Here is a 110941-nt window from a genome sequence, read left to right on the forward strand (position 1 = left end):
GACGCGCTCGGCCCTTGCGGCGGGCTGCATCGGTTCGGGCGTCAGCGAGGCGCCCAGACAATGCTGCAGGCAGCCTTCCGGCGCGAAGGTGGTGGGTCTGGGCGAAGGTTTCGCATCGGGGACCATCGCATAATGGCCCGCGCCCCTGCCCTGCGCGCAATCGGCGCCGGGATGCGGACAGGCGTCCGGCGCGGCGACCACGGGCGCAGCCGAGCCAAGCGCCGCCAGAAAGACGGCAATCAGGCTGAGGCGAAGCAGGGCGCAAAGAATCCGCATGGGCACAGCATGGCACGGGGCGGGGCGGTTGTCAGGTGACGATTTCAGGAGCGATGCGTGGCTGCAATCCGGGGTCTCTTCAGGCATGACGCCAGAACTGCACCGTCAACAAATCGCCCGGGCCGCCTTCGCGAGACATCGCGCTGCACCCCGAACGAAGGTCGGTTCAGGGCTGCGCGCACCTGTCGCTGCGCCGTGCCGGGTCTGATGGTTTGACGGCCCGCGCCGGGAGTGCCGACCGGCGGCTCAGGGCCGACCATGTCCAAGAGGCCAAGACCAACGTGAGGGGCGGTTTGCCGACGGTGAGGCTGCGGCATTGCACCCGCGGCAACCCGCGATAGCGGTAGTTCGACACCGCCGACGAGTTGGTAACGACGCGCAGGAAGCGGAGGTCGCTCCTCCAGAACGACTCTGGAAATACCATGGGCTGGCGTCCCTTTGCCGTCGGTGGAGTGTGTGACGCCGCTGCGGCCATTCACATGAGCCGATATTGGTTCGTTTGCAAAACCCGGTCACGCTGCCATCGTGATGGGCATTTCCGGTCGCGCAAACTGCAGGTGCAGCTGTTGCGCTGAGGCCAGAACGCCGAAACGCGGGCTCCGAGAGGCAGGCCGCCGCCTGCCTCTTGCGGGGCGCGGCTCCATCGCCTATCGTCGATTGACGAACAATAAGGTTGCCGATGGTCACCGACGACACACTTGCGGAACTGGCGAAATCGCTGGCGCATCCGGCCCGGCTGCGCATCCTGCGGGTGCTGCTTGCCACGCCGGGCTGCATCGGTGGCGAGATCGTGGAGGCAGTCGGGCTGGCGCAGTCCACGGTGTCGGAACATCTGCGCATCCTGAAGGCGGCCGGGATCATCACCGGCGAAATCGACGGGCCGCGCATCTGCTATGCGCTCAGCCCGGACGCTCTTGCGCCTCTGGGCGCGTTCCTTGCCAGCCTGACGCCCCCGGCCGAGGGGGCGTGCTGCCTGCCCGCCGGAAAGGACAACAGAACATGAGCCTCTTTGAACGCTATCTGACGCTCTGGGTTGCGCTCTGCATCGGTGCGGGGGTCGCGCTGGGGCAGATGTTTCCCGCCGTCTTCCGCGGGATCGGCGCGATGGAGATCGCCCGCGTCAACCTGCCCGTCGCGGTGCTGATCTGGCTGATGATCATTCCGATGCTGCTCAAGATCGACTTCGCCGCGCTGGGTCAGGTGACCCGCCATTGGCGCGGCGTCGGGGTGACGCTGTTTATCAACTGGGCGGTGAAGCCGTTTTCCATGGCGGCGCTGGGGTGGCTGTTCCTGTCGGTCCTGTTCCGCCCCTTCCTGCCCGCCGATCAGATCGAGAGCTACATGGCCGGGTTGATCCTGCTCGCCGCCGCCCCCTGCACGGCGATGGTGTTCGTCTGGTCGAACCTCTCGAACGGCGAGCCGCATTTCACGCTGAGCCAGGTGGCGCTGAATGATGCGATCATGGTCGTGGCCTTTGCGCCGATCGTGGCGTTTCTTCTGGGTCTTTCGGCGATCACTGTGCCCTGGGCGACGCTGGTGCTGTCGGTCGTGCTTTACATCCTTGTGCCGGTGGCGGTGGCGCAATGGATCCGCCGCCGCAAGCTGGCCGAGGGGGGCGAGGCCTTGCCACGGCTGATTTCGCGCCTGGGTCCGGTGTCGATCCTCGCGCTGCTCACCACGCTGGTGCTGCTTTTCGGCTTTCAGGGCGAACAGATTCTGGCCCAGCCGCTGGTGATCGCGCTTCTGGCGGTGCCGATCCTCATTCAGGTCTATTTCAACGCGGCGCTTGCCTATTGGCTCAACCGCGTGACCGGCGAGGCGCATTGCGTTGCCGCCCCCTCGGCGCTGATCGGGGCGTCGAATTTCTTCGAACTGGCGGTGGCGGCGGCGATCAGCCTCTTTGGCTTCACCTCGGGCGCGGCGCTGGCGACGGTGGTGGGCGTGCTGATCGAAGTGCCGGTGATGCTCTCGGTGGTGCGGATCGTGGCCCGCACCAAGCCCTGGTATGAAAGCGGCCCGGCGGTGCAACGACGGGCGGGGCGGTAAGCTCAGCAGCAGGTGCCCGAGCCGCAACCGCCCGAACTGACGGCGGCGGCGTTGCCGGTGACGGGGAAGCCCCGCGCCACCCAGCGGGCCAGACCGTGCTTCATGTTCGTCACCTTCGCATAGCCCTGATACATCAGGAAATACGTGGCCTTGAGGCTGCGATCGCCGCTGGCGCAGGCGAGGATCACCTCGCGGTCGCGCGGGATTTCGGCAAAGCGCGCCTCGAACTGGCTCAGCGGGATCGTCATCGCCGCGCAGCCCGCAAAACCGCAGGCCGCCACTTCCTCCGCCTCGCGCACATCAATCAGCAGCGCCCCCCCGGCCAAAAGCTTTTGCGACGCGGTCGGGCAGGCTTCGCGTGCCTCGGGCAGATCCACGTTGGTCATGAGTGTCTCCTAGTCCAGCCAGGCCAGCACCTGCGCGCGGCTCGGCACCGAGCCCTTGTGAACCACCTTTTCGCCCACCACCACGGCGGGCGTCGCCATCACGCCATAGCCGACGATCTGGCGCATCTCCTCGATCTTGACGATCTCGACGGGCTTGCCCGCCTCGGCCGCCACCTGCGCGATCAGATCGGCGGTGGCCTTGCACTTGGCGCAGCCCGTGCCCAGCACCTTGATTTCCATGATTTACCCTTTCAGAACAGAAAGTTGAACAGATAGCCCACGGTCAGGATGCCGGTGCCCACCACGGCGACGAAGACAGCGATCAGCCGCAGGCTGAGAACCTGTTTCAGGATGATCATCTCGGGCAGGCTCAGCGCGATCACCGACATCATGAAGGCGAGAACCGTGCCAAGCGCGGCCCCCTTGCCCAGAAGCGCCTCGACGATCGGGATCACTCCCGCGGCATTGGTATACATCGGAATGCCGATCAGAACGGCGGCGGGCACCGACCACCAGGCCTCCGCCCCCATGATCCGCGCCATCAGATCTTCGGGCACATAGCCGTGGATCAGCGCCCCCATGCCGATCCCGGCCAGGATCCAGATCCAGACCCGGCCGACGATCTCGCGCAGCGCCGCCAAACCTAGACGGTAGCGGTCGACCAGGCTCAGCCGGTCGCCCTCGAAGGCCGCGGGGGCAGAGGCGCCGGTGTGGATGTCGCGCACCCAATCCTGCAGCCAGCCCTCCAGATGCAGCCGCCCGATCACCCAGCCCGAGACGATGGCCACGGCCAGCCCGAAGCCGAAATAGACCGCCGCGACCTGCCAGCCGACCAGACCGAAGAGCAGGACCAGCGCGACCTCGTTCACCATCGGCGCCGAAATCAGGAAGGAAAAGGTGACGCCCAGCGGCACACCGGCCGAGACGAGGCCGATGAACAAGGGCACCGCCGAGCAGGAACAGAACGGCGTCACCACCCCAAGCCCTGCGGCAAGCACGTTGCCCACCCCCTCGCGCCGCCCGGCCAGCAGGGCGCGGGTGCGTTCGGGCGCAAACCAGCTGCGCACCACCCCCATGGCGAAGACGATCAGCGCCAGCAGCAGCAGCACCTTGGGCAGGTCATAAAGGAAAAACGCGATGGCTTCGCCGGTGTGGCTGTGACGGTCGATCGGCAAGAGCGCGGTGAGCCGCTCGGACAGGGGCGCAAGCTGGCGATAGATCAGCCCCCAGAGCACCAGCGCCACAAGCAGCCCGAGATGCCAGAGCCAGTCCGGGGCCGGACGGGTGGAAAGGCTGTGATCGCTCATGCGGCGTTCCTCTCGGTTGCGGCCGCCGCGTCGAGCACGGCCCTCAGCACGGCGCGGATCTCGGGCGGCATCTCCGGGTTCAGCCGGTAGCGCACCCATTGCGCATCGCGCCGGTCCACCACCAGCCCCGCCTGCTTCAGCGCCTGCATATGCCGCGACATCCGGCTTTGCGTGGCGTCGAGCGCCGCCATCAATTCGCAGACGCAATGTTCGCGCCCATCGGCCAGTCGCAGGATCGCGGCCAGACGGGTCGGTTCGGCCAGGGCGGAGAGGACGGGAAGAATCATCGGACACCTTTTGCGCTTTGACGCATATTCTTCCCGGCGCATCCCATGCGTCAAGGCGCATAAGGTCGCCATCGTTTTTTCTGGACCGAACCCCGGGCGCTTCCTAATCTGGCCCTGGGGAAAGACCGGATGCCGGGGATCACGCGACGCGGTCTGATCGGTTGGCGGGGCCGCCTTCTGCGCAACGCGGGGGCGGGCCGAGGCGGTGCTGCGCTTTGCCCTGACGCCGGTCATTTTCGACAACGATGCGGATGCGGCCGAAACCCTGCGTGCCGCGCTTGCCGCGGCAAGTGGCCAGACGATCAAGTTGGTGCGGCGGCGTTCCTATGCCGAAATCACGGCGCTGCTTCTGGAAGGCAGCGTCGAGGCGGCTTGGCTTTGCGGCTATCCCTATCTGCAACATCGCGCCGAACTGGCGCTTCTGGGGGGCCGGTCTGGCGGGGCCGACTGCGCTATCAATCCTGTCCGATCGCCGCCGCGAGCGATCCGGCGCGCTGCCTGGCCGATCTGGCGGCGGCGCAAAACCTCGACGGGCTGGACTTGACCGGGTTGGAACTGACAGGCGGGGGGCCGCTGCGGGTGGGGGCGCCGCTGATCTAACCGCATCTGCTCCGCCTTCATTGCAATGGGGGTGGAAAAGCTGCGTGTCACCGGGGGCGAACCGCTGGTGCGGCGCGACGTGATGGCGTTCTTTCGCGCGATGGCGCGGCATCTGCGCTTGGGCACGCTGCGCGAGCTGACGCTTACGACGAACGGTACGCAGCCGGAGCGGCCTGCCGAGGAGTTGGCTTCCTGCGGCGTGCGGCGGGTGAATGTCTCGCTTGATACGCTCGACGCGGAGAAATTCGCCCGCATCACCCGGCTGGGCCGTCTGGCGCCAGTGCTGGCGGGGATTTCCGCGGCGCAGGCGGCGGGCTTGCGGGTCAAGATCAACACCGTGGCACTGAAGGGGGTGAACGAGGACGCGCTTTTCGCGCTGACCGACTGGTGCGGCGCCCAGGGCTTCGATCTGATGGGCGCGGGGCTGGGGGCGGAACGGTTCTGGCCGCTCTCCGATCTGCGCGCGCGGCTGGGAAGCCGCTATCGCCTTGTCGAGACAGCCGAAACCAGCGGCGGCCCGGCGCGCTATCTGCGGGTCGAGGGCCGCGGGCAGAAGATCGGCTTCATCACGCCGCTGAGCCACAATTTCTGCGCCAGCTGCAACCGGATGCGGCTCAGTTGCACGGGCGAGCTGTTTTCCTGCCTCGGTCAGGCGGGCAAGACCGATCTGCGCGGCCTTGTGCGCGGCGCGCCCGAGGATGACGGCTTATGCGCAGCAATTGCGCGGGCGATCGGGCAGAAAACCGGTGGCCACGGCTTTGACCCGGTCACCCGCCGCGGCGCGATCGCGCGAATGATGAGCCACACCGGCGGTTAGGCCAGCCTGCGCGCGGCACACCAGCTTGCGGCGGCCATCGCGCCTGCGGTGGCAAGGCACAGCGGCAGGCCGCCGATCTGGTAGCTCAGCCCCGAGAGCATCGTGCCGATCAGCCGCCCCGCCGCATTGGCCATGTAGTAAAAGCCGACATCGCGGGTGATCCGGGCGGCGTCGCCAAAGGCGAGGATCAGATAGGAATGCACCGAGGAATTGATCGCGAAGACGAAGCCGAAGGCGAGAAGCCCGATCAGGATCGTGGCGGTCAGCCCGGGCGCGGGCGCGGGGGCGATCAGCACGGCGGCTGCCAGCGCGAAGGGGATCGGCACCAGATAGCCCGCCCAGGTGATGGCTTTGGCGGTGATCGCGGCCTCGGGCTGGGATTTCGCGCCCAGAAGCTTGGGCGCAAAGGCCTGCACCGCGCCGTAAGCGATGATCCAGAGCGCCATGAAACCGCCAGTCAGAAAGAACGCCTCGCGTCGGCCCTCGGCGGTGCCATCCGACAGAACCGCCTGAAAATACACGGGCAAGCCGACGACGAACCAGACATCGCGGGCACCGAAGAGGAACATCCGTGCCAGTGACAGCCGGTTCACCCGCGGGTCTTTCGACCGCCAGCCGCCCCAGGCCTCCTCGGATTTCATCCGCCCCGGCAGGCCTGCGGGCAAAAACGCCACGACCGCGATCAGGATCAGGGCAAGCAGCCCCGCCATGCCCCAGATCGCCGGCTTGAAGCCGACAAGCGCCAGCAAAGCCGCGCCAAGGAAGAAGCCCAGCCCCTTCACCGCGTTTTTCGAGCCGGTCAACGCCGCGACCCAGCGGAAAAGCCCGCCCTCCGCGGCGGGGGCCAGAAGCTTGACCGCCGATTTCGAGGACATCTTCGCCAGATCCTTGGCCACGCCCGAGACGCCCTGCACCGCCATCACGAAGGCGACCGAGGCGGGGATCGACCAGCCGGGGCTCAGCTGGGCCAGCGCCACGAGGGCCGCGACCTGCAGCGCGAGCCCGGCGTAAAGCGTGGCGGCGAGGCCGAAGCGCGCCGCCAGCCAGCCCGCGCCAAGGTTGGTGCCGATGCCCGCCAGTTCGTAAAGCAGGAACAGCCAGGCCAGCGCCACCGGGCTGAAACCGAGGCCGTTGAAATGAAGCAGCACCAGCATCCGCAGCGCGCCATCGGTGAGCATGAAGGCCCAATAGGCGGCGGTGACGGCGGCATAGGCGCGGATCGGGTTTTCGGACATGGCGGGTTCCCGTTCGGGCCGCCGGGGGCTGTCTGCCCCCGTTCGATGGGGCAGCCTTCCACTGGAAGGCTGCTCGATCCCATCTCACCCGAGGATATTTGAAGCAAGATGAAAGGAAGATCAGAGGCTTGCGGCGACCATCCGGGTGATATCGGCCATTCGGCAGACATAGCCCCATTCGTTGTCATACCAGGCGTAAAGCTTCAGCTGCGTGCCGTTCACCACCATCGTCGAAGGCCCGTCAATGATGGCAGAGCGCGGGTCGTTGGTGAAATCGGACGACACCAGCGACCGGGTCTCGAAGCCGAGAATGCCCGCGAGCGGCCCCTCGGCCGCGGCTTGCAGGAGGCCGTTGACCTCCTCCACCGTGGTCGGGCGGTCAAGTTCGAAGACGCAATCGGTGAGCGAGGCATTGAGCAGCGGCACCCGGACGGCATGGCCATTCAGCCGCCCCTTGAGGTCCGGGTAGATCAGCGTGATCGCCGTGGCCGAGCCGGTGGTGGTGGGAATGAGGTTCAACAGCGCCGAGCGCGCCCGGCGCAGGTCTTTCGCGGGGCGGTCGACGATCGTCTGCGTGTTCGTCACATCATGCAGCGTGGTGATGGATCCGTGTTTGATCCCAAGGGCTTCGTGGATCACCTTTACCACCGGCGCCAGGCAGTTGGTGGTGCAGGACGCCGCCGTGATCAGCCGCTGGCTGCCATCGTAAAGATGATGGTTGATGCCATAAACCAGGTTCAGCGCGCCCTCGTCCTTGACCGGGGCGGAAACGACGACCTTGCGCACGCCTGCGTCGAAATAGGGCTGCACCTTGGCGGCCGTCTTGAAATGGCCGGTGCAGTCGAGCACCAGATCGACGCCGAGCGCGGCCAGCGGCAGGGCTTCGAGGGTCTTTTCCCGCGTCAGGGGAATGTGCTGCCCCGCGATCTGAAGCCCGGCTTCGGGGACGGCGACGGGGGTGGGCCAGCGGCCATGCACGGAGTCGAATTCCAGAAGCAGCGCGTGCGTTTCGGCATCGCCCAGGGCGTCATTGAGCAGCACGACCTGAGGCCCGTGGCCCAGATCGACCAGCCGCCGCAAGAGCAATTTTCCCATCCGGCCCAGGCCGTTGATCGCAATTCTGGCCATGGTCATTCCCCCTCCGACGTTGCGCCGATCGCATCGACGCGGGTCTGCAGCGCAAGGCGGTCGAGCGTGTCGAAGGGCAGCGCGACAAAGGCGGTGATGCGGGCCCGCAGCGCGCCATAGGTTTGCGCGAAGACCAGCGCCTTTTCCGCCTCGGTGCCCGTGGCCTTCACCGGATCGGGCAGGCCCCAATGGCCGGTGATCGGCTGGCCGGGCCAGGGCGGGCATTCCTCGGCCGCGGCACTGTCGCAGACGGTGAAGACGAAATCCATCTGCGGCGCGGCCGGGCCTTGGAATTCCGACAGATGCTTGGCGCGCAGGCCGGTGATGTCGTGGCCGTTGCGGGTCAGCACCTCGAGCACGAAGGGGTGGATCGCGGTTCCGGGCCTTGTGCCGGCGGAATGGGCGGTGAACCGCCCCTTGCCCAGATCGCGCAGAAGCGCCTCGGCAAAGATCGAGCGGGCGGAATTGCCCGAGCAGATGAAGAGCACTTTGAACGGCGTATCGGGCATGAGATGTGCCTTTTCATGAAGGGCTTTGGGCAGCAGATCCGGGCGGGCCCGGCCCAGATCGAGGGCGAGATAACCGATCAGGGCTTCGGTTTTGTGAAGATCGACGGCGTAGAACAGCGACCGCCCTTGCCGGGTGACCGTGACCAGCCCGCAGCCGGTCAGATCCGCCAGATGATGCGAGAGCGTGTTTGGCTTGACCCCCAGCGCCGCGGCGATCTCCGTCGGCCGCACGCCCTGCGGCGCAAAGCGCATGAGCAGCCGGAACACCGCCAGGCGGCCCGGGTGGCCAAGGCAGGCGAAGGCTGCGGCGGCCTTTGGGGTGGGGCAAATGTCTTTCATTCTTCCTGAATACAGGAAGTAATGACCCGGTCCAGTGAAGCTTTCATGACAGTCTGGCGACAGGCGCCGCCGGACTGTTCAGATTGCGCCCGTTGGGGGCCAAGGGCGTTCATGCGGCCTTGCAGGCGCAAGCCGGAGACCGCGTCACAGCGCGGCCCGCCCGGCCAGCAGCGCGGCTTCGAAACGGCGGGTGAAATCCTCGGCATCGCCGAGCGTGCGCTCCCAGGCGCCGGTCGCCAGATGCGCCTTGAGCGCCCCGAGCCGCGCCGGATCGGTGCCGATCGCCACCGCCAGATCCTCATAGCCCGCCAGATCCGCGGCGATGCAGTCGGGCAGGCCGATCGCGGTGAGCAGGCTCGCCCCCATCCGTGCGGCAAAGGCCCGGCCGCGGGTGGTGATCAGCGGCAGCCCCATGCGCAACGCATCCGAGGCGATCGTGCCCGCGTTGTAAGGCGTGGTGTCGAGGAACAGATCGGCCAGCGCCAGCCGGGCGCGGTAGCGTGCCGGATCGGTGCGGGCGGCAAAGATCAGCCGCTCGGGCGCCAGCCCCGCCGCGGCCCAGCGCGCCGTCAGCGCCGCGCGCGACTGCGGATTGTCGTCGATGATCCAGAGCACCGAACCGGGCACCCGGGCGACGATGCGGCCCCAGGCCCCCCAGACCGCCTCGGTCAGCTTGTAGTGATGCGAGACGCAGGTGAAGACGATGGCGTCCTCGGGCAGGCCCTCTTCGGCGCGGGTGACGGCGGGCAGCTCGGGCACGACGCCGTCATTGGCCTGATAGCAGCCCGCGATCCGCAGCGGGCGGGGGCTGTAATCGGCCTCGGCCCCGGGCGGCACGGTGACCGCGTCGCACAGCAGATAATCGAGTTCGGGCAGCGGCACCGGGCCGATATAGCCCAGATAGGTCACCTGCATCGGCGCCGGTTTCGCCCGCAAGATCGCCGGGCGCGCGCCCTTGGTCAGCCCGTTCAGATCGATCAGGATGTCGATTTCATCGGCGCGGATGCGCGCGGCGGCCGCCTCGTCGGTCATCTCCTGGATCGGCACGTGATGATCGAGCGCCGCCAGCACCCGGGCGCGCACGTCGCTGCCGTCGTCGCGGGTGGCGTCATAGCCCCAGATCTCGAAACGCGCGCGGTCATGGCGTTCCAGAAGCTCGGCGATCAGATAGCTCATCGCATGGCGGCAGAAATCCGAAGACAGATAGCCGATGCGCAGCCGGTCATGGCCATAGCCGCCCGCGGGCGCCAGAAGCTGCGGCGCCGCGGGGATCTTGCGACCGATCCAGCTGGCGCAGATTTCGGCCTGGCGCGCCGGATCATCGACCAGCGCCAGCGCGGCGAGAGGGCCCGCATGGAGCGCCGCCATCGCCTCGGACAGGCCGGGCACGGCCAGTTCGGTCACCGGCCAGGCGGTGGTGCGCTGGCGGTTGTGCACCAGATGCTGGATCACGTCGGGCTGGTCGGGCGCGATCAAGAGCGCCGCCCGCGCCTCCTCGATCGCCTCGCCCAGACGGCCGCGATCTTCGAGCAGCCGCGCCATCTGGATGTGGATCTGCCGCCGCGCCTCGGCCGGGGGCAGGATCTCGCGCCAGACGCTCAGCGCCGCGTCGGGGGCGCCCGCCGCCTCGAAGGCCAGCCCGCGGCCAAGCCCCGCCTGCCACAGCCCGGGCCGCAGCCTTTGCGCCGTCTCAAGCGCCGCCGTCGCCTCGGCATGTTTGCCGATCCGCTGCAGCGCGACGCCCAGATTGTACCAGGCCGCCGCCGAGTCCCCCTTCTGGCCATGCTGCAAAAGCCAGGCGCGGTAAAGCGCCACCCCCTGCGCCGGGGCCACGGCCTCGCCGATGCTGACCAGCCCCTCGATCCCGAGGGCCGCCACCGCCCGCGCCAGATGCGGCGCCAGATCGCCCTGGGCCGTGAAGCCGCCGGGCTGGTGCAGCGCCGCGGCGATCGTCTGGGTGTCGCCGGGCAGGGGCAGGAACGGAACGACGGATGGCAAGGGCAAACTCCTTCTGGATGCCGACCTTCGCAGAGGTCTCGGCCCGAGCCTCGCATCGCAAGGTAAATCCGCGGTAAACAACCGGGCTTTTCCCGCGGTTGAATTGAATGCGACCTAATTTTTCAAGGCCGCGCGGGCTGCGAAGGGGCGGATTTAACCGCTCCGTAACGGCTTGCGCGCAAGGTCCGGTGACATGCGTGGCCGAGAACCGGCCGATGCCCGTCGGGGGGAATTCCCGATGGTGCAGATTGTTGATCCTTCAACCCGGGAACGTACCATGACTGCCATTTCTCTTATGACGACGGCCCAGATCGCGGCGCTGGAGACCTCCGCGATCGCGGCGCTGACGACGGCCGATGTCGCCTCGATGACTTCCGCGCAGCTCGGCGCGCTGACCAGCGATCAGCTGCCGGTGCTCGGCACCGCCAATCTGCGCGTGCTGACCTCGGCGCAGCTGGCCGGGCTGACCGCGACCCAGGTCCCGACGCTGCTTGACACCCAGGTCGCGGTGCTGACCACCGCGGGCATCAAGGGGCTCAGTGCGGCGGCGATCGGCGCGCTCGGCTCGGATCAGGCGGCGGTGCTCTCCTCGACCCAGCTGGCCGCGCTGACCACGACGCAGCTGCCCAACCTCACCACGACCGCCCTTGCCGGGCTGACGGCCACCGGCCTGCGCGGCCTCTCCTCGGCGCAGATCACCGCGCTGAGCAGCGCCGCCGCTGCCGCGCTGACCGCCGAGCAGATCGCCGGTCTCACCACCTCGGCGGTCAAGGGTCTTGAGGCGGCCGAAATCGCCGCTTTCACCTCGGCGCAGCTGGCGGGTTTCACCACCGCGCAGATCGCGGCGCTGGGCTCGGCCCAGCTTGACGATCTGACCACCACCCAGGCGCCGCTTCTGAGCACCGCGCAAGTGGCCGCGCTGAACGCCACGGCGGTTGCCGGGCTGACGTCGAGCTTCATCGGCGCGCTGGATGGCGCCCGCGTCGCGGCGCTCTCGTCGAAACAGCTCGCCGCGCTGACCACGGCGCAGATCGACGACATCACCACCACCGCGATCACCAGCCTGACCACCGCGGCGGTGAAGGGTCTTGGCTCGGCCCAGGTGAGCGCGCTGACCAACGCCCAGGTCGGCCAGCTGACCACAGCGCAGATCGCCAACATGAGCGCCGCCGCCGTCAAGGGCCTGTCCTCGGCGGATCTGAACACCAACATGAGTTCGACCCAGGTCGCGGCGATGACCACGGCGCAACTGGCCGCGCTGTCTTCGGCGCAGCTCGCGGGCGTCAGCACCGCCACCGTCGCCGGTCTGAGCTCGACGCAGATCGGCGCGCTCAGCGCCACCGGCGTCGTCGGGGTGACCACCGCGACCGTCGCCGCCCTGACCACGGCGCAGGTCAAGGGCCTGAATGCCAAGCAACTTGCCGTCATGACCTCGGGTCAGATCGCGGCGATCGGGACGGCGGCGATCGACGATCTGAGCACGGCGGCGATCAAGGGCCTCGGCTCGATGCAGGTCGATGCGATGACCACGACCCAGCTTGGCCAGCTGACCACGGCGCAGATCGCGCAGATCTCGACCGCGGCGATCAAGGGGCTTGCGGCAGCCGACATCACGGCGCTCAGCGGCACGCAGATCGGCGGGCTGAGCTCGGCGCAGATCGCGGTGATGACCACCGCGCAGGTGGCCGGGATCGAAAGCGCCGATATCGCCAGCCTGAGCACCGTTGCGGTGAAGGGCCTGACCTCGGCGCAGATCGCGGCGCTGTCCGATGCCCAGGCGGGGGCGCTGACCTCCACCCAGATCGGCCTGCTCTCGACCTCGGCGGTCAAGGGGCTGAGCACGGACGACATGGCGGGGCTGACGACGGCCGAGGCGCAGGCGCTGACTTCGGCGCAGATCGGGGCGCTCAGCTCGTCGCAGATCCGGGCCATGACCACGGCGCAGATCGCCGCGCTGGGCACCGCGCAGGTCAAGGGCTTCACCGCCGGCAACATCGCCGGCTTCGAGACCGCCGACATCGTGGCGCTGACCACCGCCCAGGCTGCGGCGCTGAGCTCGGCCCAGCTCGGCGCGCTCAGCACCTCGCTGCTGGCGGCGATGGAAACCGCCGATTTCGCCAAGCTTTCGACCGCGGCCGTCAAGGGCCTGACCTCGGCGCAGATCACCGCGCTGACCACGGCGCAGGCGGCGGCGCTCGGCACCGACCAGATCGCCCAGATCACCACGGCGGCGATCAAGGGGCTCGAGACCGCCGATCTCGCCGCGCTGGCCGACGCCACGCTGGCGAAGATGACGACGGCGCAGATCGGGGCATTGTCCTCGGCGCAGCTCGCCGGTCTGACCACGGCGCAGATCAACGGCGTGCTCGGCACGGCGCAGGTCAAGGCGCTGGGGGCGGCGGCTCTGGCCGGGCTTGGCACCGATGACATCGTGGCGCTGACCACGGCGCAGGCGGCGGTGCTGACCTCGGCGCAGGTGGCGGCGCTCGGCACGGGGCAGATCGCGGCGCTCGAGACGGCCGATTTCGCCAAGCTTGCGACGGCGTCGGTGAAGGCGCTGAGCTCGACCCAGATCGCGGCGCTGAGCACGGCGCAGATCGATGCCCTGACGACGGCGCAGGCGAAGGCGCTGACGGCGACGCAGATTGCGGCGATGTCGACCGCGCAGATCGGGGCGCTCGAAAGCCAGGATTTCGGCGCGCTGACCTCCACCGCGGTGAAGGCGCTGAGCACGGTTCAACTGGCGGCGCTGACCTCGGAACAGGGGGCGGGCTTCACCACGGCGCAGATCGCCAGCCTGACGACCGCGCAGATCGGGGCGATGTCCGTTGCCGCGCTCAATGAGCTGACCGTGGGCGCCGTTGCGGCGCTGGGCACGAAGCAGGTGATGGCTCTGACCACCGCCCAGCTCTCCGGCCTTGACGCCGGGATGCTTGGCGCGATGGAAACGGCGGATCTCGCGGCGCTGACCTCGACCCAGACGGCCGCCTTCAGCGCGACCCAGCTTGGCTATCTGACCGACGAACAGCGCTCGGCGCTGCTGCTCTGATCCGATCCGACAACGGCCGCTTCCGCTTCGGCGGAGGCGGTCTTCCCGATCCGGGGCTTCCGTCTGGAAGCCCCGTTTTCATGTCCGGCCCCGACCGGCGGCCCCGACCGGCGGCGCCTCGATGCCCTCCGGGGCGGCACTTCGGGGCGGCGGGAGCGGGCAGGCGCATCACGATGCAGAAGAAGGCCCGGATCAGATGATCCGGGCCTTTCGCGGTCCTGTGCTTCATCTTGTCGGCGCCGGGCCGGTCAGGCCGCGGCAAGCCGGGTGCCGACCCCCCAAAGCGCGAAGCGGCCGTCGCGTTCGACGGTCACGCCCGCGAAACCGGCGCGGGTCAGGTGCTCCTTCAGCGACTTGGCGGTGAAGCCGGTGCGATGGCCCATGAAGATGTTGCCTTCGGCCAGCGCGGGGCGGTAGCCGTAAAGGATGTCGAGCGGCGAGATCGGCCCGAGGCTCGACATGTAGGCGGGCTCTTCGAGCTGCCCCTCGGCCACCAGCGTTGCGACCTGCTGCAGATCGGGCATCGTCACCAGCACGAAGCCGCCCGGTTTCAGCACCCGGATGAACTCGGCCAGCGCCACCGGAACCTCGTGCGGCGCCAGATGCTCGAGGTTGTGCGACGACCAGACCGCATCGACGCTGGCATCGGCGACGGCCGACATGTCGGTCAGGCTGGCGACGATATCGGGGGCGACGTCGGGATCGATGTCAAGCCGCAGCTCGCGCCAGTCGGAAAGCGGGAAATACGCCTCGGGCAGTTTCGCCGGATGGGCAAGACCGCAGCCGACATGCAGCACGGTCCGGGTTTCGGTCATCGGCACCGCATCGGCGGTTTCGATCGGGGTGGCGTCGGTCATGGGATTCTCCTTCATGGGCGATCTGAAAAAACGGGGGCGGTCATGGCGATCACGGATCGCGCAGCGCTTCGGCCAATCCGCGCAGGATCGGTTCGAAGAACGTGGACAGGACAGAGCGGGTGCCGGTGTGGATTTCGGCCGAAAGCGTCATGCCGGGCAGAAGCGTCGCCGCGGGCGGCAGGTTGTCCAGCACCGCGGCGGGATCAAGCGCGACATGGGCGGGATGTTGCGCCTCCGAGGCGCCCTGGGCGCGGTAGCTGGCATGGCCGACCTCAGTCAGGGAGCCGGTCAGCTGGCCGTGTTCGCGCCAGGGAAAGGCGTCGATCTTGATCGAGACCGGATCGCCCGCCACGACCCGCCCGGCATCGGTCGAGCGCAGCCCGATCTCGGCCAGAAGCGGCACATCGGTCGGCACCAGAACCACCACCGGATTGCCCGCCGGGATCAGGCTGCCGACGCCGCCTTCGGCGACGCGCAGCACCACACCCGGGCGCGGCGCGACCAGATCGGCCATTTCCCGCAGCGCGCGGGCCTTGGCGATCTGCTCCTCGACCACCTGCAGCCGCGGCTGCGCCTCGGCGAGCTGTTCGCTGGCGGAGCGTTTCAGGCTGGTCAGGAACATCCGATGTTCGGCGATGGCGCGGTCGCGACGGTCGCGCAATTCGGCCAGGCGGCTTTCATGGGCGCGCTGGTCGGCCTCGGCGCGCAGCCGCATCAGCCGCGCATCGAGCACCGCGAGCTGCGAGCCGCTTTGCCGTTCGGCCAGGGTGTTGCGCATCGCCTCGACCTCGCGCAGGATCGAGAGCTGCTCGCGCAGCCCCGCGCCATCGCCGGTCTCGGCTTCGATCAGGGCCTCGGCCGAGGCGATTTCGGCCTGCAGCGCCTCGGCTTTCGTGCGGCTTTCCAGCCGCCGCTCGGTCAGCACATCGGCTTCCGCGGCCAGCGCCGGGCCGGTTTCGGCCAGCACGCCGCCCTCAAGTTCCGCGGTCAGCCGCGCGATCCGGGCCGAAAGCGCATCGCGCTCGGCCTCAAGCGCGGCCAGATCGGCCTCGGGCTGGGTCGGATCGAGCCGCGCCAGCAGCTGACCCGCCACCACCACATCGCCCGGACGCACCAGGAGCGCGTCAAGCCGGGTGCTGGCGGCGGGGCGCAGCATCAAGGGCGGCTCGGCGGCGGCCAGCTGGCCGGGCGCCGTCACCACGACATCGACGCGCAAGATCGCGGCAAGCCCGATCAGCCCCGCCAGCAGCGCCGCCGCCAGAAACGGCCAGAGCCGCAGCAGCACCGGCACCGGCTCGACCTGCACCCGGTCGAGATCGTCCTGAAAGGCAATGGCCTCGCGGTCGATGGAGCCAAGCTGGATCATTCCGTCTGCCCCGCCTGTTGCAGCCACAGATGGCGATAGGTCGTCGACCGCGCCAGAAGCACCGCATGGGGTGCGAAATCCTCGATCCGGCCGCGATCCAGCACCAGGATCGCATCGGAACGGGCCAGCGAACTCATCCGGTGCGAGACCACGATCACCGTGCGGCCCTGCGCGATGGCGGCCAGATTGCGGTTCACCACCGCCTCGGATTCCGGGTCAAGCGCGCTGGTCGCCTCGTCGAGGATCAGGATCGGCGGATCGGCGAGCAGCGCGCGCGCGAGCGCGATGCGTTGCCGCTGCCCGCCCGAAAGGTTTGCCCCGCCTTCCTCGACCGGGGTATCAAGCCCCTGCGGCAGCCGGTCGATGAATTCCGCCGCCCCCGCCAGCGTCGCGGCGCGCAGCACCGCCTCGTGGCTGGCATCGGGACGGGCAAGCGCGATGTTTTCGCGCAGGGTGCCGCGGAACAGCACGTTTTCCTGCAGCACGATGCCGACCGAGCGGCGCAGATGGTCCAGATCGATGTGGCGCGCGTCATTGCCGTCGTAAAGGATGCGGCCCGATTGCGCCGATCCGATCCCCTGCAACAGCCGCGTCAGCGTCGTCTTGCCCGAGCCCGAACGCCCGACGATGCCGATCACCTGCCCGGCGGCGATGTCGAGGGTCAGATGATCAAGCGCAGGCGTCGCGGTGCCGGGATAGGTGAAGCACAGATCCTCGATCCGGATCGCGCCGCGCAGTGCCGGGCGGATCGGCCGCACCTCGGGGCCGCGCTCGGGCGGGTGGTCCATCACGCCGCGCAGGGTGCGCACGGCGAGCGCGGCCTCCTGCCATTCGTTGATCAGCCCGACGATCTGCACCAGCGGGCCGGTGACCCGCCCGGACAGCATCATGAAGGCGACCAGCGTGCCGACGCTGATCTGCCCCGAGAGCACCTGTTCGGCGCCAAGGCCCAGAACCGCGACCTGCATCAGCCGCTCCATCAGCGAGGTCAGCGCGCTGACGGTGGCGGAAAGCTCCCCCACCTGCCACTGGCTGCGGATCGTGCGCGCGAGCGCCGTTTCCCAAAGCCCGCGCCGGGTGCCCTCCAGCACCAGCGCCTTTACGGTGCGCATGTTGTGCAGCGTCTCGACCAGATGCGCCTGCCGCCCCGCCTCGGCGTCGTAAAGCGCCGAAAGACGGCGTTGCAGCGCGGGCAGGAACAGCGCCAGAAGCCCCGCGATGGTCAGCGCAAAGCCCAGAACGACCAGCGTCATCAGCCCTGAAAGCAGCGCCAGAAGCGTCAGCAGCACCGGCAAAAGCGCCGCATCCAGCATCGTCTGAAACAGCCGTCCGACCAGAAAATGTCGTATTTTTTCCGTCAGTTGCATGTTGCGGGCCAGAATCCCCGCGGCCGTCGTCTCAAACACCGACAAAGGCAGCGAGAGCAGATGCGCATGCACCGCCGCGCCGATCCGCGCATCGAGCCGCCCGCCGCAGATCTGCATCAGGCGCTGGCGCACATAGCTGAAGGCGGCGTCGAACAGCACCAGGAATACATAGACCGACAGCACCGCCGCCAGCGTGTTCCAGCTGTGCGAGGAAATCACGCTGTCGATCATCACCTGCATCAGGAAGGGCAGGGCAAAGGCGATCAGGTTGCCCGCCACCACCGCCACCGCGACGCCGCCAAAGAGCGCGCGCTGCTCCAGCAGCGCCGGCATGAACCAGCCCAGACCAAAGGGCCGCCGCGCCGAGGTTTCGGACTTGCGCAGCCGCGCGAGGATCAGCCGCCCCGACCAGCGCGCCTCGAAGTCTGCCTGCGGCAGGAACAGGATGCCCTCGCCCTCGCGCGCGGGGTCAAGGATGGCGGCATGCGGCCCGGCGGGCAGATCGACGGTATGGGCGAGGATGAACCAGCGGCCGTCCTTGCCCTCGCACAGCGCCGGATAGGCCGAGCCGAGCCCCTTCGCCGTGCGCCAGCTGCCGCCGCTGATCTGGCGGCTGCGAAAGCCCGCGCGCTGAAAGGTCGCCTCGAGCCGGGGGGCGATGCTGCCCTCTTCCAGCGTGGGGATCTCGGTCACCGGCAGGGTGACGCCGTGGTGCAGGCAGATCAGGAACAGGCCCCGCAACGCCGTCATCTGCGGCGAGCCGAGGGCGATGTCTTCCTGTTGGCGGGGCGAAAGCGCATGGGTCATGCGGGCAAGCTACGCCAGCTTGATTAACAGCTTCTTTCCGCAAAAGAGATTCCATCGCGATTTCGGGGGGCTGGCCGGGCCTGATTGCGGCGCTCCCGGCTCTGGCCGAACCCGGGCCAATCGCGCTATGAAAGCGCAACCCCGGCCCGTGCGCGGCCAAGGGAAACCGGCAGGACGGGAGGAATGCGATGACCGAGGACACGAGCAGGCTGGTGCTGACCTGGGCCACGATCGCGGCGATGGCGCTTGGCGCGGCGGTGCACTGGCTCTTTCCGGGGCTGGGCGAGGGCTGGGTCGAGACGGCGGCGCTCTTCTCGGTCTTTCTGACCGGCGGGGTTCCGGCGGCCTCTCGGGCGATCGGCGCGCTGATCGAGGAACGCCAGCTCGACATCGATTTGCTGATGGTGGTCGCGGCGCTGGCGGCGGCGGCGGTGGGGGCGGCGCTGGAAGGGGCGGTGCTGCTGACGCTGTTCAGCCTGTCGACCACGCTGGAACACCGCGCGATGGGGCGGGCCCGCCGCGCCATCGAGGCGCTGATGGAGCTGCGCCCCGACCGGGCGCTGAAACGGCGCGGCGAGGATATGGTCGAGGTGGCGGTGGAAACGCTGGTGCCGGGCGATGTGGTGATCTTGCGTCCGGGCGCGCGGGTGCCGGTCGATGGCGTCATCGTCGCGGGCGAGGGGTCGATCGACGAAAGCACGATCACCGGTGAATCCGTCCCCGTCCACAAGACGCCGGGGGCGCAGGTCTTCGAGGCCACGGTGAACCTGCATGGCGTGCTGGAAATCGAGGTGCGGCGCGCGCTGGGCGAAAGCACCGTGGCGCGGATGATCGCGCTGGTGACCGAGGCGCAGGCGGCGCGCTCGCCCTCGGAGCGGTTCTCGGCCTGGTTCGGGCAGCGCTACACCGTGGCGGTTCTGCTCGCCGCGGTCTCGGCCTTTGCCGCCTTCTGGGCGATCGGGCATGGCTGGAACGCGGCGCTTTACAAGGCGGCGACGCTGCTGGTGGCGGCCAGCCCCTGCGCGATTGTGATTTCGGTGCCCGCGGCGATCCTCTCGGCGCTTTCGGCGGCGGCGCGGGGGGGCGTCCTGTTCAAGGGCGGCGCGGCTTTGGAGACGCTCGCCAAGGTCGAGACCTTCGCTTTTGACAAGACCGGCACGCTGACCACCGGCAAGCAGGAGATCGTCGATATCCACTGCGAGGGCGAGGAGGCGCTGTTCCTGGCCCGTCTGTCCGGGATCGAGGCGCAATCCGAACATCCGATCGCCGCGGCGATCCGCGCCCATGCCGCCCGGCGCGGCATCACCCCGCTGCCGGTGCGCGAGGCCAAGGCCGTGCCCGGCGAGGGGATGGTGGCGGTCGATGACGAGGGGGTGATCTGGGCGGGCAATGCGCGGCTGGCGGCGCGGATGGGGGCGCGGGCGGCCGAGACGCTGGCGCTGCCTGCGGTGCTGGAAACCGCGCCGCGGACGCTGGTGCTTTTGGGGCGGGGCGCGAAGATCCTCGGCGGGGTGACTTGCGAGGACCGCCCGCGCGACAGCACCGCGGCCGGGCTTGCGGCCTTGCGGGCGGGCGGGGTCGGCCATGTCGCGATGCTGACCGGCGACCGGCGCGCGGTGGCCGAGCGGATCGGCGCCGAGCTGGGCATCGGCGCGGGCGAGATCCACGCCGATCTGCGCCCCGAGGACAAGGTGAAGATCGTCGCCGATCTGACCACGCGGGGCCGGGTGGCTTTCGTCGGCGACGGGGTGAATGATGCGGCTGCGCTGGCGCGGGCCGATGTCGGCATCGCGATGGGGGTGGCGGGCTCGGAGGTGGCGCTGCAGGCGGCCGATGTGGCGCTTCTGGCCGATGACATCTCGCGGCTGTCGGAAGCGCACCGGCTGGCGCGGCGTACGGCGCGGATCATCCGGCAGAACCTGATCTTCGCGATGGGGGCGATGGCGGTTCTGGTGCTCTCGGGGCTGTTCTTCGAGCTGCCGCTGCCGATCGCGGTGATCGGTCACGAGGGCGGGACGGTGCTGGTGGTGCTCAACGGGCTGCGGCTTCTGGCCGATCCGATCCGCAAAAGCCGGGGCTGATCGCGGCAGCCTGCGGCGATTCGGCCACCTGCGCCGCCCGCCGCAAGACTGCCGTTTCCGCCCCGGGCACGGTTCCGCCGCGGCCCCGCCGCGCGCCTGCCACCGCATCGCCGCAGCGATGAACAAAGCCCGCCCCGCGCGCGGCCGCGGCAAGGATCTGTTCACCACGCCGCAGAACTTGCGCCGCAATCCCGGGCCGGGCGGCTTGTCGCATCGCCCCGCGACCGGGTAGGGTCAACTCCGGGAAGCGGATCCCCCGGTGGCCATGAAGGCCCTGTCTTCCCCCCCAGACGCCAAAGGCGTCCCTCCTTTCACGCGACGCCGAAGGCGTTTCCCCTTTCCCGTCGTCGTTTGCCGACCGGCCCGCCGGTCGTATGGCCGCGTGCCGCACGCGCCCGATCAGGAGTGCCCGGATGCCCCTTCCCACCTTCACCGAGGACCAGGCGGTCCAGCAGCTCATCCGTGGCTATTTCGGCGGCTACACCTATGGCTGGGCGCTTGATGCGTCCCGCACGCTCACCTATTCCTTCACCGCCTCGGTCAGCACCGCCGAGCGCGCGCTGATCGAGACCGCGCTGGACAGCTGGGCCGCGGTGGCGGGGATCAGTTTCGTCCGGGTCGCCAGCGGCGGCCAGATCGGCTTTCAGAACAGTGCCGCGGGCGCCTATTGTTCGATGAGCGGCACCGGCACGAACATGGTCTCGGCCTCGGTCAATGTGTCTGCAAGCTGGTTCAGCAACTATGGCGGCACGCTGGGCAGCTACAGCTACCAGACCTATGTCCACGAGATCGGCCATGCGCTCGGGCTGGGCCATACCGGCAATTACAACGGCTCGGCCAGTTTCGCCCGTGATGCGCTTTATGCCAATGACAGCTGGCAGACCTCGGTCATGTCCTATTTCGCGCAGACCCAGAACCCGAACACCGGCGCGAGCTCTGCCTATCTGCTGACGCCGATGGCCTTCGACATCGCGGCGATGCGGGCGCTTTACGGCGCCCCGGCCGCGGTACATGGCGGCAACACCACCTATGGCAGCGGCTCGACCGCGGGCGACGGGCTGGATTATCTGGCCAGCGCAAACCACCGGGCCGATGTCGCCTTCACCCTGATGGACACCGACGGCATCGACACGCTTGATTTTTCCGCCCGAGCCGAGGCGGCGCGGATCGATCTGACGCCCGGGGCGATCTCGGATCTGTTCGGGCAGCGCGGCAACATGGTGATCTATGCCGGCACGGTGATCGAACATGTCCGCAGCGGCGCCGGGGCGGATCGGATCACCGGCAACAACGCCGCGAACCGCATCGCCGCGGGGGCGGGCAATGACACCGTCGCGGGCGGGGCGGGCGATGACACGCTCTCGGGCGAGGCGGGCGACGACCGGCTTGCGGGCGAGGGCGGCAACGATCTGCTGACCGGCGGCGCGGGGGCGGATATCTTCACCTTCGGCACCGGCTTTGGCACCGACACGATCGCGGATCTGGTCGCGAGCATCGATTACGTCGATCTCTCCGCCATCGCCGCGATCGCCGACTGGAGCGCGCTGCTGGCGCTGATGGCCGACACCGCCGCGGGCGTGCGCATCGCCACCGCCGAGGGCACGATCCTGCTTTCGGGGCTCGTGATCTCGATGCTCGATCCGGCGCATTTCCTGTTTGCGGGCGGCAGCGGGACCGGGGGCGGCAGCGGGACCGGGGGCGGCTCCGGCGGCAGTGTCGGGCTGGTGCTGGCGGGCAGCGCGGGCCGCGACACGCTTCTGGGCGGGCAGGGCGCCGACACGATCGACGGCGGCATGGGCAATGACAGCATCACCGCGGGGGCGGGCAATGACAGCGTCACCGGCGGCGCGGGCAATGACACGATCCAGTTGCAGGACGGCGACGACATCTTCATCGACGGCACCGACAGCGGCGCCGATCTGGTCTGGGGCGGGGCGGGGGCGGATGTGCTGACCAGCCGCGGCGGCAGCGACTCGCTGCACGGCGAGGCGGGCGACGATCTTTTGCAGGCGGGCCCCGCGGGCGGTCTGCTCTCGGGCGGGCTGGGCGATGACACGCTGCAAGGCGGGACCGGCGCCGACCGGGTCAGCGACAGCGGTGGCGCCGATGTGGTGAGCCTCGGCGCGGGCAACGACAGCTACATCGGCACCGGCGACACCGCGACCGGGGGCGACAGCGTCTCGGGCGGCGACGGCAACGACCGGATCGAGACCGGCGCGGGCCTTGACACGATCCTCGGCGGCGCCGGGCGGGACACGATCAGCGCGGGCGCGGGCAATGACATTGTCAGCGGCGGCGCCGATGCCGACCGCATCGATCTGGGCGCGGGCGACGACATCTTCACCGACACCACCGACGCGGGGGCCGACACGGTTCTGGGCGGGGCAGGCAATGAGGTGCTGACCAGCCTGGGCGGGCGCGACAGTCTGGACGGCGGCGCGGGCAACGACAGCCTGACCGCCTCGGCGGCGGGCAGCATGCTGCAGGGCGGTCTGGGCAATGACACGCTGCGCGGCGGTGCCGGGGCCGACAGAGCGGCCGATACCGGCGGCAATGATCTGGTCGATCTGGGCGCGGGCAATGACAGCTACACCGCCAGCGGTGACAGCGCCGCAAATGCCGATACCGTGCGGGGCGGCGATGGCAATGACGTGATCACCGGCGGCGCAGGCGGCGACAGTCTGGACGGCGGCAGCGGCGACGACCGGCTGGCGGGCAATGACGGCGCGGACACGATCCTCGGCGGTGCCGGGCGGGACACGATCAGCGCGGGCGCGGGCAATGACATTGTCAGCGGCGGCGCCGATGCCGACCGCATCGATCTGGGCGCGGGCGATGACATCTTCACCGACACGGCCGATGCGGGCGCCGATGCGGTCATGGGCGGGCTGGGCAACGAGGTGCTGACCAGTCTTGGCGGCCTTGACACGCTGGACGGCGGCGCGGGCAACGACAGGCTGACCGCCTCGGATGCGGGCTCGCGTCTGGCGGGCGGGCTTGGCAACGACACGCTGCAGGGCGGCGCCGGGATCGATGCGGTGACCGACACCGGCGGCAATGATCTGGTCAGCCTTGGCGCGGGCGACGACAGCTTCACCGCCACCGGTGACAGCGCTGCAAGCTCCGACACGATCTCGGCCGGGGCGGGCAACGACCGGATCTCGGCCGGGGCCGGGAACGACCTGCTGCTGGGCGAGGCGGGCAATGACAGCCTGACCGCGGGCGCGGGCAACGACCGGCTGACGGCGGGCACGGGCAACGACCTGATGACCGGCGGGCTGGGCAACGATGTCTTCATCTTCGCGACCGGCGATGGCACCGACCGGATCACCGATTTCCGCATCGGCGCCGACGACATCGACCTGCGCGGGGTGGCGGGGCTCGACAGTTTCGCCGATCTTGCGGGGCAGATGACGCAATCGGGCCGCGCCGTGGTGATCCAGCTCGACGGGCTGGTGATCACGCTGGACAATGTCACGCTGGGCGCGCTTTCGGCGGGGGATTTCCTGCTCTGATCCGGGCCGCGGCCGCCCCCTTGCCAGAGCCGCCGAAACCCTGTAGCGGGCCTCTTTTCGCCAAAGGGGCCCGCGATGACCGACCTTGCGCTTGCGATCGACTTCGGCACGTCGAATTCCGCCGCCGCCCTCGTGCAGGACGGCCGGGTGCGTCGCCTGGCGCTGGACGGCACCGCCGACACCCTGCCCACCGCGGTCTTCTTTCCGGCCGAGCCGGGGCCGATGCGGATCGGCGCTGCCGCCGTCTCGGCGCTGGTCGCGGGCGAGGAGGGGCGGTTCATGCGGGCGCTCAAAAGCGTTCTGGGCACGGCCCTGTTCCATGAACCGCGCCCGATCGGCGGGCGCCGCCGCACCCTGGCCGAAGTGGTCACCGCCTTTCTGGCGGAAACGAAGACCCGGGCCGAGGCGCAGACCGGCCTGCGCTTTTCCCGCGTCCTATCCGGCCGTCCGGTGCATTTCCACGCCGATCCCGGCCGCGATGCCCGGGCGCTGGCCGATCTGACCGGCTGCCTCTCGGCGGCGGGCTTTGCCGAGATCGGCTTTTGCCCCGAACCCGAGGCCGCCGCCCGCGCCTCGGCCGATCTGACCGGCACGACGCTTGGTCTGATCGTCGATATCGGCGGCGGCACCTCGGATTTCTCGCTGTTCCGGGTCGGCGGGGCCCGGGTCGAGATCATCGCCAGCCACGGCATCCGGCTGGGCGGCACCGATTTCGACCGCGCCATCGCGCTCGATCACGTCATGCCGCTGCTGGGGCAGGGCGGGCAGCTCAAGCGCGAATTCGGCCCCGGTCTGCTGCCGATGCCGAACGAGATCTTCGTCGATCTGGCGACCTGGGCGAAGATCCCCTTCCTTTACACGCAAGACACCCGCAAGTCCGTGGCGCATCTGGCGAAATTCGCCGTCGCGCCGCAGCCGATCGCGCGTCTGGCGCGGGTGATCGAGGATGAGCTCGGCCATGATCTGGCCTTCGCGGTCGAGCGCGGCAAGATCGAGGCGAATGCAGGCAAGCCCGGCGCGATGATCCGTCTGGGCAAGATCGAGCGCGGCCTTTACGCCGAGATCGACGCCGCCTCGATGGCGGCGGCGCTTTTGCGGGCGCGCGCCGAACTGGATGCGGCTTTGGCGGAAACCTGCCGTCTGGCGGGCATCGCCCCCGCGGCGGTCGAGACCGCGATCCTTGTCGGCGGCTCCAGCCTGATGGGGCTGGTCGGGCAGGCCGTCGGTGCCGCCTTTCCGCAGGCCCGACAGGCGCAGGGCGACGCCTTCACCGCGGTCGTCGACGGTCTTGCATTGGCCGCAACCGAGGGTTGATATTTTGTCCGCTTGACCCTGTCGCGCCGCGGTCGCACAATCGTCGCAGTCTGCCCGGTGTCTTGCCGGACCGCGACCGCGTGATGCCCGCAAGCGCCCGCCGTCGTGACCGCGCGGGATGCCGTTCCTCTCCCTTGTCACAGGAGCCGCCCGATGCCCGAGGTCATGGTCCTGCCCGAACTGACTGCGACACCGATTGCCGGGTCCGATCCGGGCTTGGCCGAGGCGCTGGCCGCGGCCCATCTTCCGGTCGAGGATCTGACCGATCCCGGACGGAGTTTCTTTGTCTTTTCCGATGCCTCCGGGGAAATCTGCGGCTTTGGCGGCTATGAGCTGCCGGGCGATCAGGCGCTGATCCGCTCGATGGTCGTGCCCGAGACGGCGCGCGGACGCGGCATCGGTTCGGCGATTCTGGCGGCGCTGCTCGAGCGGGTCGCGGCAGCGGGCGCGCGCGAGGCCTGGCTTTTCACCAAACATGCCGCGCCGTTCTTTTCGCATCGCGGTTTCCGCGCCCGCGCCCGCTACGAGGTGCCGCCGCCGGTGCTGGCGACGAAACAGGCCAGTTCGGTCTGCCCGATCACCGCCGTCGTGATGAGCCGCCCGCTGCCGGTCTGACCCCGCCCCGGCGGGTCCGCCCGGCTGCAACGCTTTTGCGCATTTTTCCGCCGCGCGGCGGCGTTGCCCGCCTTTGCCCCACTTTCGCCATATTTCTTGCGTTCCTGTTAACCTTGAAACGGGCCCTCCGGCAGCAGCGGGCGGGCGCGGGGGGCGAAGCCCCGCAACAACAAGGCAGGCGGAGACCTGCATACGGGCAGAGCAATGGCGACTTACAGGATCGGCGGTTACAGCGCCGCGTCGATCACTTCGGCTGGCGGATCGAGCTTCACGCTGGATCCGGGCTACGAATCGGCGACGCAGGCGGTCACCATCACCGTCACCGACAATGACGCGTATTTCAGCGGATCGGCGAGCGGCCAGCTGGACGGAAACCAGACCGCGGTGGTGACGACGGCCAGCGGCGCGGTGCTGGCCTCGGGGGCGGTGCGGCTGGGCACGGCGACCAGTTTCATCACCCCCTCGGGCACGACGGCGCGGATTTACGATGTCTATGTCGGCAATACGCTGGTCGGCTATGTCTCGACCGCGGCGCTGACGCCGGGCGTGGTGATGACCGTCACCGGCAGCGCCTCGGCGACCTCGACCGGGCAAAGCTACAGCGGCCTTGCCAGCACGAGCTATGCCTCGTCGGCGGCCTCCTCGCTGGTGGGGGGGGCGGGCGACGATTCGATCCGCGCCGGGGCGGGCAATGACACGGTCAGCGGCAATGCGGGCCACGACACGATCGATGGCGGCGCGGGCAATGATGTGCTGTCGGGCAATGACGGCAACGACCTGATCCTGGGCGGCACCGGCAATGACACGCTGGACGGCGGCGCGGGCAACGACACTTTGGCGGGCGGCGCCGGGGCGGACAGTCTGAACGGCGGCAGCGGCATGGATTATGCCGATTATTCCGCCAGTTCCGGCGCTGTGACCATCGATCTGTCGCGCTGGACGGCGGCGGGGGGCGATGCGGCGGGCGACAGTCTGACCGGCATCGACGGGCTGATCGGCTCGGCCCAGGGCGATTCCCTCGTCGGCTTCGACGATGCCGCCTACAGCGGCTCCGATGTCTATACGAACATCTTTTACGGCGGCGGCGGCAACGACACGCTGGACGGGCGCGGCGGCAACGACATCCTTTACGGCGGCGACGACAACGATCTGATCCTCGGCGGCAGCGGCGACGACACGCTGTTTGGCGATGCGGGCGATGACCGGCTTTCGGGCGGGCTTGGCGCGGATGTGCTGACCGGCGGCAGCGGCGCCGATACCTTCGTGTTTGACGCGCAAAGCGGCGCCGACCGCATCACCGATTTCGACCTTGCGCTGATCGACGGCAAGACGCGCGACCAGCTGGATGTGTCCGGGCTGCGCGACGATCAGGGCAAGCTGGTGACCTGGGACGATGCGGTGATCGGCTCGGATGCCGATGGCCATGCGGTGATCACCTTCCCCACGGTGACCGGCGGGCCGGTGATCACCCTTGTCGGGACCCCGGCCGACCAGATCAGCCGGCCGCTTTTGCATGCGATGGGGGTGCCCTGTTTCACCGCCGGCACCCTGATCGAGACGCCGCGCGGTCCGGTTCCGGTCGAGAGCCTGCGCCCGGGCGATCTGGTGCTGAGCCGCGATCACGGTGCGGTGCCGGTGCTCTGGTCCGGCGGGCGGTCGCTGACCGCGGGGGATCTGGCGGCGGAACCGGGGCTTTTGCCGGTGGCGATCCGCGAAAATGCGCTGGGGCGGCACGGGGCGCTGCTGGTCTCGCCGCAACATGCGGTGCTGGTGCTGACCGATCAGGGCGAGCGTCTGGTGCGGGCGCGGCATCTGGCCGAACTGAACGACCCGCGCTTTCGCATCGCGCGCGGCAAGCGCCGTGTCAGCTATCACCATATCCTTCTGGAACGGCACGGCATCGTCACGGCAAACGGGCTGGCCTGCGAGACGCTTTACCCCGGGCCGATGGCGCTGGCGGCGCTGGGGCCCGCGGCGCGGCTGTCGATTGCCCTTGCCCAGCCCTGGCTGGCCGGGGTGGTTCTGGGCGCGGCCGATCCGCTGGCGGTCTATGGCCCCACGGCGCGGCCTTTGGCGGCGCGGCGGGGCCTGCGTCTGCTGGCTCCGGGGGCGCTGCCCCGGCAGCGCGTCGCCTGAGCCTCAGGCGAAGGCCGCCGCCAGCACCAGCCAGCCGCCGATCTCGGCCAGCTGCTGCGCCGCGCCCAGCACGTCGCCGGTCTGCCCGCCGATCTTTGCCCGCGCGACCTGCATCAGCCCAAGCACCAGCGCGCCCTGCACCACAAGCAGCGGCACGACTGGCAGGCCCAGCCCGAAAGCGGCGCCAATCGCCACCGCGCCCCCCGCCAGCACCCGTTTCCAGGCCGCGCCCGAGGCATAACGGCCCATGCCGTCGGGCCGCGCCGCGGGCAGCGCCGCCATCAGCACCCCGCAAGCCGCCCGCGACAGGATCGCCAGCCCGATCAGCCCCGCCATCGCCAGCGCGGGCGAAGCTTCGGCGAGCGCCGCCACCCCCTGCCAGCGCAGGCCAAGCGACAGCACCAGCGCCGCGACGCCATAAGAGCCGATGCGACTGTCGCGCATGATCTCGAGCCTGCGCGCCACCTCGCGCCCGCCCCAGAAGCCGTCGGCGACATCGGCCAGACCGTCTTCATGCAGCGCGCCGGTGATGACGACCTGCAGCGTCACCGCCAGCCCCGCCGCCAAAGCGGGCGGCAGGCCAAGCGCCAGCGTGCCGAAAAGGGCAAGGGCGGAAATCGCCCCCACCACCAGCCCGGCCAGCGGATAGGCCCAGACCGATTGCGCCAGCGTCGGCACCGGATCGGCCAGACGCGGCATCGGCAGGCGGGTGAGCAAAAGCACCGCCAGATGCGCCTCGGAAAGCCGCGCCCGGATCCAGCCCCGTTCCATCAGGCGCTGATGCCCGCTTCGGCGTAAGTCACCATGCCGTTGTGGCATTCGAGCGCCGCGCGCACGACGCCAAGCGCCAGCGCCGCGCCGGTGCCTTCGCCCAGCCGCATCTCCATCTGCAACAGCGCGCGCTTGCCCATCGTGGTCAGCACCTTCTGATGCCCCGGCTCGGCCGAGGTATGGCCGACGACGCAGTGATCCAGAAGCCGCGGATCGACCTTGAACAGCGTCGAGACCGCGGCGGTCGAGATGAACCCGTCAAGGATCACCGGGATCCGCGCCGCCCGCGCGCCCAGAACCGCGCCGCACATCGCGGCGATCTCGCGCCCGCCAAGGGCCGCCAGCGTCTCCATCCCGCCAAGGCCGCCATGCAGCGCCAGACCCTTGTCGATGGCGGCGATCTTGCGCGCGATCCCGGCCGCATCCGAGCCAGTGCCCGGGCCGACGAAATCCTTGGCCGTGCCGCCGTAAATCGCCGCCGCCAGGGCCGCCGCGATGGTCGAATTGCCGATCCCCATCTCGCCGATGATCAGCGCATCGGCCGTCACATCAACCGCCGCCGCGCCCGTGTTCAGCGCCGCCACCGTCTCGGCCTCGGTCATCGCCGGGCCTTGGGTGAAATCCTGCGTCGGCCGGTCCAGATCCAGCGAGATCACCTGCAGATCCGCCCCCGCGGCGCGGCACAGCTGGTTGATCGCCGCGCCGCCCATCTCGAAATTCTTCACCATCAGATGCGTGACTTCCTGCGGGAAGACGTTCACGCCCTGCGCGCAGACACCGTGATTGCCCGCAAAGCACAAAGCCTGCGCCTTGGTGATCGTGGGCCGCGCCGTCGCCCGCCAGGCCGCCCAATGCAGCGCCAGCTCCTCGAGCCGACCAAGCGAGCCCACCGGCTTCGTCAGGCTGTTTTGCCGTTCAAGCGCCGCGGCGCGGGCGGCCTCATCCGCCATGGGCAGCCGGTCGGCCAGGGTGGAAATCTCGGCAAAGGAATGGAGCTGCAGCATACCTATTTCACCTTCATTGGCAGGCCCGCGACGGTGAAGACGACTTCGTCCGCCGCCGCAGCGACCCATTGGTTGAGATGGCCCGCATTGTCGCGGAACGCACGGGCGAGACGGTTGTCGGGCACGATGCCCAGACCCACCTCGTTGGTGACAAAAATCACGGGTGCCCTCAGTTCGGGCAGAACCGCAAGAAGCCGCTTTGCCGCAGCCTCCCAGTCGTGATTGCCAAGCATCAGGTTGGTCAGCCACAGCGTCAGGCAATCGACCAGCCGCGGCGCATCGTCGGTTTCCCGCAAAGCCGTCACAAGATCGAGAGGTTCCGCCCGCGTCACCCATTCCGGGCCGCGCCGCGCCTGATGCGCCGCGATCCGCTCGGCCATTTCGTCATCCCAGATTTCCGAGGTGGCGATGTAATGCGCGGGCTGCCCCAGCGCCAGCGTGCGGGCCTCGGCATAGGTGCTTTTGCCCGAACGGGCGCCGCCGGTGACGAGAAGGGTGAAAGCCATGAAGCGTTGCCTCTTGTTCCTTGCGGCGGAAAAAAGCAGAAACGGCGGCGGACCGAAAGGAGAAATGCGCGGATGCAGACGATTGGGCAGGCGGATGTCACGACCGAGCTTTGGCTGATCCGCCATGCGCCCGCGGTTCATGGTGGGCGGCTGGCGGGGCGGCGCGATGTGCCCTGCGATCTGCCGGGCGACGAGGTGCTGGCGGCGGTCCGCGCCGCGGTGGGAATGGCAAGCCTTGTGTGTTCGCCCGCGGCGCGCTGTCAGCAGACGGCGGCGGCGCTGTGGCCCGGGGTCGAGCCGCGGCTTGATCCGCGGCTGTGGGAGCAGGATTTCGGCGCCTGGGAAAACCGCCCGTTCGCAGAGCTTCCCGATATCGGGCTGATGCCGCTCGCCGAGGTGGCCACGCATCGCCCGCCGGGCGGCGAAAGCTACGCCGAGCAATGCGCCCGCGTCGCGCCGGTGCTGCGCGAGCTGGCGGGGCAGGGCGGGCGGGTGGCCGTGATCGCCCATGCGGGGGTCGTGCGCGCGGCGCTGTCGCTGGCGCTGGGATCGGTGCCCGCGGGGCTGGCCTTTCAGGTGGCGCCGCTTTCGGTGACGCGGCTTGTCGCGGTGCCGGGGGGGCTTTGGTCGATCGCGGGCGTGAACCGGGTCTTCGGATGAGACCCGCGCTGCACATTCCCGGCCATTTCGGCGAGTGGCTGCAGGGGCGGCTGGGCGCCGGGGGCCCGGTGGTGCTGGTGACGCTGCCTGCGCCCGCGCTGGGGCTGGATCTGTGCTACCGGCCCGGCCCGGGGCTGTCGCTGCGGGGGGCTGGGCTGACGGCTGCGCGGGCGCGGCGGTTTCTGGCGCCTTTGGGGCTTTCGCTGCGCGGGCGCATCGTGTTGCGCCCGGTGGTGGCGCCCGGTCTGGGCACCGGGGTTTCGACCGCCTCGCTGGTGGCTTTGGCGCGGCTGGCGGGCTGGAACGGTGCGCCCGAGATCCTCGCGCGGGCCTGTGTTGCGGCCGAGGGGGCCTCCGATCCGCTGATGTTCGCGGCCCCCGAGCGGCTGCTCTGGGCCTCGCGGCAGGGGCGGGCGCTTGCGGCGTTGCCCGTGCTGCCGCGCTACGAGATCCTGGGCGGATTTCAGGGCGGCCCGGCCCGGACCGAGGCCGCCGACAGTGCCTTTCCCGATGTCGCCGACCTTGTGGCGCGCTGGCAGCGGGCGCAGGGGCTTGGCGATTTTGCCGCAATCGCCACCGAAAGCGCCGTGCGCTGCAGCGCGTTGCGCGGCCCCGCGGGCGAGGTTGCGCCGCAGCTGGCCGCCGATCTGGGTGCGCTTGGCTGGCTGCGGGCGCATACCGGGGCGGCGCGCGGGTTGATCTTTGCGCCCGGCACGGTGCCCGCGGGGGCAGCGGCGGTGTTGCGCGCGGTGGGTTGGCGCGGTTTGGTGCGGATCAAGGGGGGCGGGCGATGAATTTTGCCGCGATGATGGCGGTGGCGCTGGTGATCGATCTGGCGCTTGGCTGGCCGGACGCGCTTTACAAACGCATCGGCCATCCGGTGACCTGGATCGGCGCGCTGATCGCACGGCTGGAAAAGGGCTGGAATTTCAAGGGCCGCCTGCGGCGGCTGCGCGGGGTGCTGGTCGCTTTGGCGGTGATCGGAACCACGGTGGTCATCGCGTCGGCTGTGCAGCTTTGGCTGCCTGCGGGCTGGCCGGGGGTGCTGATCGGCGGCATCCTCGTCTGGCCCTTCGTCGCGCTGCGCTCGATGCATGATCACGTTGCGGCGGTGGCAAAACCGCTGATCGCGGGCGATCTGCCCGGCGCGCGGCAGGCCGTCTCGATGATCGTCGGGCGCGATCCGAGCCAGCTGGATCAACCCGGCGTCGCCCGTGCCGCGCTCGAAAGCCTGGCCGAGAACAGCTCGGACGGGATCGTCGCGCCCTTGTTCTGGGGCTGCGTCGCGGGCCTGCCCGGCATTGCCGGCTACAAGGCGATCAACACGCTCGATTCGATGATCGGCCACCGCACGGAACGCTATGAGGCATTCGGCTGGGCCTCGGCGCGGATCGACGATCTGGTGAACCTGATCCCGGCGCGGCTGACCGGGCTGTTCTTCGTGCTCGCCGCGCCCTGCCGGGGGCGCGCGCTGGCGGTGATGCAAAGCGACGCCCGATCGCACCGCTCGCCCAATGCGGGCTGGCCTGAGGCGGCGATGGCCGGGGCGCTGGCGATCCGCCTCTCCGGGCCGCGCATCTATGCCGACCGGGTGGCCGAGGAACCGTGGCTGAACGGCACCGCCCCCGATCCGACGCCCGCAGACCTGGCCCGCGGGCTTGCGCTGTACCGTCGGGCAATGGCAGGGATGGCGCTGGCTATCGGCCTTGGGGCCCTTTTCTGGAGTGTCTTGTGATGCGCGATCATGGCGGAAACTGCGACGCGGCCAAGGCGCATTATGGCGGCGAGGACTGGATCGATCTCTCCACCGGCATCAACCGCCAGCCCTGGCCCGTGCCCGATCTGCCCGCCCATGTCTGGACCGATCTGCCGACCGCGACGGCCAAGGCGGCGCTGCTCGAGGCCGCGGCCGCGGCCTTCGGCACCCCGGCGCCCGGGGTGGCGCTGGCCGGGGCGCAGCAGGCGATCCAGCTCATTCCGCGGCTTTGGGCGCCGGGGCGGGCGCGGGTGCTGGGCCCGACCTACAACGAACATGCAGCGGCGCTGCGCGCGGCAGGCTGGCAGGTCGAGGAGGTGGCAAGCCTTGGCGCGCTGGCGGGGGCCGATCTGGCGGTGGTGGTGAACCCGAACAACCCCGATGGCCAGCGCCATCCGGCCCCGGCCCTGCGCGCGCTGTCGTTGCAGGTCGGGCGGCTGGTGGTGGATGAAAGCTTCGCCGATGCCTCGCCCGAGGCTTCGGTCACCGCAAAGGCCAGCCGCCGGATGCTGGTTCTGCGCTCGTTTGGCAAGTTCTACGGCCTGGCCGGGCTGCGGCTGGGCTTTGTCTTTGCCGATGCGGCGACGGTGGCGGCGCTCTCGGAGATGGCTGGTCCCTGGCCGGTCTCGGGCCCGGCGCTGGAGATCGGCCGCCGGGCGCTTCTCGACCGGAACTGGGCGATGGCGACGGCGCTGCGGCTGGGGGCGGAAACGATGCGGATGGATGCGCTGGCGGCGCGGGCGGGCTGGCGGCTCGTTGGCGGTACGGCGCTCTTTCGCACCTATGCCACGCCCGATGCGGCGGCGGCCCAGGACCGCCTGGCCCGCGCCCGGATCTGGTCGCGGGTCTTTCCCTATGCGGCGGACTGGCTGCGCCTCGGTCTGCCGGGCAACGAGAGTGAATGGATGCGACTGGAAAAGGCCCTGACGGATGAACTTTGAACAGACCCACCGCGACGCGCTGACCGAAGTGCTGCGCTGGCGCCGCGACGTGCGCCATTTCCGCCCCGATCCGATCGCCGAGGAGGTGATCGACCGGCTGCGCGCGGTGATGGACATGGCGCCCTCGGTCGGCAATGCGCGGCCCTGGCGGGTGATCCGGGTGGAGAGCCCGGCGATCCGCGCCGAGGTGCTGGCGAATTTCAACGCCGCGCGCGCGGCCGCGGGGCAGGGCTATGACGGCGAACAGGCCGAGGCCTATGCGAAGCTGAAACTGCAAGGCATCGATCAGGCGCCGTTGCAGCTCGCCGTCTTCACCCATCGCGATCCGACCGCGGGGCACGGGCTTGGCCGCGCCTCGATGCCGGTGACGCTGCAGCAATCGACGGCGATGGCCATTCACACGCTGTGGCTGGCCGCGCGGGCGGAAAACCTGGGTCTCGGCATGGTCTCGGTGCTCGATCCGAAAGCGGTCGAGCGGCTGCTGGACGTGCCGCCCGACTGGGACTTCGTCGCCTGGCTTTGCATCGGCACGCCCGAATTCACCGATGACACGCCGCTTCTGCACCGCGCGGGCTGGCAGGAAAACCTGCCGACCGAATGGGAACTGCGCTAACGCGCGAGCCGCAAAAGCCCGGTCACGTCGAGATGCGTCTCGAGGTGATCGGCCAGCGCGTCGAGCGCCGCCTCGACCCCCGCGGCATGGCTTTGCCCCGAGGCCGCGACGCCAAGGCCTTGCAGGAAGGCGGCGCGGAACGCATCCGCGCCAAACAGCCCGTGCAGATAGCTGCCGGTGACCCGACCATCGGCCGAGATCGCCCCCTCGGGCTGGCCGTCGACGATGGCAAAGGGCCGGGCGCGGTCGGGGCCGTCGGTGCGTCCGATGTGGATTTCATAGCCTTCGACCGCGAGCCCGGTCCCCGCATGTGTGGCCCGCGTTCGCGTCAGCCGCTTGTCGGGCGTCATCACCGTCTCGACCTCCAGCAGCCCCAGACCCGGGGTGGTGCCCGCAGGCCCCTCGATCCCCTCGGGATCGGCGACGGTCCGGCCCAGCATCTGATAGCCGCCGCAGATGCCCAGCACATGGCCGCCGCGCCGGACATGGGCCATCAGGTCCACGTCCCAGCCCTGCGCGCGCAGGAAGGCCAGATCGCCGCGGGTGGATTTCGAGCCGGGCAGGATCACCAGCCGCGCCTCGGCCGGGATCGGCTGGCCGGGCTGCACCATCACCATCCGCACCCCCGGCTCGGCGGCAAGCGGGTCGAGATCGTCGAAATTGGCAATGCGCGAGAGCGTCAGGCAGGCGATCACCGTTCCCGCAGTCGCTGGGCCCGAGGCGATGTCGAGCGCATCCTCGGCGGGCAGCCTGTGGGCCAGCGGAAACCACGGCAGCGTGCCGAAACCGCGCCAGCCGGTGCGGGCCTCGATCAGCCGGTAGCCGTCGTCGAAAAGCGTGACATCGCCGCGGAACTTGTTGATCAGAAAGCCGGAAATCATTTCGGCATCGGCGGGGTCCAAAACCGCCTGGGTGCCGATGATCTGCGCGATGACGCCGCCGCGGTCGATGTCGCCCACCAGCACGACGGGCACATCGGCGGCGCGCGCAAAACCCATGTTGGCAATGTCGCCCGCGCGCAGATTGACCTCGGCCGGGCTGCCCGCACCTTCGACGATCACCAGATCATGGGTGGATTTCAGGCGCTGGAAGCTTTCGAGCACCGCGCCCATCAGCTGCGGCTTGAGTGTCGCATAGTCCCGCGCCCGGGTGGTGGTGAGCCGACGCCCCTGCACCACGACCTGCGCGCCGACGTCACTTTCGGGCTTCAGAAGGATCGGGTTCATGTCGGTCACCGGCTCCAGCCCGCAGGCCAGCGCTTGCAGCGCCTGTGCGCGACCGATCTCGCCGCCATCGGCGGTGACGGCGGCATTGTTCGACATGTTCTGCGGCTTGAACGGCGCGACCGTCAGCCCCCGCCGCCGCGCCGCCCGGCAGAGCCCGGCGACCAGCATCGACTTGCCGACATTCGAGCCCGCGCCCTGGATCATCAAGGCTGTCATCATCCCCTCCCGGTGCGCGTGCTGAGATTGCGGGAGCCTCCGGCGGGGATATTTGGTGGCAAGATGAAAGCACATTCGCAAGAAAGTGGGCGACGCGCCTTGGGCCGCTTGCGCGGGGAAGACGCGCCGCTTTCACCTTGCACGGTCATCGGGATCCCTCCCTGTACCGTGTGCCCAGCTTGCCCGATCATTGTTACCAAATCCCTAACGCCCTGTTTCATCTTGCCACAAATATCCCGGGGGTCCGGGGGCAGCGCCCCCGGCCTTGGGCTCAGAACTCCACCCCCGGCTGGCCCTTGATGCCCGCGCGGAACGGGTGCTTCACCTGACCCATCTCGGTCACCAGATCGGCCGCCTCGATCAGCGCCTCGGCGGCATTGCGGCCGGTCAGCACCACATGCGTCCTCTCGGGCCGCTCGTCGCGCAAAAACGCCAGCACCTCCTCGACATCCAGATAGCCATAGCGCAGCGCGATGTTGATCTCGTCCAGAAGCACCATCCGGATCTCCGGATCTCGGATCAGCTCCTTCGCCTTTTCCCAGCCCGCGATGGCCGCCGCGATGTCGCGCTCGCGGTCCTGGGTTTCCCAGGTGAAGCCCTCGCCCATCGCATGGAACTGGCACAGATCGCCGAAATGCGTCGTCAGCAGCCGCCGCTCGCCGGTATCCCAGGCGCCCTTGATGAACTGCACCACCGCGCAGGGCATCTCATGCGCGATGCAGCGCAGAATCATCCCGAACCCGGCCGAGCTCTTCCCCTTGCCCGAGCCGGTATGGACGATGATCAGCCCCTTTTCGCCGGATTTTTGCGCCATGATCTTGTCGCGGGCGGCTTTCTTCTTCGCCATCTTCACCGCATGGCGGGCCAGTTCGTCCGGTCCGGTCTCGGGGCTGTCGTTTTCGGGCGTCATCGGGGCGGTCCTCGCGCTTGACAATAGATCGCGTCTTGGCCACTCAGGGCGGGCGCTGGTTTCTGTCCTATGACAGGCGAAGAGGGAATGTGAAGGGAATTGCGACGGCTTTGCCGCGAAACCCGACCGCAGCCGCCCCCGCGACCGTGACCGGAGAGGGCGCCCCGAGGCCACTGGCAACAGCCGGGAAGGCGGGGCGACCGTGAGGGGAGACCCCCTCGCATCCGCAAGCCGGGAGACCTGCCAGCGCATGGATTTCGGGCGGACGGGGTGTTCCGCGACCGGGGGCAGGGCGCATGCGCTCTCACTCTGGCCGTTCCCCCAAACCCATCAGGAGGGGCGATGGCCACCACGCTGCATGTCTGCACCACCTGTCGCGGCACCGCTGCGGCGCCGCTGGCCGAGGCGGCCGCGCCCCGTCCGGGCGAGCTTCTGGCCCATGCGCTGGCCGCGCTGCCCGTGCCCGAGGGGGTGACGGTGGTGCCGGTCGAATGCCTTTCCGCCTGCACCCAGGGCTGCGCCATCGCGCTTTCGGGCCCCGGCAAATGGTCCTATGTCTTCGGCCGTCTCGACGCGCAGGACGCCGCGACGATCCTGACCGGTGCCGCCCAGTTCGAGGCCGCCGAGAAGGGTCTCATCCCCTGGCGCGAGCGCCCCGACATCTTTCGCAAGCAATGTCTTGCCCGTATTCCCCCGCAAATCGTCCCGTCTCAGGAGTGAGCCATGTCCGATCTGACCAAAATCCCCGTCACCGTGATCACCGGCTTTCTGGGCGCGGGGAAAACCACGCTCATCCGCCATCTGATGGCGAACCCCGAGGGCCGCAAGCTCGCCGTTCTGGTCAATGAATTCGGCACCGTCGGCGTCGATGGCGAGATCCTGCGCCAATGCGCCGATGAAAACTGCCCCGATGAAAACATCGTCGAGCTGGCCAATGGCTGCATCTGCTGCACCGTCGCCGATGAATTCGTGCCCACGATCGAGGCGCTTCTGGCCCGGCCCGTCCGCCCCGATCACATCCTGATCGAGACCTCGGGGCTCGCCTTGCCGAAACCGCTTTTGAAGGCCTTCGACTGGCCCGCGATCCGCTCGAAGATCACCGTGGATGGCGTCATCGCCGTGGCCGATGCCGAGGCCGTCGCCGCCGGTCGTTTCGCCCCCGATGTCGCCGCCGTCGATGCGCAGCGTCTGGCCGATGCGAGCATCGATCACGAAACGCCGCTTTCCGAGGTCTTCGAGGATCAGATCGCCTGCGCCGATATCGTGCTTTTGTCGAAAGCCGATCTGGCGGGCGAGGCGGGTCTTGCCACCGCCCGCGCGCTGATCGAGGCGGAACTGCCGCGCAAACTGCCGATCCTGCCGCTGACCGAGGGGGTGATCGACCCCAAGGTGATCCTTGGCCTTGGCGCCGCCGCCGAGGATGATCTGGCCGCGCGGCCCAGCCATCACGACGATCACGGCGAGCATGAGCATGACGATTTCGACACGGTGGTGATCGAGCTGCCCGAAATCTCCGATCCGGCGGCACTGGTGGCCGCGATCGAACGTCTGGCGCGCGAGCAGAACATCCTGCGCGTCAAGGGGCACATCGCGGTTGCGGGCAAGCCGATGCGGCTTTTGGTGCAGGCCGTGGGCGAGCGGGTGCGGCATCAATACGACCGGCCCTGGGGCGCCGAGACCCGGCGCTCGGCGCTCGTCGTGATCGCCGAGCATGACGATGTCGACGAGGCCGCGATCCGCGCCGTGCTGCTGGGCGGGGTCGCCGCCTGATGCATGTCGTCTTCCGCGAAAGCCACGGGCTCGAGGAAACCGCGGTGCCGACCGATCTGGGTCAGCGCCCGGCGGATCTTGTGGTGCTGTCGCTCTCTGACAGCGATCTGGGGGCTTTCGCGGCGGGCTGGAAACGGGCGGGGGGCGGGCTGCCAAGCCTGCGCCTGGCCAATCTGGTGGCGCTGAAACACCCGATTTCGGTCGATACCTATGTCGAAAACACGCTGTCGGGCGCCAAGGGCATCCTGATCCGGCTGATCGGCGGCGAGGCTTACTGGCCCTATGGTCTGGCCTCGGTGCAGGATTTGTGCCGCCGCAAGGGGATTGCGCTGGCCGTGCTGCCCGCGGATGGCCGCCCCGATGATCGGCTGGATGCGCTCTCGACCCTGCCGGTTTCGACGCTGCGCAGGCTCAAGGAACTCTGCGATGCGGGGGGCGCGGTGGCGGCACAGGCGGCGCTGGCGCAGCTCGCCCTTGCCTCGGGCCTTTACGCGCCCCCGGTGCCGGGCGACAAGCGCCTGCCCGACTGGGGCTTTTACGATCCGGCCGCGGGCGTGATCGCCGCGCCCGAGGGCGAGGGCCCCCTGGCGCTGGTCAGCTTTTACCGCTCTTATCTGACCGCCGCCGATACCGCGCCGATCGATGCGCTGATCCATGGCCTGCGCGCGCGCGGTTTCGCGGCTTGCGGCCTCTTTGCGCCCTCGCTCAAATCCGAGGGTCTGGGCGATGCGCTGCAGGCGCGACTTGACGGCCGCGCCCCCGCGCTTGTCGTCAACGCGACCGCCTTTTCGGCGCAAGGCGCGGATGGCACGACGCCCTTTGACCGCTATGATGTGCCGGTCTTTCAGGTCGCGCTGTCGACCGCCCGCAAGCGCGATTGGGCCTTGGCCGACCGCGGCCTCTCGCCCGCCGATCTGGCCATGCATGTCGTGCTGCCCGAGGTCGATGGCCGTCTTTTTGCCGGTGTCGTCTCCTTCAAGGCGCCCGAGCCGCGCGACCCCGATCTGGAATATTCCCGCTTCGCCCATCGCGCCGATCCGGCGCGGGTGGAGGCCGCGCTCGATCGCATCACCCTTTGGCACCGGCTGGCCGAAACCCCCACTGCTGCGCGCAAGCTGGCGGTGGTGCTTTCGACCTATCCCGGCCGGGCCTGGCAGATGGCCCATGCGGTGGGGCTGGATGCGCTCGCCTCGACCGAGGCGCTTTTGTCCCAACTCGCCGCCGAGGGCTATGCCATCGCCCCCGGTGCCGCGCTTGAGACCTTGGCGACCGAGCGGCTTTCTTGGGCGCTTTCGGACTATCTGGCCGCCCTTGACACCCTGTCCGACAAGCTGCGCGCCGATCTGACCGCGGCCTGGGGGGCGCCCGAGGCCGATCCCGCCTGCGCCAACGGCGCCTTTCATTTCGCCGCCCTGCGCCGCGGCGCCGCGCTGATCGCGCTGCAACCCGAGCGGGGCGATGTGCAAACCCGCGACGGCGAGTATCACGACCTTTCCCGCGTGCCGCGGCATGGCTATGTCGCCTTTTACCTCTGGCTGCGGGCGCAGGGCATCGACGCCTTGGTGCATATGGGCGCGCATGGCACGCTCGAATGGCTGCCGGGCAAGGCCGTTGCGCTGTCGGACAGCTGCTGGCCCGAGGCGCTTTGCCCGCTGCCCGTCATTTATCCCTTCATCGTCAATGACCCGGGCGAGGCGGCGCAGGCGAAACGCCGCCTCTCCGCCGTGACTTTGGGCCATCTGCCGCCGCCCTTGTCCACCGCCGCCGTGCCCGAGGGGATGGCGCGGCTCGAACGGCTTTTGGACGAATATTCCACCGCCGACGGGCTTGACCCGGCCCGGCGCGACCGGCTGATCTCTGACATCCGCGACGAGGCCCGCGCCAGCGGCGTCGAGGACGATCTGGGCATTCCCGCCACCGCCTCGGCCGCGGAAGCGATCACCCGCATCGACCGTTTTGTCTGTGATATCAAGGAGAGCCTGTTTGGTGACGGGCTGCATGTGCTGGGGCAGGGCGCTTGCGGGGCCGAAGAACAGGCGGGGCTGTCGGCGGCTTTGGCGGGCAGACGCGTGCCCCCCGGCCCCTCAGGCAGCCCGGCGCGCGGGCGCGCGGACGTGCTGCCGACGGGGCGCAACCTTTTTTCCGTCGATCCCCGGGCGGTGCCCAGCCGTGCCGCTTACGCGCAGGGGGTGAAACTGGCCGAGGAGCTGCTTCGCAAGCACTTGCAGGATCATGGCGACTGGCCGAAGGGGCTGGTCGTCGATCTTTGGGGCTCGGCGACGATGCGCACGGCGGGCGAAGAATTCGCCATGGCGCTGCATCTGGCCGGGCTGAAACCGGTCTGGGACGAGGGCGCGGCCCGGGTCTCGGGCGTCGAGGTGATCCCGCTCGCCCTTCTGGGCCGCCCGCGCATCGACGTGACCCTGCGTGTCTCGGGGCTCTTCCGCGATATCTTTCCGGGCCTTGCGCAGCTGTTCGAAACCGGCGCCGAGGCGCTGGCGACGCGCGAGGAAACGCCCGAGGACAACCCCTACCTTGCCGCCGCCCCGCGCGTTTTCGGGCCGCGCCCCGGCCAATACGGGCTGAACATGGGCGCGGCACTGGACGCCTTTACCCCCGAAGCGCGGGCAAGGGCGGGCGAGGCCTGGCTTGCGGCCTCCTCCTACACGATTGACAAGAAAGGCGAAATCCGCTCCGACCGGGCCGGTCTTGAAGCCCGCCTTTTGGGCGCCGACAGTTTCGTGCATGCGCAGGATCTGCCCGAAAGCGATATCCTGCTTGCCTCCGACTATGCCGCGCATGAGGCCGGTTTTGCCGCCGCCCTTGCCCGGCTGGGCGCCGAGGCGCCGGCGCTTTACCATCTGGACGCCACCGACCCGAACCGGCCGCGCGCCCGCTCGCTGCCCGAGGAAATCGCCCGCGTGGTGCGGGCGCGCGCCGCGAACCCGGCCTGGGCCGATGGCATGATGCGGCACGGCTTCCGCGGTGGCGCCGAGATTGCCGCGACGCTCGACCACATGGCGGCTTTCGCGCATCTGGCCCAGGTCGTGCCCGCGCATCTTTTTGACCTTTACCACGAGGCGACGCTGGGCCGCGACGAGGTTCGCGATTTTCTGGCCCGCGAAAACCCCGAGGCGCTGGCGGCGATGCGCGATCTGTTCCAACGCCTGGCCGAGGCGGGCCTCTGGCTGACGCGGCGCAATTCGATTGCGGCAAGCCTCGAGGAAAGGCTAGAAGCGCGCCAACCCGAAGGATGACCCCCGATGCCCCATGAGTATGAAAAGGACGGCGCGAAGATCTACGTGCAATCTTTCGCCACGATCCGCGCCGAGGCCGATCTGGCCCGCTTCACCCCGGAAGAAGAGGTGGTGGTGGTCCGCATGATCCATGCCGCCGGGATGGTGGGGCTGGAAAACCACGTCCGGTTCGCGCCCGGCATGGCGATTGCCGCCCGCGCGGCCTTGGAGGCGGGGGCGCCGATCCTCTGCGATGCGCGGATGGTCTCCGAAGGCATCACCCGCGCCCGTCTCCCCGCGGGCAACGAGGTGATCTGCACGCTGAACGACCCCCGTGTGCCGGGGATGGCGCAGGAGATGGAGAACACCCGCTCGGCCGCGGCCTTGGAGCTGTGGCGGCCGAAGCTTGCGGGCGCGGTGGTGGCGATCGGCAATGCGCCGACGGCCTTGTTCCATCTTTTGAACATGCTCGAAGACCCGACCTGCCCGCGTCCGGCGGCGATCATCGGCTGTCCGGTGGGCTTCATCGGCGCCGCGGAATCAAAAGCCGCGCTGGCGCTGGCGAACCCGGTGCCCTGGGTCATCGTCGAGGGGCGGCTGGGCGGCTCGGCGATCACGGTCGCGGCGGTGAACGCGCTCGCCTGCCGGAAGGAATAGAGATGGGACGCATCCTTTGCGCGGGGCTTGGGCCGGGCGACCCCGATCTGATTTCGGTGCGATCCGACCGCGCCATTCGTGCCGCCACCGATATCGCGCATTTCCGCAAGGCCGGGCGGGCCGGTCAGGCGCGGCGGATCGTCGAGGGGATGCTGCGCCCCGATGTCGTCGAACATGCGATGGAATATCCGGTCACGACCGAATTGCCGTTCGACAGTCCCGAATATATCGAAGCTTTGGCACGGTTTTATGACGACTGGGCGTCGCGGCTTTCGGAACTTTCGAAAACCCGCGATGTGGTGGTGCTCTGCGAAGGTGATCCCTTCCTTTATGGCTCGTTCATGCATCTTTACACCCGCCTGCAGGGCCGCGCCGAGGTCGAGGTGATCCCCGGCATTCCCGGCATGGTCGGCTGCTGGTGGGCGACGGGCACGCCGATCACCTGGGGCGACGATGTGCTCACCGTGATGGCGGGCACGCTTCCCGAGGCGGATCTGGTCGCGCATATGGAACGGTCGGACGCGATCGTGGTGATGAAGACCGGGCGCAATCTGCCGAAAATCAAGCGCGCGCTTGCGGTTACGGGGCGGCTTGACGCGGCCTGGCTGGTCGAGCGCGGCACGATGCCGAGCCAGCGCATCGCGCGGCTGGTCGATGTGGCCGAGGAAGATTGCCCCTATTTCGCCATCGTGCTGGTGCACGGGCAGGGGCGGCGGCCGGAACTGGGGGACGAGGCATGAGCGGTTGGGTCACGGTTGCCGGGCTTGGGCCCGGGCGCGAGGATCTGGTGACGCCCGAGGTCACCGCGGCGCTGGCCGAAGCGACCGATATCGTCGGCTACATCCCCTACGTCGCCCGCATCGCCCCGCGCGAAGGCCTGGTGCTGCATCCGACCGACAACCGGGTCGAACTGGATCGCGCCACCCATGCCCTTGAAATGGCGGCAGAAGGTCGGCGCGTGGTGGTGGTGTCTTCGGGCGATCCGGGGGTCTTTGCCATGGCTTCGGCTGTGTTCGAGGCGCTGGAAGCCCATCCCGAATACGCCGGAACCGAGATCCGCATCCTGCCCGGCATCACCGCGATGCTGGCGGCAGCAGCAGCGGCCGGGGCGCCCTTGGGGCACGACTTCTGCGCCATCAATCTTTCGGATAATCTCAAACCTTTCGAAATTCTCGAAAAGCGGCTGCGGCACGCGGCGCGCGGCGATTTCGCGATGGCCTTTTACAATCCGCGTTCGAAATCGCGTCCGCATCAATTCGCCCGCGTGCTGGAGATCCTGCGCGAGGAATGCGAGCCCGGGCGCCTGATCCTGTTCGCCCGCGCTGTGACGACGCCCGAACAGGCGATCACCGTGGTCGAATTGCGCGACGCGACGCCCGAGATGGCCGACATGCGGACCGTGGTTCTGGTCGGCAATGCCAGCACCCGCCGCGTCGGGCCCTGGGTCTATACGCCGCGTGGCGTCGCGCCGTGATCGGCAAGCCAGCCCATCACCCCCTCGAGCGTGGCGCGGATCGCGCGCGCGGGGACGGCGGGCCGGTCGATCAGAATGACCGGCAGACCAAGGCTGCGGGCGGCCACAAGCTTCGCCTCGGCCCCCGCGCCCCCGGCGTTCTTGGCGACGACATGGGTGATGGTCTCGCTGCGCAGCAAGTCCGTATCCCCTTGCGCGTCAAAGGGGCCGCGGGCGATCACCGCCGTCGCATCGGGCAGGGGCAGCGGTGCTTCGGGCGGATCGACCAGCCGCAGCAAATAGTGATGCTGCGGTGCAGCGGAAAACGCGTCCAGATGCTGTTTGCCAATGGCAAGGAACACCCGCGCGGGCGTCTGCGGCAGCGCAGCGACGGCCCCGGCCAGATCGGGCACATGGGTCCAGCGATCGCCCGGCTGCGCGGCCCAGGGCGCGCGCTCGAAAGCACAAAGCGCCACGCCGGTTTGCGCACAGGCGGCGACCGCGTTCGCGCTCATCTGCGCGGCAAAGGGATGGGTGGCGTCGATCACATGGGTCACGCCCTCGCGCGTCAGATAGTCCACCAGCCCCGCGACGCCGCCAAAGCCGCCGATGCGGGTGGGCAGCGGCTGGGCAACCGGCGCATCGGTCCGGCCCGCATAGGAAAAGACCGCATCAAAGCCTTGATCGGCAAGGGTTTTGGCAAGGCGGCTGGCTTCGGTGGTGCCGCCAAGCACAAGGAGGCGTGTCATGTCTGATCCGTGGTTGAGCATCGTGGGTCTGGGCGAAGATGGCCTTGAAGGCCTGTCCTTGGCAAGTCGTCAGGCGCTGGAAAAGGCCGAGGTGATCTTTGGCGGGCCGCGGCATCTGGAGCTTGTGGCGGCGGGCAGCCGCGGCCGGGCCTGGCCCGTGCCCTTTGATATTGCTCCGGTTCTGGCCTGTTGCGGGCGGGCGACGGTGGTTCTGGCCTCGGGCGATCCGTTCTGGTTCGGGGCGGGCTCGATGCTGGCGGAACGTTTGACGCCCGGCGAGTGGCGGGCGTTTCCGATGCCCGGGGTGGTGTCGCATCTCTGCGCGCGGCTGGGCTGGCGGGCCGAGGAAACGCAGGCGCTTGGCCTGCATGCCGCGCCCTTTGGCCGGTTGCTGCCGGTGCTCGCGCGGGGCGTTCGGGCCATCGTCACGCTGCGCGACGGGGCCGCCGTGGGCGATCTGGCGGGCTGGCTGGTCGAAAACAGGCTTGGCGCGGTGCGGATGGTCGTGGCCGAGCGGCTGGGCGGACCAGCCGAAATGCTGCGCAGCATTGCCGCGCAAGACTATGATTTGACGAATGTTTCCGCGCCGGTCACGGTGGCGCTGGATGGTGCGGATCTCGCCCCCGGCGCGGGGCTTTCGCAGGTGCCGGGGCGGGCGGAAAATGCCTTTGCCCATGACGGGCAGATCACCAAATCGCCGATGCGGGCGCTGACGCTGGCGGCACTCGCCCCGCGCCGCGGCGAATTGTTGTGGGACATCGGCGGCGGCTCGGGCTCGGTCTCGGTCGAATGGTGTCTGGCGGGCGGACGCGCGATCACGATCGAGCCGCGCCCCGACCGGATCGAGAATATTCAAAAGAATATCTACACTTACGGGCTTTCCCCGCGGATGCGGGCGGTGCAGGGCACGGCCCCCGCGGCGCTGGCGGATCTGCCCCTGCCCGAGGCGGTGTTCATCGGTGGCGGCGGCTCGCAGGCGCTTTTCGACCGGCTGTGGGAGCGGCTTGTCCCCGGCACGCGGATCGTGGCGAATGCGGTGACGCTTGAATCCGAAGCGCTGCTTGCTGACCTGCACGCCCGCCATGGCGGCCAGCTTTTGCGCATCGACATTGCCGAGGCGCAGCCGCTGGGCCGGATGCGCGGCTGGTCGCCCAGCCGTCCGCAGCTGCAATGGAGCGGGCAAAGATGAGGGTGGCGGGCGTCGGTTTTCGACCGGGAACCGGGTCAAAACCGCTGCGCCACGCCGTCGCGTCGCTGGGCAGGCTGGATGCTCTTGCCACGGCGCGCGAAAAAGCCGAAGAGCTTGCCGCCGCTCTGCCCGACTATCGGGTGATCGGCGTCACGGTGGCGGGGGTTGAAACGCCTTCGCAATCGGAGCGGGTCCGGGCGCTGAAAGGCACCGGATCGGTGGCAGAGGCGGCGGCGCTGGTCGCGGCGGGCAAGGGGGCGCGGCTGGTGCTGCCCCGACAGGTGATCGGCGGGGTGGTTCTTGCCGTGGCGGAGGGAGAGGACGAATGACGGTGCATTTCATCGGCGCGGGGCCGGGGGCGGCGGATCTGATCACGATCCGCGGCCGCGATCTGATCGCGTCGTGTCCGGTCTGCCTTTACGCCGGATCGCTGGTGCCCGAGGCGCTGCTGAGCCATTGCCCGCCGGGTGCCAGGATCGTCAACACCGCGCCGATGAGCCTCGATGCGATCATCGACACGATCGCCGAAGCCCATGGTGCGGGCCACGATGTCGCCCGGCTGCATTCGGGGGATCTGTCGATCTGGTCGGCGATGGGCGAGCAGTTGCGCCGCCTGCGCGCCTTGAACATTCCTTATGACGTGACGCCCGGTGTGCCCTCGTTCGCTGCCGCCGCCGCGACTTTGGGGGCCGAATTGACGCTTCCGGGCGTGGCGCAATCGGTCATTCTGACCCGCACCTCGGGGCGGGCCTCGGCGATGCCCGAAGGCGAGACGCTGGAGAATTTCGCCCGCACCGGGGCGGTTCTGGCCATTCACCTCTCGGTCCATGTGCTTGACGATGTTGTGCAAAAGCTGGTGCCGCATTATGGCGCCGATTGCCCGGTCGCTATCGTCTGGCGCGCAAGCTGGCCCGATCAGCGGGTGGTGCGCGCGACGCTTTCGACGCTGCAGACCAGCCTTGGCGCCGAGATGGAGCGCACGGCGCTGATCCTTGTCGGCCGCTCGCTCGCCACCGAGGATTTCGACGAAAGCCGTCTTTACGCGGGCGATTACGACCGCCGCTACCGCCCCTTGGGCACCCATCCGCGCTTTCCGGAGGGCACCGAATGAGCGGTTTCGTTTCCTTCGTCTCCTCGGGCCCGGGCGATCCCGAGCTCTTGACGCTGAAGGCCGCCGACCGGCTGGCCAAGGCCGATGTGGTGCTGTTTGACGATCTTTCCGCCGGGCCGATCCTGGGCCATGCGCGGCCGGGGGCAGAGCTGATTGCGGTGGGCAAGCGGGCCGGGCGGCCCTCGCCGAAACAGGATCATGTGAACCGGCTTCTGGTCGATCACGCGCTGACCGGGCTGCGGGTGGTGCGGCTGAAATCGGGGGATTCGGGGCTTTTCGGTCGGCTTGAGGAAGAGCTGGACGCGCTGACCGGCGCGGGCATTCCTTATGAGATCATCCCCGGCGTGCCCTCGGCCTGTGCCGCCGCCGCCGCGGCCGGGCTGCCGCTGACCCGCCGTCTGACCGCGCGCCGCGTGCAATTCGTCACCGGCGCCGATGTGACGGGCGATCTGCCCGAGGGGCTGAACTGGGCGGCGCTGGCCGACACCGGCGCGACGACCGTCGTCTTCATGGGCAAGCGCACCTTCCCGAAACTGGCCGCCGATCTGATCGCGCATGGGCTGGCCCCCGACACGCCCGCGCTGCTGGCGGAAGCCGTGGGCCACCCCGAGCAAAGCGTGACCCGCTCGACCGTCGCGGATCTTGCCGCAAGCCTTGCCGCGGAACGCTCGGACCGGCCCGCGCTCATTCTTTACGGCCCGCTTTACGCTCCGGAGGCCTGAGATGATCGAGCTTTCCCTGATCGGCATCGGCACCGGCAATCCGCGCCACATCACCGGGCAGGCCGTCGATGCGATGAACGCCGCCGATCTGATCCTGATCCCGCTCAAGGGCGCGGACAAATCCGATCTGGCCGGGCTGCGACGGCAGATTTGCGCGGCGCATCTGACGAACCCGGCGACGCGGGTCGTCGACTTCGCGCTGCCCGTCCGCGATGCCGCCAACCCCTCCTATCGCAAGGGGGTGGATGATTGGCACGATGCCATCGCCGAAGCCTGGCTTGCGGAAATCACCGCCCATTGTCCGGGGCTTGAGGGTCGGGTGGCGCTTCTGGTCTGGGGCGATCCTTCGCTTTACGACAGCACCTTGCGGATTGCCGAGCGGCTGAAATCCCGCCTGCCGATCACGACGAATGTCATCCCCGGCATCACCGCGATTCAGGCGCTGTGTGCCGCCCATGCGATCCCCTTGAACGACATCGGCGCGCCGGTCGTCATCACCACCGGGCGGCAATTGCGCGATCACGGCTGGCCCGCGGGCACCGATACGGTCGTTGCTATGCTCGATGGTGAATGCTCGTTCCAAAGTCTTGATCCGCAAGGGCTGACGATCTTCTGGGGCGCCTGTGTCGCGATGCCCGAAGAGGTGCTGATCGCAGGCCCCGTCTCGGAAGTGACCGGGAAAATCCTGCAGGCCCGGGCCGATCTGCGCGCCCGGCACGGCTGGGTGATGGATATCTACCTGCTGCGTCGCAATGCGCCCAAGGCGTGACGCTTCCCGGCCTTGACCTCGCTTTCTCGCGCGGCTACTCCAACAGGCGATGGTTCCCAACTGGACGGGATTAATAGGGAACACGGTGAGGATTACCCATCAGGGGCCTAATCCGTGGCTGCCCCCGCAACTGTGAGCGGCGAGACGACGGTCGAATGCCACTGGCCCCCCCGATCCACCGGGGAGAATGGCCGGGAAGGTGACCCGAGTTGATCGAACCGCAAGTCAGGAGACCTGCCATCGCTCTGGCGTCGCAAGCCTTCCCGGGGCGGGGTGTCCCCGGTCAATCCGAAAGCGGCGCGTTCGATGTGGAGGTGTTCGCATGCATATCATGGAGGGCTATCTGCCCGTCACCCATGCCATTGGCTGGTCCCTTGCCGCCGCCCCCTTTGTCGTCGCGGGCGCGCTGAAGATCCGCAAGATCGTCGCCGAACGCCCCGAGGCGCGGATGACCCTTGCCGCCGCGGGGGCCTTTGCCTTCGTGCTGTCGGCGCTGAAAATTCCCTCCGTCACCGGCTCGTGCTCGCACCCGACCGGCACCGGGCTGGGCGCGGTCGTCTTCGGCCCCTCGGTGATGGCGGTGCTCGGCGTGATCGTGCTGCTGTTTCAGGCGCTTTTGCTCGCCCATGGCGGTCTGACGACGCTGGGCGCTAATGCCTTTTCCATGGCGATCGTCGGGCCCTGGGTGGCCTTTGGCGTTTATAAACTGGCGGGCAAGGCCGGGGCCTCGATGGCGGTTGCGGTGTTTCTGGCCGCTTTCCTCGGCGATCTGGCGACCTATGTGACCACCTCGCTGCAGCTGGCGCTGGCTTACCCCGATCCGGCCTCGGGCTTCCTTGGCGCGGCGCTGAAATTCGGCTCGGTCTTCGCGCTGACGCAGATCCCGCTTGCCATTGCCGAGGGTTTCCTGACCGTGATCGTCGTCGATGCCCTGGCGGGCAAGGTCGCCGACGAAGACAAACTGCGCATTCTGGCCGGGGAGGCACGCTGATGAGCAGCAAACGGACATTGTGGCTGCTGGCCGGAACCGTGGCGCTGGTGGTGGTGCCGCTTCTGATGGGCGGTGAATTCGGCGGCGCCGACGGGCAGGCGGCCGAGCTGATCGAGGCGACCGTGCCGGGCTTTGCCCCCTGGGCTGATCCGCTCTGGGAGCCGCCCAGCGGCGAGGTGGAAAGCCTGTTCTTCGCGCTGCAGGCGGCGCTTGGCGCCTTTGTCGTCGGGCTGGTGATCGGGCGCCGTCAGGGCGCGGCCAAGGCCCGCGAAGATAACGCCCCCGCCGCCCGGGCCGTCCCGGCGGAATGAGCCTCGCCTCGATCGATCGGGTCGCCGCGCAAGGTCATTGGCGCAGCCGCCCGCTGGCCGAAAAAAGCCTGATCGGTCTGGGGTTTCTGGCTTTGGCCGTGACCGTGCCGCCCTTTCCCGGGGCGGTGCTGGTCACGGTGGCGATCCTGGCCTTCACCTTTCTGGGCGCCCGGGTGCCGCTGCGCTTCTGGGCCTCGGTCGCGGTGCTGCCGCTGGGGTTTCTGACCACCGGGGCGGCAGTGCTTCTGATCCAGATCGGACCCGAGGGCATCGGCCTTGCCCCGGACGGCCCCGCCAAGGCCGCCGCGCTGGTGATGCGCGCCACGGCCGCGACCTGCTGCCTTCTCTTCCTCGCCACCACCACGCCCGCCGCCGATCTTCTGTCCGGCCTGCGCCGCTGGCGCGTGCCCGCCGAGCTGATCGAGATCGCGCTTCTGACCTATCGCTTTGTTTTCATTCTGGCCGAGGAAGCCGCCGCAATGACCACCGCGCAACGCGCCCGCCTTGGCCATGCCACCCGCCGTCGCTGGCTGCGCTCGACCGCGCAGGTGATCGCGGCGCTTTTGCCCCGCGCGCTGGCCCGCGCCCGGCGTCTGGAAACCGGGCTTGGCGCGCGCAACTGGCAGGGCGAGATGCGGGTGCTGTCGACCCGGCCCCCGGCCTCGGCCCGCGTGCTGGGCCTGATCCTGACCTTGCAAGCCGCGATCCTTGCGGCCGGAGTGTTGCTGTGACCCCGATCCTGGCCGCCGAGGCCCTGACCTACGCTTTCCCGGGCGGCGTGAAAGCGCTTGATGATCTGTCGCTTGCCGTGCCGAAGGGCGAAAGCCTGGCCATCCTTGGCCCGAATGGTGCCGGAAAATCGACGCTGCTTTTGCATCTGAACGGCACGTTGCGCCCGCAATCGGGCCGGGTGCTGCTGGGCGGCACCGCCACTGGCCATTCCCGCAAGGATCTGACCGGTTGGCGCCGCCGCGTCGGGCTGGTGCTGCAGGATGCCGATGACCAGCTTTTCGCGACCACGGTCTTCGAGGATGTCTCTTTCGGGCCCTTGAACCTCGGCCTTTCCGAAGCCGAGGCCCGCGCCCGGGTCGAGGAAGCGCTTGCGGCGCTCTCGATTTCCGATCTGCGCGACCGGCCGACCCACATGCTCTCGGGCGGGCAGAAGCGGCGGGTGGCGATTGCGGGCGCGGTGGCGATGCGCCCCGAGGTGCTGCTTCTCGATGAGCCCACCGCGGGGCTTGATCTGGCCGGGACCGAGCAGCTTTTGACCCTTTTGCGCGGGCTGCGCGCCGCCGGGATGACGCTGGTCTTTTCCACCCATGATGTCGAACTGGCCGCCGCGCTGGCGGACCGGGTGGCGCTCTTCCGCACCGGTCGCGTTCTGGCCGAGGGGGCGGCCGAGGCCGTGCTGTCGGACCGCGCGACGCTGGCCAAGGTGGCGCTGCGCCCGCCCCTGGTGATCGACCTTGCGCTTTTGGCGCGCGATCACGGCCTTTTGGCCCCCGAAGCGCCGCTGCCCAAGACCCGCGATGCGCTGGCGGCGCAGATGGCGGGCTGGACCCGGCGTTAGGCCGGTTTTCCTTGCCCGCGCCTTGCGTTACCCTGCTGCGATGGACCAGACGCCCGCCCCTTCCTCGCCCTTGCCCGCTTCGGTCGGCGTTCTTGTCATCGGCGCCGGGCTCGCCGGGCTTTGCGCCGCGATCGAGGCGGCGCGGGCAGGCGCCTCGGTCCTCGTGCTGGATGCCGCGCCGCCCGAACGGCTGGGTGGCAATGCACGTCACGGGCGCAACATCCGCATCGCCTCGGACATCGAGACGCCGTTTCAGCGCGACAGCTACCCGGCCGCGGAATTCACCCGCGATCTGCTGCGCGTCGGCGCGGGCGATCCGGCTCTGGCCGAGACTTTGGCCGAAGGCTCCCGCGATCTGGCCGATTGGCTCATGGCGCAGGGGGTGCGGCTGGAACCCTGGGCCGAGGGCAATCTGCCCTATTCCCGCCGCACCGTCTTTTTGCGCGGCGGCGGGCAGGCCTTGACGAATGCGCTTCTGGCCCGGGCGCGGCGTCTGGGTGTGCAGATCTGCGCCGGGATCGCCGTCGATCAGCTGCCGCCCGAGGCTTTCGATCCGGCGCATCAGGGCCCGCTGAGTGTGGTGATCGGCGCGCATCGGATCACTGCGCAGGCGCTGGTTCTGGCCTCGGGCGGCATCGGGGCGAACCGCGACTGGCTGGCACAGACGCACGGAGCCCGCGCCGATCACATTGCCAACCGCGGCACGCCCGAACAGCTGGGCGGGCCGCTCCTTCACGCGCTGGCGCAGGGCGCGTTGGCGGCGGGCCTGCCCGGCGATGGCCATGTCGTCGCCGTCGATCCGCGCGCGCCCTTTCACGATGCGGGCATCGTCAGCCGGGTGGACGGGATGCAGCACGGGATCGTCGTCGGCGCCGAGGGCCGCCGTTTCGCCGATGAAGGCGCGGTCAGGGGCCCCGAGCGCCATTCGGTCTGGGCGCGCAAGCTGCTTGCCCGTCCCGATCCCCGCGCCTGGATCATTCTGGGCGCCGAGGCGGCGGGCAAGCTGCCGCCGATGGCCTGCCCGCCGCTTTCGGCCGATACGCCCGAGGCTTTGGCCGGGCTTTGCGGCATCGATCCCGGGGGGCTGGCCGAGACGCTGAAGGCCCCGCCGGATCCGCCGCGCACGGGCGAGATCCCGCCGCTGGTCGCGCCCTTCCACGCCATCCCGATGATCCCCGGCATCGGCTTTACCCGCTACGGGCTGGTGGTGGACGCCAGCGCGCGGGTGCGTCTGGCCACGGCCGTCGCCCCCAGACTTTTCGCCGCCGGAACAAATATGTGCGGGGCGATCCTGGGGCAGGGCTATCTCTCGGGCGCGGGGCTGACCATTGCCGCCGTCTTCGGCCGCATCGCCGGGCGCGCGGCGGCAAAGCTTGCCCCCGAGGTCCGTTCGCGGCCGCAGCCGCAGCCGCCCGCTTTCGTTCCGCCCGCGCCCGAGACCGAACCCTTTGCCGAGGCGAAACGCGCGCTCAACCTGTGCAACAGCTGCGGCTTCTGCACCGGGCTTTGCGCCGTCTTTCCCGCCGCGCAGGGCCGCCCCGATCTTGCCCGGGGTGATCTGCGCTATCTGGCGCATCTGTGCCACGATTGCCGGTCCTGCCTGCATGATTGCCAATATGCCGCCCCGCATGCCTTTGCGGTGAACCTGCCCGCGACGTTGTCCGCCCTGCGCCGCGCCGAGTATCGCGAGCCGCTGGGCTTTGCGAAAGCCGTCTTCGCGCTTTGCTGCCTGCTGCCGCCGCTTCTGCTGCTGCTCTTGCAGCCGCTCGAGCGGGTCTTTGGCCTGCACACCGGCCCCGGCGCCTTTTACGCGCTGATCCCGCATCCGGTGATGGCCGGGGTGACGGGGGCGGTGATGGGGCTTGCGGCGCTGGGGCTGGCGCTGCGGCTGGCGCTGTTCTGGCGGGCAGGGCGCGGGCCGGTGCTGGTCGATGGGCCCGCCTTGCGCGACGGGGTGATCGCGGCGCTGACCCTGCGCAACCTTGGCGATTGCGAAGATCGCCGCGGCCCCACCGGGCGGCTGCGCCGGTTCGCGCATCATCTGCTGGCGGGCGGCTTCGGGCTGACCTTTCTGGCCACGGTCGCCGGGTTCGTGCTGCATCAGTTGGGCCAGCCCGCACCCTATCCCTGGCTCAGCGCCCCGGTGATCCTTGGCACCTCGGGCGGCGTGGCGATGCTGGCGGGGCTGGCGCTGATGTCCTTGCGCCCCGATCCGCTGAAGACACCCGCGATGGCGCGCTCCGACCGTTTCTTGCGGGCGCAACTTGTCCTGCTCGCAGGCACGGGGCTGGTGCTTCTGGCGCTGCGCGACACCCCGGCGATGGGGCTGTTGCTGGCGCTGCATCTGGGCACGGTGGCCGGGGCGGTGCTGTGCCTGCCGTTCGGAAAGCTTTCGCATGGCGGCTGGCGGCTGATCTCGCTGATCCGGGCCGCGGCCGAGGCGCGGGCCCGACGGCTTGAAAGAGGTGCGCTTGACAAGGGCCGGGCGCGCGACGCATCAGGGCGCGTCCGGGCTGGGGGGGAAAGATGACCGATGGACCGAAGGGTCTTGCGATTGCCGCTCCCGCCTCGGGCTCGGGCAAGACGACGCTGACGCTGGGGCTTTTGCGGGCGCTGACCCGGCGGGGGCTGGCGGTGCAGCCGTTCAAGAACGGTCCCGACTATATCGACCCCGCCTTTCACGCCGCCGCCGCCGGGCGGCCCAGCTTCAATCTGGATGGCTGGGCGATGGACCCGGCGCAGTTGCACGCGCTGGCGGGGCAGGCGGCGGGCGCCGATCTGGTGATTTTCGAAGGCGCGATGGGGCTTTACGACGGGCCCGCCGATCCGGGCCGGTCCGGGCGCGGCACCAGTGCCGAGATCGCGCGGATGTTTGGCTGGCCGGTGGTGCTGGTGCTCGATGTCAAGGGGCAGGGGCAATCGGCGGCGGCCACCGCGCTTGGCTTTGCCCGCCACCCCGAGGCGCCGCCCTTGGCGGGTGTGATCCTGAACCATGTCGCCAGCCCCCGGCACGAGGCGATGATCCGCGCCGAGATGGACCGGCTGGGCCTGTGCGTGCTGGGCGCGCTGCCGCGCCGGTCGGATCTGAGCCTGCCCGAGCGGCATCTGGGTCTGGTGCAGGCCGAGGAACAGGCGGGGCTTGAGGCGACGCTTGAGGCGCTGGCCGATTTCGTCGCCGCGCATGTGGATCTGCAGGCGCTTTTGGCCGTGGCAGGCGCTGGTCCCGCGTCCGGGGCCGGGGCCTGGCCGGTGCCGCCTGCGGGGCGGATTGCGCTGGCCCGCGATGCGGCCTTTTCCTTCGTCTATCCGCATATGCTCGAGGCATGGCGTCGGGCGGGGGTGACGGTGTTGCCGTTCTCGCCCTTGGCTGATGAGGCACCTGATCCGTCGGCCGATCTGGTCTGGCTGCCGGGCGGCTATCCCGAATTGCATGCCGGGCGCATCGCCGCGGCCACGCGGTTCAAGGCGGGCTTGCGCGCTTTTGCCGAGACGAAACCGGTGCATGGCGAATGCGGCGGCTACATGGTTCTGGGGGCAACGCTTGTCGATGCCGAGGGCCGGGCGCATGCGATGACCGGGCTTCTGGGGCTGGTTACGAGCTACGAAAAGCGGCGCCTGCATCTGGGCTACCGGTCGGCGGACCTGCTGGCGCCTTTGCCGGGATATGGTTCGGGATCAAGGCTTTACGGGCATGAGTTCCATTATTCGACGATTCTTGACCAACCCGACGCGCCCTTGGCGAAGGTCTGCGATGCGGCGGGCGCTCCGGTGGCCGAGACTGGATCTGTGCGCGGCCATGTGACGGGGAGCTTCTTTCATCTGATCGCCGGGTAAACTCTGCCTCCTCCCTGACCGAGGCCATCGCCGAGGTCACGCGGAACGCAGGCCCCAGTCAGGCCGCGGCCCAAAGGCCGCCGGCCAGCGCCCGCCCCGCCCATGGCGGGCGCTTCTCGCCCGCCGGGACGGGCGCCGGCCTCTGTCGGGCTTGGGGCAGGTGGTCTTCGCAACAGGGTCGCGATCCGGGCGGGAAACGCGTTGCGTTTCCTGTTTCGCCCGAAACCGCGTCAGTTCTGCGCCAGCTCGGCTTCCGCCCCGGCGCGATACCAGGTGCGGATCGCCGCGCGGTCCTCGGGCGTCATGAAATTCGCCGCCCCGGGCGGCATCGCCGCCGTCAGCCCGGCAAAGATGAAGACCGGTTCCGCCGCCCGCGCCACCGCCTCGGGCGTGTCGAGGAGTAGCCCTTTCGGTGCGGCCAGGATCCCCTCGTAGGCCGGTTCGCGCGTGTGGCACATCGCGCAATGCGCGGTGACAAGGCTTGCGACCTCGTCAAACCCCGGGGCCTGCGCAAATTGCAAAGCGGTGCCCGAAAGTGCCGCCTCTTCCTCCGGCGCCGCGCGCGGGCCCTGCATCGAGAGCCAGACGCACAGGCCAAAGAGCAGCAAAGTCGCCGGGATCGTCCAATACGGCGCGGGCTTGCGCGCATGGCGGCTGTTGAACCAGTGCCGGATCGTCACCCCCATCAGGAAAACCAGCGCCGCGATCACCCAGGCCCAGGTCGTCGCAAAAGCGAGCGGCGCGTGGTTCGACAGCATGAAGAACACCACCGGCAGCGTCAGGTAATTGTTGTGCATCGAGCGCAGCTTGGCGATTTTGCCATATTTCGGATCGGGGGCGCGCCCCGCGCGCAGATCGGCCACGACGATCTTCTGGTTCGGAATGATGATCAGAAACACATTCGCGGTCATGATCGTGGCAGTATAGGCGCCCAGATGCAGGAAGGCCGCGCGGTCGGTGAAGATCTGCCCATAGCCCCAGGCCATCGCGGTCAGCGCCACCAAAAGCAGCGCCATGAAAGCCGCCGGATAATTGCCCAGAGGCGACTTGCAGGCGGCATCATAGATCAGCCAGCCCAGGGTCAGCGAGGCCGCCGAAATCGCCATGCCCTGCCAGGGCGCCCAGGCCACCTTGGCCGGGTCGATCAGAAACAGATCCGCCCGGTGCCAATAGACCAGGATCAGCATCGCCGCGCCGGACAACCAGGTCGCATAGCTTTCCCATTTGAACCAGGTCAGATGCTCGGGCATGCGCGCGGGGGCGACCAGATATTTGCGGATGTGATAGAAGCCGCCGCCATGCACCTGCCATTCCTCGCCTGCGGCGCCCTGGGGCAGATCGGGGGCTGTCCGCAGCCCGAGATCGAGCGCGATGAAATAGAACGACGAGCCGATCCAGGCGATGGCGGTCACGACATGCAGCCAGCGCATCGCAAAGGTGGCCCAGTCCCAGATCAGTGCAGCATCCATGCGCGTCTCCTTTGCCCGCAGGCTAGCGGGGCGGGGACGCGGCCTCCAGCGCAAAAGCGACCGGCGGGCGTCGCCCCCTTGCACTTGCCCGTTTTTGCGCCTTTCCTGCGCGGGACTGGTTGCGGAGGATGGAATGGAACGGCTGACGACAGAGCCCCTGACGGCCGAGGCCTTTGCGCCCTTCGGCGATCTGATCGACGTGCTCGGGCCCCCGACGAAGCTGATCAACGGCGGGCTGTGCGGGCGCCATAACGATCTGGCGCGGCTCTCGTTTGACGATGAAGGCCGGGCGGGGATTTCGCTCTTCGAGGCGCAGGCGCGGGCGTTGCCCTATCTGCTTGATCTGGTCGAGCGTCATCCGTTGGGGTCACAGGCGTTTTTGCCGCTTGATGGCGTGCCGTTTCTGGTCTGTGTGGCCGAGGATGCGGGCGGCGTGCCGGTGCGGTTCCGGGCGTTTCTGACGGCACCGGGGCAGGGGGTGAATATCCTGCGCAACTGCTGGCACGGGGTGCTGGCGCCGATCGGCGCGCCCGGGCGCTATGCGGTGGTGGACCGGATCGGGCCGGGGGCGAATTTGCAGGAATATCCCCTGCCGGTGCCGCTGCGGGTCGAGGGCTAAAGGTCTTGGCCTCGGCCATCGCCGAGGCCATGCGAAACAGATGCCCCATGACCGCCGGGGGCCCAAAGGCCCTCGGCCAGCGCCCGCCCCGCCCCTGGCGGGCGCTTCTCGCCCGCCGGGCCGGGCGCCGGCCTCTGCTGTGCTTGGGGATGCGGTCTTGTCAAAGCACGGGCGACCCGGGCGGGGAAAGGCGGTGCCTTTCCTTCTCCGCCCGAAACCGGCTCAGCCCCAGCCGAGAGCCACCGCCAGATGATAGGTCAGGAAGCACGCCACCCAGGCCAGCGCGAACATGTAACCGACCGTCACCCACATCCATTTGCCCGATCCGGTCTCGCGCTTGATCACCGCAAGGGTGGAGATGCATTGCGGCGCGAAGATGAACCAGACAAGGAAGGAAAGCGCCGTGGCAAGGCTCCATTGCGCCGACAGAAGCGTGCCCAGCACCGCCTCGCCGCCGCCGTCCGACACCGCGTAAACGGTGGCAAGCCCGGCCACGGCGATCTCGCGCGCGGCCATTGCGGGGACGATCGCCACCGCCATCTGCCAGTTGAAACCGATCGGCGACAAAAGCGGTTCCAGCAATTTCCCGATCCCGGCGGCGAAACTGTAAAGGATCGCCGGTTCCGTGGCCCCCGCGGGCGGTTGCGGGAAGCTGGCGAGCCCCCAGATCACCACGGTCATGGTGAAGATCGTCGTGCCCGCGCGCTTGAGGAAGGCCGAGGCCCGCGTCCAAAGCCCGATCACCACCGAGCGCGGCTGCGGGATCTTGTAATCGGGCAGATCGAGCATGAAGGGCGGCGAGGGCTCGCCGCGTGCGAACAGGAATTTGGCCACCGCCGAAACGGCCAGCGCCGAGATGATCCCCGCGCCGTAAAGGCAAAACATTACAAGCCCTTGCAGGCTGAAGATGCCAAGGACGGGACGCGCCGGGATGAAGGCCGAGACGATCAGCGTATAGACCGGAATGCGCGCCGAACAGGTCATCAGCGGTGCCACAAGGATGGTGGTCAGCCGGTCGCGCGGATTGTCGATCACCCGCGTCGCCATGATGCCGGGAATGGCGCAGGCGAAAGAGGACAGAAGCGGGATGAAGGCGCGGCCATGCAGCCCGGCGCCGCCCATGATCCGGTCCATCAAGAACGCGGCCCGCGCCATGTAGCCAAGGTCTTCCAAAAGCAGGATGAACAGGAACAGGATCACGATCTGCGGCAGGAAGATCACCACCCCGCCGACGCCGCCGATCACCGCATCGACAAGGAAGCTTTGCACCAGCCCCGCGGGGACATGGGCGCGGATCAGATCGGCCGCGGCGGTGAAGCTGGTGTCGATCAGATCCATCACCGGACCGGCCCAGCTGAACACCGCCTGAAACATCACGAACAGCAGGCCAAGCAGGAAGATCAGCCCGAAGACCGGATGCAGCAAAAGCTTGTCGATGCGGTGGCTCAGCGTGTCATGTTCGGGCGGCAGGGTGACGGCGCGGGCGATCAGCCGGTCGGCGGCGCGGTGGCTCAGCCGCAGATCGGCCGCGTCGGGCGGCGCCCAGAGGTTCGGCCCGGCCTCGGGCACGCCCTCGGCCAGCGTTTCGTCAAGCGTGGTCAAAAGCGCGTCCAGCCCGCCCTTGCGCACCGCGGTCGAGCTGACGACGGGCACGCCCAGTTCTTCTTGCAGCGCAGCGCGGTCGATCTCGATCTTCCGGTGCCGGGCGATGTCGATCATGTTCAGAACGACGATCATCGGCAGGCCGGTGGCGACCAGTTCCATCGCCAGCCGCAGCCCCGAGCGTGGCGCGACGGCATCGACGACGACCAGCATCAGCTGCGGCGCGGGTTCGGCCGGATGGCGGCCCAGCACGACATCGCGCGTCACCGCCTCGTCGGGCGAGCGCGCGCGCAGGCTGTGCGTGCCGGGCAGGTCGGTCAGCTCGATGCGCCGCGCGCCGGGGGTGGTAAACAGGCCGACCTTGCGTTCGACCGTGACGCCGGCATAATTGCCGACCTTTTGCCGCGCGCCGGTCAGCGCGTTGAAAAGCGAGGTCTTGCCGCAATTGGGCGGCCCGACAAGGGCGAGGCGGTACGGATCGGGTGCGGGCATCGGGCTCAGGACACGAGAATGGCCATCGCCTCGCGGCGACGCAGCGCGACAGTGGTGCCGTTCACCCTTACCGCGATCGGGTCGCGCCCGAACAGCCCCTCATGCAGGATCGTGACCTTGGCGCCCTCGATGAAGCCAAGCTCGATCAGGCGCCGCTCCATTTCCGCCGCGGGCAGGTTGACGGAATGATCGGCGGCGGCGATGTGAAAGACATGGCCCGAGTAGCCCTTGTGCAGCCCGCCAAGTGGCCGATGCTGGGCCAGCGGAACCGCCGTCTGGTGCGGAAGATCGGGCGTGTTCAACATCACTGCGGTCCTTGCGGCTGAGTCGGGAAGATCCCGCCTGGCGTCGGGCGATCATTCCCAACCCGGTCCGGAGGGTCAAGTTATAGCCGCCCTGCTTGGCCGGGCTTTTGCGCGACAGGCCGTCGCAAGTCGTTCGGAAGGGGGCGTGTTTCGCCTCGGGCTTCGCCCGAGGCGACCCGCCGGGGGCTCCGCCCCCGGACCCCCGGGATATTTGCGCCAAGGTGAAAGGCGGGACGGTTCGGCGTTCCTTGTGCCGTCAAAACAAGGCCTTCCGGGCAAGCCGCTGTTTCTTCTTGGTGCAAATACGCCTGGGGTGCGGGGGCGGAGCCCCCGCCCGGTCGCCTCGGCACCGCCGAGGCGAAACATCTCTGCGCGTCAAGGCGGCCCCGCCCGGGAGGGAGCAGAGCCGCCTTTTCCGGGGCGGAGGGTGCGGAGCGTTACGGCCCCAGATAATCCGCGATCCCCTTGCCGCTTTCCGTCACCCCGCAGCAATAGCGGCACCAGGGCGCCGAGAGCAGCACCAGCCCGTCAAAGCTGCCGCCCGTCGCGCTGATGACGGCGGCCTTCGAGGCGCAATAGACCGCGACAAGGCTTTCGCCGCGCCGAAGCGATGGCGTCGCCCTCGGTCTTGAAGGAGAGGATCACCGTCCAGAGGATCGGGAAGAAGAGCGCCAGGCTGATGGTCCGGGCGAGGACGGTGACAGGCGCCTTGCGGCGGGTCGTGACGGCGCGGGCCATGGCTCAATTCTCCGGGTTCTTGCCGATCATCCGCATCAGGAAGATCGCGACGATATTGGCGAGGATCACCGCGCCGATGCCGCCCGCCGCGCCGATGCCCTGGAATTCCGGGATCGCCACGAATTGCACGCCGACGTAAGGAACCGGGTCCACCGTGGGCCGCGTCGGATCGGCCGCGTTGATCGAATTCAGCGTCATCGCCGCGAAGGGCACTTTCGCATGGCCCGGGTTTTCATAAAGCGCGCTGCGGGTGCCCCGGGGCACGTTCGCCTTGAAGCCGTTGTTCGAGGCGCCGGGGGGGCCGTAATTCGTCATCAGCTCGAGATAATCGGTCAGCGTTTCTTTTCATGGTCCGCCGTCGAACTGCGGTTTCCAGTCCATGTCGAACCATTTCGCGCCGTAGCTGTTCGCCATCGCGCTCAGGAAGGCCATGGTCTCGCCGCAGCCCGCCTTCGCGCGCGAAATACTCTCGGAACTTGGCCAGATGACGATCCAGAACATCGACCAGACGGTGGAAACGCTCTCGGGCGGGCAGCGACAGGGCGTCGCGGTGGCGCGGGCGGCGGCCTTCGGCTCGAAGGCGATCATCCTTGATGAACCGACCGCCGCGCCGGGGGGGAAGGAAAGCCGCCGCGTGCTGGCGCTGATCCTTGATATGCGCGCCCGCGGCATTCCCATCATCTTGATTTCCCACAACATGCCGCATGTCTTCGAGGTTGCCGACCGCATCCCTGTCCACCGTCTGGGGCGGCGGTTGTGCGTGATCGACCCGAAAAGCCATTCGATGTCGGATGCGGTGGCGCTGATGACCGGGGCGAGGGCGCCCGAGGCGGCGGCCGCCTGAGCCCTGCGACAAAAAGCATCGGGCCTTGGCCGGGGCGGCCCCGGGCTTTCTCTTGCTCTGGCCCCGCACACTATCGCAGATTGTGCGTCTGGCCGAAGCGACGAGACGGCAGATTGGAATATCGGGAGTTGGAATGAAACTGGTTCGCTATGGAGCGAAGGGCGCCGAGAAGCCCGGCCTCCTGCACGTTGACGGCACGATCCGTGATCTGTCGCGCGTGGTGCGTGATATCGACGGCAAGGCGCTGAGCGACGAAGGCCTGTCGAAACTGTTCTGGACCGATGCGGGCAAGCTGCCGATCATTCCCGAAGGGGTGCGTCTGGGCGCCCCGGTTGCCGGGACGGGCAAGCTGATCGCGATCGGGCTGAACTATGCCGATCACGCCGAGGAGGCCGGGCTGACCGTGCCGCCCGAGCCCGTGGTCTTCATGAAGGCGACTTCGGCGATCTGCGGGCCCGATGACGATGTCGAGGCGCCGCGCGGCTCGGACAAGCTCGATTGGGAGGTGGAGCTGGCCTTCGTGATCGGCACGCGGGCGAAATATGTGGCCCTCGAAGAGGCGATGGATCACGTTGCGGGCTACATGATCTGCAACGACGTCTCCGAACGCGGCTTCCAGATCGAGCGGTCCGGGCAATGGGTCAAGGGCAAGAGCCATGACACCTTTGCGCCGCTTGGCCCCTGGCTGGTGACCAAGGACGAGATCAAGGATCCGCAGGCGCTGGATCTGTGGCTGAATGTGAACGGCGTGCGGCGGCAGACCGGGACCACGGCAACGATGGTCTATGGCGTTGCCTTCCTTGTGCATTATCTGAGCCAGTTCATGACGCTGGAACCCGGTGACATCATCACCACCGGCACGCCGCCCGGTGTCGGCATGGGGATGAGGCCGCCGAAATTCCTGCATCCGGGCGATGTGATCGAATTGGGGATCACCGGGCTTGGATCGCAGCGGCAAGTCGTGGTGCAGGCATGAGCGCCGCCGCCGAGGTTTTCGCGCGTCTGAGGGCGGGCGATGCCCGGCGGCGGACCGAATTCACCGTGCCCAGGCGTCGCGCGGTGCTGAGGCGGCTGGCCGCCGAGATCCGCGCCCGCGAGGCCGAGATCATGGCCGCTTTGGCCTCCGATCTGGGCAAGCCCGCGGTCGAGGTGCGGATTTCGGAAATCATCCCGATCCTGTCGGAAATCCGGCACACGTCGCGGCATCTGAAATCCTGGGCCGGGGTGCGGCGGGTGCGCCCGACGCTCTCGATGCTGGGCACCCGCGCGACGATCCGGCCCGAGCCGAAGGGCACGGTGCTGATCCTCGCGCCCTGGAACTATCCGCTCTGTCTGGCGCTGGGGCCTTTGGTCAGCGCGATTGCGGCGGGCAACGCGGCGGTGGTGAAACCCTCCGAACTGGCGCCCGCGACCTCGGCGCTGATCGCGAAACTCGTTGCCGCCTGCCTGCCCGAAGATCTGGTCACTGTCGTCGAAGGCGGTGTCGAGACCGCGACCGAGCTTCTGGCGCTGCCCTTCGATCATATCTTCTTCACCGGCTCGCCCGCCGTGGGCAAGGTGGTGATGGCGGCGGCGGCGAAGACGCTGGCCTCGGTCACGCTGGAGCTGGGCGGCAAGTCGCCGGTCATCCTTGGCCCCGATGCCGATCTGAAAAAGGCGGCGCGGATGGTGGCCTGGGGCAAGTTTCAGAACGCCGGGCAGACCTGCATCGCCCCCGATCACGTCTTTGTCCCCCGCGCGCAGGAAGAGGCCTTCACCAGGGCGCTGCGGGCCGAGATCGTGCGGATGTATGGCGCCCGCCCGCAGGCCTCGCGCAGTTTTGCCCGGCTGATTGGCGCGAAACATTTCGAGCGGCTGCGCGGGATGGTCACCGAGGCGGTCGGCCATGGCGCCACCCTGATCGCGGGCGGCGAGGCCGAGGCGGCCAGCCGCTATCTGGCGCCGACCGTTCTGGCCAATGTGCCCGAAAACGCAGCGCTGATGCGCGAGGAAATCTTCGGCCCCGTCCTGCCGGTGATTGCCTATGATGATCTGGATGCCGTTCTGGCTGGCATCGAGGCGGGGGAAAAGCCGCTCGCGCTTTATGTCTTTGCCCGCGACCGGCGGCGGATTTCGCGGATCTGCGCCGCCACGACCTCGGGCGCGGTGGGGGTGAATGTGACGCTGGCGCATTTCCTGCATCTCAATCTGCCCTTTGGCGGGATTGGGCAATCGGGGCTGGGCGCGGCGCATGGGCACTGGGGCTTTGCGGCGTTTTCCCATGAAAAACCGGTGCTTGAGAACCGCTTTGCCGTGCTGGAGCCGTTGATGCCGCCTTATGGCAAGCTTGCCACCCGGCTGGCGCGGATCGTGCAGGCGCTGGTCGGCTGAACTCCCCGGTAATGCTGCAACTGCGAAGGTGACTTTGCTGCAGAGCAGCGCTACACTCAACCCACGCGATACCGCTGCCGGACCGGAATCGGCGGGGGCGCGGGGGAAACTGGTGTGCATGCCTGCAGGGGGACTCGATGAAAGAGCCGACGCCGAAGGATCAGACGCAGCAGGAGGCGGCCGCCAACCCGGCCGCGCCAAACATGGATCAAGCCGAGCTGGCCGCCAGGGAGGCCGCCGCCAAGGAAGCCGCCGCGAAGGAGGCTGCCGCCAAGGAAGCCGCCGCGAAGGAGGCTACGGCCAAGGAAGCCGCTGCCGCAGAGGCCGCGGCGAAGCAGGAGGCGGCGAAGGCCGCAGCCCGGGAAACGGCTGCCAGGCCGAAGCCCGCCGCGGCGCCGAAACCGGCCTCCGGCCCGAAATCCTCCGACACGAAACCCGCCGCCGAGCCGGTCGTGGAAAAGGTCATGCGGACCTCGGAAACCGATGTGGCCTTTGCGCTTGGCGGGCTGGCGGGCAACAATGCGCATGGCGCGGGGTTCCTGCAGGCGGCGCTTGAGGGCGGCGTGCATCCGCGGATGATTTCCTGCACCTCGGGGCAGATCTACTGGGTCTGGCGCTATCTGCAGGCGCTGGCGGGTGGCGAGAGCCTCGAAACCCATCTGGCCGAGCAGATCGAGACCCTGCAGCCCTTTGGCCAGCGCGACGCCGATCTGATGCATATGGCGCTGTTCGGCAAAAGCGGGGTGTTCCGGCCGTCGCTGTTCGAATGGCCCTTCGACGTCATGCAAAACCTCGTGCGCAGCCTTGACGCGGTCTCGCGCGCGGGCACAGAGGTATTCTGGCTCAAGGAGATGATGAGCCTGACCCCGGCGCGCACTCTGGTGCCGCTCTTCCCGGACAGCTTCTTTGCCGAGATCGCGCAGGCCTTCAACGAGACCGGGATCGGCATTCTTTTCAACGCCTATGACCCGCGCGAGGGGCTGGAATATGTCCACGCGAACCCCTCGGCGCTGGCGCAGTTGGGCATTGCGCCCGGCGGGCGGAAAAGCTGGCGCAGCCGCACGATCTATGCCGAAATCACCCCGCAGGCGGTGCGCGACGGGCTTTGGCTTTACGAATACGGCTTCGAGGGCAGTCCGGAGGGCGGCTTTGGCGCGCTTGATGGCGCCTATTACCGGCCGGTGCTGCTCTCGGAGCTGTCCTGTGCGCGCACCATCCATGCGGTGCGGCCGGTCAACCGCAAATGGCTGGGGCCGCTGCCCGACAGCAAGCTTTCGCTCGAGGACATGAAGACCGAGGTCGCGTTCAACGGCATCTATGCCGCCGAGCGCGACCGTATGCTGATGGTCAATCGCTGGATCGCGGCGGGGATCCTGCGCGATCCGCGCTTCGCCCCGATCGAGATCTATGAGATCGAGGTCGAGACGCAGCGCAGCTTCTTTGACTATGTCTTTGAAAGCATGGAGGTGTTCGAGAACGCCCGCAGCTTGGGGCACGAGGCGTTTTCGGGCGGACTGGCCCCGGCCGAATAGCGCGCCCCTTGCCCCCGCCGCGGTTTCGGCCCAAACCAAGCGCAAAGAGGAGGCGGGCATGGGCGAGACGAAGGGCGGCTGGAAGCTTTGGGCGGTATTGGCCTTGCCGCCGCTGTTCTGGGCGGGCAACTTCATCGTTGCCCGCGCCTCGCGCGGCGAATGGCCGCCTGTCGCGTTGTCCTTTGGCCGCTGGTCGATCGCGTTGATCGCGCTTTTGCCCTTTGCCTGGCCCTATCTGCGGCGCGATTTTCCGCTTTACCGGCGTTATTTCTTCCGCATCCTGCTGTTGACGCTGCCCGGCGTCGCGGCCTTCAACTCGCTCGTCTATTGGGGCCTGCAGACCTCGACCGCGACGAACGGGATGCTTTTGAATTCCACCATTCCGCTCTTGATCATGGCTCTGGGGGCGCTCTTTTGGGGGCAAAGGCTGGGGCTTTGGGCGATCCTTGGGCTGATCGTCTCGACGCTTGGGGTGGCGGTCGTGATCTTGCAGGGCTCGTGGGAGCGGGCGGCGGCGCTGGATTTCGCGCGCGGCGATCTGATCATCTTCGCCGCGATGGTGGCCTGGGCGCTTTACACGATGGGGCTGAAGACCTTCCCGCCCGAGGTGAACCGGATCGGCCTTCTGGCGGTGCAGATCGCGCTGGCGCTGCCGATCCTGGCACCGTTTCTGGCCTGGGAGATCGCCGCGGGCCGGGTGCCGGTCTGGACGCCCGCCTCGATCGGCGCGCTGGTCTATATCGGCATCGTGCCCTCGGTTCTGGCCTATCTTTTCTATACCAAGGCGGTGGAGATGGCGGGCCCGGCGCGGGCGGGGCAATTCATCCACCTGCTGCCGGTCTATGGCGCGATCCTGTCGGCGGCTTTGCTGCATGAGCCGCTCCACCTTTACCATGCGGCCGGTTTCGGGCTGATCCTCACCGGCATCGTGCTGGCGGGGCGGAAATAGCCGGGGTCACGGGCGGGGATTTCGCTTGCATTGCGGGGGGCGAGCGCCTAGAAGCCCCCTACTTCCGCGATGATATGAACCGGCGACGCCTCTCGTGGTGGGCTGCGGAAGTCCTTGCCCCCTATGAAGCCGCCTTGTGAAACAGGAGCCTACATGCCGCTTTACGAGCATGTCCTCATTGCGCGTCAGGACCTTTCCAACGCGCAGGCCGAAGGCCTGATCGAACACTTCTCGTCCGTGATCGGCGACAACGGGGGCAAGGTCCTCGGGTCCGAATACTGGGGCGTGAAGACCATGGCCTACAAGATCAACAAGAACCGCAAGGGCCATTACGCGTTCCTGCGCACCGACGCGCCCTCGGCCGCCGTGCAGGAGATGGAGCGTCTCGCCCGTCTGCATGACGACGTGATGCGCGTGCTGACCATCAAGGTCGACGGCCATGACGAAGGCCCCTCGGTGCAGATGCAGAAGCGTGACGACCGCGAAGACCGTGGCGATCGCGGTGATCGTGGCGACCGTGGCCCGCGTGGCGACCGTGGCCCCCGCGAAGATCGCGGCCCGCGTCCCGAGCGTCGTTGATCCGAGGAGAGTGACCCATGGCTACCAAACCCTTCTTCCGTCGCCGCAAGGTTTGCCCGTTCTCGGGCGATAACGCGCCGAAGATCGACTACAAGGACGTCCGTCTGCTGCAACGCTACATCAGCGAGCGCGGCAAGATCGTTCCCGCCCGCATCACCGCCGTCTCGGCCAAGAAACAGCGCGAACTGGCGCAGGCGATCAAACGCGCCCGCTTCCTCGCCCTGCTTCCCTATGCCGTGAAGTAAGGAGACCTGAACATGCAAGTCATCCTTCTGGAACGTGTGGCCAAGCTTGGCCAAATGGGCGACGTGGTGAAAGTGCGCGACGGCTACGCCCGCAACTTCCTCTTGCCGCAAGGCAAGGCGCTGCGCGCGAACGACGCCAACATCAAGAGCTTCGAAGCCCGCAAGGCGCAGCTGGAAATCCGCAACCTCGAGACCAAGAAAGAAGCCGAAGCGGCCGCCGCCAAGCTTGAAGGTCAACAGTTCGTGGTCATCCGCTCCGCTTCGGACGCCGGGGCGCTTTACGGCTCGGTCACGCCGCGCGACGCCGCCGATGCGGCCACCGCCGGTGGTTTCTCGGTCGACAAGCGTCAGGTGGCGCTGAAAGCCCCGATCAAGGAGCTGGGTCTGCACGAGGTGCACGTGATCCTGCACCCGGAAGTCCAGGCGACGATCACCATCAACGTCGCGCGTTCGGCTGAAGAAGCTGCCATTCAGGCGGCCGGCAAATCGATCCAGCAGCTGGCGGCGGAAGCCGATGCGGCGGCGGAATTCGAAATCGCCGAGCTCTTCGACGAAGTCGGCGCCGCGGCGAACGACGACGACGAATAAGACCCTTCCCCCGGGAAGTGTTGCAACCGCGCCCCTCGGGGCGCGGTTTTGTTTTGGCCGCACGGGTTTTGCGCGGCACGGAAAATGCACAAAATTTGACGAAACTGTTTCCCATTCCCGCCCGAATTACACCTCAGGGTTGCAAGGCCTCCCCGTCGGGGGTCTGTTCAATTGGTCACGAGTGACAGGTTCGCGCGCCCGGTTTCCGGATCGGGCGCCGCGGCACCTGCAAGGAGGAAGCGATGGAATTCAGGATTGCGGCGATGGTGCTTTTCGGGATGACTTTGGGAATTCTGCATGCCGAAGGCGACCGGCTGGGGGCGCTGGATCGGTTCTGGCCCGATTTCGGCCCGCGCGCTCTGGTGCAGATTTCCGAAAACGCCGAAAGCGTGCGGTCTTCGTTCGACCCGGTGGCGCTGCCCGCGCCGCCAGTGCTGCGCCCGGCGACGGCGCCCCGATTCGTCCGCGCCGATTGAGGCCCGCGATGAAAAAGGCCGCCCCGAGGGGCGGCCTTTCCTGTCACTGTCCGGTGACGCTCAGAGCTCGTCCAGCGCTTCGATGGCTTTCTGCAGCTCTTCCTTGCTGACCTCTTTCTCGGTCACGGCAGCGCCCGCGACGATGAAATCGATCACTTTTTCTTCGTAAAGCGGCGCACGGATCTGCTGTTGCATCTGCGCATTGCCTTTCACGAATTCGAAGAATTCGCGCTCGTGGCCCGGGTATTGACGCGCCGCGGCCAGAACCGCCTGGGTCATCTCGGCATCGGTCACTTCGATCTTCTCGTTGCGGCCAAGCTCGGCCAGCAGCAGGCCCAGACGCACGCGGCGCTCGGCCAGCGTCTTGTGCTCTTCGGTCGGCTCCACCGCGCCATGGTCATGGCCGTGGTGATCCGGGTTTTCCTCGTGCCAGAGCTGATGCGCGATCTGACCGGCTTCGGCCTCGACCAGCGACGGCGGCAGGTCGAACTTGACCTGCGCATCCAGGATGTCGAGCAGGGCGCGTTTCAGGATCGCCCGCGAGGCGCCCTTGAATTCCGCTTCCAGACGCGAGGCGACCTGACCCTTCAGGGCCTCCAGATCGGCGGCGCCGAATTTCTTCGCCAGCTCGTCGTCGATCTCGGCCGGTTTCGGGGCCTTCACCGCATGGACGTGGCATTTGAAGGTGGCTTCCTTGCCCGCCAGATGCGCCGCACCGTATTCGGCCGGGAAGGAGACTTTCACTTCCACATCTTCGCCCGCTTTCGCGCCGACGAGTTGATCTTCAAAGCCCGGGATGAACGAGTTCGAGCCGAGCACGAGCGGGTATTCCTCGCCCTTGCCGCCTTCGAACGCCTCGTCGCCGAGGAAGCCTTCGAAGTCGATCACGACCTGATCGCCATCCTTGGCCTTGCTGCCTTTCTTGCGGTCCTCGAAGGCCTGCGCCGATTTCGCCAGGTTTTCCAGCGCCTCGGTCACCGAAGCCTCGTCGGCCTTCACCACCAGACGCTCCAGCGTCACGGTGGCGCGGTCAAAGGCCGGGATCGGCGGCAGGGCTTCGTAGGACACGGTGAAGACGGCATCGGTGCCCGGCTTCCAGTCCTTGCCGTTTTCCATCTCGACCTTCGGCTGCAGCGCCGGACGGTCGCCCGATTGATCAAGCAGATCCTTGATCGCGCCATCGACGGCTTCGTTCAGGACATCGCCCAGAACGCGGTCGCCGAAGTTCTTGCGCAGCATCGCCATCGGCACCTTGCCCTTGCGGAAGCCCTTGATCTCGACTTCGGGCTGCACTTCGATCAGCTTTTCGGTGACTTTCGCATCCAGTTCGGCGCCGGTCAGCGTGATCGTGTAGCCGCGCTTGAGGCCTTCGTTGAGGGTCTGGGTGACCTGCATGGGGTTTCCTCTGGTTCGGGCGCGCCGAAAAGACGCGCTCAGGCAAATTTCAGCCGCCCTTCTAGGGGCTGGCGACCTTGCTGGCAAGGTGAAAAGCCGCAGCCCGATCGGGTGCCGGACGGCTTTTCCCGCCCGTTTCCGGTCCCGGCGTGGCAAAAAGATCGAAAAGATTCGTCCAGACGCGCCGTCGTCCGCGGGCAGGTCGGGGCAGGGGGCGGGACGGGTCAGATGGTGCGGGTGAAGGGACTCGAACCCCCACGCCAAGGCGCCAGAACCTAAATCTGGTGCGTCTACCAATTTCGCCACACCCGCACTGCCCTCGCTTTTAGCAACTCGCGCGGCCCCTGTGTAGGGGGGCAACAGGTCTGCAGGCAAAATAGGGTTTTGTTAACCTTTGCCCTCGCCAGACCGCGGGGCCTGTCCTAGGCTCCGGATCAGAGCCGCAAAGGCCGGATGATCAAAAGCGCCGGAAACCGGCGCGAGAGCAGGAAGACCCGATGGACAGGCAGGCCATAGGGCGCGAGCAGGGCGGGGCCAGGGGGCCCCTGTCTTCCGCGTCCGCCTTCACATTCGATTCCCGTCTGGGCGCCGAAAGCGCGCATGGGGTGGCGGGCTTCGCCCTCGGCTCGCGGGTGACGACGATGGACGGGCTCTTGCCGGTCGAATTCCTGACCCTGGGCGACCGGATCGTCACCCGTTCGGGGATGCGGGTGCTGCGCGGCCTGTCCAGCCTGCCGCTGGTGTCGCGGCTGGTCGGCATCGCGCCCGGGGCGCTTGGCCATGACCGGCCGGGGCAGGCGATGGTGCTGGGCGCGGGCACGCAGGTGCTTTTGCGCGACTGGCGGGCCGAGGTGATGTTCGGCTCCGCCCAGGCGCTGGTGGCGGTGGAGCGACTGATCGACGGGCAGTTCATCACCCGCATCACCGGCCGCAAGATCCGGATTTTCGCGCTGCATTTCGAGGCGCCCGAGGTGATCTATGCCGATGGGGTCGAGATCGGCTGCACTCCCCTGGCCCTGCGCAGCTGACAAAAGGCGGAAAGAGCGTATTTGCCCCAGGAAAAAGGCCATGGGCTTTTTCTTGGCAAAAATACGCCCTGTCGCGGTCTCAGGCCGCGGCTCAGAGGTTCAGCGCGCGAAAGACTTTCGGCAGTTCCTCGGGCAGGTCCTCGGCGATCAGGCCGGGGCCGAAGCTCAGCGCGGCTTCGACATGCAGCCAGGCGCCGGTGCAGGCGGCCTCGAAGGGCGTCAGCCCGCGCGCCATCAGCCCGGTGATGATCCCCGCCAGAACGTCGCCCGATCCGGCGGTGGCCAGCCAGGGCGCGGCGCGCGCGCCGGTGGCGCTGTGCAGCGCGGCCTCGCCCGAGGGTTGGGCGATCGCGGTTTCGGGGCCTTTCAGCAGCACCGTGCAGTTGATCCGCGCGGCGGCCTGACGGGCGGCCTCGACCCGGGGCAGGGTGCCATCCTCCAGCGCTTGCGCAAGATCGGGAAAGAGGCGGCGGAATTCGCCCTGATGCGGGGTGATCACCACCTGATCGTGCATCGCGTTGAACAGCGGGCCGGTGTCGGCGCTGAAGGCCGAGAGCGCATCGGCATCAAGCACGCTGGGACGGCGCAGCCAGAGTGCCGCGGGCACCATTTCAAGCGCCCGCGGCAGACCGAGCCCCGGGCCGAGGCAGAGCGCATTCAGCCGCGGATCCTGAAAATGGCCGCGCAGGGAATAGGCGTCGGGCAGCGGGGTCAGCATGATCGCGGTCAGCTGCGCCGCATTCTCGGCCAGGCTGATCTGCGGACAGGCCAGCGTCACCAGCCCCGCCCCCACCCGCAGCGCGGCGCGCGCGGCCAGACGGGCGGCGCCGCCCTTGCCGGGGCTGCCTGCCAGAATCAGCGCGTGGCCGTGATCGTATTTATGCGCCACGGGCGATTTGGCGAGGCTGGAACGTATCTCCTCGGTCAAGGTGATCTGGCGGAACATGGCCCCTCCGGCGCGGTCGTTTTGGCCCACCCTGGCACGGGAGGGTGTGAAAAGCGTGAAGATCCGCCCTAAAGGCCGATCGGTTTGACGATGACGCCGATGCCCTCGGCGCGCAGCTGCGCATGCAGCGGCTTTTCGCGGTGGAAGGTGACGGCCAGCGAACAGGGCGCCGAGGGCCATCCGGCCGAGTCGGCACGCGCATCGGCATCGCGCCCCGAGGGCAGGTCGATCGCCAGCACCGGCCGCCCCGCCGCGGCCAGCGCGGCGAAGATCGGCCCGAAGCCGGTCAGCGGCCGCGTCAGCCCAAGCCCGAAAAGCGCATCGACAACCAGATCGGCAGTGCTGAAATCGGGGGCGGCGGGCAGGGGGGCAATCGTGCCGATGCGCCGCCAGCGGTCGTGATTGGCGCGGGCGTCGGGCGGCAGCCGGTCCGCCTCGCCGTAAAGATAGAGCGTGACCTTCCAGCCGCGGCGACGCAGCAGCCGCGCCACCACGAAGCCGTCGCCGCCGTTGTTGCCCGGCCCGCACAGGATCATCGCATGGCGGCCCGCCTCGGCGGGAGGGCGGAAGGCGGGCCAGGCCTCGGCGATCGCCTCGACCACCGCCGCCCCCGCGCGTTCCATCAGCTCGAGCCCGCTGGCGCGGCCGGAGGCGATGGCAGCTCTCTCAAGGCTGCGCATTTCATCACTCGTCAGGATTTCCGTCATTTGCCGCCCAAACAGTTTACACTTTGCACAATAAATATGCCAACCGCCCAAATCATCATCACCATTCGGGGAATCCCCGGGCACGACGCACGCGCCAAAAGCTAGCCGATTGCGGGGCGGCGTGGAAAGTGGTGAGACGAGGGCGCAAGATCGAAAGGGGGGAGTCGGCATGAAGAAGGTCGAGGCGATCATCAAGCCGTTCAAGCTCGATGAAGTGAAGGAAGCGCTTCAGGAAGCGGGGATTCAGGGGCTGAGCGTGATCGAGGTGAAGGGCTTCGGGCGGCAAAAGGGCCATACCGAGCTTTATCGCGGGGCCGAATATGTCGTCGACTTCCTGCCCAAGGTGAAGATCGAAATGGTTCTGCCCGACGAGATGGTCGATATCGCCATCGAGGCCATCGTCGGCGCCGCACGCACCGAAAAGATCGGGGACGGGAAGATCTTCGTTTCCTCCATCGAACAGGCGATCCGCATCCGCACCGGCGAGACCGGCGAGGACGCGGTCTGAGACTTCCGAATTTCGGGCGATGGCCCGGCACCGCAACGGGCCCGGCCCGCACCCCATGCTCAACGAAAGGGTAATTTGCAAATGAGCGCAGTCAAAAAAGCTCTCGATCTGATGAAGGCGGAGGAGGTCGAATATGTCGACATCCGTTTCTGCGACCCGCGTGGCAAACTGCAACACGTGACGCTTGTCGCCGATCTCGTGGACGAGGACTTCTTCGAGGAAGGCTTCATGTTCGACGGCTCGTCGATCGCGGGCTGGAAGTCGATCGATCAGTCGGACATGAAACTGATCCCGGACGCGTCCTCGGTCTATATCGACCCCTTCTATGCCGAAAAGACCATGTGCGTGCATTGCAACGTGGTCGAGCCGGACACCGGCGAAGCCTATTCGCGCGACCCGCGCGGCACCGCGCTGAAGGCCGAAGCTTACCTGAAAGCCTCGGGCATCGGTGACACCGCCTATTTCGGGCCGGAAGCCGAATTCTTCATCTTCGACGACGTGCGCTACTCGGTCACCCCGGCCAAGGTCGCCTATCAGATCGACGCCGAAGCGGCGGCCTGGAACACCGATGCCGAAGTCGAGATGGGCAACCTTGCCCACCGCGCCGGCCACAAGGGCGGCTACTTCCCGGTGAACCCGGTCGACGAAGCCCAGGACCTGCGCGGCGAGATGCTCTCGACGATGAAGCGCATGGGCATGAAGGTCGACAAGCACCACCACGAAGTGGCGACCTGCCAGCACGAACTCGGGCTGATCTTCGGCGGTCTGACCGAACAGGCCGACAACATCCTGAAATACAAATACGTCATCCACAACGTCGCGCATGCCTATGGCAAGACCGTGACCTTCATGCCGAAGCCGATGAAGGGCGACAACGGCTCGGGGATGCACGTGAACATGTCGATCTGGAAGGACGGGAAACCGCTCTTTGCCGGTGACAAATATGCGGATCTGTCGCAGGAGGCGCTCTACTTTATCGGCGGCATCCTGAAACACGCCAAGGCGCTGAACGCGCTGACGAACCCCTCGACCAACAGCTACAAGCGTCTGATCCCGGGCTTCGAAGCCCCGGTGCTGCGGGCATTCTCGGCGCGCAACCGCTCGGGCTGCGTCCGTATTCCGTGGACGGAATCGCCGAAAGCGAAACGTGTGGAAGCCCGCTTCCCCGATCCGGCGGCGAACCCCTATCTGGCCTTTGCCGCGCTGCTGATGGCCGGTCTGGACGGGATCAAGAACAAGATCGACCCGGGTCCGGCCTCGGACAAGGACCTTTACGATCTGCCGCCGGAAGAACTGGCCGCGATCCCGACCGTCTGCGGCAGCCTGCGCGAAGCGCTGACCGAGCTCGAGAAGGATCACGACTTCCTGCTGGCCGGTGACGTCTTCACCAAGGACCAGCTGGAAGGCTACATGGCGCTGAAGTGGGAAGAAGTGTATGCCTACGAGCACACCCCCCACCCGGTCGAATATCAGATGTACTATTCCTGCTGATTTGCGGGATGGTTCGGGAAAGGGCGCCTTCGGGCGCCCTTTTCTTTTGTCGTGATGCGACTGCGACTCTTTGCGTATTTGAGCCAAGAAAAAACCCGGCGCTTTTTCTTGGTTCAAATACGCCGCGGGGGTCCGGGGGCGCGAAGCCCCCGGCGCTTCCGGTTGCTCCGGACGCTGCGTCAAGTTAGAGAAGGCCAGATTTGTCAAGGAGGCGGGCATGAGCGTGGCATGGGTGTTCCCCGGTCAGGGGGCGCAGACGATCGGGATGGGCAAGGCCCTGGCAGAGGCCTATCCGGCGGCAAGGGCGGTCTTCGATGCGGTCGATGACGCGCTGGGGGAAAAGCTGAGCGCCTTGATCTGGGAGGGCGAGATCGAGCGGCTGACGCTGACGGCAAACGCGCAACCGGCGCTGATGGCGACCTCGCTGGCGGCTGTGGCCGCGCTGAAATCCGAGGGGATCGAGGTGGGGCAGGCGGCCTTTGTCGCCGGGCATTCGCTTGGGGAATATTCGGCGCTGTGCGCGGCGGGGGCCTTGAGCCTGGCCGATACGGCGCGGCTTTTGCGCATCCGCGGCGAGGCGATGCAATCGGCGGTGCCGGTGGGCGTCGGCGCGATGGCGGCACTGCTGGGGCTTGATTTCGCCACCGCGGCCGAAGTGGCGGCCGAGGCGGCGCAGGGCGAGGTCTGTCAGGCGGCCAATGACAACGATCCGGCGCAGGTGGTGGTTTCGGGCCACAAGGCCGCGGTCGAGCGCGCGGTCGAGATCGCCAAGGGCAAGGGCGCGAAACGGGCGGTGATGCTGCCGGTCTCGGCGCCGTTCCATTGCGCGCTGATGCAGCCCGCCGCCGACCGGATGGCCGAGGCGCTGGCAGCGGTGACGGTCTCGGCGCCCCGCGTGCCGGTCGTGGCGAATGTGCGCGCCGAGGCGGTCGTTGACCCCGAGACCATTCGTCAGCTGCTGGTGGCGCAGGTCACCGGATCGGTGCGCTGGCGCGAGTCGGTGCTGTGGATGGTGTCTCAGGGCGTGACCGACTTTTGCGAGATCGGCGCGGGCAAGGCGCTGTCGGGCATGATCAAGCGCATCGCCAAGGACACGGTGCAAAAGGCCGTGGGCACGCCCGAGGATGTGGCGGCGTTGAAAGGCTGAGGACGCTGGGGGCTTTGCGCCCCCAGACCCCCGCAAGGTATTTGTGGCAAGATGAAAGCCACGTCAGGAAGGGCTTGCAGATGTTTGATCTGACTGGGAAATCGGCGCTGGTGACGGGCGCTTCGGGCGGCATTGGCGGCGAGGTGGCGAAGGCGCTGCATGCCGCCGGGGCCAAGGTGGCGCTGTCGGGGACGCGGGTCGAGCCGCTCGAGGCGCTGGCGGCGGAACTCGGCGAGCGGGCCTTTGTCTGCCCCGCGAACCTCTCGGACCCGGCCTCGGTCGAGGCGCTGCCGAAAGCGGCCCTTGAGGCGATGGGCTCTGTGGATATCCTTGTGAACAACGCCGGGATCACCCGGGATAACCTGTTCATGCGGATGTCGGACGAGGAATGGGCGAGCGTGATCGACGTCAACCTGACCGCCTCGTTCCGGCTGATGCGCGGCGTGCTGCGCCCCATGATGAAGGCGCGCTGGGGACGGATCGTCAATATCACCTCGGTCGTGGGGCAGACCGGCAACCCGGGGCAGGGCAATTATGCCGCCGCCAAGGCCGGACTGACGGGCATGTCGAAATCGCTGGCCTATGAGGTGGCAAGCCGCGGCATCACCGTGAACTGCGTCGCGCCCGGCTTCATCGCCACGGCGATGACCGACAAGCTGAACGAGGAGCAGAAGGCGAAGATCCTGACGCAGATCCCGGCCGGGCGGATGGGCGCGGCCGAGGAGATCGCGGCGGCGGTGCTTTATCTGGCCTCGCCCGAGGCGGGCTATGTCACCGGCACGACGCTGAGCGTGAACGGCGGCATGGCGATGATCTGAGCCCGCCGGTGTGACGAGTTGCCCCTGCCGCAAGGGCAGGGGCGAAAGCAAAACGGCTTGCCTTGTGGTTTTACTGTGATATGAGCGGCGGGGACGAGCGGGGGCTAGCCTCGGCTCGCGGCAGCCCGGGAAAACCGGTGTTGAAGCCGCTCGAACGAGCACTGACAGGATGGGTTTCGGCCCCCTAAACGAGGAAGAAACATGAGCGACATCGCGGATCGCGTGAAGAAGATCGTCGTGGAGCATCTGGGCGTGGAAGAGGACAAGGTCACCGAGACCGCCTCGTTCATCGACGATCTCGGCGCCGACAGCCTTGACACCGTGGAACTGGTGATGGCTTTCGAAGAAGAATTCGGCATCGAAATCCCGGATGACGCGGCCGAAACCATCCAGACCTTCGGCGATGCGGTGAAATTCATCACCGAAGCCGCCTGAGGCTTGCAAGCTTTCCGGCTTGACGAACGGCGCCCTTTCGGGCGTCGTTTGCATTTGGGGGATGCGATGCGGGTGTTTGTCGGGATCTTGCTGCCCGAGGCGCTTTGGGGCGCGGTGGCGGCGCTGCAGGGCGCGCTTGGTTGCGGGCGTCCGGTGGCCGAGGAGGCGCTGCATCTGACGCTGGCCTATCTGGGCGAGGTCGATCTGCCGGATCTGGAGCGGCTGCACGAGGAAATCTCGGCATTGCCCCTTGCGCCGTTCGAGGTGGTGATGGCGGGGCTTGACGTGATCGAGGCGGGCGACCGGACGCGGGCTTTGGTGCTGAGGCTGCGGCCAAGTCCGGCGCTGGAGGCGTTGCAGGCGAAGCTGGTGCAGGCGGCGCGGCGGGCAGGGCTGGATCTCGAGCGGCGCCGGTTCCGGCCGCATGTGACGATTGTGCGGTTCGGCAAAGGCCTTGGCGAGACGCAGGCGGCGCGGCTGGGGCATCTTCTGGAAAGCCGGGGCGATGTGGTGCTGCCCGCGTGGCGGGTCACGGGATTTTCGCTGATCCGGTCGCATCTGGGCCGCGAGGGGGCGCAGTACGAGGTGCTGGCCGATTATCCCGAGCCGCTGCGGTGACTCTGCGGCAGGCGAAGTGACGCCTGCGGCCGCGCATGACGTTGCACGGCTTTTGCGGCCCGTGTAGAAGCACTTAACGAAACGCGAAAGGGGTTTGCGATGCGTCGGGTTGTCGTCACGGGTCTGGGTCTGGTCACGCCGCTGGCTTGCGGGGTCGAGGAAACCTGGTCGCGGCTTCTGGCTGGTCAGTCGGGGGCGGGGCCGATCACGCGCTTTGACGCCACCAATGTCGTGACGAAATACGCCTGCGAGGTGCCACGCGGCGATGGCTCTGATGGCACTTTCAATCCCGATCACTGGATGGAGCCGAAAGAGAGCCGCAAGGTTGACGAGTTCATCCTTTATGGCGTGGCCGCGGCGGTGCAGGCAGTGCAGGATTCGGGCTGGATGCCGGACGACGAGGAAGCCCGGTGCCGCACCGGCGTGATGATCGGCTCGGGCATCGGCGGGCTGCAGACGATCGCGGAAACCGCCGTGCTGATCAAGGAGAAGGGGCCGAAACGCGTCAGCCCGTTCTTCATCCCGGCGGCGCTGATCAACCTTGTCTCGGGGCAGGTCTCGATCCGCTTCGGCTTCAAGGGGCCGAACCATGCGGTGGTGACGGCCTGTGCGACCGGCGCCCATGCGATCGGCGATGCGGCGCGGCTGATCGCGCTTGGCGATGCCGATGTGATGGTGGCGGGCGGCGCCGAGAACCCGATTTCCGAGATCGGCATTGCCGGGTTCAACGCCTGCAAGGCGCTTTCGACGAAACGGGCCGAGGATCCGCAGGGCGCGAGCCGCCCCTGGGATGCCGACCGCGACGGTTTCGTGATGGGCGAGGGCGCGGGCTGTGTCGTGCTGGAGGAATATGAACACGCCAAGGCGCGCGGCGCGAAGATCTATGCCGAGGTGCTGGGCTATGGCATGTCGGGCGACGCCTATCACATCACCGCACCGTCGGAGGATGGCGATGGCGGCTTCCGCGCGATGAAGGCGGCCGTGGCGCGGGCGGGGATCGATCCGAGCGAGATCGATTACATCAACGCGCATGGCACCTCGACCATGGCCGACACGATCGAGCTGGGCGCGGTCGAGCGGCTTCTGGGGGACGCGGCCTCCAAGGCCACGATGTCCTCGACGAAATCGGCGATCGGGCATTTGCTGGGCGCGGCGGGGGCGGTCGAGGCGATCTTCTGCATCCTGGCGATCCGCGATCAGGTAGCGCCGCCGACGCTGAACCTGGACAATCCGGCCGTTGAGGCGAAGATCGATCTGGCGCCGAAAGTCGCGGTGAAGCGCAAGATCGACATCGCGATGTCGAACAGCTTCGGCTTTGGCGGCACCAATGCGGCCCTCATCCTGGGCAAGGTGCGCGGATGATGTGGCGCAACATCGTCTCCAACTTCCTCACCTTGTTGATTGTGCTGATGGTTGTGTCGGGGGGGATGGTGACCTGGGCGAAGCGTCAATATGACGGGCCCGGCCCGCTGGCTGCGGGGATGTGTCTGCGTGTCGAACCCGGTGCGAAGTTTCGCGACGTGTCGGAAACGCTGAAGGAAAAGGGTGCGATTTCCTCGGCTTATATCTTTCGCGCCGGGGCCGATTACGACCAGAAGGCGGGCAAGCTGAAGGTGGGCTCGTATCTGATCGCGCCCGGGGCCTCGATGGCGGGGATCGTCGATCAGATCACCGCGGGCGGGCCCTCGAGCTGCGGCACCGAGCTGAATTACCGCATCGGGGTGAATGGCCAGCAGATGATCCTGCGCGAACTTGACCCGGCCCTGGGCGATTATGTCGAGACGGCGAAATTCGATCCGAAACGAGAGGCGGCGCCCGAGGGCTTTGCCGAAGACGCCGCGCAGTCAGACGTGCGGCTGCGGGTGACTTTGGCCGAGGGCGTGACCAGCTGGCAGGTGGTCGAGGCGCTGAAATCGGCGGATTTCCTGACCGGCGAGGTGGCGAAGCTGCCGCCTGAGGGGAGCCTCTCGCCCGACAGCTACGAGATGAAGCGTGGCGCGAAGCGGGCCGATCTGATCGCCGAGATGACCGAGCGGCAAAAGGCGGTTCTGGCCGAGGCCTGGGCTGCGCGGGCGCCGGGTCTGCCCTACAAGACGCCCGAGGAGGCGCTGGTGATGGCCTCGCTCGTGGAAAAGGAAACCGGCGTGGCCGAGGAGCGCGCCCGGGTGGCGAGCGTCTTCGTCAACCGGCTGGCGCAGGGGATGCGGCTGCAGACCGATCCGGCGGTGATTTACGGCGTGACCAAGGGCCAGGGCGTGCTGGGCCGGGGCCTGCGGCAGTCCGAGCTGCGGCGCGAAACGCCCTACAACACCTATGTCATCGACGGGCTGCCGCCGGGGCCGATCTGCAACCCGGGGACGCAGGCGATCCGGGCGGCGCTGAATCCCGATTCGACGCGGTTCCTGTATTTCGTGGCGGACGGCACCGGCGGGCATGCCTTTGCCGAGACGATCACCGAGCATAACCGGAACGTCGCGCGCTGGCGGGAGATCGAAAAGACCCTGAAACCGGGCGCAAGTGACGGAAACTGAAGGAAAACCCCGGCTGGGCCCGGGGTTTTTGCTTTTCGCGCGGCGCAACCCTGAATTTAGCGATTGACATTGCGGACGCTCTAAGGTAGAAATAAGCCATGCTAGGAGAGGTGGGCAAGCGCAACGGGAAACCGTTTGCGCTTTTTTCATTTCGCTCGTGCGGAACAGGCATGAGAGGCGGGTAGCCAGAACATGGACATGGGGTTCAAGGGTGGGGACGCTCCTCCGGTGGATTTGCTGGAGGAGACGGAGGAGCTGTATCGGGACATTGCCGGGGAACTGGCTTTGGCGATGAAAGGGGTTCGCCAGGGCGAGGTGAAGGATGCCAAGGCCGCGGCACAGGCGGTCAAGGACCTTCGCGCGGCATTCCAGATGGTGATGGAAGAAAGGGTGCGTGTTGAAAAACTTCGCAGACAAGTTGCCGGTGTCGGGGCCGGACGCGAGCTTGACCTCGACGCAGCCCGGGCTGAGATCGGGCGCCGCCTGGCTTGCCTCCGCGACGCCGCAGGAGGTTGACGCCTTTCTGGGCGGGCTGGGGGACAATGCGCTGCTGGCGCTGCCCTGGATTTTCGAATTCTGGGCGCTGCCGCATCAGCTGCCCCCGGTGGGGGCGTGGAAAAGCTGGGTGATCATGGGCGGGCGCGGCGCGGGCAAGACCCGGGCCGGGGCGGAATGGGTGCGTGCACAGGTCGAGGGGGCGGGTCCGGCCGATGCCGGGCCCGCGCATCGGGTGGCGCTGGTGGGCGAGACCTTCGATCAGGTGCGCGATGTGATGATCTTTGGCGAGAGCGGGATTCTGGCCTGCTCTCCACCGGATCGGCGTCCGGAGTGGGAGGCGACGAAGCGGCGGCTGGTCTGGGCGAATGGCGCGACGGCGCAGGCCTTTTCGGCGCAGGAGCCCGAGGCCTTGCGGGGGCCGCAGTTCGACGCCGCCTGGGTCGACGAGCTGGCGAAGTGGAGACGGGCCGAGGAGACCTGGGACATGCTGCAATTCGCGTTGCGGCTGGGGCGGCATCCGCAGCAGGTGATCACCACGACGCCGCGCAATGTCGGCGTGCTGAAGGCGATCCTCAACAACCCCTCGACGGTGGTGACCCATGCGCCGACCGAGGCGAACCGGGCCTATCTGGCGGAGAGCTTCCTGGCCGAGGTGCAGGCGCGCTATGCGGGCACGCGGCTCGGTCGGCAGGAGCTGGAGGGGGTGCTCTTGGAGGATGTCGAGGGGGCGCTTTGGACGACGGCGCAGCTGGAGGGGCTGCGGCTGGCGGCGCCGCCTGCGATGGACCGGGTGGTGGTGGCGCTCGATCCGGCCGTGACGGGCGGCGCGGGGTCGGATGAATGCGGCATCGTCGTGGCGGGGGCGGTGACGCGCGGCCCGGTGCAGGACTGGCGGGGCTATGTGCTTGAAGATGCCTCGGTCCGGGGGCGGCCGACCGACTGGGCGCGGGCGGCGATTGCGGCGATGGAGCGCTGGGGCGCCGAGAAGCTGGTGGCCGAGGTCAATCAGGGCGGCGAGATGGTCGAAAGCGTGCTGCGCCAGATCGATCCCTTGGTGCCGTTTCGGGCGCTGCGGGCGTCGCGGGGGAAATCGGCGCGGGCCGAGCCGGTGGCGGCTTTGTATGAGCAGGGCCGGGTGAAGCATTGCCGCGACGGGCGGTTGGGCGCTTTGGAAGATCAGATGTGCCGCATGACGGTGCAAGGCTATGCGGGCAAGGGCTCGCCCGACCGGGTCGATGCGCTGGTCTGGGCGCTGACGGAACTGATCCTAGAGCCCGCGGCGCATTGGCGCCGACCGCAGGTGCGCGGGCTTTGAGGGCGCAAGGGCGTATTTGGACCAAGAAAAAGCCGGGCTGCTTTCATCTTGCCTGAAATACCTCACGGGGGTGCGGGGGTGTGAAACCCCCGCCCTCGACAGCAGATGACGTGCCGAAAGGGTCGGGGTCTTTCCCGGCCCTTTTTCTTTGGCCGGGGCCTTGGGCCGGGCCGCGACGAGGAGAACGGGATGGGACTGAATTTCTTTCGCAAGGCGGCCCCGGAGGCGCAGGTGCAGACCGCGGTCGAGCGCAAGGCCTCGGTGACGGGGCGGATCGTGGCGATGGCCTCGGGCGCCGGGCGGCCGGTCTGGGGGCCGCGCGATACGGTCAGCCTGATGCGCACGGGGTTTTCGGGCAATCCTGTGGGGTTCCGCTCGGTCAAGCTGATCGCCGAGGCGGCGGCGGCGGTGCCGCTGATCTGTCAGGATGCCGAGCGGCGGTATGAAATTCACCCCGTGCTGGATCTGCTGCGGCGCCCGAATGCGGGGCAGGGCCGGGCGGAATTGTTCGAGGCGCTGATCGGGCAGATCCTGCTCTCGGGCAACGGCTATCTGGAGGCGGTCTGTCCCGAGCCCGGGGTGCCGAGGGAGCTGCATGTGCTGCGCTCCGATCGCATGGCAGTGGTGCCGGGCGCGGATGGCTGGCCGGTCGCTTATGATTACACCGTGGCCGGGCGCAAGCATCGGTTCGACATGACGGGCCATCCCGATCCGATCTGTCACATCAAGAGCTTCCATCCGACGGATGACCATTACGGGCTGAGCCCGATGCAGGCGGCGGCGGTGGCCTTTGACGTGCATAACGCGGCAAGCGCCTGGTCGAAGGCGCTTTTGGACAATGCCGCGCGGCCCAGTGGCGCGATCATCTACAAGGGCGCCGACGGGCAGGGGGTGCTCGCGCCCGAGCAATACGAGCGGCTGATCTTCGAGATGGAGACGCATCATCAGGGCGCGCGCAATGCCGGGCGGCCGATGCTGCTCGAAGGCGGGCTTGATTGGAAGCCGATGGGGTTCAGCCCGTCCGACATGGAGTTTCACGAGACGAAGGCGGCGGCGGCGCGCGAGATCGCCTTGGCCTTCGGGGTGCCGCCGATGCTGATCGGCATTCCGGGTGATGCGACCTATGCCAATTACGCCGAGGCGAACCGGGCGTTCTATCGGCTGACGGTGTTGCCGCTGCTGACCCGGGTTTCGGCGGCGCTGGCCTGGTGGCTTTCGGGCTATCTGGGCGCGCAGATCGAGTTGAAGCCCGATCTGGATCAGGTGCCGGCGCTGGCGGTGGAGCGCGATCAGCTTTGGGCGCGGATCGGCGCGGCCGGTTTTCTGAGCGATGCCGAAAAACGGGTGCTGCTGGGGCTGCCGCCTGTCGCGGAGGGGTGAGGCATGGTGGTGGGGGGGTCACGGTTTCTCAAGGAGCCCTTCGAGGTGCATGAGCAGCGCTTTGAAGCGACCGAGCGGATCATGGAGCTGCAGTTCACCCAGGTCGAGCGGCGCCTTGAACGCATCGAAGTGATGATCGAGCGGCTGGAAAAACGTTTGTTCATGACGGTTTACGGCGTGATCGCCGTGATCCTGACGCAGGCGGTGCAGGGCATTCTGGACTATGCCCCGAAGTGAGGAGCGAAGAATGGAGAGAGGCGAGAGCGGGCTGGAGCGGAAGTTCTGCGGCGCGCAGCCGGTGCAGCTGCAGGAGGGCGCGCGGATCGAGGGCTATGCGAGCCTTTTTGGTCTGCCCGATCAGGGCGGCGATGTGGTGGCGCAGGGGGCTTATGCGAAAAGCCTGGCGGCGATTGCGGCGCGGGGGGGCAGCGTGAAGATGCTCTGGCAGCATGATCCGGCGCAGCCGATCGGGGTCTGGGACGAGATCCGGGAGGATGCGCGCGGGCTTTGGGTCAAGGGGCGGCTTTTGCCCGAGGTGGCACGGGCGCGCGAGGCCTTGGCGCTGATCGCGGCGGGGGCGATCGACGGGCTCTCGATCGGCTATCGCACGATTGCCGCCGAGAAGGACGCAAAGGGCCAGCGGCTGCTTGCGGAACTGGAGCTTTGGGAAGTGTCGCTGGTGACATTCCCGATGCTTCGCGAGGCGCGGGTGGCGGCGAAGGGGGAGACCCTTGACGCCGCGATCTGGCGTGATCTGGCCCGGGCGCTGAGCGCTGCCACGGCCGAACTGGCGGCGCGCTGAGCCCCGCCGCTGCTGCAGGAGTGTGGAAAGGATGAAGACCGAGACCAAGGCTCGGGCCGGAACGGGCATGCCCGAGGGCGCCGATCCGGTCGCCGAGGTGAAAACCGCGCTGGCCGGTTTCCTGAGGGAAGTCAAAGGCTTTCAGGACGATGTGAAGACGAGATTGCAACAACAGGAAGAGCGTGTGACCATGCTGCAAACGAAGACCTTCGCCGGGCGTCATGCCCTTGCCACCGCCGCCACCGAGGAGGCGCCGCATCAGAAGGCCTTTGCCGCCTATCTGCGCACCGGCGATGATGACGGGCTGCGCGGGCTGTGCCTTGAGGGCAAGGCGCTGAATTCGGCGGTGGCGGCCGAGGGCGGTTATCTGGTCGATCCGCAGACCTCGGAGACGATCCGGGGGGTTCTGCGTTCGACCGCCTCGCTGCGCCAGATCGCCAGTGTCGTCAATGTCGAGGCGACCTCGTTCGATGTGCTGGTGGACAAGACCGACATGGGCTCGGGCTGGGCGAGCGAGACGGCGGCGCTGAGCGAGACCGCGACGCCGCAGATCGACCGCATCAGCATTCCGCTGCACGAGCTGGCGGCGATGCCGAAGGCGAGCCAGCGGCTGCTGGATGACAGCGCCTTTGACATCGAGACCTGGCTGGCGAACCGCATCGCCGACAAATTCGCCCGGGCGGAGGCGGCGGCTTTCATCTCGGGCGACGGGGTGGACAAGCCGACGGGGTTCCTGACCAAGGCGAAGGTGGCGAATGGCGCCTGGGCCTGGGGCAGCCTTGGCTATGTGGCGACCGGCGCGGCGGGGGATTTCGCGGCGGTGAATGCGTCCGATGCGGTGGTCGATCTGGTCTATGCGCTCGGCGCCGAATATCGCGCGAATGCGAGCTTCGTGATGAATTCGAAGACCGCGGGCGCGGTGCGCAAGATGAAGGATGCGGACGGCCGGTTCCTGTGGGCCGACAGTCTGGCGGCGGGGGAACCGGCGCGGCTGATGGGCTATCCGGTGCTGATCGCCGAGGACATGCCCGATATCGCGGCCAATGCCTATGCGATCGCCTTTGGCGATTTCGGCAATGGCTACACGATCGCGGAACGCCCGGATCTGCGGGTGCTGCGCGATCCCTTCTCGGCCAAGCCGCATGTGCTGTTCTATGCCTCGAAACGCGTCGGCGGCGATGTCAGCGATTTCGCCGCGATCAAGCTTTTGAAGTTTGCCGCCTCGTAACGGGCGGTGAAGGGGCCGGGGGCGACCCCGGCTGCCGCCGGTTCGCCGGTCGGGCGGGCGCGGGCTTCCGGCCGCTACCTAGCTGCTCCCTCCGTCCGAGTGGCGGTGCGGGGTTCGCGCCCGAACGCCCAAGTGCAGGACCGCGGGGTGCGGTCGGCTTTTCGGAGAGTTTCCATGATGCTGAACGAAGTGACGGCGGTGCCCTCGGCGGCGCTGCCGGTGGCCGAATTCCGCGACCATCTGCGGCTGGGCACCGGCTTTGCCGATCTGGGGGCCGAGGATGCGGCGCTGCTGTCCTATCTGCGCGCGGCCATCGCGGCGATCGAGGGGCGCACGGCCAAGGCGCTGATTTCGCGCGCGTTTCGGCTGGCGCTGACGGGCTGGCGCTGGGGCGACATGCAGACGCTGCCGATCGCGCCGGTCAGTGCGGTGACGGCGCTGCGGCTGGTCGATGCGGCGGGCGCCGAGACGCCGGTGGCGGCGGGCTGGCGGCTGGTGCCCGACATGGCGCGGCCGCGGATCGAGGCTTTGGGGGCGGCTTTGCCCGCGATCCCGGGCGGCGGGCGGGTCGAGATCGACTTCACCGCCGGGTTCGGGGCGAGTTGGAGCGCGCTGCCCGTCGATCTGGCGCAGGCGGTGTTTCTGCTGGCCGCGCAATATTACGAGCTGCGCCATGACGGCGCGGCCGAGGGCGGCGCGATGCCCTTTGGGGTGATGGCGCTGATCGAGCGCTGGCGCACGGTGCGGGTGTTGGGGGGGCGGCCATGAGCATGCCGCGGCTGAACCGCAAGCTGGTGCTGGAGGAGGCCTTGCGCGTGGCCGATGGTGCGGGCGGGCACTGGCTGGACTGGGTGGCGAAGGGCGTGCTCTGGGCCGAGGTCACGGCGGGCAGCGGCACGGAGCGGGCGGGGGAATTCGTCACGCTGGCCTCGGTGCCCTGGACCATTGTCGTGCGGGCGGCGCCGGTGGGGGCGGCAAGTCGGCCCAAGCCCGAGCAGCGTTTTCGCGAAGGATCGCGGATCTTTCGCATCCTTGCTGTCGCCGAGCGCGACCGCGAGGGGCATTACCTGACCTGTTTTGCCCGCGAGGAGGTGGTGGCATGAGCTATGCGGTGGCGGGCGCGCTGCAGGCGGCGGTGTATCAGCATCTGCGCGCGGATGCGGTGCTGGCGGCGCTGGTGGGAACGGCGGTTTACGATGCTGTGCCGCCGGGGACGCTGGTCGGCACCTATGTGAGCCTTGGGCCCGAGGATGTGGCCGATGCCTCGGACAAGACGGGCGAGGGGGCGGTGCATGATTTCGTCATCTCGGTGATCACTGACGCGGCGGGATTTGCGACGGCGAAGGCGGCGGCGGCGGCGGTGTCCGATGCGCTCGTGGGTGCCGATCTGGCGCTGGCGCGTGGGCGGCTGGTGGGGCTGTGGTTCCTGCGCGCCAAGGCGCGGCGGGTGGAAAAGGCCGACACGCGGCGGATCGATCTGGTGTTTCGCGCGCGGGTCGAGGGCTGAGGCCCATCGGCGACTTGCGCCCCGGCGGGGCGGTGATTTTCAACATCTGGAGGCAAGACATGGCGGCGCAGAATGGCAAGGACCTTCTGATCAAGCTCGACCTGACCGGGTCGGGGCAATTCGAGACCATCGCGGGGCTGCGCGCGACGCGGATCAGCTTCAATGCGGAAACGGTCGATGTGACCTCGCTGGAAAGTCAGGGCGGCTGGCGGGAATTGCTGGGCGGCGCCGGGGTGCGCTCGGCCAGCATTTCCGGTGCGGGGGTGTTCAAGGATGCCGATACCGACGAGCGGGCGCGGCAGATCTTTTTCGACGGCGAGGTGCCAGAGTTTCAGGTCATCATCCCCGATTTCGGCATCGTGCAGGGGCCGTTCATGATCACCTCGATCGACTATGCGGGCAGCCACAATGGCGAGGCGAGTTACGAACTGGCGCTGGCCTCGGCGGGTGCGCTGGGCTTCACGGCGATCTGAGGCGGGCATGGCAAACCCTTGGGCGGGCGAGGTCGAGGTGGTTTTGGGCGCCGAGCGGCGGGTGGCGAAGCTGACGCTGGGCGCGCTTGCGGAACTGGAGGCGGGGCTGGGCGAGGCCTCGCTGATGGATCTGGTGCGGCGGTTTGAAAGCGGTGCGTTTTCCAGCCGCGACGTGCTGGCGCTGATCGTCGCCGGGCTGCGCGGCGGCGGCTGGGAGGGGCGGGCAGAGGATCTGCGCACGGTCGAGATCGGCGGCGGGCCGGTGGGTGCGGCGCGGATCGCGGCGGAATTGCTGGCGCGCGCCTTCACCGTGCCGGGGCAGGGCGGGACGTGAGTGGCGGTCTGGATTGGCCGGGGCTTTTGCGGGTCGGGCTGCGGGGATTGGGGCTGCGGCCCGGGGAGTTCTGGCGGCTGACGCCGGCGGAGCTGGCGGTGATGCTGGGCGAGGCGGCGGGGACGCCGCCCTTGACGCGCGGGCGGCTTTCGGAGCTGGCGGCGCGGTTTCCCGATGCGCCCGGCGGGGGCGATCTGAAAGGAGGAGGCGATGATCGAAGTTGACGGGCTGGATGCGCTGGGTCGGCAGGCGGCGGAGCTGGAGCAGGCGCTGGGCGGCGCCGAGGGGGTGGCGGCGAGTTTCAACGACGAGCTGGGACGGATGCGGGAGAGCCTGACCTATACGGGCCGCGAGGTGGGGAGCCTGTCGCAGAGCTTCGGGCGCTCGGTCCGGCGGGCGTTCGACGGCGTGATCTTTGACGGGATGAAGCTGTCGGACGCGTTGAGTTCGGTGGCCGAGGGCATGGCGCAGGCCGCCTATTCGGTGGCGATGCGACCGGTGCAGGAGGCGATCGGCGGGGCGCTTGCCAGCTCGATCAGCGGGATGCTGGGCGGGGTCTTCGGCTTCGCGCAGGGCGGCGCGTTTTCGCAAGGCCGGGTGATGCCCTTTGCCAAGGGGGGGGTGGTGTCTTCGCCGACGACCTTCCCGATGCGGGGTGCGACGGGGCTGATGGGCGAGGCCGGGCCCGAGGCGATCCTGCCCTTGGCGCGGGGCGCGGACGGGCGGCTGGGCGTGCAGGCCGGGGGGGGGCGGGTGATCAACGTGGTGATGAATGTGACGACGCCCGATGCGGCGGGCTTCGCCCGCAGTCAGGGCCAGATCGCGGCGCAGGTGAACCGGGCGCTGGCGCGCGGATCGCGCAACGCCTGAGGAGGACAGCATGGCATTTCATGAAGTTCGGTTTCCCGCCAATCTGAGCTTCGGCTCGGTCGGCGGGCCGGAGCGGCGCACCGAGATTGTCACGCTGGCCAGCGGGCATGAGGAGCGCAACAGCCCCTGGGCGCATTCGCGGCGCCATTACGATGCCGGGGTGGGGCTGCGCAGCCTGGACGATGTCGAGCGGCTGATCGCGTTTTTCGAGGCGCGGGCTGGGCAGCTGCACGGCTTTCGCTGGAAGGACTGGGCGGATCACAAGAGCTGTCCGGCCTCGCGGGCCGTCGCGCATGAGGATCAGCTGATCGGAATTGGCGACGGCGTCACGACCGCGTTTCAGCTGGTGAAGACCTATGCTTCGGGCGGGCAGAGCTATCTGCGGCCGATCGTGAAGCCGGTCGAGGGCACGGTCAAGCTGGGCATCGCGGGCGATCATCAGGCCGAAGCGGTGAATTTCGCGCTCGATCCGACGACGGGGATCGTTACCTTCAACGAGGCGCCGTCGAAAGGGGCGCGGGTGACGGCGGGGTTCGAATTCGACGTGCCGGTGCGGTTTGATACCGACCGGATCGCGGTCTCGGTGCAGTCGTTTCAGGCGGGGGATCTGCCGCAGGTGCCGGTGCTGGAGGTACGGATCTGATGGCCTATCCGCAGGATTTGAAGGCGCATCTGCAGGGCGGCGTGACGACGCTGGCGCGGGCCTGGGCGCTGGCGCGGACCGACGGGCGGGTGCTGGGCTTCACCGATCATGACCGGGGGCTGAGCTTCGAGGGGATCGCCTTCGAGCCGGGCAGCGGCATGACGGCCAAGGCGGTGCTGCAGGGCACGGGCCTTTCGGTCGACAATACCGAGAGCTACGGCGCGCTGAGCTCCGAGGCGATCACCGAGGCGGATCTTCTGGCCGGGCGTTATGATGGCGCCGCGGTCACGGTCTGGCTGGTGAACTGGGCCGATCCGGGGATGCGGGCGGTGATCTTTCGCGGCCATCTGGGGGAGGTGTCGCGGGGTGCGGGGGCGTTCACCGCCGAATTGCGCGGGCTGACCGAGGCCTTGGGGCTGGATCAGGGGCGGATCTATCATCCGCGCTGCGCCGCGGTGCTGGGCGATGGCAAATGCCGGTTCGATCTGACGAAGGACGGTTATGCGCTCGAGACGGCGCTGGGCGCAATCGAGGAGGCGGTGGTGTTGCGCCTGGCCGAGGGGGCGGGGTTCGAGGATCGCTGGTTCGAGAAGGGGCGGCTTCTGGTGCTGGAAGGCGCGGCGGCGGGGCTGGTCGGCGTGGTGAAGAACGACCGGCTGCAGGCGGATGGCTCGCGGATCATCGAGCTGTGGCAGCGGCTGGGCGCCGATCCGGTGGCGGGGGATCGGGTGCGGATCGAGCCCGGCTGTGACAAGCGTGCCGAGACCTGTCGGCTGAAATTCGACAATTTCCTGAATTTTAGGGGCTTTCCGCATATTCCGGGGGAAGATTGGCTGGTCTCCTATCCGGTGCAGAGCGGCACCAATGACGGCGGGAGCCTGTTCAAATGAGCGCGATCGGGCTGCGGGCGGTGGCGATCGCGCGGGACTGGATCGGCACGCCTTATCGGCATCAGGTCTCGGTGCAGGGGGCGGGGACGGATTGTCTGGGTCTTTTGCGCGGGGTCTGGCGGGCGCTTTATGGCGCCGAGCCGGAACTGGTGCCGCCCTATACCGCCGATTGGTCCGAACCCGCGCGCGAGGAAGTGCTGTGGCGGGCGGCGGCGCGGCATTTGCTGGCGCTGCCCCCTGCGCGGGGGCCCGAGCGCCCGGGCGAGGTGCTCTTGTTTCGGATGCGTCATGGCGCGGTGGCCAAGCATCTGGGCATCGCTGCCGAGATCGGCGCCGGGGCGAGTTTCGTGCATGCCTATACGGGGCATGGCGTGGTCGAGAGCCCGCTCTCGGAGCCCTGGGCGCGGCGGATCGTGGCGCGATTTCAATTTCCTGAGGGGGGCCGGTGAATGGCGACGATACTGCTTTCGGCGGCGGGGGCCGCGATTGGTGGCGGCTTTGGCGGCACGATTCTGGGCCTTTCGGGAGCGGTGATCGGCCGGGCCGTGGGGGCGACCCTGGGGCGGGTGATCGATCAGCGGCTTCTGGGATCGGGGTCGCAAAGCGTCGAGACCGGGCGCGTCGACCGGCTGCGGCTGTCGAGCGCCTCGGAGGGCGAGGCGGTCGGGCGGCTTTGGGGGCGGATGCGGGTCGCCGGGCAGGTGATCTGGGCGACGCGGTTTTTTGAAACCGCCCAGGTGGAAAAAAGCGGCAAGGGCGCGCCGCGGGCGACGGTGGCGCGCTACAGCTATTCGCTGAGCCTGGCGCTGGCCTTGTGCGAGGGCGAAATCCTGCGCGTCGGCCGGGTCTGGGCGGATGGCAGCGAGATCGAGGTCTCAAGCCTGAACATGCGGGTTTACCGGGGGGGCGAGGACCAGCTGCCCGATCCGAAGATCGCGGCGGTGGAGGGGGCGGAGGCGGCGCCCGCCTATCGCGGCATCGCCTATGTGGTGATCGAGGATCTGCATCTGGCCCCCTTTGGCAACCGGGTGCCGCAGTTTACCTTTGAGGTGGTGCGGGCGGCGCAGGGCGCGCTGGCCGAGGCCGAGCCCGATCTGACGCGGGGGCTGCGGGCGGTGGCGCTGATCCCCGGCACGGGGGAATATGCGCTTGCGACGACGCCGGTCTATGTCGGCACCGAGACGGGGATCACCGCGACGCAGGGGGTGGCGAACCAGACTGCGCCCGGGGGGCAGACCGATCTGGTCGCGGCGCTGCAGCGGCTGGATGAGGAGCTGCCGAATTGCGGCGCGGTATCGCTGGTGGTGAGCTGGTTTGGCGATGATCTGCGCTGCGGCGCCTGCGATGTGAAGCCCAAGGTGGCCTCGCGGCAGGAGGAGGGCGCGAACATGCCCTGGCGAGTGGCGGGGCTGGAGCGGGCGGGCGCCGAGGAAGTGCCGCGGCTCTCGAGCAGTTCGGTCTATGGCGGCACGCCTGCCGATGCTGCGGTGATCGAGGCGATCGGCGCGCTGCGGGCGGCGGGCAAGGCGGTGACCTTTTACCCGTTCATCCTGATGGAGCAGCTGGCGGGCAACGGGCTGCCCGATCCCTGGAGCGATGCGACCGGGCAGCCTGCGCTGCCCTGGCGGGGTCGGATCACGCTTTCGGTCGCGCCGGGCCGCGCGGGCAGCCCGGACGGGACGGCAGCGGCGGTGGCGCAGGTGGCGGGGTTCTTCGGGACCGCGCAGCCGGGTGATTTCGCTATTGCGGGCGGGCAGGTGGTCTATTCCGGTCCCGAGGAATGGTCGATGCGCCGCTTCATCCTGCATTATGCGCATCTGTGCAAACTGGCCGGGGGCGTAGACGCCTTTTGCATCGGCACCGAGATGGTGGCGCTGACGCAGATCCGGGGGGCGGCCAACAGCTATCCCGCGGTGGCGGCGTTTCGGCAGCTGGCGGGTGAGGTCAAGGCGATCCTCGGGCCCGGCTGCAAGATCGGCTATGCCGCCGACTGGTCGGAATATTGGGGCCATGCGCCGGGCAATGGCGACCGGTTCTTTCATCTTGACCCGCTTTGGGCGGATGAAAACATCGACTTCATCGGCATCGACAATTACCTGCCGCTGTCGGATTGGCGGGATGGCGAGGATCATGCCGATGCGGGCTGGGGCTCGATCTACGCGCTGGACTATCTGCGCGCCAATATCGAGGGCGGCGAGTATCATGACTGGTATTATGCCGCGCCGGAGCATCGCGATGCGCAGATCCGCACGCCGATCAGCGATGGCGATCACGACGAGCCCTGGATCTGGCGGGCGAAGGATATTCGCAACTGGTGGCTGAACGACCATCACGAGCGGGTGGGCGGGGTGCGGTCCGAGGTGGCGACGGCCTGGGTGCCGCAGTCGAAACCGATCTGGTTCACCGAAATGGGCTGTGCGGCGATCGACAAGGGCACGAACCAGCCCAACAAGTTCCTCGACCCGAAAAGCTCGGAATCGAGCCTGCCGCATCATTCCGACGGGCGGCGCGACGAGCTGATCCAGATGCAATATCTGCGCGCGATGACGAGCTACTGGGGGGAGGCGGCGAAGAACCCGGTCTCGGCGGTCTATGGCGGGCCGATGCTCGACATGAGCCGGGCGCATGTCTGGGCCTGGGATGCCCGGCCCTGGCCGCAGTTTCCCCTCAACACCGCTTTGTGGTCGGATGGGGCGAATTACGCGCGCGGGCACTGGATTTCGGGCCGGGCGGTGGCGCAGCCGCTGGCGAGCGTGGTGGCCGAGATCTGCGGTCTGGCCGGGATCACGGACATCGATGTCAGCGGGCTTTACGGGCTGGTGCGCGGGTATACGATGACGGGCGATCAGACCGGGCGCGCGGGGTTGCAGGCACTGATGCTGGCCTATGGCTTCGAGGTGCTGGAACGCGAGGGCAAGCTGGTGTTCCGGATGCGTGACGGGCGGATCGATGCCGATCTGGTCGCGGCGGATCTGGCGCTGGGCGAGGGCGGGAGCATGGTCGAGACGGTGCGGGCGGCCGAGGCCGAGATCGCCGGGCGGGTGCGGCTGGCCTATGTCGAGGCGGAGGGCGATTTCGAGGTGCGTGCGGTCGAGGCGGTCTTTCCCGATGTGGCGGCGGGGGCGGCGGCGGGGTCGGAACTGCCGCTGGCGCTGACGCGGGCGCAGGCGCAGGGGATTGTCGGGCGTTGGCTGGCCGAGGCGCGGGTGGCGCGGGACACGGCGCGGTTCGCGCTGCCGCCCTCGCAGGCGCATCTGGGCACGGGCGACGTGGTGCGGCTGGATCTGCCCGAGGGCAAGCGGCGCTACCGGCTGGACCGGATCGAGCAGGCGGGGCTGTTGCAGGTCGAGGCGGTGCGGGTCGAGCCCGGGATCTATGCGCCCGCCGACGAGGTCGAGGACCCGGCCAACCTGCGCCCCTTTGCGGCGCCGGTGCCGGTGCGCGCGGTCTTCCTTGACCTGCCCTTGATGAAAGGGGACGAAGATCCGGTGGCGCCGCATCTGGCGGTGACGGCGACGCCCTGGCCGGGGACGGTGGCGGTCTGGTCGGCCGATGAGGATGCGGGCTATGCGCTGAACGCGACGCTTGGCACGCGGGCGGTGATCGGGCAGACGTTGACGCCGCTTTTTCGCGCGCCGCCCGGGCTTTGGGACCGGGGCGCGGCCCTGCGGGTGAAGCTGGCGAGCGGGGCGCTCGAGTCGGCGACGGCGCTTCGGGTGCTGAACGGCGCGAATGCGATGGCGATCGGCGATGGCAGCTCGGACAAGTGGGAGGTGTTTCAGTTCGTCGAAGCGGCGCTGGTCGACGGCAAGGTCTGGGAGATCTCGCTGCGGCTGCGCGGGCAGCTTGGCACCGATGCGCTGATGCCCGAGGTCTGGCCCGAGGGCAGCGTGGTGGTGGCGCTGAATGGCGCGCCCGAGCAGATCTTGCTGCCCGCCTCTGCCCGCGGGCTGGCGCGACATTACCGGATCGGCTCGGCGGCGCGGTCTTATGACGATCCGTCCTTCGTGCACCGGATCGAGGCTTTTGCGGGCGCCGGGCTGCGGCCCTTCAGCCCGTGCCATCTGCGCGCCACGCCGGGGGCGAGCGGGTGGGACTTTCGCTGGCTGCGCCGGACACGGATCGATGGCGACAGCTGGCAGGGCTACGAGGTGCCGCTGGGCGAGACGGCCGAGCTTTATCTGCTGCGCGTGATCGAGGGAACGGCGGTGAAGCGCGAACTGACGGTGGGCGCGGCAAGCTGGAGCTACCCAGCGGCGCTGCAGGCGGCGGATGGCATCGCCGGGGGCTTCACGCTGGAGGTGGCGCAGGTGTCTGACGTTTACGGCCCGGGGCTGGCGGCGCGGATCACCGTGGGGGCCTGAGGTGTGCGGCCGATCCTGATCGACGATCTTCTGATCGCGGCGCGCGCTCTGGCTTTGGTGGCCGCCCCCGAGCGCCCGGCGCGGCTGGCACAATGGTTGTGCGAGGCGCATTGGGCCGATCTTTACCGCAAGCGGCTGGCGCGGGCGCATCCGATCTGGGGCAACGGCTCGCTGATGGGGCGGGCTTTGCGCGAAGCCGGGCGGCGGGGACTGCGCCCGGACCGGGCCGAGATCGACGATCTTGCAGAGGTGATCGCGGCGGTGCGCAACTGGCGCGCACGGGGGCTTTGCAGCGCCGGTGAACGGCTCTATCTGAGGGGCGAAGCCTGTGTTAGGCTGACCCGAAGTCAAGGAGAGAGCCATGTCCAAAATCCGTGCGAAGGTCGCTGCCATCGATCCGGTATGGATGCGGATCTGCGAGGAGGCGCATGACGCCGTGGGGCAGGAACCGCTGCTGGGCGCCCTCATCCATGCCGGGCTTTTGCACCATGCGACGATGGAAAAGGCGCTGGCCTATCGCTTTTCGCTCAAACTCGCCTCGGGCGAGATGAGCGAGCAATTGCTGCGCGAGATCGCGGATGACGCCTATGGGTCGGACCCCGATCTGGGGGCGGCGGCGCGGGCGGATCTGGTGGCGGTGCATGACCGCGACCCGGCCTGCCACCGGTTCTTGCAGCCGATCCTGTTCTTCAAGGGCTATCAGGCGCTGCAAAGCTATCGCATCGCGCATTGGCTGTGGCGGCAGGGGCGCAAGGACATGGCCTATTTCGTGCAGATGCGCACCTCGGAGGCCTTTGGCGTCGATATCCACCCGGCCGCGCGGATCGGGCGCGGCGTGATGATCGATCACGCCCATTCGATCGTGATCGGCGAGACGGCGGTGGTGGGCGACAATGTCTCGATGCTGCATTCGGTGACGCTGGGCGGCACCGGCAAGGAAGAGCAGGACCGCCATCCGAAGATCGGCAATGGTGTGCTGATCGGGGCGGGGGCGAAGGTGCTGGGCAATATCCATGTCGGCGACAATTCGCGGATTGCGGCGGGGTCCGTGGTGCTGGCCGATGTGCCGCGCTGCAAGACCGTGGCCGGGGTGCCCGCGAAGATCGTCGGCGAGGCGGGCTGTGCGCAGCCCTCGGTCAACATGGACCAGCAATTGCGCGGTTGCGACTGCGAGGGCTGAACCGGGCATGGCGGGGCTGACGCGGATCAAGGCGCTGCCCTACCGGATCGTCACCAAGCTTGCGGGCGACGCGATTTCGCTGTTCGCCCGCCTCCTGACCGCGCCCCGCGCGATCTGGGCGGGATCGGAGCCGCGGCATGGGCCGCGGGTCTATTATTCGAACCATACCTCGAACGCGGATTTCGTGCTGATCTGGACGGTGCTGCCGCCGGTTTTGCGCAGCCGCACCCGGCCGGTGGCGGCGCTGGATTACTGGCTCGCCTCGCCGCTGCGCGCCTTTGCGGGCCGTGACGTGTTTCGCGCCGTGCTGATCGACCGCCGTCCCGAGGCGCGGACCGAAGATCCGGTGACGCAGATGACCACGGCGCTGGATGCGGGATCGGCCCTGATCCTGTTTCCCGAGGGGCGACGCAATACCTCGGACGCGCCGCTTTTGCCGTTCAAATCCGGGCTCTTTCATCTGGCGCGGCAACGTCCGGCGGTGGATCTGATCCCGGTCTGGATCTCGAACCTGAACCACGTCATGCCGCGCGGCAAGGTGATCCCGGTGCCGCTGATCTGCACCGTCACTTTCGGCGCGCCGATCCGCATCGCGCCCGATGAGCCGAAAGAGCGTTTCCTGACCCGCGCGGCGGCGGCGCTGGCGGAACTGGGGGCGGCACGATGACCGGGCTTGGGACGGCGCTGGTCGGCCTTGGCGCGATCCTGGTGCTGGCGGCGATCTTCGGTCAGCTGCTGCGCGAGGCGATCGCGCCCGATGGCTCGCATCCGCTGATCGAGACGATGAATGCCCGCATCGCCGCCTGGTGGGCCTTTGCCGTGCTGATGGCCCTGGCGCTGCTGGCGGGCAAGGCGGGGGTGATCGGGTTGTTCCTGCTGGTGTCGTTTTCCGCGCTTCGGGAATTTCTGACATTGACGACAAAGAGCATCGCCGATCACTGGACTTTGGCGGCAAGTTTCTTTTTTGTCCTGCCGCTACAGTATCTGTTCCTCGCCGCCGAGTGGCAAAGCCTGATGGCGTTGTTCGTTCCGGTGCATGTCTTCCTGCTTTTGCCGGTGATTTCCGCGCTGCAGGGGCGGCCCGAGCAGTTCCTGGCCCGGGTGGCCGAAACGCAATGGGCGGTGATGATCTGCATCTATTGCGTCAGCCATGTTCCGGCGCTGCTCTGGCTGCCGATCCCGGGTTTCGAGGGGCGCAATCTGCTGTTGATCGCCTTTCTTGTCCTGGTGGTGCAGACTTCGGACATCGCGCAGTTTGCCATCAGCCGCGGGATCGGACGGCGGCTCATTGCCCCGGCTCTGTCTGCCTCGAAGACCTGGGAGGGGACGGCGGGCGGCATTCTGATGGCGGTTCTGGTCGGGGGGGCGCTGTCCTGGCTGACGCCCTTTTCCCCGTTGCAAGCGATGGGGATGAGTCTTGCCCTCGCGCTGATGGGTTTCTTTGGCGATCTGGTGATGACGGCGATCAAGCGCGACAAGGGCGTGCGCGACTGGGGCCATCTGATCGCACCGCATGGCGGGTTTCTGGACCGGCTCGACAGCGTGATCTTTGCCGCGCCGATCTTTTATCAGCTGACCCGGGTCTTCTGGGCCAACCCCTGAAACGGAAAAGCGGCAGGGTTTTCCCCGCCGCCGTTTCGCAGATTTCGGAAACCTCAGGCCAGCATCGCCATCGGGTTTTCCAGATTGGACACGATCGCGGCCAGAAGCTCCGCCCCCAGCGCGCCATCGATCACCCGGTGATCGACCGAGAGCGTCAGCGTCATCATCGTCGCCACTTCGATCGTGCCCGAAGCGCTCACCACGGGTTTCTTCACCCCCGTGCCCACGGCCAGAATCGCGCCATGCGGCGGGTTGATCACCGCGTCGAAGCTTTCGATCCCCATCATCCCCAGGTTCGAGATCGCGAAGGATCCGCCCTGATATTCCTGCGGCGCCAGTTTCCGGTCCCGCGCGCGTTTCGCCAGATCCTTCATCTGCGCCGAAAGCTGGCTGAGCGATTTCGTGTCGGCATCCTGCAGCACGGGAGTAAACAGCCCGCCCTCGATCGCCACGGCCACGGCGACATCCGAGGCCTGCATCTGCAGCACCCGATCCCCCGCCCAGACCGCATTCGCCGCCGGAACCGCCTGCAGCGCCAGGGCACAGGCCTTGATGATGAAATCATTGACCGAAAGCTTGACGCCGCGCGCCGAGAGCTGCCGGTTCAGCTCCTCGCGGAAACTCAGCAGCGCATCCAGACGCACCTCGCGGCGCAGATAGAAATGCGGGATCGTCTGCTTCGCCTCGGTCAGCCGTGCCGCAATCACCCGGCGCATGCCGTCCAGCGGGATCTCGGTATAGGCGCGGCCCTCGTAAAGCTTCGCGACCGTTGCCGCCGAGACCGGCGCGGGGGCAGGGGGCGCAGCTGCGACCGCAGCCGCAATCGGCGCCGCAGGCCTCGCCACTGTGCCTTCGACATCGGCCTTGACGATCCGCCCATGCGGGCCCGAGCCCGAGAGCGTTGCCAGATCCAGCCCCTTCTCCGCCGCGATCCGCCGCGCGAGCGGCGAGGCGAAGATCCGCCCCCCCGCCGCTTTCGGCGCGACCGGCGCCGCAGGCGCGGCCACCACAGGCGCCGCAACCGGGGCAGGGGCCGCGGCTTTCGGCGCGGGCGCAACCTCGGCGCTGCCGCCCTCTTCGATCAGCACGGCGATGGCGGCATTCACCTTCACCCCCGAAGTGCCTTCGGCGACCAGAAGCTTGCCGATCACGCCTTCATCGACCGCCTCGAATTCCATCACCGCCTTGTCGGTCTCGATCTCGGCGATGATCTGGCCCGATTTGACCGCATCGCCCTCCTTGACCAGCCATTTCGCCAGCGTTCCCTCCTCCATCGTGGGGGACAAAGCGGGCATCAGGATTTCCACAGCCATCTTTCCCTCACCGATAGCAGACGCGTTTGACCGCCGCGACGACCTCGTCCGAGGTCACCAGCGCCAGTTTCTCAAGGTTCGCCGCATAGGGCATCGGCACGTCCTTGCCCGTGCAGTTGATCACTGGCGCATCGAGATAATCGAAGGCGCGCTCCATGATCGTGGCACTCAGATGGTTGCCGATCGAGCCCACCGGCCAGCCTTCCTCGACCGTGACGCAGCGGTTCGTCTTCATCACCGAGGCCAGAACCGTGTCGTAATCGAGCGGGCGCAAAGTGCGCAGGTCGATCACCTCGGCACTGATCCCCTCGGCCGCCAGCTTGTCGGCGGCCTCAAGCGCATGCACCATGCCGATGCCGAAACTGACCAGCGTGACATCCGTGCCCTCGCGCCAGATCCGCGCCTTGCCGAAGGGCACGGTGAAATCCTCCAGCACCGGCACCTCGAAAGACCGCCCGTAAAGGATCTCGTTTTCCAGGAAAATCACCGGGTTCGGATCGCGGATCGCGGATTTCAAAAGGCCCTTCGCATCGGCCGCAGAATAGGGCATCACCACTTTCAGCCCCGGGATCTGTGCATACCAGGCGGCATAATCCTGGCTGTGCTGCGCCGCGACGCGCGCTGCCGCCCCGTTCGCGCCGCGGAACACGATCGGACAACCCAGTTGACCGCCGGACATATAAAGCGTCTTCGCCGCCGAGTTGATGATCTGGTCGATCGCCTGCATGGCGAAGTTGAAGGTCATGAATTCGACGATCGGCTTCAGCCCGCCAAAGGCGGCGCCGACCGCGATGCCGGTGAAGCCATGTTCGGTGATCGGCGTGTCGATCACGCGCTGCGCGCCGAATTCATCCAGCAGCCCTTGAGACACCTTGTAAGCGCCCTGATACTCGCCGACTTCCTCGCCCATCAGGAAGACGCTCTGATCGGCCCGCATCTCCTCGGCCATCGCCTCGCGAAGCGCCTCGCGCACCGACATCGTCTTCATCGCCGTGCCTTCCGGCCAATCGGCCGAGGCTTTCGACACCACCGGCGCCGCCGCGACGGGGGCCGCCGCCACCGGGGCAGGGGCCGCAACAACCGGCGCGGGCTTGGGCGCGGGCGCCGTCTCGACACCTTCCCCGGCCATCCGCAGGATCGGCGCGTTCACCTTCACCCCCGAAGTGCCCTCGGCCACCAGCAGCTCAACCACCGTGCCCTCGTCCACCGCTTCGAATTCCATCGTCGCCTTGTCGGTCTCGATCTCGGCGAGGATCTGGCCCGATTTGACCACATCCCCCGCCTGCACCAGCCATTTCGCCAGCCGACCCTCCTCCATCGTCGGAGACAGCGCGGGCATCAACACGTCAATTGCCATCGTTCTCTCTCCTCAGGCGTAAATGTCGGTCCAAAGCTCGGTCAACGCGGGCTCCGGGCTTTCCTTGGCAAATTCCGCCGCCTCGTTCACGATCGCCTTGATCTCGCGGTCGATGGCCTTGAGGTCCTCATCCGTCGCCTGACCCGAGGAAATCAGCAATTCCCGCACGTTTTCAATCGCATCGCGTTCATCGCGCATCTTCTGCACTTCCTCGCGGGTGCGGTATTTCGCCGGGTCCGACATCGAATGGCCGCGGTAGCGATAGGTTTTCACCTCAAGAATGAACGGCCCCTGACCGGCGCGGCAATGCGCGACGGCCTTTTCCGAGGCCGCCTTCACAGCGAGCACATCCATGCCATCGACGATCTCGCCCGGAATGCCGAAAGCCTCGCCGCGCATGTAGATATCGGGCGTCGAGGTCGAGCGTTTCTGCGCCGTCCCCATCGCATATTGGTTGTTTTCGATCACGAAAATCACCGGCAGCTTCCAAAGCGCCGCCATGTTGAAGGTTTCGTAGACCTGGCCCTGGTTCGCCGCGCCGTCGCCGAAATAGGCGAAGGTCACATTGTCATTGCCCAGATATTTGTCGGCGAAGGCCAGCCCCGCCCCCAGCGGCACCTGCGCGCCGACGATGCCATGCCCGCCATAGAAGTGCTTTTCCTTGGAAAACATGTGCATCGAGCCGCCCTTGCCCTTGGACAAGCCGCCCTCGCGCCCGGTGAGTTCCGCCATCACGCCCTTGGGGTCCATGCCGCAAGCCAGCATGTGGCCGTGATCGCGGTACGAGGTGATGCGCTTGTCGCCCGGCTTCGTCGCGGCCTCGAGCCCCACGACCACCGCTTCCTGCCCGATATACAGATGGCAGAAGCCGCCGATCAGGCCCATGCCGTAAAGCTGGCCCGCCTTTTCCTCGAACCGGCGGATCATCAGCATGTCGCGGTAATATGTGAGCAATTCTTCCTTCGAGACATTGGGGCGCGCTTGCGCCGCGGTCTCGGGGGTCTTGCGTGTCGCCATCGGACAGCCTCCCAGGTCGTGATAGTTCAACGTTAAACCATTCCCTACAGCATGCGACGAAAAGATGCAATCGCGCGCAAGCAAAACGCCCGCACGAAGCCGTGCGGGCGCGAAAACAGGCTTTAAGATCGCTTAACGGATCACGATTTCATCGCCGCGCAGCGTGCCCAGCACCTCGCGCGCGCGTTCATCCAGCAGATCCAGGTCCAGATAATCATCCGAGAGCCGCCGCGTCAGATTCGCCATCCGCGCCTTTTCGGCCTCCAGCTTGTCGCGTTCGACCGTCAGCTTCTCGATCTCGGCATCGACCTGCACGCGGTGAAAGATGCCGTTCGGCCCCTGCATCGCGGCAAAGGCGAAGTTCAGCCCCAGCACGGTGGCGGCGGAATAGAAGACGAAGGGAACGACCCGCGGGCCTTTCGGAAAATTCATGCTCTGCCTTTCCTGCCGCCTCTGCCGGACGTTTCGGCAACCATGCCACAAAGGCCGCGGCGTGAAAAGGGGCGCAAGCAAACGGGCCCCCGATGGGGGCCCGCAGATCCTGTCAGCGCAGATCAGCCCGCGCCCAATCAACCGGCGCCCAATCAACCGGCGATCGAGGCGCGGTAGATGCTGTCGATCGCTTCGCCCAGCGCCGCGTCGAATTCGGCGTCGGTCATCTGCGCGGTCAGCCCCTCGGTCAGCGCGCGGCTGAAGGACGCGATCATGCCCTTGTTGCGGGCCAGGATCGCATTCGCGTCATTGCGCGCATAGCCGCCCGAAAGCGCCACGACCTTGATCACATTCGGATGCTCGACCAGCGGCAGGTAGAAATTGTCCACCGTCGGCAGGCTCAGCTTCAGCATCACCGGCGAGGACACGGTTTCCAGACCGGCCAAGAGCGCATCGCGCAGCAGCGCCTCGGCCTCGATCTTGTCGGCGATCGAGATCGTCACCTCGGGTTCCAGGATCGGCACCATGCCCGCGCCCAGAACCTGCTCGCCCACTTCGAACTGCTGCTTCACCACCGCGGCAATCCCCATCGGATCGGCGGCCGAAATCACCGAACGCTCCTTGGTGCCGAAAATCCCGGCTTCCGCGGCGCGCTCCAGCAGCGCATCCAGCGTCGGCATGGCTTTCAGCATCTGGCAGCCGTTCTTTTCCTCTTCCAGACCCTTGTCGATCTTCAGGAAGGGCACGACGCCGCGCTTTTCCCACAGATAGGTGGCGGTCGGAATGCCGTCGATGTCGCGGTCCATCGTCTGCTCGAACAGGATCGCGCCCACCACCTTGTCGCCGGTAAAGGCGCTCGACTTGATGATCCGCGCCCGCATCGCATGGATCAGGTCGTACATCTCGGTTTCGTTCGAATAGGCGTCTTCGGTGATGCCATAGAGCCGCAGCGCCTTCGGCGTCGAGCCGCCCGACTGGTCAAGCGCGGCAATGAAGCCCTCGCCCTTGCGCATGTGTTCCATCATCGTCTTCGCCATCTTCGACCCCCGATCCTGGGCCCGGACCATCCCGGGCAGCGACTTCTGCAATTGCAGCCCCCGGTTAAACCCTTGTGACACGCGATGCAATTCCGGTTTCGCTAACAGCCGTGGCAGACATGAAAAAAACGGGGCGCTTCGCAGCGCCCCGCCGGTTCGGCCCGGGGGCCGGATTACTTCGTCAGCGCCGCGACGCCGGGCAGCTCCTTGCCTTCCATCCATTCCAGGAAAGCCCCGCCCGCGGTCGAGATGTAGCTGAAATCCTCCGCCGCGCCCGCCTTGTTCAGCGCCGCCACGGTGTCACCCCCGCCCGCGACGGACACAAGCTTGCCCGCCTTGGTCAGATCGGCCGCCTTTTGCGCCGCCGCATTCGTCGCCGCGTCAAAGGGCGCGATTTCAAAGGCGCCCAGCGGCCCGTTCCAGATCAGCGTCTTGCTGGCCTCGAACACCTTGGCGATTTCCTCGACCGATTTCGGCCCGGCATCGAGGATCATCGCATCGGCCGGGCAATCGGCATTGCCGACGACCTCGTTCTCGGCACCCGCCTTGAACTCGCGCGCCACCACCACATCGGCGGGCAGGTGAATGGCACAGCCCGCGGCCTTGGCCTTTTCCAGGATTTCGCGCGCGGTTTCCGCCATCTCGCGTTCCGCCAGCGACTTGCCGACATCGATGCCCTGCGCGACCAGGAAGGTGTTCGCCATGCCGCCGCCGATCACCAGATGATCGACCTTGGTGACAAGGTTGCCCAAAAGGTCAAGCTTGGTCGAGACCTTGGCGCCGCCCACCACCGCCGTCACCGGCCGCACCGGATTGCCCAAAGCCGCTTCCAGCGCCTTCAGCTCCGCCGCCATCAGCCGCCCGGCGGCCGAGGGCAGGATATGCGCCACACCCTCGGTCGAGCTATGTGCCCTGTGCGCCGCCGAGAAGGCGTCGTTCACATAGACCTCGCCCAGCGCGGCCATCGCGGCGCTCAGCTCGGGGTCGTTCTTTTCCTCACCGGCATGGAAGCGGGTGTTTTCAAGCAGCAGCACCTCGCCCGCGGCCAGCGCCGCAACGGCGGTCTTCGCCGGGGCGCCGATGCAATCCTCGGCGAATTTCACCGGCACGCCCAGCACTTTGGCCAGTTCCGGCACGAGCGGGCGCAGGCTCATTTCCGGCACGGGCTTGCCCTTCGGGCGGCCGAAATGCGCCAGCAGCACCGGCTTGCCCCCCTTGGCAAGGATGTCCTTGACCGTGGGCGCGATCTTCTCGATCCGCGTCGCATCGGTCACCACGCCGTTTTCCACCGGCACGTTGATGTCGACGCGCACGAGCACCACCTTGCCCGCAAGATCCATCTCGTCGAGCGTTTTCCAAGCCATGTCCGTTCTCCAGTTGTGGGTCGCAAGGCGGGGGCCGTCCACCTGCGGCTCGCGCAAAATTGCCCGGATGTGACGGGGTCGTCAACGCCTTGCGGTCCCGCGGGCGGCGAAAACCCGCCCGGCTGCGACGAAATTCCCGCGTCGCTTTGCCCTTTTCACCGCCGCCCGCAGCCCCTAAGTTGCGCCCAGACCAAATTCAGGAGAGCCCCATGGCCGAGATCAAGGATCCCGAAAACACCATCATCATCACCCTCAAGGACGGGCCGGTGGTGATCGAGCTTCTGACCGATGTGGCGCCGCTGCACTGCGAACGGATGAAGCAGCTCGCCCGCGACGGCGCCTATGACAACGTCGCCTTCCACCGCGTGATCGAGGGCTTCATGGCGCAGACGGGCGATGTCGAAAACGCCAATATGGAAAAGGATTACAACCCCCGTCGCGCTGGCACGGGCGGGTCGCAATATCCCGATCTGAAAGCGGAATTTTCGAAAGTGCCGCATGCCCGCGGTTCGCTTGGCGCGGCGCGGTCGCAAAACCCGAACTCGGCCAACAGCCAGTTCTTCATCAACTTCGCCGACAATTCCTTCCTGAACGGCCAATACACCGTTTACGGCCAGGTGATCTCGGGGATGGAATTCGTCGACAAGATCGCCCGTGGCGAGCCCCCGGCTTCCCCTGACCGGATGATCACCGTGCGGGTGGCGGCCGATGCGTAAGCTGCTTCTCGCCACGGCACTGGCCTTTGCGGCCACCGGCGCGCTGGCGCAGGACGGCACCACCGCGCCCGACGGCCCGGGCCCGAACCTCGTGCTCGAGATCGGCGGCTCGGTCTCGGGCAAGGTGGTGATCGACCTGACGCCCGATGTCGCCCCCGGCCATGTCGAGCGCATCACCCAGCTCGCCAATGAACATGCCTATGATGACGTGGTGTTCCACCGCGTGATCGAGGGCTTCATGGCGCAGACGGGCGACGTGCAATTCGGCAAGCGCGGCGGCGATCTGTCGATGGCGGGGATGGGCGGGTCGACATACGGCGACCTTCCGGCGGAATTTTCGAACCGCTCCTTCAGCCGCGGCATGGTCGGCATGGCCCGTTCGGCCAGCCCCGACTCGGCCAACAGCCAGTTCTTCATCATGTTCGAGCCCGCGCCGCATCTGGACGGCCAGTACACGATCGTCGGCCATGTGGTCGAAGGCATGGATCTGGTCGACACGCTGAAAAAGGGCGCGCCCGAGATGAACGGCCTTGTCGAAACCCCGGATTACATCGTCAAGGCCACGATCGAGTGACACGGGCGCAGGGGGCGGCGCAGGGGGGCGCTGCCCCCCTGACCCCCCGAGATATTTAAGGCAAGATGAAATGGAAAAGGGCGCTCCGCTTGGGGCGCCCTTTCATCTTGCGACAAATACCTCGGGGGTGTGGGGGCAGCGCCCCCACCGCCTCCTCAGCCCAGACAAACCAGCGCATGGCGCTTCTTGCCCGCACTCAGCTTCACCGGCGTGGCCAGATCGGCGGCCGAGAACATCCGCCCCGCGTCAAGGCAGATCTCGTCATCGACCTTCAGGCCGCCCTCGGAAATCAGCCGCTTGCCGTCCTTGCCGGTCTTCGCCAGCCCGGAGCGCACCACCAGCTGCGCCAGGCTGATCCCCTCGGCCAGTTCCTCGGCGCTCAGGCTCAGCCGCGGCAGATCCTCGCCGACGCCGCCCCGCTCGAAGACCTCGCGCGCGGTGGCCTCGGCCGCCGCCGCCGCTTCGGCGCCGTGCAGCAGCGTCGTCACCGCATTCGCCAGAATGATCTTCGCGCCGTTGATCTCGGACCCTTCCAGCTTGCCCAGCCGGTCGCATTCCGCCACCGGCAGATCGGTGTAAAGCTTCAGGAAGCGGCCGACATCGGCATCGGTCGTATTGCGCCAGAACTGCCAGAATTCGTAAGGGCTCAGCATCTCGCCATTCAGCCAGACCGCGCCGCCCTGGCTCTTGCCCATCTTGCGCCCGTCCGAAGTGGTCAGAAGCGGCGTCGTCAGCCCGAAAATCTCGCGATCAAGCACCCGGCGCGTCAGATCGATGCCGTTGACGATATTGCCCCATTGATCCGAGCCGCCCATCTGCAGCAGACAGCCGTAGCGGCGGTTCAGCTCCAGGAAGTCATAGGCCTGCAGGATCATGTAGTTGAATTCAAGGAAGCTCAGGCTCTGTTCCCGATCCAGTCTGCTCTTCACCGATTCGAAGCTCAGCATCCGGTTGACCGAGAAATGCCGCCCGATATCGCGCAGGAAGTCGAGATAGTTCAGATCATCAAGCCATTCGGCATTGTTGCGCATCAGCGCGCCATTGCCGTCGTCCTTGTAATCGAGATAGCGCGCAAAGACCCGCTGCATCCCGGCGATGTTTTCGTCGATCCTCTCGGGCGTCAGCAGCGGCCGTTCCTCGGACCGGAAGCTCGGATCGCCCACCTTCGTCGTGCCCCCGCCCATCAGCGTGATCGGCTTGTGCCCGGTCTTCTGGAACCAGCGCAGAAGCATGATGTTCAGAAGATGCCCGACATGCAGCGAGGCCGCCGTGGCATCATAGCCGATATAGCAGGTCACCATCCCCCCCGCCAAAGCGGCGTCAAGTTCCTGAAGATCGGTGCAATCGGCCAGAAATCCGCGCTCGATGATGACGCGCAGGAATTCCGATTTCGGATGATAAGTCATCGTGCTTGTCCCTTGGCTGGCCCCATGCGTATATCGGCGCAAGCGCAAAAGGGGAAGAGATGTTGAAAACGGGCGCAAAAACGGGGCCGGTCTGGGCCGTCGGCACGATGTCGGGAACCTCGCTGGACGGTGTCGACGCGGCGGCGCTGCTGACTGACGGCCATGCGATCCTCGATTTCGGCCCCACGGCCTATCGCCCCTATACCCCCGCCGAACGCGGCGCGATCCATCGGGCGCTTGGTCGCTGGCAGGGCCAGGACGGCGTGGCCGAGGCCGCCGAGGTGGTCGAGACCGCCCATGCCGAGGTGCTCTCGGCGCTGCTCGCCGATCTGCCGGACAATGCGGGCGAGGTGCTGATCGGCTTTCACGGCCAGACGCTGGCGCATGATCCGAACGGGGGGCACGGGGCGCGGCGCACGCATCAGGCGGGCGATGGCGCGGTGCTGGCCGAGGTGCTGGGCCATCCGGTGGTCTGGGATTTCCGTTCCATGGATGTGGAAATGGGCGGGCAGGGGGCGCCTCTGGTGCCGTTCTTCCATTTCGCCTGCGCGACATGGGCGGGGCTTTCGGCGCCTTGTGCCTTTCTCAATCTGGGCGGGGTGGGCAATGTCACCTGGCTTGATCCGCGCCTGCCCGCGCCCGAAACCCCCGGCGCCGTGCTGGCCTTCGACACCGGCCCGGCGAATGCGCCGATCGACGATCTGATGCGCCGCCGCCTGGGCGCCACGGCCGATATCGGCGGCGCGCTGGCGCTCTCGGGCCGGGTGGAGGAGGCCGCGGTGACCGCCTTCCTCGGCCATCGGCATTTCTTCCGCATGCCGCCGAAGTCGCTGGATCGCAACGAATTTTCGGCCGCCCTGTCGTTCATCGACCAGCTCGACGATGCCGATGCGGTGGCGACGCTCACCGCCTGCGCCGCCGCCGCCGTCGCCCGCGGCTTCGAGCATTTCCCCAGCCCGCCCGAGCTGATCCTCGTTTCGGGGGGCGGTCGGCTCAATGCCGCGATGATGGCGGAACTGGCCGCGCGGCTGCCCTGTGCGGTGGCGCCGATCGAAGAGATCGGGCTGGATGGCGACATGCTCGAGGCGCAGGCCTTCGCCTATCTGGCGGTCCGGGTCGCGCGCGGCCTGCCGACCTCGGGCCCGACGACGACCGGCGTCGCCGCGTTGGTCGGCGGCGGCAAGGTCAGCCGGCCGCGCTAACCGCGATGCAGTAACCGCAATCCGTCAGCCCCCTTGACCCAAAGCGGCTTTGTCCCTATCTGAGGCTCAGCCGAAAAACGTAAGACCGGTCAGGTTATCCCGGTCACCGCCCCTTGGGGCGGGAGTTAGTCGATCTCGAACCCGCGGCGCTTCATATCGAGAGAGACCATGCAAAATCCCGATCCCAAACGCGAAAAGCGCACCATCATCCTGGCGCAAGTGTTCATCTCCTGCCTGATGGCGCTGATGATGACCTTCCTGTTTTCCATCCTGCTGCAGGGCTTCCCCGAGGGCTGGGCGCTGATCTGGCTGCGCAACTGGCTCACCGCCTGGCCGGTGGCCTTCCTGCTGTCGCTTGGCGTCGGCCCCTTGTCGTTCAAACTGGCCTTCCGCGTGATGCACCGCCCCGTGCGCGAGGGCTGATCAGCCGGGAATGTCAAAGCCCGGCGCGGCCATCTCGAAACCCTCGAAACGGAACCCGGGGCTGACGGTGCAGCCGACCAGGGTCCAGTCGCCCAAAGTCCGCGCCGCCTGCCAATGGCCCGCGGGCACGATGCCCTGCACCACCTCGGCGCCCAGCACATCGGGGCCAAGGCGGAGCCGCGTCACCGGCCCGCTGTCCTGCGCGGCAATCCGCAGTTCCAGCGGGCTTCCGGCGTGAAAATGCCAGATCTCGGCGGCATCGACGCGGTGCCAATGGCTGGCCTCGCCCGCTTTCAGCAAAAACAGGATCGCCGTTCCCGCAGCGCGCGCCCCGGGCGCGGCCTCGGCCACCCAGGTCTGGCGATACCAGCCGCCCTCGGGATGCGGCTCCAGCCCCAGCCGCGCGATGATCCGATCCGCTTCGCCCATGATCCCTCCGGGTTTTTTCTTGGCGCAAATACGCCCGCCGGAGGCTTCAAAGTCAAAGAAAAACCGCCGCTGGCGCAGGGCCAGCGGCGGGATTTGCGTATTTGGACCAAGAAAAAGCCGAGGCTTATTTCAGAATGGCGCGGCCCATGTATTCGGCGGTTTCGCCCAGCATTTCCTCGATGCGGATCAGCTGGTTGTATTTCGCCAGCCGGTCCGAACGCGCCAGCGAGCCGGTCTTGATCTGACCGCAGTTCGTCGCCACGGCGAGATCGGCGATCGTCGCGTCTTCGGTCTCGCCCGAGCGGTGCGACATCACGTTGGTGTAGCGCGCGCGATGCGCCATATCGACCGCCTTCAGCGTTTCCGAGAGCGAGCCGATCTGGTTCACCTTCACCAGCATCGAGTTCGCCACGCCTTTCTTGATCCCCTCGGCCAGACGCGCCGGGTTGGTGACGAACAGATCGTCGCCCACCAGCTGCACCTTGTCGCCCAGCGCATCGGTCAGCAGCTTCCAGCCGTCCCAGTCATCCTCGGCGCAGCCGTCCTCGATCGAGATGATCGGATATTCGCTGCAGAGCTTGGCCAGGTAATCGACATTCTCGGCCGAGGTCAGCGACAGGCCCTCGCCCTTCATCTCGTATTTGCCGCCCTTGAAATATTCGGTCGAGGCGCAGTCAAGCGCCAGATAGATGTCTTCGCCCGGCTTGTAGCCCGCCTTTTCGATCGCCTTCAGGATGAAGTCGAGCGCGTCGCGGGTCGAGGCGAGCATCGGCGCAAAGCCGCCCTCGTCACCAAGGCCGGTCGAAAGCCCCTTGGCCGAAAGCTCTTTCTTCAGCGTGTGGAAGACTTCCGAGCCCATGCGGACGGCGTCGCGGATATTGCCCGCGCTGACCGGCATGATCATGAATTCCTGAATGTCGATCGGGTTGTCGGCATGTTCGCCGCCGTTGATGATGTTCATCATCGGCACCGGCAGGACGCGCGCCGAGGTGCCGCCGACATAGCGGTAAAGCGGCTGCGCGGTGAAATCGGCGGCGGCTTTCGCACAGGCGAGCGAGACGCCAAGGATCGCGTTTGCGCCCAGACGGCCCTTGTTATGGGTGCCGTCGAGCTCGATCATCAGCTTGTCGATGCCTTCCTGATCGGTGACATCCTCGCCCACCAGATTCTCGGCGATCTCGCCATTCACCGCCATCACGGCTTCCAGCACGCCCTTGCCCATGTAGCGCGCCTTGTCGCCGTCGCGGCGTTCCACCGCCTCATGCGCGCCGGTCGAGGCGCCCGAGGGCACGGCGGCCCGGCCCATCGTGCCGTCTTCGAGGGTGACGTCCACCTCGACGGTCGGATTGCCGCGGCTGTCGAGAATTTCGCGCGCGTGAATGTCGATGATCGTGCTCATGAGAGTGCTCCGATTGAAAAGTCGCCTTTTGCATAGCCCAATGCAGCCGCAGCGAAAAGGCCCTTGATAGCGGTAACGGCGCTGTTAGCGTCCGACTTTTCGTGAATTTTTCGCGTCAGGCGGCGGGGGTTTCGGCCTTGGCCAGACGGCGTTGCCGGGCCAGCGTGTAAAGCCCCGAGGCGACGATGATCGCGCCGCCGATCAGCGTCCAGCGGTCCGGCGTTTCGGCAAAGACCGCCCAGCCGATGATCAGCGCAAAGATCAGCCGGGTGTAACGGAAGGGGGTGATCACCGAGACCTCACCCAACCGCATCGCCGCGATCAGCGCATAATAGCCCGCCGTGCCGAAGATCAGCGCCCCTGCGATCGAGGCCAGATCGAAGGCGGTGGGCAGGATCATCGGGCCCTGAAACGGGACGAGCAGCGCACCTGCCGGAATCACCGAGGCAAATCCGTAGGTTGCAAGCTGCATCGAGGTGATGGATTTGGGCACCCGGCGCGTCACCACATCGCGCGCGGCAAGGCCGAGCACAGCGACGACGGCGAAAAGCGAGAGCACCGAAAAGCCCTCGGTGCCGGGGCGGATCACGATCAGCACGCCCAGAAAGCCGACGCCGATCGCCGACCAGCGCCGCCAGCCGACCTGCTCGCCCAGGAACAGCGCGGCGCCCAGCGTCACGGCCAAGGGCGTCGCCTGCAAGATCGCCGAGGCCTCGGCCAAGGGCGTGAAGGCCACGGCGCAGACGAAGGCCAGCGTGCCGATCAGCTCGCCGAAATTGCGCCCGATCACCGCCGGGGCCAGCAGATCGCGCGACACCAGCCGGTCGCCGTTGCGCAGGGCCAGCGTCGCAAAGATCGCCGTGCCGCCGATGCCCAGAAGCATCAGGATCTCGCCCACCGGCAGATGCCCGGCAAGGAATTTGACGCACATGTCCTCGATGGCGAAGCCCGCCATCGCAAGCACCATCAACAGACTTCCGCGGAGATTTTCAGCACCATGTCCCATGGCGGTCCCCTGCCAGCGCGCCGGTGAAAGGTCCAGAGCGCGATTGTATCCGCCACAAGTCAGGTGCCGCAGAAGGTGCGGGCGACGCGTTCCTCTGCCTTGGGGGCGGCCTCATAGGCGGCAAATTCGGGCGCGGGATCAAAGGGATGGGCGAGTGCCGCCTGCAGCTGCCGGAACGGCGCGAAATCGCCCGCGACGGCGGCGGTGATCGCCTCTTCGAGGCGGTGGTTGCGTGGGATCCGCACCGGATTGGCGGCAGAAAGGACAGCCTGCGGCACCACCTCGCGCCTCAGCCGCGCCTGCCAGCCGGGCGCCCATGTGTCGAAGGCGGCGGGATCGGCGAATTCCTCGCGCGCCCGCCCGGTGGCCAGACCGCGGAAGGTGCGGGTGAAATCGGCGCCCTCGCTGGCCATGCGCGACAACAGGCTCTCGATCAGCGGCCGGTCCTCGGGCGTGGCGCGGGCGATGCCGATCTTGCGCCCCATCCGGTACAGCCATTCGGCCTGCCAGGCGGGGGCAAAACCGTCGAGCACCGCCTGCGCCTGCGTCACCGCCTCGGCCTCGGGGCCGATCAACGGCAGCAGGCAGGAGGCCAGCTGCGTCAGGTTCCACAGCGCGATCTGCGGCTGGTTGGCATAAGCGTAACGCCCCTGACGGTCGATCGCGGAAAACACCTTTTGCGGCTGATAGGCGTCCAGAAAGGCGCAGGGGCCGTAATCGATCGTCTCGCCCGAGAGCGCGCAATTGT

At 67.9% G+C, this 110941-nt stretch carries 109 protein-coding genes, 1 tRNA gene, 4 pseudogenes and 2 riboswitches (1 of these 116 cut by a window edge); of the genes and pseudogenes, 76 read left to right on the forward strand and 38 right to left on the reverse strand.

The genetic code is table 11. The features are described 5' to 3' along the window. Nucleotides 1-276, reverse strand: a 276-nt coding sequence (locus LY44_RS13990; protein ID WP_146707247.1) for a hypothetical protein, incomplete at its 3' end; no start/stop codon positions are given. Nucleotides 277-955: 679 nt separating this feature from the next. On the opposite strand from LY44_RS13990, the gene LY44_RS13995 reads away from it, so the two are divergent. Together LY44_RS13995 and arsB are read left to right on the forward strand one after the other, a co-directional pair. Continuing rightward, nucleotides 956-1279, forward strand: a complete 324-nt coding sequence (locus LY44_RS13995; protein ID WP_055212084.1) for an ArsR/SmtB family transcription factor — start codon at nucleotides 956-958, stop codon at nucleotides 1277-1279. Next, nucleotides 1276-2322 (forward strand): ACR3 family arsenite efflux transporter, encoded by a 1047-nt coding sequence (gene arsB, locus LY44_RS14000; protein WP_055212082.1) that lies wholly within the window; start codon nucleotides 1276-1278, stop codon nucleotides 2320-2322. Before LY44_RS13995 ends, arsB begins: the two co-directional genes overlap by 4 nt. A 2-nt stretch (nucleotides 2323-2324) precedes the next feature. On the opposite strand, the gene LY44_RS14005 is transcribed toward arsB, so the two are convergent. Genes LY44_RS14005 through LY44_RS14020 form a run of 4 tightly spaced genes read right to left on the reverse strand, consistent with a single transcriptional unit; the run spans nucleotide 2325 to nucleotide 4302 of the window. After that, entirely contained in the window at nucleotides 2325-2708 is a 384-nt protein-coding gene (locus LY44_RS14005; protein ID WP_055212080.1) for a rhodanese-like domain-containing protein, read from the reverse strand. A gap of 9 nt (nucleotides 2709-2717) precedes the next feature. After that, complete coding sequence (locus tag LY44_RS14010) at nucleotides 2718-2948, reverse strand: thioredoxin family protein (protein ID WP_111396040.1); 231 nt, start codon at nucleotides 2946-2948, stop codon at nucleotides 2718-2720. Nucleotides 2949-2959: 11 nt separating this feature from the next. Beyond that, nucleotides 2960-4015 (reverse strand): permease, encoded by a 1056-nt coding sequence (locus LY44_RS14015; RefSeq protein ID WP_055212078.1) that lies wholly within the window; start codon nucleotides 4013-4015, stop codon nucleotides 2960-2962. Then, complete coding sequence (locus LY44_RS14020; protein ID WP_055212077.1) at nucleotides 4012-4302, reverse strand: ArsR/SmtB family transcription factor; 291 nt, start codon at nucleotides 4300-4302, stop codon at nucleotides 4012-4014. The genes LY44_RS14015 and LY44_RS14020 overlap by 4 nt, the downstream gene beginning before the upstream one ends. A 205-nt stretch (nucleotides 4303-4507) precedes the next feature. On the opposite strand from LY44_RS14020, the gene LY44_RS14025 reads away from it, so the two are divergent. Beyond that, nucleotides 4508-4846, forward strand: a complete 339-nt coding sequence (locus LY44_RS14025) for a type 2 periplasmic-binding domain-containing protein (RefSeq protein WP_055212076.1) — start codon at nucleotides 4508-4510, stop codon at nucleotides 4844-4846. Nucleotides 4847-4900: 54 nt separating this feature from the next. Beyond that, a pseudogene (locus LY44_RS14030) lies at nucleotides 4901-5719 on the forward strand (GTP 3',8-cyclase MoaA); the annotation flags it as partial. On the opposite strand, the gene arsJ reads toward LY44_RS14030, so the two are convergent. The 4 genes from arsJ to LY44_RS14050 all read right to left on the reverse strand — a co-directional run bounded on the left by arsJ (nucleotide 5716) and on the right by LY44_RS14050 (nucleotide 10928). After that, nucleotides 5716-6954, reverse strand: coding sequence for an organoarsenical effux MFS transporter ArsJ (gene arsJ / locus LY44_RS14035; RefSeq protein WP_111396041.1), 1239 nt, complete (start codon nucleotides 6952-6954; stop codon nucleotides 5716-5718). The pseudogene LY44_RS14030 and the gene arsJ overlap by 4 nt on opposite strands. A gap of 120 nt (nucleotides 6955-7074) precedes the next feature. Beyond that, a complete protein-coding gene (locus LY44_RS14040) occupies nucleotides 7075-8082 on the reverse strand; it encodes an ArsJ-associated glyceraldehyde-3-phosphate dehydrogenase (protein ID WP_055209521.1) in 1008 nt (335 codons plus the stop codon). Between the two features lie 2 nt (nucleotides 8083-8084). Further along, a complete protein-coding gene (locus LY44_RS14045) occupies nucleotides 8085-8930 on the reverse strand; it encodes a metalloregulator ArsR/SmtB family transcription factor (protein WP_111396042.1) in 846 nt (281 codons plus the stop codon). A 144-nt stretch (nucleotides 8931-9074) separates the two neighbouring features. Beyond that, nucleotides 9075-10928, reverse strand: a complete 1854-nt coding sequence (locus tag LY44_RS14050; protein ID WP_081024425.1) for an O-linked N-acetylglucosamine transferase, SPINDLY family protein — start codon at nucleotides 10926-10928, stop codon at nucleotides 9075-9077. Between the two features lie 277 nt (nucleotides 10929-11205). Here LY44_RS14050 and LY44_RS14055 point away from each other — a divergent pair, with 277 nt between their 5' ends. Then, nucleotides 11206-13977, forward strand: coding sequence for a beta strand repeat-containing protein (locus LY44_RS14055; protein ID WP_146707248.1), 2772 nt, complete (start codon nucleotides 11206-11208; stop codon nucleotides 13975-13977). Between the two features lie 248 nt (nucleotides 13978-14225). Here LY44_RS14055 and LY44_RS14060 read toward each other — a convergent pair whose 3' ends face one another. The 3 genes from LY44_RS14060 to LY44_RS14070 are packed head-to-tail and all read right to left on the reverse strand — an operon-like array spanning nucleotide 14226 to nucleotide 18374. Next, the gene (locus LY44_RS14060) at nucleotides 14226-14834 is read right to left on the reverse strand and encodes a class I SAM-dependent methyltransferase (protein WP_055209533.1); all 609 of its coding nucleotides are present in this window, start codon (nucleotides 14832-14834) and stop codon (nucleotides 14226-14228) included. Between the two features lie 49 nt (nucleotides 14835-14883). Beyond that, a complete protein-coding gene (locus tag LY44_RS14065) occupies nucleotides 14884-16200 on the reverse strand; it encodes an HlyD family type I secretion periplasmic adaptor subunit (protein WP_055209518.1) in 1317 nt (438 codons plus the stop codon). Beyond that, the gene (locus LY44_RS14070; RefSeq protein WP_055209517.1) at nucleotides 16197-18374 is read right to left on the reverse strand and encodes a peptidase domain-containing ABC transporter; all 2178 of its coding nucleotides are present in this window, start codon (nucleotides 18372-18374) and stop codon (nucleotides 16197-16199) included. The genes LY44_RS14065 and LY44_RS14070 overlap by 4 nt, the downstream gene beginning before the upstream one ends. Nucleotides 18375-18562: 188 nt before the next feature. Here LY44_RS14070 and LY44_RS14075 point away from each other — a divergent pair, with 188 nt between their 5' ends. The 5 genes from LY44_RS14075 (at nucleotide 18563) to LY44_RS14095 (ending at nucleotide 28035) form a co-directional block, all read left to right on the forward strand. Further along, entirely contained in the window at nucleotides 18563-20455 is a 1893-nt protein-coding gene (locus LY44_RS14075) for a cation-translocating P-type ATPase (RefSeq protein ID WP_055209516.1), read from the forward strand. A 413-nt stretch (nucleotides 20456-20868) separates the two neighbouring features. Next, nucleotides 20869-23970, forward strand: a complete 3102-nt coding sequence (locus LY44_RS14080) for a M10 family metallopeptidase (RefSeq protein ID WP_055209515.1) — start codon at nucleotides 20869-20871, stop codon at nucleotides 23968-23970. Between the two features lie 75 nt (nucleotides 23971-24045). Next, nucleotides 24046-25284 carry an Hsp70 family protein gene (locus tag LY44_RS14085; RefSeq protein WP_055209514.1) on the forward strand — a complete coding sequence of 413 codons (1239 nt, stop codon included), beginning with the start codon at nucleotides 24046-24048 and terminating at the stop codon, nucleotides 25282-25284. A gap of 153 nt (nucleotides 25285-25437) precedes the next feature. Then, complete coding sequence (gene arsN2 / locus LY44_RS14090; RefSeq protein WP_055209513.1) at nucleotides 25438-25899, forward strand: arsenic resistance N-acetyltransferase ArsN2; 462 nt, start codon at nucleotides 25438-25440, stop codon at nucleotides 25897-25899. Between the two features lie 204 nt (nucleotides 25900-26103). Beyond that, the gene (locus LY44_RS14095; RefSeq protein WP_055209512.1) at nucleotides 26104-28035 is read left to right on the forward strand and encodes a Hint domain-containing protein; all 1932 of its coding nucleotides are present in this window, start codon (nucleotides 26104-26106) and stop codon (nucleotides 28033-28035) included. A 3-nt stretch (nucleotides 28036-28038) separates the two neighbouring features. On the opposite strand, the gene cobS is transcribed toward LY44_RS14095, so the two are convergent. From cobS to cobU, 3 genes are read right to left on the reverse strand one after another with little or no spacing between them, the layout of a single operon-like run. Beyond that, complete coding sequence (gene cobS, locus LY44_RS14100) at nucleotides 28039-28806, reverse strand: adenosylcobinamide-GDP ribazoletransferase (protein ID WP_055209511.1); 768 nt, start codon at nucleotides 28804-28806, stop codon at nucleotides 28039-28041. Further along, nucleotides 28806-29810, reverse strand: a complete 1005-nt coding sequence (gene cobT / locus LY44_RS14105) for a nicotinate-nucleotide--dimethylbenzimidazole phosphoribosyltransferase (protein ID WP_055209510.1) — start codon at nucleotides 29808-29810, stop codon at nucleotides 28806-28808. Before cobT ends, cobS begins: the two co-directional genes overlap by 1 nt. 2 nt (nucleotides 29811-29812) lie before the next feature. After that, complete coding sequence (gene cobU, locus LY44_RS14110; RefSeq protein ID WP_055209509.1) at nucleotides 29813-30316, reverse strand: bifunctional adenosylcobinamide kinase/adenosylcobinamide-phosphate guanylyltransferase; 504 nt, start codon at nucleotides 30314-30316, stop codon at nucleotides 29813-29815. Nucleotides 30317-30388: 72 nt separating this feature from the next. Here cobU and LY44_RS14115 point away from each other — a divergent pair, with 72 nt between their 5' ends. The 5 genes from LY44_RS14115 to bluB are packed head-to-tail and all read left to right on the forward strand — an operon-like array spanning nucleotide 30389 to nucleotide 34286. Then, complete coding sequence (locus LY44_RS14115) at nucleotides 30389-30976, forward strand: histidine phosphatase family protein (RefSeq protein ID WP_055209508.1); 588 nt, start codon at nucleotides 30389-30391, stop codon at nucleotides 30974-30976. Further along, on the forward strand, nucleotides 30973-31770 hold the full coding sequence (locus tag LY44_RS14120) for a hypothetical protein (RefSeq protein WP_055209507.1): 798 nt from the start codon (nucleotides 30973-30975) through the stop codon (nucleotides 31768-31770). The genes LY44_RS14115 and LY44_RS14120 overlap by 4 nt, the downstream gene beginning before the upstream one ends. Next, nucleotides 31767-32711, forward strand: coding sequence for an adenosylcobinamide-phosphate synthase CbiB (cbiB, locus tag LY44_RS14125; protein WP_055209506.1), 945 nt, complete (start codon nucleotides 31767-31769; stop codon nucleotides 32709-32711). Before LY44_RS14120 ends, cbiB begins: the two co-directional genes overlap by 4 nt. Then, entirely contained in the window at nucleotides 32711-33673 is a 963-nt protein-coding gene (gene cobD, locus LY44_RS14130; RefSeq protein WP_055209505.1) for a threonine-phosphate decarboxylase CobD, read from the forward strand. The genes cbiB and cobD overlap by 1 nt, the downstream gene beginning before the upstream one ends. Then, nucleotides 33663-34286, forward strand: a complete 624-nt coding sequence (gene bluB, locus LY44_RS14135) for a 5,6-dimethylbenzimidazole synthase (protein ID WP_055209504.1) — start codon at nucleotides 33663-33665, stop codon at nucleotides 34284-34286. Before cobD ends, bluB begins: the two co-directional genes overlap by 11 nt. Here the strand turns inward: bluB and LY44_RS14140 are convergent. Beyond that, nucleotides 34283-35728, reverse strand: a complete 1446-nt coding sequence (locus LY44_RS14140; protein ID WP_055209532.1) for a cobyric acid synthase — start codon at nucleotides 35726-35728, stop codon at nucleotides 34283-34285. The two genes, bluB and LY44_RS14140, sit on opposite strands and share 4 nt — an antisense overlap. A gap of 271 nt (nucleotides 35729-35999) precedes the next feature. After that, nucleotides 36000-36638 (reverse strand): cob(I)yrinic acid a,c-diamide adenosyltransferase, encoded by a 639-nt coding sequence (cobO, locus tag LY44_RS14145; RefSeq protein WP_055209503.1) that lies wholly within the window; start codon nucleotides 36636-36638, stop codon nucleotides 36000-36002. Between the two features lie 39 nt (nucleotides 36639-36677). Next, nucleotides 36678-36900: riboswitch (cobalamin riboswitch) on the forward strand. An 80-nt stretch (nucleotides 36901-36980) separates the two neighbouring features. Between cobO and LY44_RS14150 the strand changes: the two genes are divergently transcribed. Genes LY44_RS14150 through cobJ form a run of 6 tightly spaced genes read left to right on the forward strand, consistent with a single transcriptional unit; the run spans nucleotide 36981 to nucleotide 43775 of the window. Next, nucleotides 36981-37358: a DUF1636 family protein gene (locus LY44_RS14150; protein WP_055209502.1), complete on the forward strand. Its 378-nt coding sequence runs from the start codon at nucleotides 36981-36983 to the stop codon at nucleotides 37356-37358. A gap of 3 nt (nucleotides 37359-37361) precedes the next feature. Further along, nucleotides 37362-38408: a cobalamin biosynthesis protein CobW gene (gene cobW, locus LY44_RS14155; RefSeq protein ID WP_055209501.1), complete on the forward strand. Its 1047-nt coding sequence runs from the start codon at nucleotides 37362-37364 to the stop codon at nucleotides 38406-38408. Continuing rightward, nucleotides 38408-41665, forward strand: a complete 3258-nt coding sequence (gene cobN, locus LY44_RS14160; protein WP_055209500.1) for a cobaltochelatase subunit CobN — start codon at nucleotides 38408-38410, stop codon at nucleotides 41663-41665. The genes cobW and cobN overlap by 1 nt, the downstream gene beginning before the upstream one ends. A gap of 6 nt (nucleotides 41666-41671) precedes the next feature. Further along, entirely contained in the window at nucleotides 41672-42301 is a 630-nt protein-coding gene (locus LY44_RS14165; RefSeq protein ID WP_055209499.1) for a precorrin-8X methylmutase, read from the forward strand. A 2-nt stretch (nucleotides 42302-42303) separates the two neighbouring features. Beyond that, the gene (cobI, locus tag LY44_RS14170) at nucleotides 42304-43041 is read left to right on the forward strand and encodes a precorrin-2 C(20)-methyltransferase (protein ID WP_055209498.1); all 738 of its coding nucleotides are present in this window, start codon (nucleotides 42304-42306) and stop codon (nucleotides 43039-43041) included. Next, the gene (gene cobJ, locus LY44_RS14175; RefSeq protein ID WP_055209497.1) at nucleotides 43038-43775 is read left to right on the forward strand and encodes a precorrin-3B C(17)-methyltransferase; all 738 of its coding nucleotides are present in this window, start codon (nucleotides 43038-43040) and stop codon (nucleotides 43773-43775) included. Before cobI ends, cobJ begins: the two co-directional genes overlap by 4 nt. On the opposite strand, the gene LY44_RS14180 is transcribed toward cobJ, so the two are convergent. Next, a complete protein-coding gene (locus tag LY44_RS14180; protein ID WP_055209496.1) occupies nucleotides 43748-44503 on the reverse strand; it encodes a cobalt-precorrin-6A reductase in 756 nt (251 codons plus the stop codon). The two genes, cobJ and LY44_RS14180, sit on opposite strands and share 28 nt — an antisense overlap. On the opposite strand from LY44_RS14180, the gene LY44_RS14185 reads away from it, so the two are divergent. The 11 genes from LY44_RS14185 to LY44_RS14235 all read left to right on the forward strand — a co-directional run bounded on the left by LY44_RS14185 (nucleotide 44502) and on the right by LY44_RS14235 (nucleotide 55000). Continuing rightward, nucleotides 44502-45692, forward strand: coding sequence for a bifunctional cobalt-precorrin-7 (C(5))-methyltransferase/cobalt-precorrin-6B (C(15))-methyltransferase (locus tag LY44_RS14185; protein WP_055209495.1), 1191 nt, complete (start codon nucleotides 44502-44504; stop codon nucleotides 45690-45692). The two genes, LY44_RS14180 and LY44_RS14185, sit on opposite strands and share 2 nt — an antisense overlap. Beyond that, complete coding sequence (locus LY44_RS14190) at nucleotides 45689-46021, forward strand: cobalamin biosynthesis protein (RefSeq protein WP_055209531.1); 333 nt, start codon at nucleotides 45689-45691, stop codon at nucleotides 46019-46021. The genes LY44_RS14185 and LY44_RS14190 overlap by 4 nt, the downstream gene beginning before the upstream one ends. Further along, nucleotides 46018-46803 (forward strand): precorrin-4 C(11)-methyltransferase, encoded by a 786-nt coding sequence (gene cobM, locus LY44_RS14195; RefSeq protein ID WP_055209494.1) that lies wholly within the window; start codon nucleotides 46018-46020, stop codon nucleotides 46801-46803. The genes LY44_RS14190 and cobM overlap by 4 nt, the downstream gene beginning before the upstream one ends. Next, nucleotides 46800-47525: a uroporphyrinogen-III C-methyltransferase gene (gene cobA / locus LY44_RS14200; protein WP_055209493.1), complete on the forward strand. Its 726-nt coding sequence runs from the start codon at nucleotides 46800-46802 to the stop codon at nucleotides 47523-47525. Before cobM ends, cobA begins: the two co-directional genes overlap by 4 nt. Before the next feature lies 1 nt (nucleotide 47526). After that, the gene (gene cobF / locus LY44_RS14205) at nucleotides 47527-48294 is read left to right on the forward strand and encodes a precorrin-6A synthase (deacetylating) (protein WP_055209492.1); all 768 of its coding nucleotides are present in this window, start codon (nucleotides 47527-47529) and stop codon (nucleotides 48292-48294) included. 34 nt (nucleotides 48295-48328) lie between these two features. Then, nucleotides 48329-48550, forward strand: a riboswitch (cobalamin riboswitch). Between the two features lie 66 nt (nucleotides 48551-48616). Next, the gene (locus LY44_RS14210) at nucleotides 48617-49285 is read left to right on the forward strand and encodes an energy-coupling factor ABC transporter permease (protein WP_055209491.1); all 669 of its coding nucleotides are present in this window, start codon (nucleotides 48617-48619) and stop codon (nucleotides 49283-49285) included. Beyond that, nucleotides 49285-49596: an energy-coupling factor ABC transporter substrate-binding protein gene (locus LY44_RS14215; protein ID WP_055209490.1), complete on the forward strand. Its 312-nt coding sequence runs from the start codon at nucleotides 49285-49287 to the stop codon at nucleotides 49594-49596. The genes LY44_RS14210 and LY44_RS14215 overlap by 1 nt, the downstream gene beginning before the upstream one ends. After that, nucleotides 49593-50327 (forward strand): cobalt ECF transporter T component CbiQ, encoded by a 735-nt coding sequence (gene cbiQ, locus LY44_RS14220; protein WP_055209489.1) that lies wholly within the window; start codon nucleotides 49593-49595, stop codon nucleotides 50325-50327. The genes LY44_RS14215 and cbiQ overlap by 4 nt, the downstream gene beginning before the upstream one ends. Next, nucleotides 50324-51166: an energy-coupling factor ABC transporter ATP-binding protein gene (locus LY44_RS14225; RefSeq protein ID WP_055209488.1), complete on the forward strand. Its 843-nt coding sequence runs from the start codon at nucleotides 50324-50326 to the stop codon at nucleotides 51164-51166. Before cbiQ ends, LY44_RS14225 begins: the two co-directional genes overlap by 4 nt. 40 nt (nucleotides 51167-51206) lie before the next feature. Beyond that, nucleotides 51207-53696 carry an FAD-dependent tricarballylate dehydrogenase TcuA gene (tcuA, locus tag LY44_RS17695; protein ID WP_055209487.1) on the forward strand — a complete coding sequence of 830 codons (2490 nt, stop codon included), beginning with the start codon at nucleotides 51207-51209 and terminating at the stop codon, nucleotides 53694-53696. Continuing rightward, entirely contained in the window at nucleotides 53693-55000 is a 1308-nt protein-coding gene (locus LY44_RS14235) for a cobyrinate a,c-diamide synthase (protein WP_055209486.1), read from the forward strand. The genes tcuA and LY44_RS14235 overlap by 4 nt, the downstream gene beginning before the upstream one ends. A gap of 230 nt (nucleotides 55001-55230) precedes the next feature. On the opposite strand, the gene LY44_RS14240 is transcribed toward LY44_RS14235, so the two are convergent. Beyond that, on the reverse strand, nucleotides 55231-56469 hold the full coding sequence (locus LY44_RS14240; RefSeq protein ID WP_055209485.1) for a urate hydroxylase PuuD: 1239 nt from the start codon (nucleotides 56467-56469) through the stop codon (nucleotides 55231-55233). Between the two features lie 133 nt (nucleotides 56470-56602). Here LY44_RS14240 and LY44_RS14245 point away from each other — a divergent pair, with 133 nt between their 5' ends. After that, on the forward strand, nucleotides 56603-57088 hold the full coding sequence (locus tag LY44_RS14245; RefSeq protein ID WP_055209484.1) for an ureidoglycolate lyase: 486 nt from the start codon (nucleotides 56603-56605) through the stop codon (nucleotides 57086-57088). Between the two features lie 222 nt (nucleotides 57089-57310). On the opposite strand, the gene feoB is transcribed toward LY44_RS14245, so the two are convergent. The 4 genes and pseudogenes from feoB to LY44_RS18335 form a co-directional block, all read right to left on the reverse strand. Further along, nucleotides 57311-59182, reverse strand: a complete 1872-nt coding sequence (feoB, locus tag LY44_RS14250) for a ferrous iron transporter B (protein WP_055209483.1) — start codon at nucleotides 59180-59182, stop codon at nucleotides 57311-57313. Nucleotides 59183-59187: 5 nt separating this feature from the next. Then, nucleotides 59188-59487, reverse strand: coding sequence for a FeoA family protein (locus LY44_RS14255; RefSeq protein ID WP_055209482.1), 300 nt, complete (start codon nucleotides 59485-59487; stop codon nucleotides 59188-59190). 606 nt (nucleotides 59488-60093) lie between these two features. Next, nucleotides 60094-60225 (reverse strand): annotated as a pseudogene (locus LY44_RS14265) (carbohydrate ABC transporter permease); the annotation flags it as partial. A gap of 3 nt (nucleotides 60226-60228) precedes the next feature. Next, a pseudogene (locus LY44_RS18335) lies at nucleotides 60229-60684 on the reverse strand (hypothetical protein); the annotation flags it as partial. Between LY44_RS18335 and LY44_RS14275 the strand changes: the two are divergent. The 9 genes and pseudogenes from LY44_RS14275 to LY44_RS14315 all read left to right on the forward strand — a co-directional run. Next, a pseudogene (locus LY44_RS14275) lies at nucleotides 60680-61069 on the forward strand (ATP-binding cassette domain-containing protein); the annotation flags it as partial. The pseudogenes LY44_RS18335 and LY44_RS14275 sit on opposite strands and share 5 nt — an antisense overlap. A gap of 133 nt (nucleotides 61070-61202) precedes the next feature. Further along, nucleotides 61203-62045, forward strand: a complete 843-nt coding sequence (locus tag LY44_RS14280) for a fumarylacetoacetate hydrolase family protein (protein WP_055209479.1) — start codon at nucleotides 61203-61205, stop codon at nucleotides 62043-62045. Further along, nucleotides 62042-63439: an aldehyde dehydrogenase family protein gene (locus LY44_RS14285; protein ID WP_055209478.1), complete on the forward strand. Its 1398-nt coding sequence runs from the start codon at nucleotides 62042-62044 to the stop codon at nucleotides 63437-63439. The genes LY44_RS14280 and LY44_RS14285 overlap by 4 nt, the downstream gene beginning before the upstream one ends. Before the next feature lie 137 nt (nucleotides 63440-63576). Next, a complete protein-coding gene (locus tag LY44_RS18165; RefSeq protein WP_055209477.1) occupies nucleotides 63577-64971 on the forward strand; it encodes a hypothetical protein in 1395 nt (464 codons plus the stop codon). Between the two features lie 58 nt (nucleotides 64972-65029). After that, nucleotides 65030-65920, forward strand: coding sequence for a DMT family transporter (locus LY44_RS14295; RefSeq protein WP_055209476.1), 891 nt, complete (start codon nucleotides 65030-65032; stop codon nucleotides 65918-65920). 153 nt (nucleotides 65921-66073) lie between these two features. After that, on the forward strand, nucleotides 66074-66499 hold the full coding sequence (gene rpsF / locus LY44_RS14300) for a 30S ribosomal protein S6 (RefSeq protein ID WP_055209475.1): 426 nt from the start codon (nucleotides 66074-66076) through the stop codon (nucleotides 66497-66499). Nucleotides 66500-66516: 17 nt separating this feature from the next. Continuing rightward, nucleotides 66517-66744, forward strand: coding sequence for a 30S ribosomal protein S18 (rpsR, locus tag LY44_RS14305; protein ID WP_013067733.1), 228 nt, complete (start codon nucleotides 66517-66519; stop codon nucleotides 66742-66744). 12 nt (nucleotides 66745-66756) lie between these two features. Next, complete coding sequence (gene rplI / locus LY44_RS14310) at nucleotides 66757-67332, forward strand: 50S ribosomal protein L9 (RefSeq protein WP_055209474.1); 576 nt, start codon at nucleotides 66757-66759, stop codon at nucleotides 67330-67332. A gap of 242 nt (nucleotides 67333-67574) precedes the next feature. After that, nucleotides 67575-67808 carry a hypothetical protein gene (locus tag LY44_RS14315; protein WP_055209473.1) on the forward strand — a complete coding sequence of 78 codons (234 nt, stop codon included), beginning with the start codon at nucleotides 67575-67577 and terminating at the stop codon, nucleotides 67806-67808. A 60-nt stretch (nucleotides 67809-67868) separates the two neighbouring features. Here LY44_RS14315 and tig read toward each other — a convergent pair whose 3' ends face one another. Then, on the reverse strand, nucleotides 67869-69203 hold the full coding sequence (gene tig, locus LY44_RS14320) for a trigger factor (RefSeq protein WP_055209472.1): 1335 nt from the start codon (nucleotides 69201-69203) through the stop codon (nucleotides 67869-67871). Nucleotides 69204-69432: 229 nt separating this feature from the next. Continuing rightward, nucleotides 69433-69515, reverse strand: a tRNA-Leu gene (locus tag LY44_RS14325). A 185-nt stretch (nucleotides 69516-69700) separates the two neighbouring features. Here LY44_RS14325 and LY44_RS14330 point away from each other — a divergent pair. Continuing rightward, nucleotides 69701-70231, forward strand: coding sequence for a Hint domain-containing protein (locus tag LY44_RS14330; RefSeq protein ID WP_081024423.1), 531 nt, complete (start codon nucleotides 69701-69703; stop codon nucleotides 70229-70231). 91 nt (nucleotides 70232-70322) lie between these two features. On the opposite strand, the gene LY44_RS18525 is transcribed toward LY44_RS14330, so the two are convergent. Continuing rightward, the gene (locus tag LY44_RS18525; RefSeq protein WP_055209470.1) at nucleotides 70323-71177 is read right to left on the reverse strand and encodes an NAD(P)H-hydrate dehydratase; all 855 of its coding nucleotides are present in this window, start codon (nucleotides 71175-71177) and stop codon (nucleotides 70323-70325) included. 68 nt (nucleotides 71178-71245) lie between these two features. After that, nucleotides 71246-71857 (reverse strand): NAD(P)H-hydrate epimerase, encoded by a 612-nt coding sequence (locus LY44_RS18530; protein ID WP_317617997.1) that lies wholly within the window; start codon nucleotides 71855-71857, stop codon nucleotides 71246-71248. Nucleotides 71858-72053: 196 nt separating this feature from the next. Here LY44_RS18530 and LY44_RS14345 point away from each other — a divergent pair, with 196 nt between their 5' ends. From LY44_RS14345 to LY44_RS14480, 29 genes are all read left to right on the forward strand, one after another. Next, nucleotides 72054-72392 carry a P-II family nitrogen regulator gene (locus LY44_RS14345; RefSeq protein ID WP_013067397.1) on the forward strand — a complete coding sequence of 113 codons (339 nt, stop codon included), beginning with the start codon at nucleotides 72054-72056 and terminating at the stop codon, nucleotides 72390-72392. 81 nt (nucleotides 72393-72473) lie between these two features. Beyond that, nucleotides 72474-73883 (forward strand): type I glutamate--ammonia ligase, encoded by a 1410-nt coding sequence (glnA, locus tag LY44_RS14350; protein ID WP_055209468.1) that lies wholly within the window; start codon nucleotides 72474-72476, stop codon nucleotides 73881-73883. Nucleotides 73884-74100: 217 nt separating this feature from the next. Continuing rightward, nucleotides 74101-75030, forward strand: a complete 930-nt coding sequence (fabD, locus tag LY44_RS14355) for an ACP S-malonyltransferase (protein ID WP_055209467.1) — start codon at nucleotides 74101-74103, stop codon at nucleotides 75028-75030. A gap of 80 nt (nucleotides 75031-75110) precedes the next feature. Next, complete coding sequence (fabG, locus tag LY44_RS14360; RefSeq protein ID WP_055209466.1) at nucleotides 75111-75848, forward strand: 3-oxoacyl-ACP reductase FabG; 738 nt, start codon at nucleotides 75111-75113, stop codon at nucleotides 75846-75848. A 201-nt stretch (nucleotides 75849-76049) separates the two neighbouring features. Next, complete coding sequence (locus tag LY44_RS14365) at nucleotides 76050-76283, forward strand: acyl carrier protein (protein WP_013067402.1); 234 nt, start codon at nucleotides 76050-76052, stop codon at nucleotides 76281-76283. A gap of 66 nt (nucleotides 76284-76349) precedes the next feature. Further along, nucleotides 76350-76901, forward strand: a complete 552-nt coding sequence (gene thpR, locus LY44_RS14370) for an RNA 2',3'-cyclic phosphodiesterase (RefSeq protein ID WP_055209465.1) — start codon at nucleotides 76350-76352, stop codon at nucleotides 76899-76901. 99 nt (nucleotides 76902-77000) lie between these two features. After that, nucleotides 77001-78263 (forward strand): beta-ketoacyl-ACP synthase II, encoded by a 1263-nt coding sequence (fabF, locus tag LY44_RS14375; protein ID WP_055209464.1) that lies wholly within the window; start codon nucleotides 77001-77003, stop codon nucleotides 78261-78263. After that, nucleotides 78263-79432 (forward strand): endolytic transglycosylase MltG, encoded by a 1170-nt coding sequence (gene mltG, locus LY44_RS14380; RefSeq protein ID WP_055209463.1) that lies wholly within the window; start codon nucleotides 78263-78265, stop codon nucleotides 79430-79432. Before fabF ends, mltG begins: the two co-directional genes overlap by 1 nt. Before the next feature lie 192 nt (nucleotides 79433-79624). Then, on the forward strand, nucleotides 79625-79948 hold the full coding sequence (locus tag LY44_RS14385; protein ID WP_055209462.1) for a hypothetical protein: 324 nt from the start codon (nucleotides 79625-79627) through the stop codon (nucleotides 79946-79948). Further along, the gene (locus tag LY44_RS14390; protein ID WP_055209530.1) at nucleotides 79899-81245 is read left to right on the forward strand and encodes a DNA-packaging protein; all 1347 of its coding nucleotides are present in this window, start codon (nucleotides 79899-79901) and stop codon (nucleotides 81243-81245) included. The genes LY44_RS14385 and LY44_RS14390 overlap by 50 nt, the downstream gene beginning before the upstream one ends. A 189-nt stretch (nucleotides 81246-81434) precedes the next feature. Then, nucleotides 81435-82625, forward strand: coding sequence for a phage portal protein (locus LY44_RS14395; protein WP_055209461.1), 1191 nt, complete (start codon nucleotides 81435-81437; stop codon nucleotides 82623-82625). A 3-nt stretch (nucleotides 82626-82628) separates the two neighbouring features. Then, entirely contained in the window at nucleotides 82629-82862 is a 234-nt protein-coding gene (locus tag LY44_RS14400; RefSeq protein WP_013067409.1) for a GTA head formation protein, RCAP_rcc01685 family, read from the forward strand. Nucleotides 82863-82872: 10 nt separating this feature from the next. Continuing rightward, nucleotides 82873-83427 (forward strand): HK97 family phage prohead protease, encoded by a 555-nt coding sequence (locus LY44_RS14405; RefSeq protein ID WP_055209460.1) that lies wholly within the window; start codon nucleotides 82873-82875, stop codon nucleotides 83425-83427. Between the two features lie 31 nt (nucleotides 83428-83458). Next, a complete protein-coding gene (locus LY44_RS14410; protein ID WP_111396044.1) occupies nucleotides 83459-84655 on the forward strand; it encodes a phage major capsid protein in 1197 nt (398 codons plus the stop codon). Nucleotides 84656-84829: 174 nt separating this feature from the next. Beyond that, nucleotides 84830-85423, forward strand: a complete 594-nt coding sequence (locus LY44_RS14415; RefSeq protein WP_055209459.1) for a head-tail connector protein — start codon at nucleotides 84830-84832, stop codon at nucleotides 85421-85423. Beyond that, complete coding sequence (locus LY44_RS14420) at nucleotides 85420-85758, forward strand: head-tail adaptor protein (RefSeq protein WP_055209458.1); 339 nt, start codon at nucleotides 85420-85422, stop codon at nucleotides 85756-85758. The genes LY44_RS14415 and LY44_RS14420 overlap by 4 nt, the downstream gene beginning before the upstream one ends. Continuing rightward, a complete protein-coding gene (locus tag LY44_RS14425) occupies nucleotides 85755-86162 on the forward strand; it encodes a DUF3168 domain-containing protein (protein WP_055209457.1) in 408 nt (135 codons plus the stop codon). Before LY44_RS14420 ends, LY44_RS14425 begins: the two co-directional genes overlap by 4 nt. 59 nt (nucleotides 86163-86221) lie before the next feature. Further along, nucleotides 86222-86635 carry a phage major tail protein, TP901-1 family gene (locus LY44_RS14430; RefSeq protein ID WP_055209528.1) on the forward strand — a complete coding sequence of 138 codons (414 nt, stop codon included), beginning with the start codon at nucleotides 86222-86224 and terminating at the stop codon, nucleotides 86633-86635. Nucleotides 86636-86642: 7 nt separating this feature from the next. Further along, complete coding sequence (locus LY44_RS14435) at nucleotides 86643-86969, forward strand: gene transfer agent family protein (protein WP_055209456.1); 327 nt, start codon at nucleotides 86643-86645, stop codon at nucleotides 86967-86969. Further along, the gene (locus LY44_RS14440; RefSeq protein WP_055209455.1) at nucleotides 86966-87193 is read left to right on the forward strand and encodes a rcc01693 family protein; all 228 of its coding nucleotides are present in this window, start codon (nucleotides 86966-86968) and stop codon (nucleotides 87191-87193) included. The genes LY44_RS14435 and LY44_RS14440 overlap by 4 nt, the downstream gene beginning before the upstream one ends. Then, a complete protein-coding gene (locus LY44_RS14445; RefSeq protein ID WP_055209454.1) occupies nucleotides 87180-87839 on the forward strand; it encodes a phage tail tape measure protein in 660 nt (219 codons plus the stop codon). The genes LY44_RS14440 and LY44_RS14445 overlap by 14 nt, the downstream gene beginning before the upstream one ends. Nucleotides 87840-87849: 10 nt before the next feature. Continuing rightward, nucleotides 87850-88482, forward strand: a complete 633-nt coding sequence (locus tag LY44_RS14450) for a DUF2460 domain-containing protein (protein WP_055209453.1) — start codon at nucleotides 87850-87852, stop codon at nucleotides 88480-88482. After that, nucleotides 88482-89372 (forward strand): DUF2163 domain-containing protein, encoded by an 891-nt coding sequence (locus LY44_RS14455; RefSeq protein WP_055209452.1) that lies wholly within the window; start codon nucleotides 88482-88484, stop codon nucleotides 89370-89372. The genes LY44_RS14450 and LY44_RS14455 overlap by 1 nt, the downstream gene beginning before the upstream one ends. Further along, nucleotides 89369-89821: a C40 family peptidase gene (locus LY44_RS14460; protein ID WP_055209451.1), complete on the forward strand. Its 453-nt coding sequence runs from the start codon at nucleotides 89369-89371 to the stop codon at nucleotides 89819-89821. Before LY44_RS14455 ends, LY44_RS14460 begins: the two co-directional genes overlap by 4 nt. Next, complete coding sequence (locus LY44_RS14465) at nucleotides 89822-93736, forward strand: baseplate multidomain protein megatron (RefSeq protein ID WP_055209450.1); 3915 nt, start codon at nucleotides 89822-89824, stop codon at nucleotides 93734-93736. A 3-nt stretch (nucleotides 93737-93739) separates the two neighbouring features. Next, nucleotides 93740-94168: a DUF7742 family protein gene (locus LY44_RS17705; RefSeq protein WP_146707249.1), complete on the forward strand. Its 429-nt coding sequence runs from the start codon at nucleotides 93740-93742 to the stop codon at nucleotides 94166-94168. Next, complete coding sequence (cysE, locus tag LY44_RS14470) at nucleotides 94098-94916, forward strand: serine O-acetyltransferase (RefSeq protein WP_055209449.1); 819 nt, start codon at nucleotides 94098-94100, stop codon at nucleotides 94914-94916. The genes LY44_RS17705 and cysE overlap by 71 nt, the downstream gene beginning before the upstream one ends. Nucleotides 94917-94923: 7 nt before the next feature. Continuing rightward, a complete protein-coding gene (locus tag LY44_RS14475) occupies nucleotides 94924-95583 on the forward strand; it encodes a lysophospholipid acyltransferase family protein (RefSeq protein ID WP_173644530.1) in 660 nt (219 codons plus the stop codon). Then, nucleotides 95580-96518, forward strand: coding sequence for a phosphatidate cytidylyltransferase (locus tag LY44_RS14480; protein WP_055209448.1), 939 nt, complete (start codon nucleotides 95580-95582; stop codon nucleotides 96516-96518). The genes LY44_RS14475 and LY44_RS14480 overlap by 4 nt, the downstream gene beginning before the upstream one ends. A gap of 53 nt (nucleotides 96519-96571) precedes the next feature. Here the strand turns inward: LY44_RS14480 and LY44_RS14485 are convergent, their stop codons facing one another. From LY44_RS14485 to LY44_RS14510, 6 genes are all read right to left on the reverse strand, one after another. Further along, entirely contained in the window at nucleotides 96572-97831 is a 1260-nt protein-coding gene (locus tag LY44_RS14485; RefSeq protein WP_055209447.1) for a 2-oxo acid dehydrogenase subunit E2, read from the reverse strand. 7 nt (nucleotides 97832-97838) lie between these two features. Further along, nucleotides 97839-99188, reverse strand: coding sequence for a pyruvate dehydrogenase complex E1 component subunit beta (locus LY44_RS14490; protein WP_055209446.1), 1350 nt, complete (start codon nucleotides 99186-99188; stop codon nucleotides 97839-97841). Nucleotides 99189-99200: 12 nt separating this feature from the next. Beyond that, nucleotides 99201-100205, reverse strand: coding sequence for a pyruvate dehydrogenase (acetyl-transferring) E1 component subunit alpha (gene pdhA, locus LY44_RS14495; protein ID WP_055209445.1), 1005 nt, complete (start codon nucleotides 100203-100205; stop codon nucleotides 99201-99203). Between the two features lie 132 nt (nucleotides 100206-100337). Then, the gene (locus LY44_RS14500; RefSeq protein WP_013067430.1) at nucleotides 100338-100637 is read right to left on the reverse strand and encodes an FtsB family cell division protein; all 300 of its coding nucleotides are present in this window, start codon (nucleotides 100635-100637) and stop codon (nucleotides 100338-100340) included. Between the two features lie 152 nt (nucleotides 100638-100789). Further along, entirely contained in the window at nucleotides 100790-101674 is an 885-nt protein-coding gene (locus LY44_RS14505; RefSeq protein ID WP_055209526.1) for a fructose bisphosphate aldolase, read from the reverse strand. Nucleotides 101675-101847: 173 nt separating this feature from the next. After that, nucleotides 101848-103038: a phosphoglycerate kinase gene (locus LY44_RS14510; RefSeq protein ID WP_055209444.1), complete on the reverse strand. Its 1191-nt coding sequence runs from the start codon at nucleotides 103036-103038 to the stop codon at nucleotides 101848-101850. Nucleotides 103039-103247: 209 nt separating this feature from the next. On the opposite strand from LY44_RS14510, the gene LY44_RS14515 reads away from it, so the two are divergent. Both LY44_RS14515 and LY44_RS14520 read left to right on the forward strand, forming a co-directional pair. Continuing rightward, entirely contained in the window at nucleotides 103248-103754 is a 507-nt protein-coding gene (locus tag LY44_RS14515; RefSeq protein WP_055209443.1) for a peptidylprolyl isomerase, read from the forward strand. Continuing rightward, on the forward strand, nucleotides 103747-104328 hold the full coding sequence (locus tag LY44_RS14520) for a peptidylprolyl isomerase (RefSeq protein WP_055209442.1): 582 nt from the start codon (nucleotides 103747-103749) through the stop codon (nucleotides 104326-104328). Before LY44_RS14515 ends, LY44_RS14520 begins: the two co-directional genes overlap by 8 nt. A 155-nt stretch (nucleotides 104329-104483) precedes the next feature. Here LY44_RS14520 and tyrS read toward each other — a convergent pair whose 3' ends face one another. Then, nucleotides 104484-105734, reverse strand: a complete 1251-nt coding sequence (tyrS, locus tag LY44_RS14525; RefSeq protein ID WP_055209441.1) for a tyrosine--tRNA ligase — start codon at nucleotides 105732-105734, stop codon at nucleotides 104484-104486. 59 nt (nucleotides 105735-105793) lie between these two features. On the opposite strand from tyrS, the gene LY44_RS14530 reads away from it, so the two are divergent. Together LY44_RS14530 and LY44_RS14535 are read left to right on the forward strand one after the other, a co-directional pair. Next, nucleotides 105794-106936 (forward strand): anhydro-N-acetylmuramic acid kinase, encoded by a 1143-nt coding sequence (locus tag LY44_RS14530; protein WP_055209440.1) that lies wholly within the window; start codon nucleotides 105794-105796, stop codon nucleotides 106934-106936. A gap of 168 nt (nucleotides 106937-107104) precedes the next feature. Further along, complete coding sequence (locus LY44_RS14535) at nucleotides 107105-107359, forward strand: DUF2798 domain-containing protein (RefSeq protein WP_055209439.1); 255 nt, start codon at nucleotides 107105-107107, stop codon at nucleotides 107357-107359. Here LY44_RS14535 and LY44_RS14540 read toward each other — a convergent pair whose 3' ends face one another. The 4 genes from LY44_RS14540 to LY44_RS14555 all read right to left on the reverse strand — a co-directional run. Continuing rightward, nucleotides 107360-107788: a cupin domain-containing protein gene (locus LY44_RS14540; RefSeq protein ID WP_055209438.1), complete on the reverse strand. Its 429-nt coding sequence runs from the start codon at nucleotides 107786-107788 to the stop codon at nucleotides 107360-107362. 124 nt (nucleotides 107789-107912) lie between these two features. Continuing rightward, on the reverse strand, nucleotides 107913-109187 hold the full coding sequence (gene eno, locus LY44_RS14545; RefSeq protein ID WP_055209437.1) for a phosphopyruvate hydratase: 1275 nt from the start codon (nucleotides 109185-109187) through the stop codon (nucleotides 107913-107915). A 115-nt stretch (nucleotides 109188-109302) separates the two neighbouring features. Further along, entirely contained in the window at nucleotides 109303-110193 is an 891-nt protein-coding gene (locus LY44_RS14550) for a DMT family transporter (protein ID WP_055209436.1), read from the reverse strand. Between the two features lie 59 nt (nucleotides 110194-110252). Beyond that, a protein-coding gene (locus tag LY44_RS14555; protein ID WP_055209435.1) for a protein adenylyltransferase SelO crosses the window boundary here: on the reverse strand, nucleotides 110253-110941 show its end. Its footprint extends 733 nt past the window's final position; only the last 689 of its 1422 coding nucleotides appear in the window; its start codon lies beyond the right edge, outside the window; the stop codon is at nucleotides 110253-110255.

Origin of the sequence: Rhodobacter capsulatus (assembly GCF_003254295.1) — a bacterium.
Lineage (GTDB): Bacteria > Pseudomonadota > Alphaproteobacteria > Rhodobacterales > Rhodobacteraceae > Rhodobacter > Rhodobacter capsulatus.

Bases quoted from the DNA above. Each gene is read 5' to 3' on its own strand.
- LY44_RS13995 (WP_055212084.1), top strand. From the start codon at position 956: ATGGTCACCGACGACACACTTGCGGAACTGGCGAAATCGCTGGCGCAT.
- arsB (WP_055212082.1), top strand. From the start codon at position 1,276: ATGAGCCTCTTTGAACGCTATCTGACGCTCTGGGTTGCGCTCTGCATC.
- LY44_RS14005 (WP_055212080.1), bottom strand. From the start codon at position 2,708: ATGACCAACGTGGATCTGCCCGAGGCACGCGAAGCCTGCCCGACCGCG.
- LY44_RS14010 (WP_111396040.1), bottom strand. From the start codon at position 2,948: ATGGAAATCAAGGTGCTGGGCACGGGCTGCGCCAAGTGCAAGGCCACC.
- LY44_RS14015 (WP_055212078.1), bottom strand. From the start codon at position 4,015: ATGAGCGATCACAGCCTTTCCACCCGTCCGGCCCCGGACTGGCTCTGG.
- LY44_RS14020 (WP_055212077.1), bottom strand. From the start codon at position 4,302: ATGATTCTTCCCGTCCTCTCCGCCCTGGCCGAACCGACCCGTCTGGCC.
- arsJ (WP_111396041.1), bottom strand. From the start codon at position 6,954: ATGTCCGAAAACCCGATCCGCGCCTATGCCGCCGTCACCGCCGCCTAT.
- LY44_RS14040 (WP_055209521.1), bottom strand. From the start codon at position 8,082: ATGGCCAGAATTGCGATCAACGGCCTGGGCCGGATGGGAAAATTGCTC.
- LY44_RS14045 (WP_111396042.1), bottom strand. From the start codon at position 8,930: ATGAAAGACATTTGCCCCACCCCAAAGGCCGCCGCAGCCTTCGCCTGC.
- LY44_RS14055 (WP_146707248.1), top strand. From the start codon at position 11,206: ATGACTGCCATTTCTCTTATGACGACGGCCCAGATCGCGGCGCTGGAG.
- LY44_RS14060 (WP_055209533.1), bottom strand. From the start codon at position 14,834: ATGACCGACGCCACCCCGATCGAAACCGCCGATGCGGTGCCGATGACC.
- LY44_RS14065 (WP_055209518.1), bottom strand. From the start codon at position 16,200: ATGATCCAGCTTGGCTCCATCGACCGCGAGGCCATTGCCTTTCAGGAC.
- LY44_RS14070 (WP_055209517.1), bottom strand. From the start codon at position 18,374: ATGACCCATGCGCTTTCGCCCCGCCAACAGGAAGACATCGCCCTCGGC.
- LY44_RS14075 (WP_055209516.1), top strand. From the start codon at position 18,563: ATGACCGAGGACACGAGCAGGCTGGTGCTGACCTGGGCCACGATCGCG.
- LY44_RS14080 (WP_055209515.1), top strand. From the start codon at position 20,869: ATGCCCCTTCCCACCTTCACCGAGGACCAGGCGGTCCAGCAGCTCATC.
- LY44_RS14085 (WP_055209514.1), top strand. From the start codon at position 24,046: ATGACCGACCTTGCGCTTGCGATCGACTTCGGCACGTCGAATTCCGCC.
- arsN2 (WP_055209513.1), top strand. From the start codon at position 25,438: ATGCCCGAGGTCATGGTCCTGCCCGAACTGACTGCGACACCGATTGCC.
- LY44_RS14095 (WP_055209512.1), top strand. From the start codon at position 26,104: ATGGCGACTTACAGGATCGGCGGTTACAGCGCCGCGTCGATCACTTCG.
- cobS (WP_055209511.1), bottom strand. From the start codon at position 28,806: ATGGAACGGGGCTGGATCCGGGCGCGGCTTTCCGAGGCGCATCTGGCG.
- cobT (WP_055209510.1), bottom strand. From the start codon at position 29,810: ATGCTGCAGCTCCATTCCTTTGCCGAGATTTCCACCCTGGCCGACCGG.
- cobU (WP_055209509.1), bottom strand. From the start codon at position 30,316: ATGGCTTTCACCCTTCTCGTCACCGGCGGCGCCCGTTCGGGCAAAAGC.
- LY44_RS14115 (WP_055209508.1), top strand. From the start codon at position 30,389: ATGCAGACGATTGGGCAGGCGGATGTCACGACCGAGCTTTGGCTGATC.
- LY44_RS14120 (WP_055209507.1), top strand. From the start codon at position 30,973: ATGAGACCCGCGCTGCACATTCCCGGCCATTTCGGCGAGTGGCTGCAG.
- cbiB (WP_055209506.1), top strand. From the start codon at position 31,767: ATGAATTTTGCCGCGATGATGGCGGTGGCGCTGGTGATCGATCTGGCG.
- cobD (WP_055209505.1), top strand. From the start codon at position 32,711: ATGCGCGATCATGGCGGAAACTGCGACGCGGCCAAGGCGCATTATGGC.
- bluB (WP_055209504.1), top strand. From the start codon at position 33,663: ATGAACTTTGAACAGACCCACCGCGACGCGCTGACCGAAGTGCTGCGC.
- LY44_RS14140 (WP_055209532.1), bottom strand. From the start codon at position 35,728: ATGACAGCCTTGATGATCCAGGGCGCGGGCTCGAATGTCGGCAAGTCG.
- cobO (WP_055209503.1), bottom strand. From the start codon at position 36,638: ATGACGCCCGAAAACGACAGCCCCGAGACCGGACCGGACGAACTGGCC.
- LY44_RS14150 (WP_055209502.1), top strand. From the start codon at position 36,981: ATGGCCACCACGCTGCATGTCTGCACCACCTGTCGCGGCACCGCTGCG.
- cobW (WP_055209501.1), top strand. From the start codon at position 37,362: ATGTCCGATCTGACCAAAATCCCCGTCACCGTGATCACCGGCTTTCTG.
- cobN (WP_055209500.1), top strand. From the start codon at position 38,408: ATGCATGTCGTCTTCCGCGAAAGCCACGGGCTCGAGGAAACCGCGGTG.
- LY44_RS14165 (WP_055209499.1), top strand. From the start codon at position 41,672: ATGCCCCATGAGTATGAAAAGGACGGCGCGAAGATCTACGTGCAATCT.
- cobI (WP_055209498.1), top strand. From the start codon at position 42,304: ATGGGACGCATCCTTTGCGCGGGGCTTGGGCCGGGCGACCCCGATCTG.
- cobJ (WP_055209497.1), top strand. From the start codon at position 43,038: ATGAGCGGTTGGGTCACGGTTGCCGGGCTTGGGCCCGGGCGCGAGGAT.
- LY44_RS14185 (WP_055209495.1), top strand. From the start codon at position 44,502: ATGTCTGATCCGTGGTTGAGCATCGTGGGTCTGGGCGAAGATGGCCTT.
- LY44_RS14180 (WP_055209496.1), bottom strand. From the start codon at position 44,503: ATGACACGCCTCCTTGTGCTTGGCGGCACCACCGAAGCCAGCCGCCTT.
- LY44_RS14190 (WP_055209531.1), top strand. From the start codon at position 45,689: ATGAGGGTGGCGGGCGTCGGTTTTCGACCGGGAACCGGGTCAAAACCG.
- cobM (WP_055209494.1), top strand. From the start codon at position 46,018: ATGACGGTGCATTTCATCGGCGCGGGGCCGGGGGCGGCGGATCTGATC.
- cobA (WP_055209493.1), top strand. From the start codon at position 46,800: ATGAGCGGTTTCGTTTCCTTCGTCTCCTCGGGCCCGGGCGATCCCGAG.
- cobF (WP_055209492.1), top strand. From the start codon at position 47,527: ATGATCGAGCTTTCCCTGATCGGCATCGGCACCGGCAATCCGCGCCAC.
- LY44_RS14210 (WP_055209491.1), top strand. From the start codon at position 48,617: ATGCATATCATGGAGGGCTATCTGCCCGTCACCCATGCCATTGGCTGG.
- LY44_RS14215 (WP_055209490.1), top strand. From the start codon at position 49,285: ATGAGCAGCAAACGGACATTGTGGCTGCTGGCCGGAACCGTGGCGCTG.
- cbiQ (WP_055209489.1), top strand. From the start codon at position 49,593: ATGAGCCTCGCCTCGATCGATCGGGTCGCCGCGCAAGGTCATTGGCGC.
- tcuA (WP_055209487.1), top strand. From the start codon at position 51,207: ATGGACCAGACGCCCGCCCCTTCCTCGCCCTTGCCCGCTTCGGTCGGC.
- LY44_RS14235 (WP_055209486.1), top strand. From the start codon at position 53,693: ATGACCGATGGACCGAAGGGTCTTGCGATTGCCGCTCCCGCCTCGGGC.
- LY44_RS14240 (WP_055209485.1), bottom strand. From the start codon at position 56,469: ATGGATGCTGCACTGATCTGGGACTGGGCCACCTTTGCGATGCGCTGG.
- LY44_RS14245 (WP_055209484.1), top strand. From the start codon at position 56,603: ATGGAACGGCTGACGACAGAGCCCCTGACGGCCGAGGCCTTTGCGCCC.
- feoB (WP_055209483.1), bottom strand. From the start codon at position 59,182: ATGCCCGCACCCGATCCGTACCGCCTCGCCCTTGTCGGGCCGCCCAAT.
- LY44_RS14255 (WP_055209482.1), bottom strand. From the start codon at position 59,487: ATGTTGAACACGCCCGATCTTCCGCACCAGACGGCGGTTCCGCTGGCC.
- LY44_RS14280 (WP_055209479.1), top strand. From the start codon at position 61,203: ATGAAACTGGTTCGCTATGGAGCGAAGGGCGCCGAGAAGCCCGGCCTC.
- LY44_RS14285 (WP_055209478.1), top strand. From the start codon at position 62,042: ATGAGCGCCGCCGCCGAGGTTTTCGCGCGTCTGAGGGCGGGCGATGCC.
- LY44_RS18165 (WP_055209477.1), top strand. From the start codon at position 63,577: ATGAAAGAGCCGACGCCGAAGGATCAGACGCAGCAGGAGGCGGCCGCC.
- LY44_RS14295 (WP_055209476.1), top strand. From the start codon at position 65,030: ATGGGCGAGACGAAGGGCGGCTGGAAGCTTTGGGCGGTATTGGCCTTG.
- rpsF (WP_055209475.1), top strand. From the start codon at position 66,074: ATGCCGCTTTACGAGCATGTCCTCATTGCGCGTCAGGACCTTTCCAAC.
- rpsR (WP_013067733.1), top strand. From the start codon at position 66,517: ATGGCTACCAAACCCTTCTTCCGTCGCCGCAAGGTTTGCCCGTTCTCG.
- rplI (WP_055209474.1), top strand. From the start codon at position 66,757: ATGCAAGTCATCCTTCTGGAACGTGTGGCCAAGCTTGGCCAAATGGGC.
- LY44_RS14315 (WP_055209473.1), top strand. From the start codon at position 67,575: ATGGAATTCAGGATTGCGGCGATGGTGCTTTTCGGGATGACTTTGGGA.
- tig (WP_055209472.1), bottom strand. From the start codon at position 69,203: ATGCAGGTCACCCAGACCCTCAACGAAGGCCTCAAGCGCGGCTACACG.
- LY44_RS14330 (WP_081024423.1), top strand. From the start codon at position 69,701: ATGGACAGGCAGGCCATAGGGCGCGAGCAGGGCGGGGCCAGGGGGCCC.
- LY44_RS18525 (WP_055209470.1), bottom strand. From the start codon at position 71,177: ATGTTCCGCCAGATCACCTTGACCGAGGAGATACGTTCCAGCCTCGCC.
- LY44_RS18530 (WP_317617997.1), bottom strand. From the start codon at position 71,857: ATGCGCAGCCTTGAGAGAGCTGCCATCGCCTCCGGCCGCGCCAGCGGG.
- LY44_RS14345 (WP_013067397.1), top strand. From the start codon at position 72,054: ATGAAGAAGGTCGAGGCGATCATCAAGCCGTTCAAGCTCGATGAAGTG.
- glnA (WP_055209468.1), top strand. From the start codon at position 72,474: ATGAGCGCAGTCAAAAAAGCTCTCGATCTGATGAAGGCGGAGGAGGTC.
- fabD (WP_055209467.1), top strand. From the start codon at position 74,101: ATGAGCGTGGCATGGGTGTTCCCCGGTCAGGGGGCGCAGACGATCGGG.
- fabG (WP_055209466.1), top strand. From the start codon at position 75,111: ATGTTTGATCTGACTGGGAAATCGGCGCTGGTGACGGGCGCTTCGGGC.
- LY44_RS14365 (WP_013067402.1), top strand. From the start codon at position 76,050: ATGAGCGACATCGCGGATCGCGTGAAGAAGATCGTCGTGGAGCATCTG.
- thpR (WP_055209465.1), top strand. From the start codon at position 76,350: ATGCGGGTGTTTGTCGGGATCTTGCTGCCCGAGGCGCTTTGGGGCGCG.
- fabF (WP_055209464.1), top strand. From the start codon at position 77,001: ATGCGTCGGGTTGTCGTCACGGGTCTGGGTCTGGTCACGCCGCTGGCT.
- mltG (WP_055209463.1), top strand. From the start codon at position 78,263: ATGTGGCGCAACATCGTCTCCAACTTCCTCACCTTGTTGATTGTGCTG.
- LY44_RS14385 (WP_055209462.1), top strand. From the start codon at position 79,625: ATGGACATGGGGTTCAAGGGTGGGGACGCTCCTCCGGTGGATTTGCTG.
- LY44_RS14395 (WP_055209461.1), top strand. From the start codon at position 81,435: ATGGGACTGAATTTCTTTCGCAAGGCGGCCCCGGAGGCGCAGGTGCAG.
- LY44_RS14400 (WP_013067409.1), top strand. From the start codon at position 82,629: ATGGTGGTGGGGGGGTCACGGTTTCTCAAGGAGCCCTTCGAGGTGCAT.
- LY44_RS14405 (WP_055209460.1), top strand. From the start codon at position 82,873: ATGGAGAGAGGCGAGAGCGGGCTGGAGCGGAAGTTCTGCGGCGCGCAG.
- LY44_RS14410 (WP_111396044.1), top strand. From the start codon at position 83,459: ATGAAGACCGAGACCAAGGCTCGGGCCGGAACGGGCATGCCCGAGGGC.
- LY44_RS14415 (WP_055209459.1), top strand. From the start codon at position 84,830: ATGATGCTGAACGAAGTGACGGCGGTGCCCTCGGCGGCGCTGCCGGTG.
- LY44_RS14420 (WP_055209458.1), top strand. From the start codon at position 85,420: ATGAGCATGCCGCGGCTGAACCGCAAGCTGGTGCTGGAGGAGGCCTTG.
- LY44_RS14425 (WP_055209457.1), top strand. From the start codon at position 85,755: ATGAGCTATGCGGTGGCGGGCGCGCTGCAGGCGGCGGTGTATCAGCAT.
- LY44_RS14430 (WP_055209528.1), top strand. From the start codon at position 86,222: ATGGCGGCGCAGAATGGCAAGGACCTTCTGATCAAGCTCGACCTGACC.
- LY44_RS14435 (WP_055209456.1), top strand. From the start codon at position 86,643: ATGGCAAACCCTTGGGCGGGCGAGGTCGAGGTGGTTTTGGGCGCCGAG.
- LY44_RS14445 (WP_055209454.1), top strand. From the start codon at position 87,180: ATGATCGAAGTTGACGGGCTGGATGCGCTGGGTCGGCAGGCGGCGGAG.
- LY44_RS14450 (WP_055209453.1), top strand. From the start codon at position 87,850: ATGGCATTTCATGAAGTTCGGTTTCCCGCCAATCTGAGCTTCGGCTCG.
- LY44_RS14455 (WP_055209452.1), top strand. From the start codon at position 88,482: ATGGCCTATCCGCAGGATTTGAAGGCGCATCTGCAGGGCGGCGTGACG.
- LY44_RS14460 (WP_055209451.1), top strand. From the start codon at position 89,369: ATGAGCGCGATCGGGCTGCGGGCGGTGGCGATCGCGCGGGACTGGATC.
- LY44_RS14465 (WP_055209450.1), top strand. From the start codon at position 89,822: ATGGCGACGATACTGCTTTCGGCGGCGGGGGCCGCGATTGGTGGCGGC.
- cysE (WP_055209449.1), top strand. From the start codon at position 94,098: ATGTCCAAAATCCGTGCGAAGGTCGCTGCCATCGATCCGGTATGGATG.
- LY44_RS14475 (WP_173644530.1), top strand. From the start codon at position 94,924: ATGGCGGGGCTGACGCGGATCAAGGCGCTGCCCTACCGGATCGTCACC.
- LY44_RS14480 (WP_055209448.1), top strand. From the start codon at position 95,580: ATGACCGGGCTTGGGACGGCGCTGGTCGGCCTTGGCGCGATCCTGGTG.
- LY44_RS14485 (WP_055209447.1), bottom strand. From the start codon at position 97,831: ATGGCTGTGGAAATCCTGATGCCCGCTTTGTCCCCCACGATGGAGGAG.
- LY44_RS14490 (WP_055209446.1), bottom strand. From the start codon at position 99,188: ATGGCAATTGACGTGTTGATGCCCGCGCTGTCTCCGACGATGGAGGAG.
- pdhA (WP_055209445.1), bottom strand. From the start codon at position 100,205: ATGGCGACACGCAAGACCCCCGAGACCGCGGCGCAAGCGCGCCCCAAT.
- LY44_RS14500 (WP_013067430.1), bottom strand. From the start codon at position 100,637: ATGAATTTTCCGAAAGGCCCGCGGGTCGTTCCCTTCGTCTTCTATTCC.
- LY44_RS14505 (WP_055209526.1), bottom strand. From the start codon at position 101,674: ATGGCGAAGACGATGATGGAACACATGCGCAAGGGCGAGGGCTTCATT.
- LY44_RS14510 (WP_055209444.1), bottom strand. From the start codon at position 103,038: ATGGCTTGGAAAACGCTCGACGAGATGGATCTTGCGGGCAAGGTGGTG.
- LY44_RS14515 (WP_055209443.1), top strand. From the start codon at position 103,248: ATGGCCGAGATCAAGGATCCCGAAAACACCATCATCATCACCCTCAAG.
- LY44_RS14520 (WP_055209442.1), top strand. From the start codon at position 103,747: ATGCGTAAGCTGCTTCTCGCCACGGCACTGGCCTTTGCGGCCACCGGC.
- tyrS (WP_055209441.1), bottom strand. From the start codon at position 105,734: ATGACTTATCATCCGAAATCGGAATTCCTGCGCGTCATCATCGAGCGC.
- LY44_RS14530 (WP_055209440.1), top strand. From the start codon at position 105,794: ATGTTGAAAACGGGCGCAAAAACGGGGCCGGTCTGGGCCGTCGGCACG.
- LY44_RS14535 (WP_055209439.1), top strand. From the start codon at position 107,105: ATGCAAAATCCCGATCCCAAACGCGAAAAGCGCACCATCATCCTGGCG.
- LY44_RS14540 (WP_055209438.1), bottom strand. From the start codon at position 107,788: ATGGGCGAAGCGGATCGGATCATCGCGCGGCTGGGGCTGGAGCCGCAT.
- eno (WP_055209437.1), bottom strand. From the start codon at position 109,187: ATGAGCACGATCATCGACATTCACGCGCGCGAAATTCTCGACAGCCGC.
- LY44_RS14550 (WP_055209436.1), bottom strand. From the start codon at position 110,193: ATGGGACATGGTGCTGAAAATCTCCGCGGAAGTCTGTTGATGGTGCTT.